Genomic DNA, 109,632 nt, shown 5'->3' with positions numbered 1-109,632 from the left:
CGCTCCTCGGCCACGAAGCCCAGCTGCGCCGTGGCGAACGCGACCCCCGTCCGCCCGCCGATCCGGCGCAGCAGGGCCAGGCAGGCGCGCAGGTGCGCCTCCGCCGCGCCGTGGTCGCCCTCCCGGCGGGCGACCAGCGCCAGCCCGATCCGCGCGAACTCCTCCGCGTACGCGCTCGGCAGCTCCTCCGCCAGCCGCAGCGCCCGCTCGTGCAGCTCCCGCGCCCGCCCGAGATCGCCCGCCAGCAGCGCGAGCCGGCCCAGCTCGGCCGTCCGGAACGCGGCCTCCGGCCACATCCCCAGTTCCTCGGCCAGCCGCAGGCCCGCCCGGCGGAGCGCCGCCGCCCGCTCGTAGTCCGCGGTGATCTCGGCGTGCCGGCCGAGCGCGTCGGCGGCCTCCAGCCGTCCCCACGGGTCGCCCAGCCCGTCGAACAGCGCCAGGCTCCGCTCCGCGTCCGCGAGCATCCCGGCCAGATCGCCGCGGACCATCGCCTGCTTCGCGCGCACGCTCAGCGCGGCGGCCGTGCCCCGTTCGCGGCCAGATCGCCGTACGGCCAGTGGACGTACACCAGGAACCACTCCGCGCGGGCGCGCGCGAGCGGGTCCTGGCCGCCGCCCAGGGCGTCGTACGCGGCGAGTGCCTCGAGCCGGAGCCGTTCGGTGTCCTCGCCCGTCCCGGCGACCATGAGCATGCCGTTCCGCCAGGCGATCGCCTCGGCCCGCCGGGCAGCGTCCCCGCCCCCGGCGGCCAGCGCCATGTACAGGGAGCGCTCGGCCTCGCCGTAGCGGCCCCGCAGGTACCAGTACCAGGACTGCGCGTTGGCCTGGCGCAGCGCCAGGTCGGCGAACCCGTTCGACGCCGACCACTCCAGCGCCGCGCAGAAGTTGGGTCCCTCGCGGTCGAGCCGCTCCAGGGCCGGGCCCTGGCCGGGCCCGCGCAGCAGGCCCGCGGCCCGTTCGGCGAACGCGGTGTAGTGGCGCGCGTGGCGCTCCCGGATCGCGCTCTCCTCGCCCGCCTCGCGGAGCCGTTCCAGGCCGTACGCGGCGACCGACTCCAGCAGCCGGTAGCGCGGCTCACCGTCGTGCGAGACCGCCACCAGCGAGCGGTCGACCAGGCTCGCGAGCACCTCGACGACGTCCAGGCCGGGATCGCCGCAGACCCGTTCGGCGGCCTCCAGCGTGCAGCCGTCGGCGTGCACGGCCAGCCGGCGCAGCACGGTCCGCTCCGGCTCGGCCAGCGGCTCCCAGCTCCAGTCGATCACCGCCCGGAGGGTGCGCTGCCGGGCCGGGGCGTCGCGCCGCCCGGCGGCCAGCAGCCGGAACCGGTCGTCGAGCCGCGCGGCCAGCTCCGCCGCCCCCAGCGCCCGGATCCGGGTCGCCGCCAGCTCCAGCGCCAGCGGGATCCCGTCCAGCCGGCGGCAGATCGTCGCGACCGGCCCGGCGGTGCCGCCGTCCAGCGCGAACCCGGGCGCCGCCGCGGCGGCCCGCGCCACGAACAGCCGGACCGCGCTCGACCGCGCCAGCTCCTCCGGCGCGGTCCCGGCGGGCACGTCCAGCGGCGGGACGACCTGGAGCCGCTCGCCCTCGATGCCCAGCGGCTCCCGGCTGGTGGCGAGGATCCGCAGCCCGGGCGCGGCGGCCAGCAGCCGGGCGGCCAGCTCGGCGGCCGTCCCGATCACGTGTTCGCAGTTGTCGAGGACGAGCAGCGCGCGGCGGGCCCGCAGCACCGCCGCGAGCCGGTCGAGCGGCGCGGTCACGCCCGGCTCGTCCGGCACCCCCAGGATGCCCAGCACGGTGTCGGCGAGCACCGCGACTCCCGTGGTGGCGCCGGGTGCCAGCTCGACCAGCCACGCGCCGTCCGGGTACGCGCCGCCGTGCCGGGCCGCCACCTCCAGCGCCAGCCGCGTCTTCCCGACACCGCCCGGCCCGGTCAAGGTCACGAGCCGGTGCGAGCCGAGCAGCGCCCGCGCCTCCGCGGCGGCCTCCTCGCGCCCGATCAGTTCGCTGACCGGCTCCGGAAGGTTGCCCCGGGCAGGCCCGGCGGCGGTGGTCTCGGCCACCGCCAGCGCGGGGTCCTGCGTGAGGATCGCCTGATGGAGCTCCTTGAGGGCGGGCCCGGGATCGACGCCCAGATCCTCGGCGAGCGTCGCGCGGAGATCCTCGTACGCCGCCAGCGCCTCGCCCTGCCGCCCGGACAGGTAGAGGGCGTGCATGTACGCGCCGCGCAGCCGCTCCCGCGCCGGATGCCGTTCCACCGACTCGGCCAGCTCGGCCGCGACCCGCGCGTGCTCGCCCAGCCGCAGCCGCGTCTCGGCCAGCTCCTCCACCGCCGCGAGCCGCCGCTCCTCCAGCCCCGCGATCGCCGCCCGCGCGAACTCCGCGTCCCGGAAGTCGGCGAACGCCGGCCCCCGCCACAGCGCCAGCGCGTCCGCGAGAAGACCGGCCTTGACCCGCGGATCAGTGGAATCGCCCGCCCGCACGACCAGCGCCTCGAAGCGCTCGGCGTCCACCTCGCCGGCCCGCAGGGCGTACCCCGGCGGCCGATGCGCCACCGCGTCCCGCCCGCCGAGGATCCCGCGCAGCTGCGACACCCGGGCCTGCAAGGTCCCGGCCGGGTTCCGCGGCGGCCGATCCCCCCAGAGATCGTCGATCAGCCGGTCGGCGGGCACCACCCGCCCCGGCGCGACCAGCAGGTCCGCCAGCAGCGCCCTGACCTTGGGCTCGGGTACGTCGACAGGGCGCCCGTCATCCGCCCACACCGCAACCGGACCGAGCACCCCAAACCGCACCCGACCAGGTTAATCGGCCACGTGGGCCAGATCGGGGACGTGGGCGGCGGCGATGCGGGGATGGGCGGCGGGCTGGAGGAGGAAGACCTTCGGGCCCAGGCGCTCCATGTCGCCGCCGCGGCCGCAGATCAGGCCGGCGGAGAAGTCCACCAGCTGCCGCGCCACGTCGTCGGGCAGGGCGGTGAGGTCCATGACGACCGGGACGCCCTTGCGGAAGTAGTGCCCGATGTGGAGGACCTCGTTGTAGTCCTTCGGGCGCAGCTTTTTGATCACGACTCCAGTCTCCCCGTGCTCCCGGGCACGTCAAGGGCCGTTCCGTAGCGGATCCGAAGCGGTTCCGTGGCGGGGTCGCCCATCGTTGGTCCCGGACGAGAGGAGAACGCGAATGTCCGACAGCACTCCCGCGCCGGTCACTGTCATCGGGCTGGGGCCGATGGGCGCGAAGATGGCCGAGACCTTCCTGGCGAAGGGGCACCCGACGACGGTGTGGAACCGTACGGCGAGCAAGGCCGAGCCGCTGGTGGCCAAGGGCGCGGTGCTCGCCGCCACGCCGGAGGAGGCCCTCGCCGCGAACGAGCTGGTGGTGATCAGCCAGACGGACTACACGGCCATGTACGACTCGATCGGCGCGGCGGCCGGCGCGCTGAAGGGGCGGGTCCTGGTCAACCTCAGCTCCGGGTCCCCGGACGAGCTGCGCGAGGCGGGCGCCTGGGCGGTCGGGCACGGCGCCGAGCTGGTGGCCGGCGGCGTCATGGTGCCGCCGCCGGGGATCGGGCAGCCCGGCGCGTACGTGTTCTACAGCGGCCCCGAGGCGGTTCTCGACCGGCACCGCGACACCCTGAAGGTGCTCGGCGACATCAGCTACGTCGGGGCCGACACGGGCCTGTCGGGGCTCTACTACCAGGCGCAGCTCTACCTGTTCTGGTCGACGCTGGCCGCGTACATGCACGCCACCGCGATGCTGGGGAGCGCCGGGGTGGGCCCGGAGGAGTTCCGGCCGTTCGCCGCGCGGACCCTCGCCGAGCTGGTGGACGAGGGCCCGATGGGCTACCTGAAGATCCTCTGCGGGGAGATGGCGGCGCGGTCGTACCCGGGCGGGGAGAACTCGCTCCTCATGCAGGCCATCGGATCGGCGCACGTGGTCGAGGCGACCCGGGCGGCGGGCCTGGACACCGCGATGCCGGAGGCCCTCAAGGCCCTCTTCGACCGGGCCGTCGCGGCCGGTCACGGCGCCGACGGGCTGGGCAGCCTCTACGAGGTCACGCTGAATCCCGCCGGGTGAGGCGCGGCGGGCGGGGGCAGGGGCCGGGCGTACATATCCTCCTCACAGTACATAGATGCATATGTGAGAACAGACAAAGCGCCCAGAGGAGTCTGCATGGCCCTGTCCCCGGGGACCCCCGCCTCGCCCGCCACCGAAGCCGTTCTGAAGGAGGCCTACGAACGGATCCTGCGCCGCAACCCCGGCGAGCCCGAGTTCCACCAGGCCGTGCGCGAGGTGCTGGAGGCGCTCGCGCCGGTGCTCGACCGGCGTCCCGAACTGCTCGACGCCAAGATCGTCGACCGGGTGACCGAGCCCGAGCGGCAGATCATCTTCCGGGTGCCATGGCAGGACGACAAGGGCGAGATCCATGTGAACCGCGGGTTCCGGGTGGAGTTCAACGGCGTGCTCGGCCCGTACAAGGGCGGGCTGCGCTTCCACCCGACGGTGAACCTGGGGATCGTCAAGTTCCTCGGCTTCGAGCAGATCTTCAAGAACGCGCTCACCGGGCTCAACATCGGCGGCGGCAAGGGCGGCAGCGACTTCGACCCGCACGGCCGCTCGGACGCCGAGGTGATGCGGTTCTGCCAGTCGTTCATGACCGAGCTGCACCGCCACCTGGGCGAGCACACCGACGTCCCGGCGGGCGACATCGGCGTCGGCGCGCGCGAGATCGGCTACCTGTTCGGGCAGTACCGGCGGCTCACCAACCGCTGGGAGGCCGGCGTCCTCACCGGCAAGGGGCTGGCCTGGGGCGGGTCGGCGGGCCGTACCGAGGCCACCGGGTACGGCAGCGTCCTGTTCACGGCCGAGATGCTCAAGCTGCGCGGCGAGGACCTGGAGGGCCAGCAGGCCGTCGTGTCCGGCTCCGGCAACGTCGCGATCTACACGATCGAGAAGGCGCAGGCCCTCGGCGCCAACGTGGTGACGGTCTCCGACTCCGGCGGCTACGTCGTCGACGAGAAGGGCATCGACCTCGACCTGCTCAAGGAGGTCAAGGAGGTCAAGCGGCTGCGGGTCAGCGACTACGCCGAGCGGCGCGGGCCGTCCGCGCGGTACGTACCGGGCGGCAGCGTCTGGGACGTCCCGGCCGACATCGCGTTCCCGTCCGCGACCGAGAACGAGCTGGACGCCGAGGGCGCGGCCACGCTGATCCGCAACGGCGTCAAGGCCGTCTCCGAGGGCGCCAACATGCCCACCACGCCGGACGCCGTCCACCTCTTCCAGGAGGCGGGCGTCTCGTTCGGCCCCGGCAAGGCCGCCAACGCGGGCGGCGTCGCCACCAGCGGCCTGGAGATGGCCCAGAACGCCGGCCGCGCGGTCTGGTCGTTCGAGCAGGTCGAGGCCGAGCTGACCCGGATCATGAAGTCCGTCCACGACGAGTGCTACGAGACCGCCGAGCGGTACGGCGCCCCCGGTGACTACGTCAAGGGCGCCAACATCGCGGGCTTCGAGCGCGTCTCGGACGCCATCCTCGCCCAGGGCCTCATCTGACCCGGCCCGGTGGCTGACGGCAGGTTTCTCCTCAACGGCGCGGAAAGCCTGCCCATGCCGGGCATGCCGGAACCCGATGAGCGATGCTGTCGTTCATGACGAACGGCACCAGGACGCTCAGCGACACCGACTTCCCCAACCCCATCGGCGAACGGTACTTCGAGGACTACCAGGCCGGAGCCGTCTACGAGTACGGCCACATCACCGTGACCGAGGCGGAGATCCTGGAGTTCGCGGAGCGGTTCGACCCGCAGCCGATCCACATCGACCGCGCGTACGCCGAGTCCGGCCCGTTCGGCGGGATCATCGCCAGCGGCTGGCACACCTCCGCCCTCTGCATGCGGCTGTTCGCCGACCACTACCTGTCCCGCGTCGCGAGCCTGGCCTCGCCCGGGATCGACGAGCTGCGCTGGCCGTCGCCGCTGCGCCCCGGCGACTCCGTCCGGCTGCGCGCCACGATCGTCGAGGCGCGCCCGTCCCGGTCCAAGCCCGACCGCGGCATCATCACCACCGACGGCGAACTGATCACCAAGGACGACGACCGCACGGTGCTGACCCTGCGCGCCATGAACCTCATCCGGCGCCGCCCGTCCTGACCTGCCCGCCCGCGCTCACCCGCCGGGCGGCTCCGTCCGCTCGGCGAGCGCGTCCTCCATGGTCGTCTCCAGGTCGTCGAGGAACGCCTCGAAGCATTCCAGCAGCTCGGGCGGGTACCGGCTGATCAGGAGGCGGGGCGGGTGCGCGCGTGAACCCGCCGGACCGGCCCGCCGCGGCGGGCGGGCCGGTCCGGGCGGCGTCAGCGGCCGCGCTGGAACTGCCGGGTCGGCGTCCGCCGGGCGTTCCGGCGGACGCCGTTGCGGGCGAAGTTCGCCGACTTCGGGTCGGTGTTCCGCCCCTTGGCCTTCTTTTCGAGGGCCTTCTGGAAGGGGTTCTCGTTGTTCGGGTTCTGATTGATGGCACGCAAGAGCCGACACCTCCGGGCATGGTCGAATTCGGCCGCGAAAAGGCCGATGAAATGGCTTGGAAAAGAAGCGCCGGTACGGGTGCATGGAGACGTCGCGCCAGGTCGCGAGCCTGCCGCCCCCGTGCGAGCACGGGAATCGTCAGGTACGTGCCAAGCGTGGATGCGATGCCGATGCGCCCGTGGCGCCGGGATGCGGGAGCGGGCCGCGATCGTCACGCCGACGCTGGCGTCGGCGGTTTCGCGGCGGCTCGACCGAGGGGGTATCAGAACTCCATGGCCATGAATATATCTCCATGATCGGGTCGGGTGTCAACCCCCTTTTTCGCGGTCTTCCGCCGCGGGCTCTGGTCGCCGGGCGGGAACGGCGGAATAATCGTCAGGATGGCGATGCCACTTCCGTTGCGCTTCCGCCGCGAGGCCGGCCGCGTGCTGGTCGACGGCGACCCCGGGTACGAGCCGCTGCGGGACTTCCTCGTCCGGGATCTCGGCGGGGACGCCGCCGCGATCGCGCGGGCCCGCGTCCCGGCGGCCGGGGACGGCCCGTTCACGCCCTGGCAGGGCCTCTACCGGCACCACCGGCTCGACTGCGACGGCGCGAGGGTGCGCGTCCGGGCGCGGGCGCGGGGCACCGAGTGCGAGGTGCCGCCGGCGGTGTTCGGCGCCTGCCTCAAGGAGTACGCCGACCAGGTCGGCCTGGCCCTGCAAAGGCGCGCGATGGAACGTGGCATCCGCGCGGATCCGGAACCGGAGAAGGGCGCCGAGCCGCACCCCAAGCCGGGCGCGGCGGTGACGATGCTGGGGCTGGGCGCGGCGACCGCGCCGGTGTGGGGCTGGGGCCTGCTCCAGACGTCGGGCGCCACGCTCGCGGAGGTCGCCGGGCTGGCCCCGCACGACGGCGCGTGCGCGCCACCGGGCGGCGCGGGCGCGGGCCAGGGCGCGTACTGGGCGGACATCGAGCTGCGCGACCACCCGACCGGGCGCGTGTGGACGGGCACCAAGACGTTCCTGCCGGGACGGATCGACGGCGTCCAGGTGATGACGGACGTGACCACGCTGCTGATGTCGGACGCGGAGTTCCTCCCCGGCATCCCCGGCGCCTGGTCGGGCTCGATCGGCGGCGTCCCCGGCCACGGCTACCTCGACCCGAACGGCGTCGGCCGGCTGCCCGTCGACCCGCCGCAGGTGGCGGGCGTCTCCCAGCACTTCCGGACGTTCTTCCCCGTCCTGCTCGACGCGCCGGCCACCGATCCGGCGGAGGTGTGCGCGCTCGCCGCCGGGTTCCTGGAGTACCGGCCGTACGTGCTGGCCGCGTTCCTCCTGCACGACGTGCAGTACCACCGGCATCACCTGGAGGTCGTGCGCGGCGCGGCCCCCGGCTGGGAGCACACCGGCAACGCGTGCCATCTCGTCCGCGGCGTCGAGACCGTGCGGCTGGAGCACCTCTGGCTCGGCGGCCGCTCGTGCGAGCTGCCGGTGGAGGAATTCCACCGGGCCCTGGACGCGTACGAGCGCCTGCTCGGCTAGGCGTTCTCGTTCTCGCGTTCGGCGCGCAGCTGCTCGTACTCCTTGAGGACCTTCTTGCGCGCCCGCCCGGACAGCCGGTCGATATAGACGCGCCCTTCGAGATGGTCGCTCTCGTGCTGGAGGCAGCGGGCGAGCAGCCCGGTCCCCGCCACGGTGATCTCGTTGCCCTCGACGTCGTACCCGTGGCACGTGGCGCGGTCGGGACGGGCCAGTTTGGCGTACGGGCCGGGCACCGACAGGCAGCCCTCATCGTCGTCGTCCAGCCGCCGGTCGCCGCCTTCGGGCAGCACGAGGGTCGGGTTCACGAGGACGCCCTTGTGCGGCTCGCCGTCGGCGTCGTGGCAGTCGTACACGAAGACCCGCAGGCCCACACCGATCTGGTTGGCGGCCAGGCCGACGCCCTCGGCGGCGTACATGCTCGCGAACATGTCGTCCACCAGCGCCGCGAGCTCCCCGTCGAAGCTCTCCACCGGGCGGCACGGCGAATGCAGCACCGGCTCTCCCACCAGCGTGATCGGTCGTACCCGTCCCGTCATCCCGGAGTCCTCTCGTCGCGCCCACTGAATGTTACTGACCGTGCGTGCGCGTGCTCCGCGGGCGCGCGATCATGACCGGCCGCCGCGTGCCGCCGCAAGGGGGCGGACCCGGATCTGGGAACGCTCCGCGCCTGGAACGGAACGTACCGTGGCCGGTCACAGAGGGTCTTGCCGACCGCTGAGGCTTGTGTGCAGATTGATAACCGCACCGCCCAAGAAAGTGTCACCGTTGACTATCGCTGTGGAGGGCGCCGGGGTGACCGTGTAAGAAGGCGGTGCGCTAACGCGTATGGGGGCCCTGGCGACGGAGGTCCACGTGAACGAGCAGATCGGATGAACGGGCGGATCGGAGCGGCCGGCACCCGCTTGCGGCTGGCCGATGTGCCGGCGGGCCTGGCGGAACCGCTGCGCCCGCACCTCGATGCGTGCGCGGCGGAGATGTTCCGCGAGATCCAGGCCCTGGTGCCGGAGTACGCGCGGCCCGAGGAGAGCCGGTACGGGCGGCGGATGCGGTGGACGGTCGAGCGGACCATCACGCACTTCGTCGACGCGATGGGCCGGCCCGACACCGGCTGGGACGAGCTGACCGAGATCTACACCGGCATCGGCGCGCACGAGGCGCGCGGCGGCCGCAGCCTGGACGGGCTGCAGACCGCGTTCCGGGTCGGCGGGCAGGTCGCCTGCCGCCGCTTCATCAAGGACGCCCGGCGGCTCGACTGGCCGCTGACCACGCTCGGGCAGATCATCGAGTCGCTGTTCGTGTTCCTTGAGGAGCTGGCCGGTTCCGCGGCGCAGGGGTACGCCGACACGCAGCAGCGGCTGGCGACCGAGCGGGAGCGGCACCGGTGGCGGCTGCGCGACCTGCTGGTCGTCGAGCCGCCGGCCAGCATGGAGGCGGTCGCGGAGCTGGCCGCGGCGGCGGGCTGGGAGCCGCCGCGGACGGTCGCGCTGGTCGCGCTCGGCCCGTCGATGGACGGCGACGCGGGCCGCGCGCCGGTCGCGCCGCCGGCCGTGCTCGCCGACTGGCACGCCCCCGAGCCGTACCTGATCGTCCCCGATCCGGACGGGCCCGGCCAGGAGCGGATGCTGGCGGCGCTGGTGCGGGGCCGCCCGGCCGCCGTCGGTCCGACCGTCCCGCTGAACAAGGGCGCGGTGTCGCTGCGCTGGGCGCGGCGGGCGCTGGACCTGGTCGTCCGGGGCGTGATCCCGGAGAAGGCGCCGGTCAGGTGGATCGACCACGTGTCCACGCTGGTCGCGTCGATGAGCGAGGAGCTGATCGACCTGGCGGCGGGCGCGCGGCTGCGGCCGCTGATGGAGCTGCCCCGGCACCGCCGCGAGCCGCTGGTGCGCACCCTGCTCGCGTACATGGAGTGCCGCGACAACGCGGTCGCCGCCGCGGAACGGCTCATCGTGCACGAGCAGACCGTCCGCTACCGGATCCGGCGGCTCGAACAGCTCCTCGGCGACATGCTGTACGACCCGGACCGGCGGATCGAGCTGCTGCTGCTCCTGCACGCGTGGGTCAGGTTCCCCGAGGTGCCGCGCGCGCTGAAGGGCGGGGAGCTGAACGGCGCGGACGACGGCGGCGGCTCGGCGTCCGGCCTGCGGGACGGGCCGCGCGGCCGCCCGCGCAGCAGCGGCGGCGGCCGGCCGGCGGGCGCCAAGGGGCACGAGGGGGTCAGCCGCGCCGCGCGTGCGCGCTGAAGAACCGCCACAGCAGCGGGCTCGCCTCGATCTCGGGGTCGACGCCCTGGCCGCGCGGCCACTCGTGCCCGCCGTCGAAGATCGTGCAGAACTCGACCTCGGCGCCGCCCCGGCCGGGTCCGGTGGTGCGGCAGACGGTCTTGGCGGTCTCCAGCGTGATCCGCCGCAGCGGCGCCAGCCGCGCCACCTCCCGCCAGAAGTCGATCACGGCGCGGACCGGCGGGAACGGCACCGGGTTGTTCCAGTCCTGGTCGCCCCCGCCGCCGAACGGCACCGAGAAGTCGGCCGTGCCGTGGAACGCCATCACCGACACGGGGTCGCGGGGCGCGCAGTCGACGGCCAGCGACCCCGACACGACGCCGACGGCCGCGACGCGCCGGGCGCGCTCGCAGGCGTACCGGTACGCCATGCCGCCGCCGTTGGAGAACCCGGTCAGGTAGATCCGCGCCGGATCGGCCAGCCCCTCCCGGACGAGCCCGTCGATCAGCGCGTCCAGGAACGCCACGTCGTCGATCCCGGCCATCCGGGCGAACCAGCAGCAGCCGCCGGCGTTCCATGTCCGCATGAAGCCGTCGGGGTAGGCGACGAGGAACCCGTTCCGGTCGGCGACGGCGTCCAGTCCCGTCGACTCGCGCATGTAGTGCATGTCGTTGAGGCCGCCGTGAAGGGCGACGACCAGCGGTCTCCGGGCGCGCGGTTCCGGTCCGGGCGGGACGTGCAGGAGATAGGAGCGGTCCCAGACTCCGTACATGGTGACGGCGCGTTCGTGCGTGCCCGGCTGCGCCGCCGCCGGGAGGGACGGGACGTGCACGAGCCCGGCGGCCAGAACGAGGACGAGCAGGACACGTCGCAGCATGGGGGCCTGCCTTCCGGCGGACGGGTGAAGGCGGCCCGTCACCTGCGGGCCGCCTTCGCGCGAGCGGGGGATCAGGAGTTCGGGCAGGTGTCGCGGTACTCCTGGATGTTCTGGTCGGGTGCCGGTGCCGGGCACAGGAAGCGGTCGTAGCGGGTGTCGTCGTCCACGTACCGCTTCATCCACGCGATGGCGTACTTCGCGGTCGTGGTGTGCGGGCTGATGAACGTCATGTGGCCCGCGTTGTTCAGCTCCAGGTACGCCTTCTCGGGCGCGGCGGTGAGGTTCTGGTAGAACGGCTCGGCGTGCGTGCCGACGCCGGCGATGAAGTCGTTGTCCGCGCCGATGATCATGGTGGGGACGCGGACGTTCTGCCAGTTCCGGTTGGTGTGCCAGGGCGCGAGCGGGATCGCCGCCTGGAGCGAGGGGCGCCGCTCGGCCGCGCGCAGCGAGCCGCCGCCGCCCATCGAATGCCCCATCACCGCCAGCCGCCCCGGATCCACCCGGTCCTTGGCGGCGCTCTCCTGGGCGACGTAGTCGATCGCCGCCAGCAGCTGCGCGGCGCGCTCGTCCGGCAGGTTGGTCGGCGACAGCGTCTCCAGCGTCATGACCACGAAGCCCTGCGACGCCAGGCGCGGGCCGTACCAGTCGATCCACGCCTGCGCCGACACGAAGCCGGGGGAGACCGCGATCGCCCCGAACGTGCCCTCGCTCCGGTCGGTCGGCGCGTAGATCGTGCCGCGGTTGAAGCCGTCCCCGCTGCCCGGCGGCACGTCGATCTTCTCGATGGCGAACGGCCCGCGTTCGGCGGTGATGCTCGCCTCTGTGGGCGCCGGCCCGCGCTCGTACGGGTTCGCGGCGGCCGCGGCGCCCGGGGCGGTGAGGGCGGTGGCGGCGAGGAGCGCGGCCGCGGGGACCGCCGTGCATGCCTTGATCAGGTGCCTTCGCATGGGTGAGCTCCCTTTCCTCGGCGTGCAAGGATCATGGAACGCACCCGGCCGTTTTGCTGCGCAGGCGCCGCCGGAGTTTCCGGACGGTGTCTGAAGCCGACTGATAAGGAACGGTCAGGAACGACAGGGAACGGTCAGGGAACGGCGCGGACGGACTGCCAGATCCGGTCCGGCAGGATCCGCGCCGCCGCCGCGAGGTCGATCGACGGGTCGCCGGCCAGCCAGCGGCGCGACGTCTCGGCCACCGGGCCGATCACCAGCATCTCCGTGAACGGGTCCGGCAGGCCGATCACCTCACCGGACTCGACGTGCGGCGCGAGCCACGCGGCGATCCTCGCCATCCGCGGCCCCTTCGCCGCCGCGATCCGGTCCGCGTGCGCGGGCAGGAAACCGGCGTACGGCGAGGCGTGGACGAAGTGCGCCGCCGGGCGCCTCTCCTCGGTGAACCGCAGGTACGCCTCGACGAGCGCGCGCACCCCGGTACGCGCCGTACGCGACCTTTCCAGCGCCTCGACGACGGAGTCGAGGAGTTCGCCCATGCATCGCGCGTAGAGGGCGGCCCGCATCCCGTCGAAGCTGCCGAAATGGTGGTACAGGCTGCCGCTGCTGACCCCGGCGTCCCCGACCAGGGCGCTCATCGACAGGTCGCCGGCCTCGTGGAGGTCGAGCGCCGCGTTCAGGACCCTCTCGACCGTCTCCGCGCCGCGCCGCTGCTTAGGCGACATCGGTGAGCTTCGCGGCCTGCTCCCACAGGCGCCGCGCGTTCTCCGCGTCCGCCGCGACGGGGGCGAGCCGCTGCTCCTTCTCCAGATGGAAGTAGCGCCCGCCGCTCTCGGGCCTGGCCAGCGCGAGCGCCACCACGGGCGCGGCCCCGGCCGCGGGCCGCTTCCCGATCAGCCGCTTGGCCCCCTTGAGCAGCGCCCCGGCGGTCCCGCGCCGGTCGCCCAGCCCGGTACGGATCACGCCGGGATGCACGGCGTCGATGGTCACCCCCGAGCCCTTCCAGCGGTCCGAGAACAGCGGCACCGTCATCAGGTTGCACAGCTTGGTGTCGCAGTACGTCCGCACCGGGTGGAAGTCCAGGCCCTCCGGCGTCCGCTCGGCATCGGCCCGCCCCTTGACGTAGAGCCCGGCGCTGACCTGCACGACGCGCGTCCCGGACGCCTTGAGCACCGGCTCCAGCGCGTGGTTGAGCAGGAACGGCGCCAGGTGGTTCGTCACGAACGACTGCTCCAGGCCGTCCTCGTTCAGGACCCGCCTGCTCGGCCACAGGCCCGCGTTGTGGACGAGCACGCCGACGCGCGGGCACGCCTCCGCGATCGCCTCGGCGGTCGCCCGTACGGCCCGTACCGAGGACAGGTCCCCGACCACGAGCCGCGCCCCCGCGCCGAGCGCCGCCCGCGCCGCCTCGCCGCGCTCGCGGTCCCGCGACACGAGCACGACCTCGTACCCGTGTTGGAGGAGCCCTTCCGCCACCGCGTACCCGATCCCGCGGTTCGCCCCGGTCACCACGGCCGTCGCCCTGTCGCCCATGCCGGGAGTATAGACACGGACTAGAGAGACTCTTTAGTTTTCGCGCTCCTTTATACGGCCCTCCCTAGAAAGGAGGCACTCGCGACCGAGGGGGACGCATGTCGCTCGGATTCCTGCTGCCGTACGGGTTGCTCGCCCACCACGGGGGCGGCGGCAGCTACGACCAGAGCCGGCCGCTCTACCTGCGCGGACGGGTGATCCAGGCGCGGTACGGCTTCCCGCACGGGCAGCTGCGGATCGAGGTGCCCGCCGGGCTGACCGTCCCGTCCCGGCTGCCCGGCGCCGAGAGCCTGCGCGGCCACGACTCCTGGAACGGGCCGCCCGTGCCGGAGGGCGCGGGCCAGGTCCGCGACCTGCTCCTCCCGCCCGACATCACCGGCACGCTCGGCGACCTGTCCGGCCGCCCGAACGTGGGCGACGAGGTCGCGGCGATCGTCTACCGGCGCTGCGACGCCGAGGGCGACGAGTACGCGGGCGAGCTGCGCGTCCAGATGATCTACGCGGCGGGCGGCGCGCACCCGTACCGCGGCACCCTGACCCGCTTCGTCGACCGCTGCCTGCGCACCGCGAGCCCCCGTCCCCGAACGCCCGGCGCCACCCCGTCCCCGGTGGCGACCGGCGCCGACGACCCGCCCGTGCTCCTCCTCGGCGGCGGCGCGCTCGTCGCGGCGGGCCTGGTCGCGGGCCTGATCCGGCTCCGCAACCGCCGGGCCGCCCGTTGACGCTCGACGGCGTCCTGGCCTGGCTGGAGGCCACCGCCCCGGCCGCCGCCGTCCGCGACGGCCGCTGGACCTACCCGCTGACCGAGTCGGCGCACCTCATCGGCCTGGCCACCATGTTCGGCGCCATCGCGCTCTTCGACCTGCGCCTGCTCGGCGTCTCCCGCCGCCTGCCGGTCAGCGCCCTGGCCGGGCACGCCCTGCGGTGGTCCCGCGCGGGCTTCGCCCTGACCGCGCTCAGCGGCTCCCTCCTCTTCGCCGCCAACGCCACCCAGGTCGCCCACAACACCGCGTTCCAGGTGAAGATCCTGCTCATCGGCGCCGCCGGCCTGAACATCCTCCTCTTCCACACGGGCGTCTTCCGCACGGTCGGCACCTGGGACACCGCCGAGCGCACGCCGCCGTCCGCCCGCGCCGCCGCGCTCGTCTCCCTGGGCACCTGGCCGATCGTCATCATCTGCGGGCGTCTGATCGCCTACACCTGAGCAATGAGCACCGTCCAGGGATGAGCGGGCCGGTCAGCGGTGGCCGTTGTGCGGGGCCTCGACGAGCGGGGTGTCGACCAGGTGCTCGATCAGGAACCACGTCTGCAGCTCGTGGGTGCGGATGACCTCGGAGACGAGCAGGTCGTTGGTGCCGTCGTCGCCCATGTCCTGGGCGCGGGCGGCGGCGTCGTGGGCGGCGACCAGGATCGTCTCGTGCCCCGCGATCAGGCGCGAGAGCATCGCCGGGACCTCCTCGGCGCCGTCCGGCGGGCGCGGGATGACGGTGATCTCGGCGACGTGCCGGGGGTCGCCGACGGCGACGCCGCCCAGCGTCTGCACCCGTTCGGCGATGGTGTCGACCAGCTGCACCTGCTCCTCGGCGTGCTTGTCGAGGAGCAGGTGCAGCTGGTAGAACGTCGGGCCGCGCATCAGCCAGTGGTGCTTCTTGTAGAGGCTGTAGAGGATCTGGCTGTCGGCGAGGATCTGGTTGAGCCGCTGGCAGGAGTACATCCGCGCGTCGAACGAGAGCCCGAGCGGGAACATCCGTACCGTGCCGAACTCCTGGATCTCGCGGCCGTCGGTGTGCACCCACGGTTCGCTGGACGCCTTCGCGGATGACTTCTTGGTGCGCTGGGTGGCCAACGGAACACTCCCTCGTCGTACGGAACGTCTCGGGACGCCCCGTTCCCGGAGGACGTTCACGGCATGGCCATCACCCGGCCAAATCGCCATCGCCGGCCGGGCGGCGCGGCGGGATCAGGACGGTGGCCACGAGGGCCGCGACGGCGGCGGTGGACGCCGCGACGACGAAGCCGTTCGTGAAGCCGGAGAGGGTATCGCCGACGAGGCTGGCGGCCGCGACGCTGGAGATGACGGCGGCGCCGATCGAGGCGCCGAACTCGTGGAACGTGCTGACGATGCCCGACGCGATGCCGGACTCGTGCGGCGCCACCTGGCCGAGCGCGGTCGCCGAGGCGACGACGAAGATCGCGCCGGTGCCGGCGCCCGCGACGGCCGTGCCGATCGCGACGGTGACGGGCTGCATGGAGAGGGCGGGCAGCGCCAGGCCGGCCGCGGCGACGAGGAGCCCGGCGACGCCGAGCGGGCGTGCTCCCACCCCGGCGATGGCGCGGCCGGTGAGGTTGGCGCCGAGCATCGTGGCGACCGCGACCGGGAGGAACAGCAGGCCGGTCTGGAGGGCCCCGAGATCGCGCGCGTGCTGGAAGTAGAACGTGCCGAGGAAGAACACGGCGATCATCAGGGCGGTCGCGATCAGGATGAGGAACGTGCCGGTGGTCACCGGGCGCCTGGCCAGCAGCGCGATGTCCATCATGGGTGACCCGGCCGTCTTCTGCCGCGCGACGAACGCCAGGTAGCCGATCGCGGCGGTCAGGACGAGCCACCCGGTCGCGGCGGTGAGCCAGCCGTCCTCGCCGGCGCGGATCAGCGCGTAGATCAGGGTGCCGGACGCGGCGGTGACGAGGACCGCGCCGAGGACGTCGAGCCGCGGGCGCGGCGCGGCGGTGCTCCGGTGCGGCAGCATCCGGGCCAGCGCCGCGATGATCACGAGCCCGATCGGCACGTTCACGAAGAACACCCAGGGCCAGCCCGGGCCGGCGGTGAGCAGCCCGCCGAGCAGGACGCCGAGGGCCGCGCCGCCGCCGCCGAGCGCGGACCAGACGCCGAGCGCCTTGTTGCGCTCGTCGCCGTCGAACAGGCCGACGACCAGGGACAGGGCCGCCGGTGACAGCAGCGCCGCGCCCAGTCCCTGCGCGACGCGGCCGCCGAGGAGGACGCCGGCCGTTCCGGCGAATCCGGTCACCAGTGACGCCGCGGTGAAGATCAGCAGGCCGGCGAGCACCACCCGCTTGGCGCCGATCAGGTCGGCGAGCCGCCCGCCGAGCAGCATCAGGCCGCCGAACGTCAGCGTGTACGCGCTGACCGTCCAGGTCACGGCCTCGCGGCTCAGCTCCAGGTCGGTCTCCATGTGCGGCAGCGCGATCGCCACCACGGTGACGTCGAGGATCAGCATCAGCTGCGCCACCCCGAGGAAGCCCAGGATGCGCCATCGCAGCGGATGGGCCGTTTCGTGGATCTCGTGTGCCATCGTGCACCTCTCCAAACCATAAGTCGTACGTCTGTGTACGACTTTCAAGGCGGAGGCTAACACGTACATTCCCGTACGAGTTAGGATGTGCGGCATGTCCACCACCGCACCCCGGCGCCGTCGCGCGGACGCCGAGCGCAGCATCGCCCGCATCGTTTCCGCAGCCCGCGCGACCCTCGGCCGCGATCCGAACGCGAGCGTCGACGACATCGCCAGGGCCGCCGGAGTGGGACGAATGACGCTTTATGGCCACTTTCGGACACGCGCCGAGCTGGTCGAGGCGGCCCTCGCCGACGCCCTGCGCGCCGGCGAGGAGGTGCTGGCCGCTGTGGACCTCACCGGCGACGCCCGGGAGGTGCTGGCCCGGCTGCTCGAATCCAGCTGGTCGCTGGTGGCCGAGTCCACGGCCCTGCTGACGGCCGCCCAGGACGTGCTTCCCGCCGGACGCATCCGCCAGCTGCACGATGCCCCGGCGAACCGCGTCGAGGAGCTCGTGCGCCGGGGCCAGGACGAGGGCGCGTTCCGGACGGACCTGCCGCTCAGCTGGCTGGTCGGCGTCATCCACTACGTATTGCAGGGTGCCGCCGAGGAGCGCCGGGCCGGCCGCCTGAAGGAAGAGGAGGTCGCCGCCACCGTCACCGCGACGGTGAAGGCGATCCTGGCCGCGCCCGTCCGGAAGGGGTAGACGGGGGACGTCCGGAACCAGAAGAATCGAACGAGATTCGGTTCGAGGAGAGGACGGCGGGGATGCGGGAGATCGCGGCGGCGGCGGGCAAGCCGATCGGGCGCCTGGGCGGAGCGTTCATGATCTCCCGGGAGGCGAAGGCCTTCGCGGCGGAGGCGGGGCTGGACGGCTGGGCGCCGTACTTCCGCGGCCGCTTCGGCGTCCTCGGCGACGTCCACCCGGACGTCATCGCGTCCGCGGCCGGCTTCTTCCCGGTCGAGGCCGTCCGGGCCGCGTGGGACGCGGGCGCCGCGCTCCCCGCCGCGACGGCCGCCGCCCGGTACGCGGCCGTGGCCCACGAGTTCGGCCGCCGCAAGCTGGCCGATTTCGCCGAGTCGGAGCGCCTGGCCGAACTGCTCAAGCGCGTCGCGGACGGCGCGGACGTCGCCGCCGCGCCGGTGTTCGCCGGCTGGCGCGCGATCGACCTGCCCGAGGACGCCGCCGCCCGCGTGATCCAGCTCGCCCATGTCGTACGCGAGCTCCGCGGCGGCCTGCACGTCGCCGCGGTCCTGGCGAGCGGGCTGACCTCGCTGGAGGCCGTGGTGAGCGGCCGCTCGGACCTGCTCCCCTCCGGCGAGGCGAACGCCGAGTACTTCGGCTGGCCGCGCCCGTACCCCGAGGTGACGGACGAGATCCGGCGCCGCCGCGCCGCCGCGGAGGAGCTGACCGACGAGCTGATGGTCCCCGCGTTCGCGGTCCTCGACGAGGCCGAGGCCGCCGAACTGGTCGCCCTCCTCGAAAAGGCGGACAAGGCCGTCTTCGGCGGCTGACCTTCCCTTCCCCTACCCTCGGCCCTTCAGGCGGCGATGCCGTGCAGGAGGGTGTCGACGACCAGCGTTGACAGCGCGTCCACGTCAGCGCGGTCGTCGCGCTGCGTGGCCTCGTGGATAAGGGCGTAGTAGAACCGGCGGGCCCATTCGAGGTCGACGCCGGGACGGACCAGGCCGGTCTCCTGCGCGCGCCGGAAGAGCCGGTCGCACTTGGCCACGACGTCGGCGTGGACGCGGACGACCTCGGGATCGGCGGAGAACGCGGCCCGGTTCATGGCGTACCCCCAGCCGATCTTGACCTCCAGCACCCGCGCGGTCACCCGGTGCAGGACGACCAGCGGCGGCGCCGTGTCGGACGCGGTGGCGTCGACCGCCGCGGCGAACTGCCGGGCCGCCCACGCGGTCAGCGCGTCGAGCAGCGCCTCGCGCGTGGCGAACCGCCGGTGCACGGTCGTCCGCGCGACCCCGGCGGCCTCGGCGATCTGCTCCATGGTGGCGGCGGGATCGGCGGAGAGGACCCGTTCGGCCGCCTCCAGGATCGTGCGCACGGTGCGTTCGGCGTCCGCGCGTAGCGGCCTGCCTCCGGACGCCTGCTGTTTCGTCACCGGAAAACACTACATGTGAGTGGCGCTATGACCAAGACTTGCATCATTCATGTTGCAAGTTCTAGGTTAGCCGCATCGAAGTTGACGCAATAGAAGCGAGGAGCTGATCGCCATGGATCTGAGGCTGGACGGGAAGACCGCCGTGGTGACCGGAGCGAGCCGCGGCATCGGGCTGGCCACGGTGGAGGCGCTGGCGGTGGAGGGCATGCGCGTGGTCGCCGCGGCCCGTACCGCAACACCCGAACTGGAGAGGACCGGCGCGATCGTGGTGCCGGCCGACCTGTCCGACCCGGAGGCCCCGGGCCGCCTGATCGAGACGGCGCTCGCGGAGCTCGGCGAGCTGGACCTGCTGGTCAACAACGTCGGCGGCGGGGACGGCGGCGGCGCGGGCGGGTTCCTCTCGTTCGACGACCGGGTGTGGGAGGAGATCTACGGGCTGAACCTCTTCGCCGCCGTGCGGGCGACGCGCGCCGCGATGCCGAGCCTGCTGCGGCGGCGCGGCGCCGTCGTCAACGTCTCGTCGAACGGGGCGCGGATCCCGCACGCGGGGCCCGTCCCGTACACGACCGCGAAGGCGGCGCTGACGGCGTTCGGGAAGGCGCTGTCGGAGGAGTTCGGGCCGCGGGGGGTACGGGTCAACACGGTGTCGCCCGGCCCGGTGCGCACCGCCATGTGGGAGTCCCCGGACGGCTACGGCGCCGGGCTGGCCGCGGCCATGGGCCTGGAACTGGAGCAGCTCGTGGCGGGCCTGCCCGCGGCGATGGGCGTGACCACGGGACGCCTGGTGGAACCGGCGGAGGTGGCGGCGCTCATCGCCTACCTCGCCTCGCCGCTCGCGGCCAGCACCACCGGCGCCGACCACCTCATCGACGGCGGTGCCGTCAAGACGGCCTGAGCGGCGCCGGATCATCGCGCGTACCGGTGGTCAAAAGGGGCCGAACGTGGTTCGGTGAACCGGGACGACGGGAGGCGCCGGGTGACCGCGACGATGATCGAGGACTTTCCGCACCGGATGGCGGGCCACTGCGGGTCGGGCGCGCTGCGCGACCTGCTCGACTGGGCGGGGCTCGGCTGGCAGGGCCCGCCGAGCGAACCGCTCGTGTTCGGGCTCGGCGGCGCGCTGGACTTCAAGTTCCTCCGGATCCCCGGCCTGGAACCGCCGGTCTACCTCGGCGGCCGCACCCTGGACCTGGAGTTCGACCTCTGTCACCGCCTGGGGATCGAGGTCGAGCACCGGCGGACCGACGACGCCGCGGAGGGCTGGTCCTGGGTCGCCGCCGAGCTGGACGCCGGGCGTCCCGTCATGGTGTGGGCGGACATCCTGCGGCTCCCGTACCTGCGCGTACGGCTGACCAACACCCGTCACGACATCGTCGTGGTCGGGTACGACGCCGGGGCGGGGGTCGCCTGGGTCGCCGACAACGACCGCGAGGACATCCAGCGGGTCCCGCTCGAAGCGCTCGCCCATGCCCGGAACTCGCACGGCTTCCCGCACCCGAACCGGCACTCCACGTTCCCGATGCGCTTCCCGGAGCGGCTGCCCGACCTGCTCCCCGCGGCCCGGGACGCGGCGGCGGACGCGGTGGCGACCATGAGCGGCGAGCACGAGGAGACCGGCGAGCCGCCACTGGAGATCGCGGGCGTCGCGTCCGGGCTGGCCGGCGTCCGGGAGTTCGCCGCCGAGGTGGCCGGCTGGCCCGGCCTGCACGATCCCGGCACGCTGGCCGCGATGTACCGCACCGTACGGATCTGCGTCGAGAAGGCCGGCACCGGCGGCGGCCTCTTCCGCCGCCTCCAGGCCGGCTTCTGCGGCGAGGTCGCGACGATCACGGGGGACGCGCCGTTCCGCCGGGCCGGCGAGGCGTACGCCGCGTGCGCCGAGGCATGGAGCGCCCTGGCGGCCGCGGCCGGCGACCCGGAACCGGACCATGCGGCGGTCGCCAAGAAGGCTGCGGCCATCCCGCCCCTGGAGGAGCGCGCGACCGAGGCCCTCGCCGCCGCGAGCGCGCAGGGCTGAAGACTCACTAATCAAACTTGTCTACCGGCACCGGCCGGGCTACGCTCGACCTCAGTAGCCAAATTTGGCTAGTGAGGAGGACGATCATGCCGACGATCACCCCCTACGTGATGGTGGACAGCGCCAGCGCCTACCGAGACTTCCTGGAGAACGCCTTCGACGCCGAGGTCCGCAACGTCGTACCCCTGCCCGAGGACCCCGACCGGATCATCCACGCCGAGGCGCGCATCGGCACCGGCGTGCTGTTCTTCGCCGACTCGGGCGCCGGCGGCATGCGCTGCCTGACCTCGCCCGACGAGCCGGTGCACGTCCAGCTGTGGACGACCGTGCCCGACCCCGAGACCGTGTTCGCCCGCGCCGTCGCCGCCGGCGCCCGCCCCGCCATGGAGATCACCGCGCAGGAGGACGGTGCCCGCATGGGCGGCTTCGTCGACCCGTTCGGCACACTGTGGTGGCTCAGCACCGAAGCCCCCGCCTGAGAACGGAGAACGGCGCATGTCGGCGGTCCGCCTGCTCGTGCTCGGCGCGGTACGGCGCCGCGGCCGGGCGCACGGCTACCAGGTGCGCGCCGACCTGGAGTCCTGGGGCGCGCACGAGTGGTCCAGCGCCGCGTCCGGGTCCGTCTACCACGCGCTCAGGGCGATGACCGGGCAGGGCCTGCTGCTCCTGCACGAGACCACCCCGAGCGCCGCGGGCGGGCCGCCGCGCATGGAGTACGAGCTGACCGGGGAGGGCGAGCGGGCGTACCTCGCCCTCCTCCGCCGGGCGCTCGCCGACCGCGATCCGCGGCTCGACCTCCTCGCCGCCGCCGTTGGCCTCATCGACGACCTCCCGCGCGCGGAGGCCGTCGAGCTGCTGCGGCGGCGGACCGAGGCGATGGACGAGTGGCGTGAGAGCGTCACCGAGCACCTGCCGCCCGGCACCGACCTGGACGACTGGGGCCCGATCGGCGAGGTCGTCGGCCTGTGGCTGCACACCGCCGAAAGCCGCGCGAAGTGGACGCGCCGCCTGATCCGCCGTCTCGAAGACGGCGCCTTCCGCATGGCGGACGACGAACCCTGATCCCGTACGGGATGGCGCCACCGCGGCCCGGCGCGGGATCATCACCCCATGGGCAAGCGGGCGCGCAAGGAGCCTTGGCCCGGCTCCTGCCCCCGGTGCGGCGGCCGCCAGGAGTACTCCGACCCCTTCGACGCCGCGCTCTGCCCCCGCTGCGACGAGTGGCGGGAGCCCGCCTGCCCGGATCCCCAATGCTCCTTCTGCCGGAACCGCCCGCTCCGTCCCAGCCTGGCGCGCGAACTCCACCCGGACGACCCGGCCCTGCGCCGCGCGGCCAGACTCGCCGCCCGCCGCTCCCGCCGCTCCCGCTGACGCCTAGAGGGCGGGCGGGGTGTCCGCCAGCGCCTCCACGAGTACGGCGGTCAGTGCAGCAGGACGATCTTGCCGCGGGCGTGCCGGGTCTCGCTCAGCTCGTGCGCGGCCGCGGCCTCGGCGAGCGGGAACGCCGCCGCGACCGGCACCCGCAGCCGCCCCCGCTCGGCGAGTTCGGCCCCGGCCCCGAGGCCGTGCAGCGCCATCGTGTCGGCCGCGAAGCCGAGGGGCTCGCCCGGCGCGGTGTGCGACAGGTGGACGCCGTGGGCCGCCGCCGCGGGATCGGGGGCGATCGTCACCACGCGCGCCGGATCCCCCGCGATCGCGACCAGGTCGGGCAGCGCCCCTCCGGCGCAGTCGAACACCGCGTCCACGCCGCCCGGGGCCAGCGCGCGGACCCGTTCGACCAGCCCGTTCCCGTACACGGTCGGCTCGGCGCCGAGGGAGCGCAGGAAGTCGTGGTTGCGCTCGCTCGCCGTGCCGACGACCCGCGCGCCGCGGGCGGCCGCGAGCTGGACGGCGATCGTCCCGACCCCGCCGGCCGCGCCCTGCACCAGCACGGTGTGCCCGGCGCCGACCCCGAGCCGGTCCAGGACCCGGGTGGACGTCTCGACGCCGCCCGCCGCACCGCCCGCCTCCGTCCAGCTCCACGCCGCCGGCTTGGGCGCCCAGGCGGCCAGGACCGCGCGGTCGGCGTTGGCGCCGCGCACGGCCATCGGGGCCAGGCCGTACACCTCGTCGCCGATCCCGACGCCCGTGACTCCGGCGCCGACCTCGTCCACGACACCCGCGGCCTCCATCCCCATCCGATACGGGAACGCCCCCGTCATCGCCTCGCGCATCCTCCCGGCTCGGATGGACGTCTCGCCCGCCGATATCCCGGACGCCCGTACGGCGACGCGGATCTCCCCGGGCCCGGCGTGCGGCGCCTCGACCTCGGCGACCTCCAGGACGCCGGGCGGGCCGTACTCGGAAAACTGCACTGCTCTCATGCCTCCGGACCGTAACGGAACACCCCGTCCGTTTAGCTAAAGTGAGAGAGGTGAAGCCCGAAGTGACGCACAAGCTGCGCTCGGACGCCAGCGACAACCGCGCCCGGATCCTCGCGGTGGCCCGGCTGGCGTTCGCGACCGAGGGCCTCGACGTACCGATCAGGGAGATCGCCCGCCGGTCCGAGGTGGGCCCGGCGACCGTCTACCGGCACTTCCCGACCAAGGAGGCCCTGTTCACCGCCGCCTTCGCCGAGCAGATGACCGTGTGCTCCGCGGTCGTCGAGGAGGGCCTGGCGGCCGCCGACCCGTGGCGCGGCCTCTGCCTGGTGATCGAGAGACTCCTGGAGATGCACGCCCTCGACCGCGGCTTCTCCCGCGCGTTCACCTCGCAGTTCCCCCGGACGATCGAGCACTTCACCGCCGACCGCGACCGCACCCTGCGCATGCTGCACGAACTCGTCCGCCGCGCGAAGGAGTCGGGCGACCTGCGTCCGGACATAGTCCTGGAGGACATCGTCCTGGCCCTGATGGCGAACGAGGGCATCCGCGCCGAGGCGGCCGACCTGAGAGTGGCGGCCTCCCGCCGCTTCGCCGCCCTGATCATCCAGTCGTTCCGCGCGGCCCCCTCCCCAACACCCCTCCCACCGGCCGTCCGCCTCCCCCTGACCGTCCGCTAGACCGACCGCGAACGTGCCGCCGCGAGCGGGGCCGGGCGTCAGCCCAGATCGTGCCGACCGGCCTTGACCTGTCGGGCGAACGCGCTCCAGCCGGTGGCGTCGAAGGTGAGCATGGGGCCTTCAGGATCTTTGGAGTCGCGGACAGCGATCGTGGGACCAAGGCCGGCGACCTCGACACAGTCACCACCGTGCTGGTCGCTGCGGCTGCCCTTGCACCATCTCGCGCCCGATAGGTCTGTGGTGCTCATAGCTCCTCCGCATGTTCGCAACTGTGGCGTTGCCGCTCCTGCCTTGAGAGCAGCGTCCCGCTGGAGAGCCGTTCGCGCTTACAACCCGCGAGTACGGGTGAGCTGAGCGCGGACGGGACGTGGTTCAGCTCAGATCGTGGTGACCGGCCTTGATTTGGTGGGTGAACGTGCGCCACCCGGTGGCGTCGAAGGTGAGCATTGGGCCGTGGGGATCTTTGGAGTCGCGTACGGCGATCGTGGGAATGAGGTCCGCGACCTCGACGCATTCGCCGCCTTCATGAGCGCTACGGCTGCTCTTGCGCCATTGGGGGCATGGCATGTCCATGGTGCTCATAGCTCCTCCGCGCCCTGCTGCTGAGCCGCCCGCGCTCGTCATCTGTGAGAACGACGGTGCCGAGCGCGGGCCGGACGCGAGTTCAGCTCAGATCGTGTCGTCCGGTCTTGATCTGGTGGGTGAACGTGCGCCAGGCGGTGGCGTCGAAGGTGAGTGTGGGGCCGTGGGGGTCTTTGGAGTCGCGTACGGCGATCGTGGGATCGAGGTCGGCGATTTCCACACAGTCGCCGCCGTGGTGGTCGCTGTGGCTGCTCTTTCGCCACCGGGTGCCTGACATGTCCGTGGTGCTCATAGCTCCTCCATCAGAGTCTTGATCAAAGCTCGCGACTCCTCGATGTGCAGGGCGTGGCCTCGTATCAAGTCAAACTGTACGAGGTGCATTGCAACGCGGGAAGGCTGGTTGATGAGCACTCCTTCCCCCGCCGACTCTGTGTAGGCGACGCTCGTGCCGTCTTGGAAGCCGAGGACGGTGAAGGTCCCTGCAAGCCCCTCGTGATAGCCGACACTGAGCGGCACGATCTGGACCATGTTGGTGGGGCGTTCGCCGAATTCCAGGAGATGCATGAGCTGCTCGCGCATGATCTCTCGACTGCCGATCAAGCGACGGAGGACCGCCTCGTCCAATATGAACCACGTTCTCGGTCTGTTCCCGTCAGTGAAGACGTCCTGCCGCTTCATGCGTTCCTGCAACAGTCCTTCAACGTTGTCCGGGGCCTCGTTTGCTCCGAGTACGGTCCGGGCGTAGCTCTCAGTCTGAAGCAGCCCGTTCACCAGGTTGGGGCTGAAATTTCGGAGAGTCGCGGCGCGGGACTCGTAGTCGAGGTACTGCGGGAAGCCTGGGGGCATCGTGGACAGGTGGCGGGTCTCGTCGATGTGTCGCCACAGGCGCAGGAACAAGCCGTTCGTCTTGAAGTACGTGTCGAGGTCTTCGGCGAACTTCTGGGACGGGAGGTTCTTGCGGAGTTCGATCTGCCCTACGTACGAGTCTGTGTAGCCGAGAGCCTCGGAAAGGCCGGTCTTCGTCGTGCCGGCTTCCGTTCGCCACGCTTCGAGCTCGTTGGCGAATGTGATGACGGTGGGGATGTCGTAGGGCTCGGTACGTGCGGGCATGGGGGGGCTCCCGGCGTCGAACCTGGCTGGCAGGTTTGGTTGATCTCGGTTCGGGTTTGCGACGTCTGGTGATCGGTCGCTTTCGTAGCGTAGTCATCGCATGTGACAGTGGTCGTACGTTCCGCAAAATCGACACGAGGGTTCCTGGCATGGACGTGCGAAGCAGTCACGAAGATCAGGCGTTGGTCCGGCTCCGTGAAGAGTTCGGCGGGCATCGGATATGGCGGTCGATCCGTTCCGATGGGCGGCTCGGCGAGTGGGTGGCCAGCCTGCACGATCCGGCGGCCGGGGTCACGCCCACGCTGATGTATCCGACGCCTGAGCAACTGCGGGACGCGCTCAAGAACGAGCGCGTATGGGCGGAGAACCGGCGTGACATGAGCTGGTGACGGGTCCTTCGGTCACCGGAAAGAGGCGGCGCGGTCGATGGGCGTCCCCCGGGCGCATCGGCCGTGCCGCTGTTTCGTGTTAGGGGGGAGTGGGGTGCGCAATCAACGGCGTGAGCATCTGGCGGTGTTGGAACGGGCCGTTAGCGCGCGGCTGGGGTGTCGCCTAATACAGCGGCGAGGTGTTCCCGTCCTCTGGGTTATGCGGGACGGGGCCGAACTGGAGATCGGGTGCGATTACCGGGAGGCGCAGTGGTGGTTCGTCTGGGGAGCTGATGGTCGGCTCATTGCTCCTGCTTGCGCGCCTCTGAAGGTGCTTGGTGTGCTGTTGCCTGAGAGAACGGTCGGGGGCTGAAACGGTCGGGCGTGGGAGCGGGCTCACTCTGGGTGAGCCCGCTCGTTCTTCTACGCGTTCTGGGGGACGGGGGTGGTTGTTTCCTGGCGTTGGGCCAGGAGGGCGGCGGCTACGGCCAGGAGGGCGCAGATGCCGCAGGTCACCCAGATCGTGACGTAGCCGCCCTCGCCCGACTCCTTGGCGCCGGGGGCGGTGAAGGCGGTCAGGACCGTTCCGAAGACGCCGCCGGCGAGGGCGCCGCCCAGGGTCTTCACGTTGTTGTAGAGGGCGGTCGCGATGCCGGTACGGGACGGATCGGTCGCCTCGACGATCACCGTGGGCATGGCGCCGAGGGCGGTGCCCATGCCGAGGCCGAGCAGGGACGTCAGCACGGCCATCTGCCAGAGCTGGTCGTGGAACAGCGCGAACGCGAACGTGGCGAGCGCGACCATCCCGAACGACGCCATCAGCGCGCCGCGGTAGCCGAGGAGGCGGGCGGTGTACGGGGTGCACACCGACCCGGCGACGCTGAGGACCAGCGCCGGGAGCATGACCATCGCGATGGACACCGCCGAGAGGCCGAAGCCGTACCCGGCCTCTTCGGGCTTGGCGGCCAGGAACGTGGAGTTCGGCGACTGGCTCCCGAAGTACAGGACGCCGAAGACGAACGAGGCGCCGTAGAACGGGGCGACGTTGCGCCCGGCCATGGCGCGCAGGTCGACGAGGGGTTCGCGGGTGCGCAGCTCGATCCGGACCCAGAGGGCCAGCAGGGCGGCGCCGAGCAGGATCGGGACGAGGGCGGACGCGCTGAGCCAGCCCTTGGAACCGGCCGTGGAGACGCCGGCCATGAGGGCGAGCATGGACAGGCTGAGCGTGCAGATCCCCGGCCAGTCGGCCCGGCCGGCGGCGCGGCGCAGCGACTCGGGCACGGCGACGAACGAGACCGGGACGCAGATCACGGCGAGGGCGGCGGCCAGCCACAGGGCGCCGCGGACGTCGCCGAACGCCTTCTCGGCCATGCCCAGCCCGATGGTGCCGAGCAGGCCGCCGAGGGTGAGCGCGCCGACGAGGCGGGCGATGGCCTTGCGGGCCTGCTCGACCGGCAGCCGGTCGCGGACCAGGGCGATCTCCAGCGGCAGCAGCGCGGCCAGCGGGCCCTGGAGGAAGCGGCCGAGGAGCAGGACGGGGAACGAGGGCGCGACCGCGACCAGCACGCTGCCGATCGCGACGGAGATCAGCGCGACCCGCAGCATGCGCCGGTGCCCGTACAGGTCGCCGAGCCGGCCGAACGCCGGGACGCAGACGGCGGCGGCCAGCAGCTGGACGGAGACGACCCAGGTGAGCGCGGAGTCGGAGACGCCGTGCAGCTCGCCGATGCTGGGCAGGATCGGCGCGATCCCGGCCTGGAGGATCCCGCTGACGATCTCGAACAGCACCAGCAGCCCGACCACGGCGGTGACCGACGCGACGGGGGGCGCCTCGCGGTCCGGGGGCGGGGTGGTGAGGGTCATCGAGCGGTCTCCTGGTCGAGGCGGCGGAGGGCGAGCGCGGCGAGCAGCGCGGCCGCGCCGGGCAGCGCCTCGTCGCCGTAGACGGCCTTCGGGGAGTGGTTCATGGCGGCGGTCGCCGGGTCGACGCCGGCCGGGCAGGCGCTGAGGAAGAGGTACGCGCCGGGGACCTCGCGGAGCACGAACGAGAAGTCCTCGGCCCCGGACATCGGCTTCGGCGCCTCGAAGGCGAGGTCGGCGCCGAAGAGGTCCTGGGCGGTCTCCAGCGCGAACGCGGCCTCGCCGGGATGGTTGACGGTGACCGGGTACTGCTCCTCGTACTCGATGTCGGCCTCCACCCCGTGGGCGGCGGCGACGCCGCGGACGACCCGCTCGACGCCCGCGCGGACCTTCTGGTGGGCCTCGTCGGAGAACGTCCGCACGGTGGCCTGGAAGTACCCCGAGTCGGGGATGACGTTGGCGATCGTGCCCGCGTGGATGTTCCCGACGGTGACGACGGCGGGGTCGTGCGCGTCCATGGTGCGGGTGACCATGGTCTGGAGCTCGCCGACCATGGCGCACAGCGCGGGGATCGGGTCGAGGGCGCTGTGCGGGGACGAGCCGTGCCCGCCGGCGCCGCGGACGGTGACCCGTACCTCGTCGGAGGCGGCGAGGATCGGGCCGGGCCGGGTGATCGCGTAGCCGCTGGGCAGCAGCGTGGAGAAGACGTGCAGCGCGTACGCGGCGGCGACGCGCTCCCCGGCGGCGTCCAGCACCCCCTCGTCGATCATGATCTTGGCGCCGCCCATGCCCTCCTCGCCGGGCTGGAACATGAACACGACGTCCCCGGGCAGCTCCGCCCGCCGCGCGGCGAGCAGCTTCGCGGCCCCGACCAGCCCCGCGACGTGCATGTCGTGGCCGCAGGCGTGCATCTTGCCGGGCACCTGGGAGGCGTACGGGACGTCGGTCTCCTCCTGGACGGGCAGCGCGTCCATGTCGCCGCGCAGCAGGACGGCCGGGCCGGGCCCGCCGCCGCGCAGTACGGCGGTCACCGAGCTGAGGCCCTTGCCGGTGCCGATCTCCAGCGGCAGTCCCTTCAGCGCCGCCAGGACCCGTTCCTGGGTCCGCGGCAGATCGAGGCCGAGTTCCGGCTCCCGGTGCAGGTCATGGCGCAGTTCGGTGAGTTCGGGCAGCAGCGCGGCGGCATCGTCGAGGAGAGGCATGCGGGTATCGTGCGGAGCCGGGCCGCTAGGTCGGCCGATGCGCCGGTTATCGCCGTGAGGGGGCCGTGAAATGCAGGGATCCACCGCTCCCGTGCGGGGCATGCCGGATAGGGACACGGCGTCCCCGGTCATGCTGGACGAGGTCGACTTCCAGATCGTCACCGCGCTCCAGTCGTCGCCGCGCGCCGACTGGCGGCGGGTCGGGCACGCGGTGGGCGTGGACGCCACCACGGCCGCGCGCCGCTGGGCCCGGCTGACCGAGGCCGGGCTGGCGTGGATCAGCTGCTATCCGGGCCTGATCGAGGGCATGGTCACGGTCCCGGCGTTCATCGAGGTGGACTGCGCGCCGGGGATGGCGCACGAGGCGGCCGCCCGGATCGCCGCCGACCCGCACGTGATCAACGTCGAGCATGTGACCGGCCACCGGGACCTGCTGCTGACCGTGCTGCTGTCCGGCCAGGCGCCGCTGTCGCGGTACATCGCGCTGCGGCTGGGCCGGCTGCCGGAGGTGGTGGCGACCCGCACCCAGATCGGGACGGCCGTGTACGCCGAGGGCAGCCGGTGGCGGATCGACCGGCTGGAGGGCCCGGTCGGGGAGCCGTTCCGGGCGGCGCAGGAGCGCGCGGGCCGCGGCCGCGGCGCGATCAAGCGGTCGGACATGGAGCTGGTCCGGCTGCTCGGCTACGACTGCCGGATGCCGGTGGCGCGGCTGGCGGAGCGGACCGGCCTCAGCCCGACGACCGTGCGGCGCAAGCTCCAGCGGCTGGACGCCGACCGCGCCCTCATCTACCGCTGCGAGGTCGCGCGCTTCGCCTCCGGCTGGCCCGTCGCCGTCAGCTACTGGGGCGCGGTCGCGCCCGCCGAGGTCGCCGACGTCGCGGCCCGGCTCGCCGGGCTGCGCGAGATCCGCCTCTGCACGTCCCTGTCGGGCCCGTCGAACCTGCTGTTCACGGTGTGGCTGCGCTCGTACGAGCAGATCCAGGCGTTCGAGGCGGACCTCGGCCGGCGGTTCCCGACGCTGGAGGTCAACGACAGCGCGGTGGCGCTGTGGCCGATGAAGCTGGGCTGCAACATCCTGGATCCCGACGGCCGCCACCTGCGCGCCGTCCCGTTCGAGCCGTGGAGCGACGCCGGCGTCGAGGCCGCGCAGCAGGACCTCCTGGCCCGGCTGCGCGCGCGGCCGGACCAGGAGGACCGAGGGGGACGGGACGCCGTCAGCCGGTGAGCGGGCCGAACACCTTGCGGGTGTCGATGACGTCGCCGAACAGCTCCCAGCGCTCGCCCTTGAACCGCATCATCTGCATCGACTCGATCGGGAAACCGTCACCGTTGCCGGTCGTCATGGTCACGCCGGGCAGCAGCATCGGGACCTGCACGTTGTTGAGGTTGCGCATCGAGTCGCGCAGGCCCTCGCGGGTCGGGCACTTCGCGGCCTGCATCGTCTTGTGGAAGCTGCTCGCCACGGCCCACCCGAACGCGTGGTACGGCACCGACGGGTCGGCGTTCGGCGCGTACTGCTTCATCTTCGCCGTGTAGAGCTTCATCTCCGCGTCGTCCTTCCACTGCGGATCGATCGGATCCTTGTAGTACGTGGCGGAGACGACGTTCTGCACGTTCTTGAAGCCGACCGGGCGCAGCACCGTGATGGACGCGGCCACGTTGTTCACGATGTGCAGCGGGTTCCAGTCGGTGATCTTCGCGTCGGCGGCCAGCGCCTGCGAGCCGAACTTCGGCGTGGTGATGTTGAGGAACACGTCCGCCTTCGAGCCCGCCAGGTTGCGCATCTGCGGCTCGACGCTCGGGTCGGTGACCTCGTAGCTCTGCTCCTGCGCGATCGAGATCTTCGAGCCCTCGATCGCCTTCTTGAAGCCGCCGAGCAGGTCCTTGCCGAAGTCGTCGTTCTGGTAGAGCACCGCGACCTTGGCGTCGGGCTTCTCGGTCTTGAGGTACTGCGCGTACACCCGCGCCTCGGAGATGTAGTTGGGCTGCCAGCCGATCGTCCACGGGTGCTTGGTGTCGGTGCCCCACTTGGACGCGCCGGTCGCCACGAAGATCTGCGGCACCTTGCGCTGGCCGGCGTAGTCCCAGGTCGCGGTGGTCGACGGGGTGCCGAGCGTCTGGAACAGCGCGAACACCTGCTCCTGCTCGACCAGCCGGCGCGCCTCCTCCACGGCCTTCGGCGGCTGGTAGCCGTCGTCGCGCACGACGAACTCGACCTTGCGGCCGCCGATGCCGTTCTGCTCGGCGTTGACGTAGTCGAAGTACGCCTTGATGCCCTTGGGGATGTCGCCGTACGCCGACGCCGGGCCCGACAGCGGGTAGATGCCGCCCAGTTTGATCGCCTTGTCGGTGATGCCGGTCGTCTGCTGGCCCTTGCACTCGCCGGAGGCCGTGGTCCCGCCCTCCTCCTCGCGCCCGCCGCAGGCGGCCGCCGCCGTGGCCGCCAGCAGCACGGCCGCCGACCCCGCCGTCCACCTCGTGAATGAAAGCCGCTGTTCCGCGCGCATGCCGCTACCCCTTCCGGAGGGTCCTGTTGAACGAGTGCGCGGCGCGTCCCGCCAGCCCGGCCAGCCCGGTCGGGGCCACGTACATCACCGCGATGATCAGCAGCCCGAAGATCACGCCCGGCGCCGCCTTGTTGATGTCCTGGGACAGGCTCGGCACGAACATCACGAACAGCCCGCCGAGCACGGGCCCCCAGGTCGACCCCAGGCCGCCGACCACGATCCCGGCCAGCAGCGTGATCGAGAGGTTGACGGTGAACGAGTCGGGCGAGACGAACCCGATCGTCCACGTGTAGAGGCAGCCGGCCGCGCCCGCGAACATCGCGCTCCACGCGAACGCCAGCCGCTTGTACGAGGCCGGCTTCACCCCCATGACCTCGGCCGCCGTCTCGTTGTCGCGGACGGAGTGCAGCGCCCGCCCGACCCGCGACCGCAGCAGGAAGTGCACGACGGCGAACGCCAGCGCGGTCGCCGCCAGCGCCAGGTAGTACAGCCACTGGTCCTCGGCCAGGCCCGTCCAGCCGGGCGCCGCCGGCTTCTCCAGCGTCAGCCCCATCGACCCGCCGGTCACCGACTCGAACCGCTTGAGCAGCGGCACCAGGAAGATCGCGATGGCCAGCGTGACCAGCGCCAGATACAGCCCGCGCAGCCGGGTCGCCGGCACCCCCAGCGCCAGCCCGATCACGAACGCCAGCGCCGCCGCCAGCGGGAACGTCAGCGGGTACGGGAGGTCCCAGTGGTACATCATGATCGCGGTCCCGTACGCGCCGACCGCGAAGAACGCCCCGTGCCCGAGCGAGATCTGCCCGGCGTGCCCGGTCAGCAGGTTCAGCCCGAGCAGCGCCACCGCGTACACCATGACCATCGTGAACTGGAAGACCCGGAACGGCACCAGCTCGAACGGCGCCCGCAGCACCACCAGCAGTACCACGACGGCGAGGATCCACCGCCAGTGCCGGGAGGCGAACCCGGCCATCCGCCCCCGCGCCTCCGGGACGCCCTTCTCCGCGGCCACCGGCTCGTCGTTCGCCGTCGCCTTCACGCTGTGTTCCTCGCGAGCCTCCGGGGCGCTTTCATGGCGCCGCCTTCCCTCGTCGCTCGTCCCTCGTTCCTCGGTCCAGGCGGCCCCGCGCCCCTCCGGCTCGCTCATGCCCTCTCCACCACCGCTCGTCCGAAGAGGCCCTGGGGCCGTAGCAGCAGGACGCCGAGGATGATCGCCAGCGGTACGCCGATCTTCAGGTCGGAGCCGATGAAGCCGACGTACGCGCCGGCCAGCGTCTCGGCCACCCCGACGATCAGCCCGCCGGCCACCGCGCCCGCCGGGCTGTCGAAGCCGCCCAGCGTCGCCGCGGCGAACGCGTAGATCAGGACGCCGCCCATCATGTTCGGCTCCAGGAACAGCAGCGGCGCGACCAGCACCCCCGACACCGCGCCGACCAGGGCGGCCAGGCCCCAGCCGAGCGCGAGCGTCCAGCCGACCCGGATGCCGACCAGCCGCGCCGACTCGGGGTTGGTCGCCACCGCGCGCATCCCCAGGCCGATCTTGGTGTGCCGGAACAGCAGGTAGAGCAGCCCCATCACCGCGCCCACGACGCCCAGCACGCCCAGCGTGGAGTAGCCGACGCTGACCCCGCCGGCCTCCAGCGCGCCGCCCGGGAACGGGTTCGGGAAGTCCTTGATCAGGAACGACCAGATCCAGCCGGCCGCCGCGTTCACGAAGATGAACAGGCCCACGGTCACGATCACGACGGTCAGCTCGGGCGCGCCCTCGACCGGACGGATGATCACCCGTTCGATCAGCATCCCGCCGAGGAACGAGATCGCCAGCGCGAGCAGGAGCGCCAGCCAGAACGGCAGCCCAGCGTCGATGAACGTCCACGCGATGTACGTGGCGAACATGGCCAGCTCGCCCTGCGCGAAGTTGACGATCCCGGTGAACTGGTAGATCAGCACGAGTGCCAGGGCGAGGCTGGCGTAGATGGCGCCCGCCCCCAGCCCGGCGACGATCTGCTGCAGGAAGTCGGCCATGTCAGATCCGGTATCCGAGGTAGGACTGGGCGACCTGCTCGTCGGCCCTGATGTCGTCCGCCGACCCCGACAGCACGATCCGGCCGGTCTCCAGCACGTGCGCCTGCCCGGCGATGCCCAGGGCGAGATGGGCGTTCTGCTCCACGACGACCACGGTGGTGCGCTCCTCCTCGTTGATCGAACGGACGATCCCGAACAGCTCCCGGGTGACCAGCGGCGCCAGCCCGAGCGACGGTTCGTCCAGCAGCAGCAGCCGGGGCCGCGACATCAGCGCGCGGCCGATCGCGAGCATCTGCTGCTCGCCGCCGCTGAGGCTGCCCGCCGCCTGCTTCAGCCGTTCCTTGAGCACGGGGAAGTGCCCGTACACGCGGTCGAGGTCCTTCTGCACCGCGGACCGGTCGCGCCGCGCGAACGCGCCGAGCCGCAGGTTCTCCTCCACGGTCAGCGGCATGAACGTCCCGCGCCCCTCGGGCACGTGCGCCACGCCCTTGCGCGCGACGGTGTCGGGCGAGCGGCCGGACAGCGCCGTCCCGTCCAGCCGTACGGTGCCGCGCCCGCGGACCATCCCGCACAGCGCGCGCAGCAGGGTCGTCTTGCCCGCGCCGTTCGGGCCGAGGATCGCGCAGATCTCGCCCTCCCCGACACGCAGGCTCACCCCATGCAGCACGCGCACGTCGCCGTACCCCGCATGCAGGTCGTCCACGACCAGAAAGTCGTCGCTCGTGCCCTTGCTCATGCCGTCTCCTTGTGGGGGGACGACCGTCCACACCCCCCGGCAACCGCACGCACCATGAACTCGCTTCGCTCCTTCATGCCGCGGTCCCTAGATACGCCTCGATGACCGCCGGATCGCGCTGGACCTCTTCGGGCGGGCCTTCGGCGATCTTCTTGCCGAAGTCGAGGCAGACGACGCGGTCGCAGATCCCCATCACGAAGCCCATGTGGTGCTCCACCACGATCACGGTCACGTCCAGGTCGGCGCGGATGGCGCGCAGCCAGCCGGAGAACTCCTCGACCTCGCCGGAGCTGAGGCCGTTCACCGGCTCGTCCAGGAGCAGCAGGCGGGGGCGGGCGGCGAGGGCGCGGGCCAGCTCGACCCGCTTGAGCGTGCCGAACGGGAGCCCGGCCGCCGGATGGTCGGCGACGCGCGCCAGCTCCAGCCGTTCCAGCACCTCCTCGGCCTCCGCGCGCAGCCGCGCCTCCTCGCGGCGGACGGCCGGCAGCCGCAGGCTCGCCGTGACGAACCCGGCGCGGCCGTGGGTGTGCGCGCCGACCATGACGTTGTCGCGTACGGACATGCGCGGGAACAGCCCGAGGTTCTGGAACGTGCGGGCGATCCCCAGCGGCGCGATCGCGTGCGGCGCCACGGCGAGGAGGTCGCGGCCCTCGTACGCGACCCGTCCCTCGTCGGCGTCGTAGCGGCGGGTCAGGCAGTTGAACAGGGTGGTCTTGCCGGCGCCGTTCGGCCCGATCAGTCCCACCATCTCGCCGCGTTCCACGGCGAAGCCGACGCCGCCGAGCGCGGTGATGCCGCCGAAACGGACGGTCAGGTCGTGTACCTCCAGCATCCGGCCTCCAGAGCGCGGGGGCCGTCAGCGTAAAATCCGCACCTCAGCGCGCACATTGGGCACGGGCACCCAAGATGCGAACAGGGAATTGTCCGTGGAGCACAGCGTCAGTCTCGGACGGGTTACGGCCCGTTGACGCTGGTGCTACAGACATGGATCATCCGGACATGTCCGGTGGTTTCAGCACGGGAACGATCACCGGTGCGGACACGGTCCGTACCGAACGCTCACGGATCCTCGCCGAACTCCTCACCCGCGTCGACGAACTGGCGGACCGCGCGGTCGCGACGATGCGCGCCGAGATCCCCGCGTACCAGGAGCGGGACGACGCGTTCCACGCCGACGTGCGCGAGCAGGTCGCCCGCCACTACCGCACCAAGCTGGCCATCTTCCTGGAGGAGCGGACGGTCACGTTCGAGGACATCGCGTTCACCCGGCGGGCGTCGATGCGGCGCGCCCGCGCCGGGTTCGCGCTGGCCGACTACATCAACGCGTTCCGGGTCGGGCAGCAGGTCTTCTGGGAGGCGGTCGTCGAGCACGCGGGCGCCTCGTACGCCGGCCACGAGGCGGCGCTGACGCTGGCGTCCGCGTTGATGCGGTACTGCGACTTCGCCAGCACGCACGCGGCCAACGCGTACATGGAGTTCCAGCAGTACGCGGCGGCGGAGGCCGTGCGGGAGAGCCGCGACCTGGTGGAGATCCTCCTCGACGGCGAGATGCCCACCCGCGGCCCGCAGCTCGCCACCGCCCACGCGCACGGCCTGGACGCCGGGTCGCGCACCCCGCTGCTGGTCGTGACGGCGATCCTCGTCGGGCCGGAGGCCAAGGCCGACGCGCGGCACATGGCGTGCGCGGCGATCGCCCGTACCGGGGTGAACGGGCACCGCACGCTGTCGGTCGTCCGCCAGTCGGAGATCGTCGCCGTGCCCGCGCTGGGCCCCGCCGGCGACCCCGGACGGCTCTGCGACCGGCTCCAGCGGGTGCAGGAGAACCTGCTGGCCGAGGGCATCGCGCTCGCAATGGGCATCAGCACCGTCGTCGCCGGTACGGCCGAGATCCCGCGCGCGTACCAGGAGGCGCGGGCCGTCCTGGAGTTCCTGCCCGAGGACGGCGGCGTGGCCGCGCTGCCGCGCATCTCGCCGTTCGAGTACATGGCGCTGCGCGCCGACGACACCGCCCGCCACCTCGTCGATCCGCGGATCACCGGGCTGCTCGCCGAGGACCGGATGCGCGGCGGGGTGCTGACCGCGACGATCCGCGCGTTCGCCGCCGCCGACCTCAACCTGCGCGCCGCCGCCGAACGGCTCCAGATCCACCACAACACCGCCCAGTACCGGCTGCGCCGCATCCAGGAGCGGACCGGCCGCAACCTGCGGCACATCACCGATCTGGTGGACCTGCTCGTCGCGATCGCGCTCCAGGACGTCCTGCCGCCCGACCAACCGGGCACCGAAAAGACTGGTCTCCGCGACCAATGAGGGGGATGGGACCACGGACGTACCGTCGGTCCATGAACCTCGCTGACCGGCTGCGGACCGCCGCCGAACGGCTCGGCGGGCGGACGGTCCTCACCCTGGACCGGGACGGCCTCAGCTACCGGGCGCTCGACCTGCTCAGCGCGCGGACCGCGGCGCTGCTGCGGCGCCGCGGGATCCGGCCCGGCGACCGCGTCGCGGTCATGCTCCCGAACGTCCCCGAGTTCGCCGTCGTCTACTACGGGGTGCTGCGGGCCGGGGCGGTCGTCGTCCCGCTCGATCCGCTGCTGAAGCGGCGCGAGATCGCCGCGTACCTGGCCGACAGCACGGCCCGGCTCGTGATCGCCTGGCACGCGTACGCGGAGACCGTCGAGGCGGGCACCGCGCACACGCGCGCCGACTACCTGTTCGTGGTGCCCGACGAGTTCCGCCGGCTGCTGCGGGTGGTGCCGCCCGAGCACGACATCGTCCAGGTCGCGGGCGACGAGACCGCCGTGATCCTCTACAGCGCGGGCACGACCGGGCTCGCCAAGGGCATCGAGCTGACGCACGCCAACCTCGGCGGCAACGCGGCGACCGTCGCCCGCATGCACGCGCTCGGCGTGGACGACGTGGTGCTGGGGGCGCTGCCGCTGTACCACGCGTTCGGCCAGACGTGCGCGCTCAACGCCACCATCCAGGCGGGCGGCCGCCTCACCCTCCTCGAACGCTTCGAGGCCGGCAAGGCGCTGGAGGTGATCCGGCGGGACGGCGTGACGGTCTTCCAGGGCGTCCCGGCCATGTACATCGCCCTCCTCGACCAGCCCGGCGTGTCCGACCTGTCGCTGCTGCGGATCTGCGTGTCCGGCGGCGCGGCGCTGCCGCTGGACGTGCTGCGCGCGTACGAGACCCGGTTCGGCTGCCCGATCATCGAGGGGTACGGGCTGAGCGAGACCTCGCCCGTGTCCGCGTCCAACCGGGGCGGCGCGGGCCGCCGACCGGGCTCGATCGGGCGGCCCGTGCGGGACGTGGAGATGCGGGTCGTCGGCGACGACGGCCGCGAGCTGCCGCACGGCGAGATCGGCGAGATCGTCGTGCGCGGGCCCAACGTCATGAAGGGCTACTGGAACAACCCGGAGGCCACCGCCGAAGCCGTCCGGGACGGCTGGTTCCACACCGGCGACCTGGGCCGCGTCGACGGCGACGGCTTCTTCTTCCTCGTCGACCGCCGCCGCGACGTGATCATCCGGGGCGGCTACACCGTCTATCCGCGCGAGGTCGAGGAGGTCCTGTACGAGCATCCCGCCGTACGCCAGGCGGCCGTCCTCGGCGTCCCGCACCCCGAGGTCGGCGAGGAGATCGCGGCCGTCGTCGCGCTGCGCGCCCCGGCCGGCCCCGACGAGCTGCGCGTCTGGGTGAAGGAGCGCGTGGCCGCCTACAAGTACCCCCGGCAGGTCTGGTTCGTCGACGAGATGCCGACCAGCCCCACCGGCAAGATCCTCAAGCGCGCCCTCGGGCTGCCGCTGACCGTGACAGGAGGTGACGGCCGTGCGCCGTCGGACCGTACTGGCGACCCTGACCGCCGCGACCTTGACGGCCGTGATCCCGGCCGCCCCGGCCGCCGCGGATCCCCCCGGTGACCAGCCGCTCCCCGGCTACACGATCTCGAACCCGCCGCTGCCGCCCGCCATGGTGGACGGCCGCCCTTCGCGCGTGCTGCAGGGCGTCCACGAGCACGCCGCGTACGACATCGAGGTGCCGCCCCGCTGGAACGGCCAGCTGGTCATGTGGGCGCACGGCTACCGCGGCGCGTCCCGCGTCCTCACGGTCGAGCCGCCCTCGTACGGACTCCGCCAGCGGCTCCTGGACCAGGGGTACGCGTGGGCGGCGTCCTCCTACTACGCCAACGACTACGACGTGCGCGCGGGCGTCCTGAGCACCCACGCCCTGACCCGCCGTTTCGCCCGCGAGGTCGGCTCCCCGCGCAAGACGTTCATCGCGGGCGTCTCGATGGGCGGCCACGTCACGGCACGTTCGATCGAGGAGTTCCCGCGCACGTACGACGCCGCGCTCCCGATGTGCGGCGTCCTCGGCGACCACGCCCTCTTCGACTTCTTCCTGGACTTCCAGGTCGTCGCCCAGGACCTGGCGGACCTGCCCGCGTACCCGCCGCCGCCCGACTACGTGACGTCGGTCGTCCCGAAGATCCAGGAGAGGCTGGGCCTGAACGACCCCGCTCCGAACGCCCTCGGGAAGCAGTTCCGCGCCATCGCCGTCAACCGCAGCGGTGGCGACCGGCCCGGCGCCCACGCCGCGTTCGCGTACTGGCAGAACTTCCTCTTCAACCTGGCGGAGCCCGCGCCTGGCGACAGCCTCGCCCAGCAGCCCGATCGCGTCGCGACCAACGTCTTCACCCGCTACACGCCGTCCACCCCGGTGAACGTGAACCGCACCGTCCAGCGGGTCCGGCCCGCCGACCCGGGCGCCCGCCACACCCGCCGCCTGACGGCCGTCCCGAGCATCGCCGGTCGCCCGAATGTCCCGGTCCTGTCCCTGCACAACATCGGTGACATGTTCGTCCCGTTCTCGATGGAGCAGCACTACCGGAAGGACGTGGCCCGCAACCACCGCGGCGGGCGGCTCGTCCAGCGCGCCGTCCGCAACGCCGGGCACTGCGAGTTCAGCCCCGCCGAGGCCGGCGCCGCCTGGGACGACCTGGTCCGCTGGGAGCGGACCGGCGAGCGCCCCGCCGGCGACGACGTCCTGCGTCCCGGCGCCCCCGACTTCGGCTGCCGCTTCACGGACCCGACCGCGTACCCCACGGGAACGCGCCCCCTCTTCCCCGCCTGCCCCTGATGGACCCGGCCGCCCGCACGCGAGATATCCGATCCGCGCGATCTACGAAAACCTGTAGTGATCGAGGTAGATTTTCGAGCCAAGAGCGGGTAGCATTCCTGTCATCGAACAGAGACGAGTCCATGGGAAGCGGGTAGAGGACGAACTACCCGAGGCGATGGATCAGCGGACCGGGCGCGCCAGGGCCGACGCAAGGCAAGGGGCTCCGGCGGCCGGTCCGCACCGCGGCCAACGGGCCGCGGAAGCAAGTGGGAAACGCAGTAGCACGGCACGCAGTGAAGTCGAGGAAAGGAGGGTTCGGCGCCATCAGGATCGCCCGCATGCGGCTCCAGTCACGTCGCGCGGGTACCGCAGCTGCCCAGATTGGACGGTGGTCTACGGTCACGCAACCGCGATCCCCGCGTCCCCGCCCCGAACACGGGCGGCAGACGCGGAAGAAGCCCGGCCTTCGCGCCGGATAGATGGTGTTGTACCTGTTGGCCCCGGCGCCGCGTTGGCGCCGGGGCCCTTTTCCCTTGCCCGCCCCACCTCGGTTCCCCAGGCAGTACGGAAGGACTTATGAAAGCACCCGAGCCGGACCTGACCGGCGACCTCCCCGCCCCGCAGGGCGACCACGACGACACTCTCGACGACAAACTGGACGACGAGGACTACCCGGCGTACAGCATGGGCCGCGCCGCCGACATGCTGGGCGTCACCCCGGCCTTCCTGCGCAGCCTGGACGCCTCCAAGCTGATCGTCCCGCAGCGCTCCGCCGGCGGGCACCGCCGCTACTCGCGCTACCAGCTGCGCCTCGCCCAGCGCGCCCGCGACATGGTCGACCAGGGCACCGCGCTGGAGGCGGCCTGCCGCATCATCATCCTGGAAGACCAGCTCGCCGAAGCCCAGCGCCTCAACGCCCGCCTCCGCCGCGACCGCCCACCCGAGTAGCCCCGGCGCCCGGGCCCGCCACGTCGATCGAGGCGCACACCCACTTGCGGCCGCCGCCCGCGGGCCGTTCGACCCACACCCGGTCCGCGTACGCCCGCACCAGCATCAGCCCCCAGCCGCCGAACTCCTCCGAGCCGGCCGCGTCGATCTCCTCCACCGTGGAGACGGCGTTCCGCGGCGCCGGGTCGCGTTCCGGGAAGGCGTCGGAGACGGCCAGCCACAGCCGCGCGGGCTCGACCGTCCCGTACACCCGGACGGTGCCGGTCGGCCTCGATACGGCGACGGCGTTCGTGACGAGCTCGCTGACGATCGCCAGCGCCCGTTCCTCGTACCGCACGAGCCCGTGCACCCGCAGGAACGCGGCCACGATCGACCGCGCCAACCCCACAGAAGCCTTGGTCGCGAGCAGCTCCCTGACAACGACCGGACGGCCGGTGATCGATGCGGTCATCACTGATCACACTCCATACGAGATTCCGTGACTGAATGCAAAGATTGCTCTACAGGCGGTAATCTCGCGTGTCTTGGTTAGACATCCGAGACGTCTGGGAGTGACCCATGCCCCTCAGAGAGTCGCTCGATCCGGACCACTCGCTCTGGGACTGGATAGCGGTTGACCTGCACTTCTACCGAACTCGGGCAGGGCTCTCATGCGCCCAGTTGGGACGCATCCTCAAGGTGAACAGGCAGGCTGTCTCGAACATGGAGGCCGGTCGCCACAACCTGGACACCACCAAGGCGCGCATCCTCGACGAGTTGTGGGACCTGAACAAGCACTTCCAGAGGCTCCTGCTGTACGCCCGCGCGGGCCGGGACCCCGACTGGTTCAAGGCCCACGTGGTCTACGAGCAACGCGCCAGCATCATCAAGATCTATGAAGCGCTGGTGGTGCCCGGCCTCCTTCAGACGGAGTCGTACGCCAGGGCCCTCCTCTCCGCCAACCCGAGCAGCCTTGTGGACAAGCAGGCGGATCTGAGGATGGGGCGACAGGCGATCCTCACCAAGGAGGGAGCGCCCAACCTGTGGGTCATCCTGTCCCAGAACGTGCTGGAGTGGCCTGTGGGGGGCGACGCCGTGATGCGGGGGCAGTTAGGCCGACTACTGGAGTTGTCCCAACTCCCGAACGTGGTCATCAGAGTTCTTCCCAGGAGCGTGGGAGCGCACCTTGCCTTGGACGGTTCGTTCAAGGTCATCACGGTCAGGGAGGGTGACGTCGTCTATATGGAAGCCTGTGGCGGAGGAAGGACCACTCAAGACCCGGCCGATGTGGCCGACCGTCGGCTACGCTTCGACCTAATAGGAGCTGATGCCCTGACTAGGGGGCTTTCTGAGGCTCTCATCCGGCAGACCATGGAGCAGTACGCATGACGCAGTGGCGCAAGTCCAGTCACAGCGGTACCTCGAACAACAGCGATTGTGTTGAGCTGGCCGTGTTCGCCGAGGGCGTGGGTGTCAGGGACAGCAAGGCTCCGGATGCGGGGCACATCGTTGTTGCGCGCCGGGGGATCGGCAGCTTGATCGATGCCATCAAGGCTGGGCGGCTCGGTCCCTAGGGCGCGTTCATTTGTGTGAATGCATAATCGGCCAGAGGACCAGCCTGAGGGCGGGAGCCGTGATGACTCTGGTGATGAGTGCGGACGAACGGGAAGCTTTTCTGGCCGGGGCGCATGTGGGGGTCCTGAGCGTCGCGGACGAGGACGGCCGGGCTCCGCTGGCGCTGCCGGTCTGGTACCTGTACGAGCCCGGCGGTGACATCGCCTTCATCACCGCTCGCGACAGCCGCAAGATGGAACTGATCCGCGAGGCGGGCCGGGTGAGCCTGGTCGCGCAGGACGAGGAGCCGCCCTACTACCGGTACGCCTCGGTGGAGGGGCCGGTCGTGGAGGTCCAGGACCCGGCACGGCAGGAAGACCGTGTGACGATGGCCGAGCGCTACCTGTCCCGCGAAGACGCCGCGGCGTACCTGGAGGACACGAAGGGTGTCGCGGGCACCATGGTCACGGTCCGCGTGCGTCCGGAGCGCTGGTACACCCGGGACTACACCAAGCGCTGAGCGACCCGCCGGGCGCATTGACGTGTTCTTTGCGGGATGGCGGTTTTGTCCGGCCGCCCGTTCGGAGAGTGAACCTTCTTATGGGGGATCTTGCTTTCGGGGACCGGACGGATTTCGAGAACGCCGAGCGCGGGCTGGTGGGATCGCTGACGCCCGGCGTGGTGAAGGACGCGAGCGGGCGGGTGGTGTGGGACGGGGACGCGTTCGGCTTCCTGGACGGCCCGTGCCCCGAGTCGGTGCATCCGTCGTTGTGGCGGCAGTCGCAGCTCTGCGCCAAGCAGGGCCTGTACGAGGTGACCGGCGGCATCTACCAGGTGCGGGGCCTGGACCTGTCGAACATGACGCTGGTCGAGGGCGACCGGGGCGTGATCGTGATCGATCCGCTGGTGTCGGTCGAGACGGCGGCCGCGGCGCTCAAGCTGTACCGGGAGCATCGCGGTGAACGTCCGGTGACCGGGCTCGTCTACACGCACTCGCACGTGGACCACTTCGGCGGCGCGGAGGGAATCGTTCCGGCCGATGATCCGGACGGGGTGCCGATCCTGGCGCCGGCCGGGTTCCTGGAGCACGCCGTGTCCGAGAACGTGTACGCGGGCGTCGCGATGACGCGCCGGGCGATGTACCACGCGGGGGTCCTCCTGCCGAAGGACCCCGAGGGGATGGTGGGGACGGGCCTGGGGCAGACGGCCTCCTCGGGGCGGGTCTCGCTGATCCCGCCGAACCTGGACATCACGCGGTCCGGGCAGGAGGAGGTCCTCGACGGGGTACGGATCGTCTTCCAGCTGACGCCGGGCACCGAGGCGCCCGCGGAGATGAACTTCCACTTCCCGGAGCGGCGGGCGCTGTGCCTGGCCGAGAACGCCACCCGCAACCTGCACAACATCCTGACGCTGCGCGGCGCGGTGGTCCGGGACGCGCGGGTGTGGTCCCGGTACCTGGACGAGGCGATCACGCTTTTCGCCGACGCCACGGACGTGGCGTTCGCGTCCCACCACTGGCCCACGTGGGGGCGCGACAACATCGTGGAGTTCCTGTCGCAGCAGCGGGACGTGTACGCGTACCTGCACGACCAGACGCTGCGGCTGCTGAACCAGGGCCACACCGGCATCGAGATCGCCGAGATGATGGAGCTGCCGCCCGCGCTGGCCGGGGCCTGGCACGCCCGCGGCTATTACGGCTCCGTCAGCCACAACGTCAAGGCGATCTACCAGCGGTACATGGGGTGGTTCGACGGCAATCCGTCGCACCTGTGGGAGCATCCGCCGGTCGAGGCGTCGCAGCGGTACGTGGAGTGCATGGGCGGGGCGTCCAGGGTGCTGGCGATGGCCCGCGACTACGCCGGCCAGGGGGACCTGCGGTTCGCCGCGACGCTGCTCAACCACGTGGTGTTCGCCGACCCCGGCAACGAGCACGCCAAGACGGCCCTGGCGGACGTCCTGCAGCGGCTCGGTGAGGGCGCCGAGTGCGGGACGTGGCGCAACTTCTACCTGACCGGCGCGATGGAGCTGCGCGAGGGGGTCCGGCCCGTCCCGATGAGCATCTCGGGCGGGATGGCGGCTGGGCTCAGCGTCGAGCAGGTCTTCGACTCGATGGCGATCCGGGTGAACGGCCCCAAGGCGTGGGACGAGCACCTGACGATCGACTGGGACTTCACCGACACCGGCGACCGCTACCGGATGACGCTGTCCAACGGCGCGCTCGTCCACCGGCGCGCCAGCGAGGGCGACGAGGACGCCGGGCTGACCCTGACGCTCACCAGGCCGGCACTGTTCGGGCTGCTCGGCGGGAAGGGCACCGAGGGGGTCGGCAGCCGCGGGGACACTGCGGTGCTGCGGCGGCTGCTGGCGGTCATGGACGCCCCGGAGCCGGACTTCCCGATCGTGACTCCGTGACGATCCCCTCGACGCCTCCCCGGCGTTGACTCACCCGGGGAGGGCGCGTACACGTGAGGGATCGGTACGGAAGGAGCGGGCCATGGAGGACGCCGTCGCCGTCGTGACCGGGGCCGCGCGCGGCGTGGGACGCGGGATCGCGCTCGTGCTCGGGGAGGCGGGGGCGACCGTGTACGTCACCGACCGGGAGGCGCGCGGGCACCGGCACTCCGGGCTGCCGGGGACCGTGGAGGACACCGCCGAGCAGCTCACCGCACGCGGCGGGCGCGGCGTCCCGGTACGGGTCGACCACACCGACGACCGGGCCGTCGAGGCGCTGTTCGCGCGGGTACGGGAGGAGCACGGCGGCGGCCTGGACCTGCTGGTGGCGAACGCGTTCGACGGCAACGCGCTGCCGTTCGGCGGCGCGCCGTTCTGGGAGCTGCCGCTCGGCCACTGGCGCAACATGATGGACGCCGGGGTGCGGTCCCACCTGGTCGCCGCGTGGTACGCGGCGCCGCTGCTGATCGAGCGGCGCGGGCTGGCCGTGCTCACCGGATACGTCGATCCGGACGCCGAGGTGATCGCCGGGCACGCCTTCTACGACCTGGCGATGACGAGCGTGTCGCGGCTGGCCCGTACCCTGGCGCACGACCTGCGCCCGCACGGCGCCACCGCGCTCGCGCTGTCGCCGGGGTTCACCCGTACCGAGGCGATCGTGGCGGCGGTGGGGGACGCCGGCCTGCCGGACGCCGACTCGGTCGAGTTCCCCGGCCGGGCCGTGCGCGCGCTCTTCGAGGATCCACGGGTCGCCCGGCACGCGGGCCGTACGCTGCCGGTCGCGGACGTGGCGGCGGAGTACGGCCTCACCGACGTGCGCTGACCGCGGGTCCCGCTACTCGGCCAGGGTGAGGAAGAAGTCGCGGACGTCCTCGGCGAGCAGGTCCGGGACCTCCATCGCGGCGAAGTGGCCGCCGCGCTCGAACTCCGTCCAGTGCCTGATGTCGTACAGCCGCTCGGCCAGCGGCCGCACCGACTGCGTGATGTCGTACGGGAGCACCGCCACGCCCAGCGGGACGGGGCATGGCGTGTGCCCGCGCTGGGCGTCGTGGTGCAGGCGTGCGGAGGAGGCGGCGGTGGCGGTCAGCCAGTACAGGGAGATGTCGGTCAGCATGCGGTCGTCGTCGATCTGCGTGCGCGGGTCGGTCCAGTGCGCGAAGCGTTCGGCGATCCAGACGAGCTGGCCGACGGGCGAGTCGGTCAGCGCGTAGCCGATGGTCTGCGGGGTGAGGGCCTGAAGGGCCTGGTACGGCGGCCGGTTCGCCATCAGGTGCCTGACCTTGTCGAGGCGGGCCTCGTCCGTTTCGGAGAGTTCGATGCCGGCGTCCGGGTCGGGGCGGGTCGGCAGGTAGTTGACGTGGACGCCGACGACGTGTTCGGGGGCGACCGCGCCGAGGGCCGTGGAGATGCCCGCGCCGAAGTCGCCGCCCTGCGCGCCGTAGCGCTCGTACCCGAGCCGGCGCATGAGCTCGGCCCAGGCCCGCGCGATCCGGACGGCGTCCCAGCCGCGCTCGTGGGTCGGCCCGGAGAAGCCGTACCCGGGGATCGACGGGATCACCAGGTGGAAGTCGCGCGACAGCGGCTCGATCACGTCGAGGAACTCCAGGAACGAGCCGGGCCAGCCGTGGGTGAGGACCAGCGCGAGCGCGTCCGGCTTCGTGGACCGGACGTGGACGAAGTGGACGTTCTGGCCCTCGATCTCGGTGGTGAAGTGCGGCAGCCCGTTGAGCTCGGCCTCGTGCTCGCGCCAGTCGTAGCCGGTGCGCCAGTACTCGGCCAGCTCCTGGAGCCGCGCCAGCGGGAAGCCGTAGTCCCATCCGGCGCCGGCGACCTCGTTGGGCCAGCGGGTACGGGCGAGCCGGCCGGCCAGGTCGTCGAGGTCGGCCTGCGGGACGTCGATACGGAACGGCTTGATCATTGCCTTGCCTCCAGGGGTTCACCCGGCGACCAGTGATTGGGGTCGCCAATGTTGGCTACCCCAACGATACATGATCGTTGGGATAGCCAACAGTTTCGGGTTCCTCGGCAAGGTGAACGCGGTCGGGGGCGACCGCGCCGCGCGTTCAGCTGGGGGAAGGCGAGGGGCTGGAGGGGGCCGGGGTCGGCGGGTACTCGCAGGAGAGGTTCGCGACGTCCTTGTCGCCGTTGCGGCCCTCGACCATCACGTACGTGCAGGCGCGTCCGTGCTTGTCGGTGAACGACTTCTCGACGGCCTTCTCGGTGCTGCACCCGGCGAGCGCGAGGCAGAGGACGGCCGGGACGGCCAGCGCGGCCGCCGTCCGGAGGGGCGGGGCGCTCACGGCCGTCCCCCTCCGGCGGGCGGGGCGTCGCAGTCGATGTTCTCCGCGTCGAGCTCTGGCAATGTGCGGCCTCTCTCGTCCCGTTCCCAGTCCTTGACGAGCACGTACGTGCAGGCGCGTCCGTGCTTGTCGGTGAACGACCTCTCGACGACGACCTCTTCCGTGGCGCAGCCGCCGAGAAGCCCGATGGCGGCGAGTGCCGCCGTCACCGCCCGCCCGCTCCGCACCGCATCACCGACCTCCGGTCACGTCGATGATCCGGGCCGGGCGGGACGGCGTCAAGGCGTGTGCGCCCGGTGACGGGCGGTCCTCAGGGGGCGGGGGCCAGGAGGGTGAACGCGCGGTCGACCAGCTCGCCGCGGTCGGCCGTGCCGTCGCCGCGGAGCCACTCGCGGCCCGCGGCGTCCACGGCGGCCGCGGCGCAGGCGGTGAGCAGGTCGGCGGTGAACGCGTCGAGCCCGTCGCCGGGGCGGTCGAGCAGCGCGGCGGTGATCCGTTCGCGCATCCCGTCGCGCCGCAGGTTCAGGCGCGCGCGCAGCGCCGGCGTCGACTCGATCAGCCGCAGGGTCGCCGGGTCGCGCCGCGCTGCGTGGATCCGGCCCTCCCATTCGCGCAGTACGGCGCGCAGCACCGCCCATGGCGCCTCGCCGGCCGGACGGGCCCGTACGGCGTCGGCGACCTGGTCGGCCAGGTCCTCGACGTCCCCGAACACCACGTCCTCCTTGGCGGGGAAGTAGCGGAAGAAGCTGCGCTTGGACAGCCCCGCCGCCGCCGCGATGTCCTCGACCGTCGTCTCCTCGTAGCCGCGCTCGACGAACAGCGAGAGCGCCAGCTCGGCCAGTTCGGCCCGTACCGCGCGCCTCGTCCGTTCCCGCAGTCCCGATCGCTCCGCACCGTCCACGTGTCGATGATAGTTATGGCGTCTGATGACAAACTTGTCACTCGGTGACATCATGGTCCGGATCTACCGAGGAGGCGCGATGCGCGGCAGGACGGTTCTGGTGACGGGCGGCACCGGAGGGATCGGCAAGGAGACGGCACGGGGGCTCGCGGCGATGGGCGCGCGCGTGATCCTGGTGGGCCGCGACCGGGGGCGCGCGGACGCCGCCGCGCGGGAACTGGGCCGCGACGGTGCCGAGGTGAGCGCGTTCACCGCCGACCTGTCCCGCCTGGACGGCCTGCGCGCCCTCGCGGCCGAGGTCGGCGCGCGGCACGACCGGCTCGACGTGCTCGTCAACAACCTCGGCGGCATGAGCTCCCCGCGCACGCTCACCGGCGACGGCGTCGAGCGGACGTTCGCCGCCAACGTCCTCGCGCCCTACGCCCTGACCTGCCTGCTGCTGCCCCTGCTGCGCGCCGCCCCGGCCGCGCGCGTGGTCAACCTGACCGGCGGCATGCCCGGCGGCCGGATCGACCCGGCCAACCTCCAGGGCGAGCGGCGCTACCTGGGATGGACGTTCTCCCAGTACAACCACGCGAAGACCGCGCTGATGGCGATGAGCCGCCGCTTCGCCGCCCGGGTCGCCGGCGACGGCGTCACCGTCAACGTCGCCTATCCCGGCCACGCCTACACGCCCGGCAACCGGGCCACGGCCGCCGCCGCGTTCCCCTACGCCTACCGGCCGCTGGCGCCGGTCATCCGGCTCCTGGGCCCCCGGCTGCTGAACGATCTCGCCAAGCCCGCCCGGTCCAGCATCTACCTGGCGTCCAGTCCCGAGATGGAGGGCGTCACCGGGGTGTACGTGAACGCCAAGGTCCGGCGCACTCCCTGGCCCGCCGCCGTCCTGGACGAGCGCGCCTGCGACGCCGTCTGGGACCTGTGCGAACGCCTCGGCGGCGCCACTCCCTGAAGTCAGCCCTCGACGGTGATGCCCAGCGTCGCGGCCAGAGCGGTGAGGAGGCTGATGGCGTCGGCGGCGTCGACGCTCGCGCCCGCGAAGCTCTGCACGCCGCGGACGCCGTTCAGGTCGCAGCCGCCGGTGAAGCGGACGGACGCCATCTTCGCGCCGCTGAACTGGGCCGCCACCAGCTTGCAGCCCTCGAACGTGACGTTCCTCAGGTCGGCGTTCTGGAAGTTCGCCTCGGACAGGTTGCAGTCGCGGAAGACCACGTCCCGCAGGGTGCAGAAGCGGAAGCCCGCGAGGTCCGCGCGGCAGCCGTCGAAGAGCGCGTTCCGGACGCCGCCCTCGACGAACTGCGCGCCGGTCATGCGGCAGCCGGTGACGGTCGCGCCGGCCAAGCGCGCGTTCGCCAGCCGCAGATTGGCCAGGTCGCAGCCGGTGAACGCCACGTCGGCGAACGTGGCGCGCTCCAGCCCGACGCCCGCGAACGACGTCTCGCTGAAGCGGCAGCGCTCGAACTCGGCGTCCTCGACGCCGGTGCCGGACAGCCGTACGGGGCCGTACTCCAGCGACAGGTACGCGCCGTCGTGCGCCAGTTCGAGATCGGTGCCGCCCGCCGCCGTGAGCGTCCGCGGGATCCGCGGCCGCGGGGGCTCCTTCACCGGCCGGACGGCGGCCGCACCACGATCGAGCATGCGCCGACACTACCCGCCGGGGATCACCCGTACGTTCGTCGAAACCGTTGGAGCGCCGGTCCCGTCGGAGCGGAAGGCCGCACTGGGAGGCTGGGAGGCTAGGGAGGGTGGTAAGCGTGGCGGACTCGAGTGATCGGTTGCGGGCGGGGCTGGCGGCGATCGAGACGAAGCTGGAACTGGTGCGGCGGGTGGAGGCGGAGCACGGCTTCGGGATCACCTTCGAGGAGCCCAGGGAGCTGGAGGACCTGCCCGGGCTTCCCGGGGGCGTGGTCGAGGTGTTCCGGCTGTTCTACCGGCTGGGCGGGGACTACTTCTGCTTCAAGCAGCCCGCGATCATCCGGAGCGCCCGCGCGTGGGCGGCATGGCCGGTCAACCCGGAGTGCCCGCTGGGCGATCCGCTGGAGATCGGGTACGAGCGGTACGGGATGCCGGCGGACCTTCGCGAGAGCATCGACGGCGGCGCCCCCATCCGCCTCGACGTGACCGACGGCAGCGTCTACTACGTCGATCCGGACGACTACATCCACTTCTACAAGCATGTGGAGGTGGAGGAGATCCACAGCGAGGATCTTGCCGGCGACATCGTCTCGTTCTTCGACCACCACGTCCTCGGCGAGGGGTATCCGGAGCTCGTCGAGGCCGTCCTGGGGCCGGGTGCCGTCACCGAGCGTGACCGCAAGGGGCGGCATCGGGACGGCTGGATGAGGCTGCTCTCGGAAGCCGGGCTGCTCGGGCCGGGCGTCGCCGACTGGTAGGCGATGTCCGTAAGTGACAGATAACTGTCGTTGCGGTCACTCTATGAAATCACCGACAATCGAGACATGTCCGCTGAGCATCGCGTCGTCATCGCGCTCTTCCCGGACGTCGACCTGCTCGACGTCACCGGCCCGGCCGAGGTGTTCGCCCTGGCCAACCGGGTCGCCGGCCGCGCGCTGTACGACGTGCGGCTCGCCGCGCCGGAGGGCGGGCACGTCGCCACGTCCGCCGGGGTGCGGCTGGTGGCCGACCTGCGGTTCGACGAGGTCGGCGACCGGGTGGACACCCTGCTCGTCCCCGGTGCCGTGGACCTCGCCCCTGACGGGTCGACCCGCGCGACGGCCGACGCGGAGGTGGTGGACTGGGTGCGGCGGACCGCCCCCGCCGCGCGGCGGATCGCGTCGGTGTGCGTCGGCGCGCACATCCTGGCCGAGGCCGGGCTGCTGGACGGCCTGACCGCCACCACCCACTGGACTACGGCGGCGCAGCTGGCCGCAGATCACCCGGGCGTCACCGTCGACCCCGACCCGATCTTCGTACGGTCCAGCGGCCGGGTGTGGACGGGCGCGGGCATCAGCGCCTGCCTGGACCTGTCGCTGGCGCTGGTGGCCGAGGACCACGGCGAGGAGACGGCGCTGGCGGTGGCCCGGGCCCTGGTCGTGTACCTCAAGCGGCAGGGCGGGCAGAGCCAGTTCAGCGTCCCGCTGGCCCATGCCGCCGGGGGCCGCCGCGACATCGACGAGCTGCGCCTGTGGATCGCCGAGCACCTCGCCGAGGAGCTCACGATCGCGGAGCTGGCGGCGCGGCTCGGGCTCAGCCAGCGCCAGTTCACCCGCGTCTTCCGGCGCCAGACCGGGAGCACCCCGGCCGCCTACATCGAGTCCGCGCGCGTGGAGGCGGCGCGGCGGCTGCTGGAGACGACCGAGCTGCCGCTGCCTCGGGTGGCGGCCGAGAGCGGGTTCGGCTCGACCGAGACCCTGCACCGCGCGTTCCGCCGGCGCCTGGGCACCGGCCCGGGCTCCTACCGCCGCCGCTTCCGCACGGTGGCCTGACCCTCATCCCTTCCACCCTCGTCCCGCCGGGATCCGGCGGAGGCGTCAGCCTGCCCGAGACCAGAGAGGAACGTCCCATGAGCACCACCGTTTCGCAGACCCTCCGCGAGGTCGTCGGCCTGCCCGCCGACCTGCCGCGGCTGGGCGGCGCGACCCTCGTCCTGATCGACTACCAGAACACCTACCGCAGCGGCGTGATGGCCCTGCCGGACGCCGAGCGGGCCCTGGAGGCCGGGGGCCGCCTGCTGGAACGCGCCCGCGCCGCCGGGACCCGCGTCGTCCACGTCGTGAACGACGGCGGCCCCGGCAGCCCCTACGACGTGCGGGCCGAGAGCGGCGCCATCAGCCCGCAGGTCGCGCCGCGCGACGGCGAGCCGGTGGTGGTGAAGACGTTCCCCGACTCGTTCCACCGGACCGAACTCCAGCAGGTCCTCACGGACATGGACGCCGGGCCCGACCTGGTCCTGGCGGGCTTCATGACGCACATGTGCGTCGCGTCCACCGCGCAGGGGGCGTTCAACCTGGGCTACCGGCCGACCGTCGTCGCCGACGCCTGCGCCACCCGCCCGCTGCCGGGGCCCGGCGGTACGCCGCTGCCCGCCGAGACGCTGCACGAGGCCGCCCTGACCCAGATCGGCGACCTGTTCGGCCTGGTGGCACCGACCGCCGGCGCCCTGCCCGCCTGAGGACGTCCCGGCGCCCCCGCCCCGGCCTCCTACCGGACGTCCGGGAAGAGGCCCAGGCGGTGGGCGGCGGCCGCGGCCTCGCCGCGCGTCCTGACGCCGAGCTTGGCGAGGATGCGGGAGACATGGACGCTGGCGGTCTTCGGGCTGATGAAGAGGCGCTCGGCGATCTGGCGGTTGGACCTGCCCGCCGTGATGAGCCTCAGGACCTCGGTCTCGCGGTCGGTGAGGCCCAGCGGGACGGGCTCCTCCCGCGCGGCCGTCCCGTCCGCGAGGTCGATGCGGGCGGCGCGGGCCATCACGGCGATCTCGTCGCGGAGCGGACGCGCGCCCAGGAGAGCGCACTGCTCGGCCGCGGTACGGAGCAGATCGGCCGCAGCTTTCCGGTCGTTGCCCGCCGCGGCCTCTTCGGCGGCGCGCAGGCGTGCCTGGGAGGCCGCGTACACCTCGCCGATCCCGTCGTAGGCGGCCACGGCGTGCCGCCAGGAGGCGTCGCCCGACTCCGCCCGGAAGTGGGCGGCGTACGCGGCGGTGAGGGGCGTGTCCGAGGGGAGCGCGGCCGCCCGTTCCCGGAGGGCCCGTTCCCTGGAGCCGTCCCCGGTTCCGGCGGCGAGCAGGAGCAGGCGCCAGGCGCGGACGGGAGGCAGCGGCGCGTCCAGGGCCCTGCCGATGATCGTGCGCGCCTCGGTCCGGCGCCGCTCCCGGAGGGCCAGGGCCGCCTCCAGATACGGGGCGTCGCGGGCCAGCGCCAGGTGGTCGCGTGCCTGCCGCGTCTCGCCGCGCGCCAGCGCCAGCTCGCCGCGCAGGGCGTACAGGGAGGCGGTGAAGCCGGGGGCGGGGTCGCGGCGGAGGGCGTCGGCGGCGGCCGTCTCCGCCTCGTCCCAGGCGCCGGTGGCGAACAGGGAGGCGGCCAGGCGCAGGCCGATGAGGGCGCCCAGGGTACGGAAGAGGCCGGCCGTGCGGGCGGCCTCCAGCCCGGCCCGCGCCGCCGCGATCGCGGCCGGGTGGTCGCCCGTGTCGCCGTGGAGGTCGGCGCGGTTCAGCAGGACCCGGGAGAGCAGTACGGCGTCGTCCAGGCGGACCGCGATCCCCTCGGCCTCCTCGAACGCCGCCAGCGCGCCGGCGTGGCGGCCGAGCCGGGCCAGCGCCATCCCGGCGGTCGTGACCGCGTTGGTGACCAGCCCCTCCTCGCCCAGGCCGGCGGCCAGCCGGGCCGCTTCCCGCGCGGTGTCGTGCGCCTTCTCCGGCCGGCCGCGCAGGACGAGGACGGCGCCGGCCAGGTCGAGCACGCGCGCGCGGGCGAGCGGCCCGGCGTCGGCGACGGTGCGCAGCGCCTCGTCCAGCGCGGTCAGGGCACCGTCCCTGCCGAGGCTGTGCAGGGCCATCCCGCGGTGGGCGAGCAGCATCGCCGTGCGGCCGGGAGACGTCTCCTCCACCAGGGCCCGGTCCAGGAGGTCGAGGACCTGGTGGTCCTCGCCCGCCCAGCCGCCCGCGCGCAGGGCCCTGTCCTGGACGGCGCCGCGCTCCGACGCGGGACGTCCTGACCCCGGCCAGAGGTCCAGTGCCCGGACGAGCAGCCGGCACTCCTCGGCATGGGCGTACACGGCCGCGGCCGCGTCGGCGGCGGTGAGGAGGGCGGGCAGCGCGCGCTCCGCGTCCCCCGCCTCGTACCAATGGAACGCGACCTCGGCCGCGAAACGGTCGGGAAGCGTCAAGGCGGGGTCGGCGTCGAGCGCCTCCGCGTAGCGGCGGTGCATGCGGGTCCGCTCCGCCGGGAGCAGGTCGCCGGCGATGGCCTCGCGCAGGAGCGCGTGCCGGAAGGCGTACCCGTCTTCACGGGCGACGAGGACCTGCGCGTCCCTGGCCGTGCGGAGGGCGGCCAGCAGGTCGTCCTCTGGGAGGCGGGTGACCTCCGCCAGCAGTTCGTGCGAGACGACCGGACCTCCCACGGACGCCTCCCGTACGGCGTCCCGGGTCGTCTCGGGAAGGCTGGTGAAGCGGCTCAGCAGGAGGTCGCGCAGGGACTCGGGGAGTTCCGTGCCCTGCGTCCGGACGAGTTCCTCCGCGAAGAGCGGGTTGCCTCCCGAGCTGCGGAAGACGCGGTCGGTCAGCTCCTCCGGTGCGCGTTCCCCCAAGACGGCCGCGATCAGCTCGGCCGTCTCGGCGCGGTCGAAGCGCGGCAGGTCGAGGCGTACGACATGGGGCAGCCGCTGAAGTTCCGCGAGGAACGAACGCAGCGGGTGCCCGCCATGCAGGGCGTCCGTGCGTACCGCCACGAGGACCAGGATCCGCGCCGAACGCAGGGCCCGCGCGAGAAAGCCCAGGAGGTCGCGCGTTGAGCCGCCCGCCCATTGCAGGTCGTCGATGACCAGGAGCGTCGTGCGTTCCGCTCCGAGGCGCTCCAGGAGGCCCGCGAACGTGTCGAACATCGAGGCCCGGTCGCCCGCCAGCGAGGACAGGCCGTCGACGCCCAGCTCGCGGAGCATGCCGGTGAAAGGGACGAACGGCAGCCCGCCCTCGCCCAGCTCCACGCACGCGCCGCGCAGCACCCGGACACCGGAGTCCTCGAACCGGGAGGCGGCGTGCTCCAGCAGCCGGGTCTTGCCCGCGCCGCCGTCCCCGCCGACGACCACGAACCGCGGCGCGCCGGACTCGGCGGCCCGCAGCGCCTCCTCGATCCGCGCCAGCTGCGCGCCCCGGCCCACGAACCCTCCCCGCCGCATGATCGCCATCATCCCCCGCCGGGCCGGATCTGAGGACCCGGATAAGGCATTCGCCGGACGTGCGCCGCCCCCCTCAGCGCGGAGTCTCGTCCCATCGCACCGACAGAGGGAGGACGACATGACGAACCGGATACCGGTGCTGATCGTGGGCGGCGGGGTGACCGGCCTGTCCGCCGCGGTGTTCCTGGCCGGGCAGGGCGTCGCCTGCACGCTCGTGGAGAAGCACCCCGACCTGCTGATCCACCCCCGGGCGCGGGGGCTGACGCCGCGCACGATGGAGATCTACCGGCAGTACGGGCTGGAGCCCGGGATCCGCGCGGCCGCGTACGCCGGCGAGGACTTCGTGTGGCGGCCGGTGAAGGCGGAGACGCTGAACGACGCGGTGTACGAGGAGCCCGACGAGCCGTTCGAGGACGACGGTTCCGCGTCCAGCCCCACCGGGTTCGGCCCGATCGACCAGGACAGGCTGGAGGTGCTGCTGCGGGACCGGGCCCGCGGGCTGGGCGCCGACGTGCGGTTCGGGACCGAGCTGGCCGCGTTCGAGCAGGACGCGGCCGGCGTGACCGCGCGGCTCGGCGGCGGCGAGACGGTGCGCGCGGACTACATGATCGCCGCCGACGGCTTCCACAGCCCGGTCCGCGCAGAGCTGGGCATCGCGCTGGACGGTCCCGGCACGCTGTTCCACACGATCACCGCGATCGTGGACGCCGACCTGGCCCCGGCCGTGCGCGGCCGTCCGGTCGGCACCGCCTACCTGGAACGCCCCCGGCCGTTCACGATCATCATGGCGCACGACGAGGCGGGGAGGCGGTGGGTGTTCGGCACCGGGTACGACCCGTCCCGGGAGTCGCCCGGCGACTTCACCGACGAGCGGGTCGCGGGGATGGTGCGGGCCGCGGCCGGCCTCCCGGACGCCGAGGTCGCGCTCCGCCCGCAGGTCCCCGGCACCGACATCAAGATCCTCGGCTTTCCGATCGGGGCGCACCTCGCCCGCCGCTACGGCGCGGGCCGCGTCTTCCTGGCCGGCGACGCCGCGCACGCCTGGCCGCCCACCGGCGGGCTCGGCGCGAACGCGGGCGTCCAGGACGCGCACAACCTGGCCTGGAAGCTCGCCGAGGTCCTCGCCGACCGCGCCGGCACCGGCCTGCTCGCCACCTACGAGGCCGAGCGGCGGCCGGCCGGGGCGATGACGATGGAGCAGGCCATGGCGCGGTTCGGCGCCCGGATGGGCCCCGGCGCCGGACCGGAGATCATCGACTACGGCGCCGTCTCGATGGGGTACCGGTACGACTCGGCCGCCGTCGTCGGCGGCGACCCGGACCCGGCGCCGATGCTCCCCGCCGACCTGGACGGCCGACCCGGCAGCCGCGCGCCGCACGCCGACCTGGGCGGCGGCCGCTCCACGCTCGACCGCTACGGCCGCGGGTTCGTCGTGGTCGGCGACGGGCCGGTCTGGGAGAAGGCCGCCGTCGACCTCGGCATCGACTCCGCCCCGTCCCACGGCACCGTTCCCGGCGGCCACGCCCTGCTCGTCCGGCCCGACGGGTTCGTCGGCTGGCGCGGCACCGGCCCCGCCGACCTGGCCGCCGCCCTCGCCGCCATCAGGAGCCGGTCATGAAGGACGAGGCCATGCAGGACGAGGGCATGCAGGACGAGGGCATGCAGGACGAGGCCATGAAGGAGAAGACCATGCGGAACGACACGCGGAAGGCCGTGCACGAGGCCACGTCCGAAGGCGTCCGCGCCGCCCGCGTCACCGTCCCGATGCCGGCCGGCCTGGAGACCGCCCGGCTGAGCTTCGACAACGGGCTCGGCCGGCTGGAGCTGGCGGCCCGCGAGGGGCTGGGGAACCTGCTGGAGGCCGAGTTCGGCGGCCCGCCGCCGGCCGTCTGGTCGGTGGACGGCAGGACGCACGTGGAGTACCCGCTCGGCGCGCGCCTGCTCCGCCGCACCGCCCCCAGCACCATGCGGCTCGACCCGGCCGTGCCGTGGGCGGTGGACGTCCACGGCGGCGCCGCCCACCTCGACGCCGACCTCACCGGCGCCGACCTGCGCTCGCTCGCCTTCCACGGCGGCGTGGCGCACGCGTCGATCGCGCTCGGCCGGCCGCGCGGCACCCGTACCGTCCGGTTCGCGTCCGCCGACGACCTCCGGATCTCCCGTCCGGCGGGCGTCCCGGTACGGATCGAGGCCGCCAAGGGCGTCACGCGGGTCGCCCTGGACGACCGCGCGTTCGGCGCGGTGGGCAACGGCCTCGCCGACCAGACGCCGGGCTACGACACCGCCGAGGACCGCTACCTGATCCTCGTCTCGGGCGGCGTCTCCGGCCTCACCCTGTCCTGAAAGATCAGTTCACGTGACCTCTTAAGCGGAGGCGCCCGTGTTGCCTAGGATCAAACGGTTCTGGCGACGCGGGCGCTTCTGGGGTGGCGATGAAGAAGGCTTTCATGTGGGCGGGGGCCAACGTCGACGTCATGGTCGCGGTGACGCTGGCGGTCGTCATCCTCATCCTCGACTTCACCGGCGTGACGTCCGCGAAGATCGTGCAGAGCGCGACGATGGCGACGCTCGCGGTGGTCGCGATCGTGCTGCTGCGCGAGCGGGTGCGCGGCGACGGCCAGGGGCAGTCCGTCCTGGAGTCGGTGGGCGAGACGCACCGGCGGCTCGACCGGCTGACCGACGAGTTCCAGCGCCGCCCGGAGGTCCGGGTGATCAGCGGTTCCGAGGCCAACCGGGTGCTGGAGGAGGCGCGCCGGGAGACCGGCCGCTGGGTGTTCCGCGGCGCCACCGGCGCGTACGTCCGGGCCGTCACGCTCCCCGAGTGCGTGCGCGCCGCCCGGCCGCACCGCCGCCGGCTCGACTTCCGGCTGGAGATCCTCGACCCGAGCGACCCGGACCTGTGCGAGGAGTTCGTCGGCCTGCACCGGCGGATGGCGGTCGGCACCGACAGCCCCGAGCGGTCCTGGACCGTACGGGAGACCCGGCGGGAGCTGTACGCGACGATCCTGGCGGCGTGCTGGCACCAGCAGCGGTACGAGCTGCTCGACATCGACGTCCGGCTGTCGGCGAGCTACTCGCTGCTGCGCTACGAGCTGTCCAGCAGCTGCGTCATCTTCACCCAGCGCGGCCCGGAGTTCCCCGCGATCGTCATCGCCGGCGGCACGCCCAGCTACCTCTGCTGGGAGTCGGAGCTGCACGTCAGCTTCCAGCAGGCCAGGCGGCTGCGGCTGCACGACGTCAAGGGCCTGCCGCTCGGCGAGGAGCCCGCGCCGGACGAGATCCGCGCGCTCTTCCAGGGCCTCGGCATCGAGCTGCCGGCCGACTACACCGACGACGACCTCGTCGGGATCCGGCGGCTCGCGCTGGAGTCGTCCGACCCGTACGCGGACCAGAACTCCGCCTGACGCCCCGCCTTCCTACGGCTCGGTGAGGGGGAGGAGGACCTGGAAGCGGGTGTCGCCCGGCTCGGAGTCCACCCGCAGGACGCCGTGGTGGCGGTCGGCCACGATCCGGTACGCGATGTCCAGCCCGAGGCCGGTGCCGTCGCCGACCGGCTTGGTGGTGAAGAACGGCTCGAAGATCCGCTCCAGGTTCTCCGCCGGGATGCCGGTGCCGGTGTCGCGGATCTCCACCAGCAGCCGGTCGTCGGCCGCCCGGGTCGTGACGGTGAGCGTGCCCTCGCCGCCCATCGCGGCGACCGCGTTGTCGACCAGGTTCGTCCACACCTGGTTGAGCTCGCCCGCGTACGCCGGGACGGTCGGCAGCCCCCGGTCGTACTCCTTCACCACCCGCACACCCGAGCCGATCTTGCCGGACAGCATGACGAGGGTGGAGTCCAGGCCCTCGTGGACGTCGATCCACTGGTACGGCGCCCGGTCCATCTGCGAGTACTGCTTCGCCGCGCCCAGCAGGTTCGAGATCCGCGCGGTGGCGTCCTCGATCTCGCCCATCAGCGTCTCGGTCTCCAGCGCGTACCCGAGCCAGCGCAGCGCCGTGCTCAGGAACTCCTCGCCGACCGCGCCGCCCACCTCGTCCAGGTCGGCCGCGCCGATCCCGGCGGGGACGAGGACGGGCGCCAGGTCCCAGCCGTCCTCCACGTCGTGGTCGTCCAGCCAGTCGGTCAGCTCGTCCTCCCGGTCGGCGACCTGCATCGCCGTCATCGGCGGCGCCTCCGAGACCCGCTTGACCAGGCGCTCCTGGACGTCGATGAGCTTCTCCAGCAGCCCCGGCTCGATGTCCTCATGGGCGAGCTTCGCCAGCTTGTGCCGCATCCCGGCGACCCGCTCGCGCAGCGCCGCCGTCGCCCGCACGGCCGCCGCGGCCGGGTTGTTCAGCTCGTGCGTGAGCCCGGCCGACAGCACGCCCAGGGCCAGCAGCCGCTCCCGCTGGCCGATGACCAGCTGGGTGTTGCGGGTGCCGGACAGCATCCCCTCCAGCAGGTGCGTCGGCATCGGGAACCATTCGCGGAACCGCTCGGCGAAGTCGGCGGCCGGCAGCAGGAAGAACGACGCCTCGGTCACCGCGTACGCCGTCGCCCCGTACCGCTGGTCGTCGTCGCCGTCCACGAAGAACTGGATCGCGCCGCAGTAGACGCCGCGCCGGCTCGACCGGTTGAGCTCCACCTCCTCGCCGCGGACCGCCCGGGTCAGCTTCAGCGTCCCGGACAGCAGCACGTAGAAGCAGGTCGCCGGCTCGCCCTCGCGGAACACCGGCTGCCCTTCGGGGACCGTCTCGACCCGGCCGTGCGCGGCGATCCAGTCGAGCTGCCCGGGCTCCAGGCGCTCGAAGAGGAACAGCGTCCGCAGTTCCTCGTTGCTCAGTGCGCTCACCGCTCCGCTCCGTTCACCGTTCCTCCAGGTATCTGTGGACGAGCGTCACGGCCATGGCGCCCTCGCCGACCGCCGACGCGACCCGCTTCACCGACTGCGCCCGGACGTCGCCGGCCACGAACACGCCCGGGATGGACGACTCCAGGTAGTACGGGTCCCGGTCCGGCGGCCAGCCCGCCGGGCGGCGCCCCTCGTCCAGCAGGTCGGGACCGGTGCACACGAAGCCGTGCGCGTCCCGGGCGACCGCGTCGCCGAGCCAGTCGGTGTGCGGCGCGGCGCCGATGAACACGAACACGTGCCGGCACGGGACGTCCTCGGTCTCGCCGGTGTCGGCGTCCGCGAGCGTCAGCCGCTCCAGCCGGTCGCCGCCGTGCGCGGCGGCCACGGTCGTCCGGACCCGCACCTCGATGTTGCCGATGGCGTCGATCTGCTCGATCAGGTAGTGCGACATCGACTGCGCGAGGTCCTTGCCGCGGACGAGCAGCGTCACCTTCCGGGCGTGCCGGGAGAAGAACACGGCCGCCTGGCCCGCCGAGTTCGCCCCGCCGACGATGTAGACGTGCTCGCCCTCGCACGCCTGCGCCTCGGTGGACGCCGACCCGTAGAAGATCCCGCGCCCGGTCAGGTCCCGGCAGCCCGCCGCGTCCAGCGCCCGGTACATGACGCCCGTCGCGAGGATCACCGAGTGCGCCGAGATCTCCGTCCCGTCCTCGAAGCGGACGACCCGCGCCGACCCCCGCGCCTCCAGCGCCTTCACCTTCCGCGCCGTCAGCACCTCGGCGCCGAACTTGCGCGCCTGCCGCCGCGCCCGGTCGGTCAGCTGGGCGCCCGACACGCCGTCCGGGAAGCCGAGGTAGTTCTCGATCCGCGAGCTCTGCCCGGCCTGCCCGCCGGTGGCCTGCTTCTCGACCAGGACCGTCCGCAGGCCCTCGGACGCCCCGTACACGGCGGCGCCCAGCCCGGCCGGCCCGCCGCCGACCACGACCAGGTCGTAGAAGTCGCCCGCCGGGTCGGTCGAGAGCCCGGCCGCCGCGGCGATCTCCGCCGTGCTCGGCTTGACCAGCGACTCCCCGTCCGGCGTGACGACCACGGGGATGTCGTCCGGGCCGGCGCCCGCCGCGTCCAGCAGGCGCCTCCCCTCGGGCTCGTCCACCGAGTACCAGCGGTACGGGACCGCGTTGCGGGCGAGGAAGTCCCGGACCCGGTACGCGGGCTCCGACCAGCGGTGCCCGACGACCTTGACCTCCTCCACCGGCCGGTCCCCGACCGCCTTCCAGGTCTCGACCAGCGCGTCCACGACCGGGTAGAGCTTCTCCTCCGGCGGGTCCCACGGCTTGAGCAGGTAGTGGTCGACGTCCACGACGTTGATCGCCTGGATCGCGGCCTCGGTGTCGGCGTACGCCGTCAGCAGCGCCCGCCGCGCGTGCGGGAACAGGTCCATGGCCTGCTCCAGGAACTCGATGCCGTTCATCTGCGGCATCCGGTAGTCGGCCAGGATCGCCGCGACCGTCTCACCCCGCAGCTTGATCTCGCGCAGCGCCTCCAGCGCGTCCGCGCCGGAGGCGGCCCGCATCACCCGGTAGTCGCGCCCGTACCGGCGGCGCAGGTCGCGGGCCACGGCACGGGAGACCGACGGGTCGTCGTCGACGGTCAGCAGAATCGGCAGGCTCATGGAGCAAATCTAAACGCCGCCACGGGGAAGCGATCACGTCTCGCCTGGCCGGACGGTGCCGTTCCGGCCGGGGCGAGGCGTCAGGAGCCGTTCGGGCGCTCGCGGCGGGCGTGCTTCGGACGGTCCGGTGTCAGCAGCGCGGATTCGAGGCGCTCCATGAGCATCAGCAGGAGCAGCACCGCGAGAGGCGCCATCACTAGCAGCAGCAAGGTCGTGCTCACCTCCCACCTGGTCGAGCGCGTGGTACGGCCATGCGGTCGCGCCGGTCAAAGCCGACATATAGCCCTCTACCTCCCAAAACACGGCCTAAACCGGGGGTGCTCGCGGGGGAGGAGGGCGCCGATCAGGCGCGATCCCCGCCGCCGGCGGGGATCCACATGATCATTTCTGCCCTTGACGGAACGGGTGAAAGAAGATTCAACAATTATTCGAGTGATTGTCCCGTCGCGCTGCGCGATATCCGAATTCGCTTATCCGGGCGCGGACGCGCGCCCCTACAATCGGGCGGATCGGATTGCCCAGCCAGGGAGGCCGAGTGAGCGATCAGCAGCATCCGGAGTGGGTGATCGACCCCGAGACGCCCAGCGTGGCCCGGATGTACGACTACTACCTCGGCGGCAAGGACAACTTCGCCGCCGACCGGGCCGCCGCGGACCAGGTCGTCGCGGCGATGCCGAACGTGCTGGAGTTCACCCGGGCCAACCGCCGGCTGCTCTCCCGGGCCGTCACGATGCTCGCCGGGCGCGGCGTGCGGCAGTTCCTCGACATCGGCTCCGGGCTGCCGACGCAGGAGAACGTGCACGAGGTCGCGCAGCGGGCCGCCCCCGACTCGCGCGTCATCTACGTCGACAACGACCCGATCGTCCTCGTGCACGCGCGGGCGCTGCTGGCCGACAACCCGCTGACGACCGTGGTGCAGGCCGACCTCCTGGACCCGCAGGGCATCCTCGACCATCCCGAGGTCAAGGCCAGGTTCGACTTCACGCAGCCGGTCGCCGTGCTGCTGCTGGCGATCCTCCACTTCGTCCCGGACGAGGCGCGCCCCGCCGAGATCGTCGCGACGCTGCGCGAGCCGCTGTCCCCCGGGAGCCACCTGGTCATCTCGCACGGGCACGCGGGCGCCGTCACCCAGGAGGTCGAGACCCGGGTGAGGTCCGCGTACGGCAGGACGGGAGCGCGCGACATCATCCCGAGGGACTACGCCGAGGTCTCGGCGTTCTTCGCCGGGACCGAGCTGATCGGCTCCGGGCTGGTGCAGGTGGAGGACTGGCGGCCGGACGGCGAGCCGGTCGACCCGGCCCGCCTGGACCTGTCGCGGCCCGGCTTCCTCGGCGGGGTGGGGAGGGTGCTCTGATGCTGCCGCACGAGTTCCTGTTCGGCCGCGACTTCAGCGAGGACCCGTACGCGGCGTACGCCGAGCTGCGCGCCAAGGGCCCGGTGCACCCGATCGACTTCCCGCGCGGCGCCACGGCCTTCCTGGTCGTCGACCACGAGCACGGCCGCGCCGCGCTGAACGACCCGCGCCTGTCCAAGGACACCGCGCACAGCTCCGTGCCGGTGGACGGCGACCAGTTCTTCGGCGGCACCCTGCTCGGGATGGACCCGCCCGACCACACCCGGCTGCGCGCGCTGGTCGCCAAGGCGTTCACGGCGCGGCGGACGGAGGCGCTGCGGCCCCGTGTCCAGGAGATCACCGACCGGCTGCTGGACGCGATCGACGGCGAGGCCGACCTGATCCGGGCGCTGGCCGTGCCGCTGCCCGTCCAGGTGATCTGCGAGCTGCTCGGCGTGCCGGCGGCCGACCGCGACCGGTTCCGCGAGTGGACGGCCGTGCTGACCGTTCCGGCGCCGACGCGGGAGGCGCGGGCCCTGCGGCGCGATGTCGCGCTGGCGTTCAACGACTACCTCATGGGCGTGATCGCCGAGCGCCGGGAGCACCCCGGGGACGACCTGATCAGCGGCCTGATCGAGGCCCGGGAGGGCGACGCCGCCCTCACCGAGGTCGAGATGCTCAACATCGTCGCGCTGCTGCTCGTCGCCGGGCACGAGACCACGATGAACCTCATCGGGAACGGCGTGCTCGCCCTCCTCCAGGCACCCGACCAGCTCGCGCTGCTCCGCAAGCGGCCCGAGCTGCTGCCCGCGGCGATCGAGGAGCTGCTGCGGTACGACGGGCCGGTGGACCGCGCGAGCCAGCGCGTCGCCCTGGAGGACATGGAGATCGCCGGGACGCCGATCCCCAAGGGCGCCTGGGTGCACGTCTCGCTGGGCGCGGCGGGCCGCGACCCGGCCGCGTTCCGGGACCCGGACGAGCTGGACCTCACCCGCACCCCGAACCGCCACGTCGCGTTCGGCCACGGCCTGCACTTCTGCCTGGGCGCCCCGCTCGCCCGGCTCGAAGGGCAGATCGCCATCGGGTCGCTGCTGGAGCGGTTCCCGGACCTCGCCCTCGCCGTACCGGCGGAGGAACTGCGCCACCACCGCGCCGGCTCCATCGTCCGCGGCCTCGTCGCCCTCCCGGTACGCGTCTGAACGCCCCGGCCCGGCGGGCGGGCCGGGGCGCGCTCGCTCCCCGCTACTTGTTGCTAGCCCTTGCTAGTCCTTGTCGAGGGCGGCGGCCTGGGCGATGTAGTCCCGGATCGCCTCCTCGTCCATCGTGTCGAGTGACTTGATCTTGACGTGCCGGGTCTTCTTGCCCGCCCCCGCCAGCAGGCCGTGGGTGTCGGTGAACTCGGCGCCGCGGTCGAACGCGAACGTCAGATGCGTCTTGCTCACGCTGATCACCGCCAGTCCCTTGGCGCCCTTCCAGGCGGGCGACCCGGGCGAGCCGTACAGCGTGACCTCCTCCGCCTCCGGCGCGCCCTCGCGCATCAGCTCCCGCAGGCGGGCCACGATCGGGCGGTAGTGCTCGGGGACCTTGGCCTCCACGGCCTTGTCGAACTCGTCGGCGCTCATCAGTCGATCAGTGCTCCCGCGGAGATGTTGACCTGGGTGGACGTGAGGCTGGCCGCGTGGTCGGACGCCAGGAACGCGGCGACGCGGCCGACGTCCTGGAGCGTCGCGGCGCGCTTGAGCAGGGTCGCGTCCACCATCTGCTGCTTGTACTGCTCGGTCTGCGGCATGTCCGGCATGCTCTCGGGGATGCCGCCGGTACGCATCGACAGCACCCGCACCCCTTGCGGCCCCAGCTCGCACGCCCACTGCCGGCGCATCGCCTCGACCATGTCGGCGCCGATCTGCACGGTGCCGATGTTGGGCATGCGGTTGCCGCTGTCGGAGCCGCCGAAGTGCAGGATCACGCCCGAGTTCTGCTTGACCATGTGGCGCGCCGCCGCCCTGGTGGTGATCAGGAACGACCGGGCCACCTTCTCCATCGCCGCGGCGAAGCCGTCCACCGGCATCTCGATCATCGGCTTGAACAGCGCGTCCTGCGTGATGACATTGACGGACACGTCGATCGAGCCGGTGATGCCCGCGACCGAGTCGACCCAGGCGTCGACGGCGGACTCGTCCAGGGCGTCCACCCGGGCGGTCTCGGCCTGGCCGCCGGCCTTCCTGATCTGCTCGGCGACCGCGTCGAGGGTGGCGGGCGTCCGGCCGGCCAGGAAGACGCGGGCGCCCTCGGCCGCGAACCCGCGCGCCATCGCGCCGCCGATCGACCCGCCGCCGCCGTAGACGACGGCCGTCTTGTTCTCGAGGAGCATGCGCTCCCTCCGTTCGTTGGGGGAACTCGAACGTAGGGCGCGGGAACGGGGGCCGCATCGCTCATGAGAGTGGTCCGCGACGGCACTGGTCGCCGCCCGTTCTTCGCTCTTGCGGGGGAGCCGCCGCGCTGATCCGCAGGTCGAGCCGGAGGTGGGAGACCACGGCTCGGGCGTACGGGCGAGGGCCAGCGGCGGCCGGGGCCGTCCGCTAGTGGTCAGGCCCCGGCGCGCAGGACGTCCACCAGCCGTGCCCGCCGCCGTTCCAGGTCCGCCAGCGGGAGCGCGAGCACGCGCGTACGCCACGCGACCCCCGGCATGGTGGGGCTGGCCCTACCTGCAAGACGGGTGGCCGCCGTGATGTGGAGGACGGGGCCGCCGGGGTGGACTGGACGGCATGAACTTCAAGTCTCCCGCCCGCAAGGCCGCCGGCCCCCTCGCGGGCCTCGCGTGCATGGCCCTGGTCGGCGGCCTGTTCCAGTCGGCGGCGTCGGCCGGCGCGCGGAACACCGTCTGGCACCAGACGTGGGGCGCCGCCCTGCACCGGCCGGTGGCGTTCACGGACGCGACCGGGCCCGCCACGTTCCACACGTTCACGACGCGGCCGGAGTAGCCGACGTCCGGGCGCTCTGACCGGCGGTTCAGGCGCCCGGGACGGTGACCAGCGCGGTGAGCGCCGCCGCCAGCCGGGACGCCGGCAGCACCAGGTCGGCGCATCCGGTCGCCAGCGCCGCGGCCGGCATGCCCGCCGCGGTGGCGTCGGCGGGGTCCTGCACCAGGATCCGGCCGCCGGCGGCCTTGACCGCGCGGGCCCCGGCCGCGCCGTCGTCCAGCAGCCCGGTCAGGACGGCCCCGAGCAGCCGCGGCCCGAACCGTTCCGCCAGCGCCGCCAGCGTGGGATCGGCCATCCGCCGCGGGCTCGCGGGCCGCAGCCGTACCAGCCCGCGGGCGTCCACCCAGGCGGAGGTGCGCGGCGGCACCACCGCGACCCGGCCGGGCAGGAGGGGGCTCCGATCGGCCGCCGCGTCCACGGGCAGCGCGCCGCTCCGGTCCAGCAGGGCGGCCAGCGCGTCGGTCCCGGCGGGGGCGGGCGCGCGGTGCTGGACGATCAGCAGCGCGGCCGGGAAGCCGGGCGGCAGCCCGCCCAGCACCTGGTGCAGCACGCCGATCCCGCCCAGGGACGAGGCCAGCACGACGGCCTCGAACACGGCCGTGCCGGTCCGCTCCGCCGGTACGGCGCGCCCGGTGGCGGGCGGGACCAGAGTCACGTCTCAACGGTACGACTCGGGCACGCGAACGTACAGTGACCTGCGCTTCTTCGCATGCCTCAGGCCGGCGGGCGCCAGCCGAACGTGCGGTCGCCCTGGCGGAGCAGGAGGTTGGGGCCGAGACGTCCGACGGCCCTCATGGCGGTGTCGCGGAGCGGGGTCCGCAGGGTGGTGAGGCGGGCGATCCGGTGCGAGCTCTTCATGATCTGGGTCGTGCGGGGCAGCCGGGCCCGGGTGTAGGCGGCGAGGTCCGCGCCGGCGGCGGCGACGTGGGCGAGGGTGACGGCGTCCTCGATGGCCTGGCAGGCGCCCTGGCCGAGGTTGGGCGTCATGGGGTGGGCGGCGTCGCCGAGCAGGGCGATGCGGCCGCGGTGGAACGCGGGCAGCGGCCGCGGCATGTAGTGGACGTCGTTGCGCAGGACGCGCGCGGGGTCGGCGCGGTCCAGCAGGCCGGGGATCGGGTCGTGCCAGGAGCCGAAGAGGCGCAGCAGCTCCTCCCGTTCGTCCGGCGCGGTCGCGCCCGCGGGCGCCGGTGCGGTGGCGTAGCAGTAGACCTTGCCGTCGGCGATCGGGTTGACGCCGAAGACCAGGCCGCGGCCCCAGGTCTCGGCGGGCGTGCTCCTGCCCTCCGGGTCGTCGGTGAGCAGCCGCCAGGCGGTCAGCCCGGTGTGGCGGGGGCCGGGGTGGCCGGGGAAGAGCGCGGCCCGGACGCGGGAGCCGATGCCGTCGGCGGCCACGATCAGGTCGGCGGTGTGCGCGCCCGCCGAGGTGATCACGGTGCCGTCCGGGGAGGCGGACTCGACGGTGTCGCCCAGCCGCAGGTCGCCGGGGTCGAGCCGGTCCCGGAGCAGGTCGATCAGGGTGGCGCGGAGCATGACGACGAGGGGGTCGCCGAAGCGCTCCCGCGCGGCCTCGGCGCTGGTGCGGCTGAGCCAGCCGCCGTCCGGCCGCCGCAGGCCGCCGTCCCCGGCGAACGCGGCCAGCTCGCGGACCGGGTCGCCGAGGCCGATGGTGTCGAGGGCGCGCAGCGCGTTGGGGGCCATGGCCAGTCCGGAGCCGACCGGTTCGAGCGACGCGGCCCGCTCGTGGACGCGGACCGTCCAGCCCTTGCGCTTGAGGGCCGCGGCGGCGGTCAGCCCGCCGATCCCGCCGCCGATCACGATCGCCTTCATCCCGTGCCTCCTACACTACGTCTGTAGTGCAGACTACGGATGTAGTGGCCACTACGCAAGTAGTATCCGGGGGCATGAGATCGTCCCGCGCCGAGCTGGTCGCCGAGACCGCCGTGACGCTGCTGGCCGAGCGCGGGATGCGCGGGCTGACCCACCGGGCCGTGGACGAGGCGGCCGGCCTCCCGCCGGGGGCCGCGTCCAACGTCGCGCGCACCCGCGCGGCGCTGCTGGACCTCACCCTGGAACGCCTGAACGAGCTGGAGGAGCGGCAGCTCGCCGCGTCCGCCGCCGCCCCGCTCCCGAGCGACCGGGCGGGCGCGGTGGAGCTGGTGGCGCGGCTGCTGCACGCGCAGCTCACCCAGGACCGGCGGCGCACGCTGGCGCGCTACGAGCTGGCGCTGGAGGCCACCCGGCGGCCGGAGCTGCGCGCCCGGTACGACGCGAGCGGCCGCCGCTTCCGGGAGCCGGCCGCGGCGCTGATGGCGGCGCTGGGCTCGGCCGACCCGGAGTACGACGGCCGCCGCCTCGTGATCTACACCGAGGGCGTGACGTTCTACGCGCTCGCCGGCGCCGGCCCCGAACCGACGCTGGACGAGCTGCGCCGCGACACCGCCGACTTCCTCGCCGGCCTGCTGCGCTGAGGAGGGGTCAGACCTCCGCCGTGGGGACGATCATCGGGGTGCCGGTGACCGGGTCCGGGACGACGATGCACGGCAGGTCGAACACCTCCTTGATCAGCGCCGCGTCCACGATGTCGCCTGGCGCCCCCTCGGCCACGATCCGGCCGCCGCGCATGGCGACCAGGTGGTCGGCGAAGCGGCACGCCTGGTTGATGTCGTGCAGCACCGCGATGACCGTCCGGCCCTCGTCGCGGAGCCGGGCGAACAGCGCGAGCAGCTGGTACTGGTGGGTGATGTCGAGGAACGTCGTGGGCTCGTCCAGGAGCAGGTAGGAGGTCTCCTGGGCCAGCACCATCGCGACCCACACCCGCTGCCGCTGGCCGCCGGAGAGGTTCTCGACGGGGCGTTCGGCGAGGTCGGTGACGCCCGCCGCCTCCATCGCGGCCGCCACGACGCGCTCGTCCTCCGGCGACCACGTCGACAGCAGCGTCTGGTGCGGGTAGCGGCCCCGCGCGACGAGCTGCCGCACGGCGATGTTCTCGGGCGCGACCAGGCCCTGCGGCAGGAAGCCGACCTCGCGCGCGAACACCTTCGGCTTGTAGCCCGCCACGTCCCGCCCGTCGAAGGCCACCTCGCCGGACGACGGGGAGAGCAGCCGGGCGAAGGCGCGCAGCAGGGTCGACTTGCCGCACGCGTTCGCGCCGACGATGGCGGTGAACGCGCCGTCCGGTACGTCGAGGGCCAGGCACTCCGACACCACCCGGTCGCCGTAGCCGAGGGTGATGTCGCGGGCGGTCAGGCGCCCTTTCACGGTTGTCTCACTTCCTTGAGGAGCAGCCAGATGAGGTAGGTGCCGCCGATCGCGGTGGTCACGACGCCGACCGGCAGCTGGACGGGGGCCAGCACGGTCTGCGCGGCCAGGTCCGCGGCCACCAGCAGCAGCGCGCCGGTCAGCGCGGCGGGCAGCGGCGGCACGCCGGGCGCGCCCGCGATCCGGCGGCCGATCTGCGGCGCGGCGAGCGCGACGAACACGATCGGCCCGGCCGCCGAGGTGACGGCCGCGGTGAGCCCGACCCCGGCCACGACGACCAGCAGCCGGAAGCGGCCGAGATGGACGCCGGACGAGGCGCCGACCTCGTCCCCGAGGGCCACCTGGTGCATGGCGCGCGACAGCACGGCGAGCAGCAGGCCCAGCGCGCCGATGACGAGGAACGGCAGCCGGACCTCGTTCCAGTCGAGGCCGTTCAGCGAGCCGGAGTTCCAGCCGACGGCGGCGATGGCGACGTCCAGGTCGGCGCGCAAGATGATCCACGAGTTCACCGCCGTGAGCATCGCGTTGGCGGCGATGCCGATGACGACGAGCCGGATGCCGCTGAGGCCCTGGCGCAGCGACAGCGCGTACACGGCCGCCGCGGCCAGCAGGCCGCCGGCGAGCGAGCCGGCGGCGAGCCCGGCGGCGGTCCCGCCGAACAGCGTGATCGCGATCAGCACCCCGGTGTACGCGCCGGCGTCCAGCCCGATGACGTCCGGGCTGCCGAGCGCGTTGCGGGTGATGTTCTGGAAGACGGCCCCGGCCGCGCCGAGCGCCGCGCCGAAGACCAGCGCGGCGGCCACCCGGGGCAGCCGCCACTCCTGGACGACCAGGACCGAGTCCCCGTAGCCGAAGAGCCCGGACAGGACCTCGCCGGGCGAGTCCCAGGTATCGCCGCGGCACAGCGCGGCGACGGCGAGGACGAGCGTGGCGGCCGTGAGGATGAGCGAGGAGACGAGCAGGCGCCGCTCGATCTGGGCCGAGAACGGGCCCGCCCGCAGGACGAGGGTGCTCGCGGCGGCGTTCACAGCGACACCGTCCCGTACTTGCGGACCGCCCAGATCAGCACGGGCGCGCCGACGAACGCGGTCACGATCGCCACCGGGACCTCCCCGGTCGGCAGCAGGATCCGCGAGCCGATGTCGGAGGCCACGAGCAGGATCGGTCCGAACACGATCGTGTACGTCATCAGCCACGGGATCGAGCCGGCCGCGAGCCGCCGCGCCAGGTGCGGGACCATCAGCCCCACGAACAGGATCGGCCCGGCGATCGCGGTCGCGGCGCCGGAGAGCACGGTGAACAGGGCGAGCACGGCGATCCTGGTGTGCTTGACGCGGGCGCCGAGCGCGTGCGCGACGCTCTCGCCGAGGGCCATGCCGCCCAGCGGGCGGGTCACGAGCACGGCTCCGATGAGCCCGATCGCGATGGCCGCCAGCGGCAGGGCGAGCGGCAGTTGCTCGCGCCCGGCGAGCGCGCCCACCGACCAGAACCGGTAGCGGTCGAGCGCGTCCGGGTACACCAGCCGCAGCGCGAGCGACAGGCCGGTCAGCACGTACGTCAGCGCGACGCCGGCCAGGACCAGCCGCAGCGGGAACGCGCGGCCGACGCCGTACACGAGCACGGCCGCGGCCGCGGCGCCGGCCACGGCGAGCCCGAGCTGGGCGGTCTGCGACGCGGCCACGCCCGCCACCGTGCCGAGGATGACGGCGAAGCCGGCGCCCGCGGTGACACCGAGGACGCCGGGTTCGGCGAGCGGGTTGCGGGTCAGCGTCTGGATCAGCGTTCCGGCGGTGCCGAGCGCGGCGCCGACGCAGAGCGCGATGACCGTCCGCGGCCCCCGGATGTCGCGGACGATCACATGCTCGTCGGTGCCCGCGTAGGAGGTGAAGGCGTCCCAGATCGCGTGCGGTGGTACGGCGTGCGCCCCGACGCACACGCTGGCGCCGGCCAGGACCAGCAGGACCAGGACCGACGCCAGCAGGATCGCGACCCGCCGGGTCACGTCAGTCCTCAAACTCGACGACCCCGCGCTTCCAGTAGCCGGTGAACAGGCCGTCCATGCGGCCCTTGCTCCACGACCGCAGCGGCTTGAGGGCGTCGGCCTCGCCGGCGGCGAACAGGAACGTCCGCCCCTCCGGCAGGGCGAGGCCCCGCACGGTCTCCCCGAGGTCGCCGCGGACGATCCGGACGCCGTCGCGCTCCGCGAGCGGGTAGTCCGCGTCGCCGTCGACGACGGCGGTGGCCGACACGTCCGCGGGCGACTCGTCCAGCCAGCGCCCGAGCGCGGGCAGCGCGGTCGAGTCGACCGCGAACACGTAGTGGTCGTAGTTGTGCGGGAACGACTTGGCGCCGGGCGGGCCCGCGACCGCGACCTCCTCGCCGATCCGCGCGTTCCCGGCCCACTCGGACGCGAGCCCGCCCTCGTGCAGGACGAAGTCCAGGTCGAGCTCGCGGGCCGCGGCGTCGTACCGCCGGATCGTGTACTTGCGCGTCCTCGGGAACGGGCGCGGCCAGTCGAGCATCCGCCGGTCGTTCGGGATCGGCAGCCGGCGGGTGCCGTCCGGGTCCGGGAAGACGATCCTGACGTGGTCGTCGGCCTGGTACGTGTGCATGCCGTCGAGCCCGGGGCCGCCGAGGGTCAGCCGCAGCATCCGCGGCGTGATCTCCTCGCGGCGCACGACCTCGGCGACGCGGATGCCGATGGGGTACGGGATGCGCTCCAGGGCGGTGCCCGTCCGGTGGTGCTCTTCGACCCGGCCCTGCGGGTTGTCGCGGTTCACTTCTTCAGCAGCGGCGCGAGCGCCTGGTCGATGGCTTCCAGGGTCTTGATCGCCGAGGCGTAGGTGGCGGCCTCGGTGTAGCGCAGCCCGTACGCCTTGCCGGCCTTCACCGCGGGCAGGTTCTTCCAGAGCTTGGAGTCGAGCACGTACTTCACGGACGCGCCGGGCGTGCCGTCCGCCTGCAGCGTGTACGTGATCACGTCGGCGTCGCCGAGGCTCTCGGGCAGCTCCTCGATGGACGGCATCTCGGACACGTCGCCGGAGCCGCCGGTCTTCTTCTTGACCTGGCCGTAGTACGTCGCGCCGACGTCGGTGGCGATGTTGGTGCCCCAGGATCCGGTGAACTCGCGCTGGAACGTCCCGGACGACGCCTCGCCGTACCCGCCCACGTGCCCGAACTTCAGCCCGGCCAGCGCGTCCTTGTACTTCGCCTTGATCTCGGCGGCCTTCTTCTCGTACGCGGCCTTGCGGTTCTCGAAGTTCTGCAGCCGGCCGGCGGCGTCCGACTGGCGGCGGGACAGGTCGCGCCAGGCCGACGGGACGCTGGGGCCGATCGCCACGACGGGCGCGATCGACTCGAGGCGCTTCATGTCCAGGTCGCCGAGCACGGGCTTCGGCACCCCGATGACGATCAGGTCGGGCTTGGCCTTGGCGATCGCCTCGTAGTTGGTCTCGGCGGCGGTCTCACCGGCGATCTTGGTGAGCTCGTCGTAGGCGGCGCGGTCCTCGGCGGTCATCATCGGCAGCCCGCGCTTCCAGCTGGAGATGCCGACCAGCGCCGCGCCGGCCTCGATCAGCACCGGTACCGCGTAGCCTGTCGCGACCACGCGCTTCGGGTCGGCGGGGATGGTGACGGAGCCGTTGTCGGCGGCGAAGGTCCGGGTCTTGCCGGACCCGCCGGACCCGCCCGAACCGGATCCGCAGGCGGACGCGAGGACGAGGGCGGCCGCCAGCGCGCCGGCCAGTCTCCAGGGCTTGCGAGGGGACATGAGGGTCGTTCCTTATGGTGCGAAGAAGGTGAGGCACCGCCCGGACCTCGCCGGACGGCTCACTTAGGTTAGCCTTACCTGACTCGCGACCATAACGGTGGGAGGACAACCTGTGTCGCCCAGAGGACACCTCAGAGGGATCGAGGACCCCGCGGAGGCCGGAGGTGATCCGGTGCGGTGCGACGAGTACGGCTACGGTCTCGGCCGCCCGGACGGGATCTTCGTGCTCAAGTACCGGTCGGCGGCCGGCCTGTCCTTCGGCGAGAGCCGCCAGGACTTCCTGCACCAGCTCTACTGGTCCCCCGACGGCCTGCTCGCGACCGTGCACGGCTCCGCGGCCGGGTTCACCGGGCCGCGCGAGGGGTTCTGGGCGCAGCGCGCGATGCGGCACGAGGTCCGCGCGAGCGACCGGCAGACCGTCTACCGCGTCTGCCTGCGCGAGATACCCGCCGCCCTGGAGGACCTGCGCGCGGGCCCGGTCGCGATCGACGCCGAGGCGGCGGGCCTCATCGAGACCATCGGGAGCCCCGGCTGCGACCTGGCGACGGCGCTGGACGCGCGCGGCCGCATCATGGCCGGCCTGCACCCCGTCCCCGCCGGCCCGCCCGCGGGCCCGGACGCCGGGTCCCGCGGCCGGGCGGCCGGGACGGGCTACGCGATGACCGTCGCCCGCGCCCTCTCCCGGGACCCCGCCGACCCCACCCGGCTCGACGAGTGGGCCGAACGCCTCCTCATCAGCCCGAAGACGCTCCAGCGCGACTTCGTCCGCGAGTTCGGCGTGCCGTACACGCGCTACCGCACCCTGCTCCGGCTGAGCGCGGCCCGCGTCCTGCTCGACTCCCTGCCGGTCACCAAGGTCGCCCACCGGGTCGGGTACGCCAGCCCGTCGGCGTTCATCGCCGCGTACAGCAAGCGGTACGGCCACACCCCGGGCGGCCGTACCGCCTCCTGAACGATCAGTCCGCCTGGGCGTCCAGCCCGGCGACCTCCGCGAAGGCCTCCAGCTGCTCCAGGTAGTGGGCGAGCGACTCGTGCCGGACCGTCAGGTTGATCTGGGTCGCGCCCGCGCGCTCCGCCATGGCGATGACCTCGGCGACCCGGCCGGGGGCGTTGACCGCGTCCAGGCGCTCGCCGGGCGTGAGGACGACGTCGAAGCCGTCCGGCAGGTCGTGCCGGTCCAGCATCTCCCGCATCAGCTCCGGCGAGGGGCCGCGGAACGACTGCGGCGCGGGCGCCCACCCGTCGCCGAGGGTGACCGCGCGGCGCAGGGCGCGCTCGCTGTGCCCGCCGATCCACAGCGGCACCCGCTCCTGGGCGGCGTGCGGATCGACCACCATGTCCGTGAACGAGTAGTACGGCCCCTCGTACGACACCGTCCGCCCGGCGAGCGCGGCCCGCAGCGCCCTGAGGGCGTCGTCGGCGCGCGGCCCGCGGTCCTCGAAGGGGGCGCCGAGCATGTCGAACTCCTCCTTCAGGTTCCCGACGCCGAACGCGAGGATCAGCCGGCCGTCGCTGAGGTGGTCGAGCGTCCCGTACCGCTTGGCGATCTCCAGCGGGTGGTAGAAGGGCAGCACCAGCACGTACGGCAGGAACCGGAGCCGGCGGGTCTGCCCGGCCAGGAACGCGAACGTCGCCAGCGGGTCGTAGAAGCGCTCCCCGCGCTCCAGCCCGGGCGGTACGGCCACATGGTCCGGGCACGTCATGAACTCGTACCCGAGCCGGTCGGCGGCCCGCGCCACCCGGACGACCTCCGCCGTCCCCGCCTCCGCCTCCCACGCCGGGCGCTTGCCCGCCAGCGCCAGGATCGGGGAGCTGATACCGACCTTCACTCGCCTGCCTCCGTTCCGCGCAGCCTCCGCTGGAGCCGCGCCAAGGGGTCGTTCTCATCGCGGGTGCCGGCCGGCCCCGGGGCCTCCTTGGCGATCAGCCGGCCGGCGTCGGACCTGGTCCACTCCCGCACGGCCCACCGCTCGGCGATCGCCCACCGGCCGTCCCGGAAGGCCATGTGGTCGACGAACCGCACGCCGCTGGTGAAGTTGGCGCGCGGGCTGTCGGCGGGCTCGCCCCAGTGGACCGACGTCCCGTACGTCTCGCTGATGGCGGTGTCGCCGAGCAGCTCGACGAGGTGGTTGCCGACGATGTGCATCGTCCCGCCGCGCCGGGCGCGCAGCTTCGGCTCGACCCAGGCGATGTAGTCGTCCAGGGGCCCGTCGAAGCCGGTGTGGTGGTCGATGGCGTCCGGATGGTACGCGGACCTGACGAGGTCGAAGTCGAGCCGGTCGATCCCGCGGCAGTACCGCAGGACGGCGTCGTGGATCTGCTGGCGGTCGGACCACTCGGTCCGTGGGGCGTTCATATCGGGCGAGTGTGCGGGATCGGGCGGCCGCCCGCGGCGCGGGTCCCGCTGGGCGGGCCGCTGGATTCAGCCGCCGGGCATCTCACCGAGCCGCACGGAGACGGTTCCTCGCGCGCCGCCGGTGCGGGCGGGCCTCACCCCCTGTAGGTGATAGGCGGTGATAGGCGGTGATGGGCGGCGTCACAGCAGGCCGAGGTCGCGCGCCTTCCGGACGGCCTCCTCGCGCGACGACGCGCCGAGCTTGCGGTAGATCGACCGGGCGTGCGTCTTGACCGTGTTGACCGAGACGAAGAGCCGCGCGCCGATCTCCCGGTACGACAGCGGCCCGCGCAGCAGCCGCAGCACGGCCCGCTCGCGCTCGGTCAGCGGCTCGGCGGGCGGGCTCCCGGCGCCCCCGGCGGAGCGCCGCGCGGCCGTCGCGAGGTGCCGCCGCAGCGCCGCGTGCCGGGACTCCAGGAGGCCGCCGTCGCCGGGGACGCCGCCGAGCAGGGCGGCGGCGTCGTCCAGGAGCGCGCCGGCCCGGTCCGGCTCGCCGCGGCCGGCCGCGAGCTCCGCGGTGGCGATGAGGTTGAGCGCCACGTGCGCGGGCGGGATCCCGGGCAGCTCGCGGAACAGCCGCAGCCCGCGCTCCAGGTCCCGGACGGCCTCGGCGCCGCGGCCCAGCGCGGCCAGCGCGACACCGTGCGCGGTGTGGATCAGCCCGGCCGCCGGGCCCTGGTCCGTCCCCTGCTCGGCGAGCGCCGCGCCCGCCGCGCGGGCCAGCTCGGCGGCCTCGCCGGCCCGGCCGCGCTCGGCAGCCGCCATCGCGAGCAGCGCCAGGCCGGCCGGGCGCATGACGTCCCGCGCGCCCTCGGCCCGGACCGCCTCCTCCAGCGGCTCGACCGCCGCGGCGGCGTCCCCGGCCAGGTAGCGGGCGAAGCCGAGGGCGAGGCGGGCGAGCGCGTACCAGGGCGAGGTCGGGTCCCGCTCCAGCCCGGCGGCCGTCCCGGCGGCCTCGACCGTGCGGCGGACGCCGTCGTACCCGTACGTCGCGCGGATCAGCGCCACGGCCGCGCGCGGCGACGCGGCGCCGTCGGGCAGCCGGCCGCCGCCGGGCATCCCCTCGATCTCGCGCAGCCAGTACCGCAGGCCGGGCCGGTCGCCGCAGGCCGCGGCCGCCCAGGCGGCGCAGACCGCCGCCACCGGATCGGAGTGGACGCGGTCGGAGCCGATCGCGGCCAGCCAGCCGCGCAGCGCCGCCGCCCGGCCCGCCGCGACGAGCCCGAACCAGCCGCGGGCCGCGACGGCGACCGCGCGGTCGAGGTCGCCCGCCGCCAGCGCGTGGCCGATCGCCTCCCCGGCCATGCCCGCCCGCTCGTACCAGTCGCTCGCCCGCCGGTGCAGCTCCGGGACCAGGCCGGGTTCGGTACGGGCCAGCTCGCCGCGCAGCGCCTCGGCGAACAGCCGGTGGTAGCGGTACCGGCGGCGGGCGCCGTCCAGCGGCACCAGGAACAGGTCGTCCCGGTCGAACCGGCCGAGCGCGGCCTCCGCGTCGTCCGTGCCGGTGACGGCGCCGCACAGCGGGGCGGTGAACTCGGCGAGGATCGACGTCCGGACGAGGAACGCGCGCAGCGCGGCCGGCAGCGGCTCCAGGACCTCCTCGGCCAGGTAGTCGGCGATGTGCCGGTCGGTGCCGGTGAGGTCGCGCGCGATCGCCGTGTCGGGATGTTCGCGCAGCGCCAGCGCCGCCAGCGACACGGCGGCCGGCCACCCCTCGGTGCGCTCGGCGAGCGCGTCCAGGTCGCGGCCGGCGAGGTCGAGCCCGGCGACGAGCCGGACCAGCCGCCCGGCCTCGGCCCGGGTGAACCGCAGCCGGTCCGCCCGCAGCTCCAGCGTCTCGCCGGCCGCCCGGTAGCGGGCGAGCGGCAGCGCCGGGCCGGCCCGGGTGACCAGCACGAGCTGCACCGCCTCGGGCAGCCTGGCGATCAGGGACGCGAGCCGCCGGTGGCAATCGGGGTCGGTGACGGCGTGGTAGCCGTCCAGCACCAGGACGAGCGGGGTGCGCAGCGCGCCGAGCCGGCCGAGCAGGTGCGGGACGAGCAGGTCCCGCACCTGCTCGTCCGCGCCGCGCGCCCGCAGCAGCCGGCCCAGGTCGTCGCCCGCCGCGCCGCCGGTCGCGGAGTCGAGGGCGAGCAGGATCGCCGTCCACAGCGCGACCGGGCCGTCGCAGGTCTCGTCGAGCGCGACCCGGGCGAACGGCCTGGTCTCGGCGGGGTCGGCCTCCCAGCGGGAGACCAGCGTCGTCTTGCCGTACCCGGCGGGCGCCGCGATCAGCACCACCCGGGCCGCGCGCGCCGCCACCAGCGTCCGGACCAGGCCGGGCCGGTCGATGACGCTGTCCGGGCGGGCGATCCGCAGGCCGGCGGCGCGCCGCGGGCCGGGCGCCGGCCGCGCGGAGGGGTCGTGCCGCGACGCGGGCTTCATGGGGCATGGTCTCCCCCGGAGACCGTGATGCGAAAGCTTTCAGGGCGCCAAACGGGACTGCGGTGCCGTAAGCGGCCAGAAGCGAATACCTGAGAATCTCAGCGGGTAGCTTCTCCCCGAAATCCGGCCTGACGGAAACTACGGTATGGCGCGCTCCAACGACAGAACGTCGCAGCTCAGAGCGGTGGGCCCCGCGATCGCGCCCGCCGCCGTCGCGGTCGTTCTGATCGCCGCGAACCTGCTCAACAACCGGCTCGCCCCCGGCGCGTACGTCGCCACGTGCGCCGGCGGCGCCGCCCTCCTGCTCCTCGCCGCGCGCTGGGACGGCTGCTCCTGGCCCGACCTCGGACTCGGCCGCGACAGCCTCCGCCGGGGCCTGCGCTGGGCCGCCGTCCTGGCGCTCCTCGTGCTCGCCGTCTACACGGTGGCCGCCCTGCTGCCGCCGACCCGTACCGCGTTCGAGGACGAGCGGGCGGGCGGCTCGCCGTTCCCCGAGGTGCTCTACAACGTCCTCGTCCACATCCCGCTGGGCACGGTGCTGCTGGAGGAGATCGCGTTCCGGGGCGTCCTGTACGCGATGCTCGCCCGCCGCTACGGCGTCCCCAAGGCCGTCGCCGTGTCCTCGTTCCTGTTCGGGCTCTGGCACGTGCTCCCGTCGCTGGGCCTGGCCTCCCGCAACGCCGCCGTCGAGTCGCTCGTCGGCACCGGAACGGGCGCGACCGCCGCGGCGGTCACGGCGGCCGTCGCCGTGACCGCGCTCGGCGGGGCGGTGTTCTGCGAGCTGCGCCGCCGCTCCGGCAGCCTGCTCGCGCCGATGGGCCTGCACTGGTCGCTGAACGGGATCGGCTTCGCGTTCGCCGCCGCCCTCGCCGCCGGCTGAGAAGGCTCAGCCGCCGAGGTGGGCGCGCAGCCGGGCGGTGTCCTCACCCGTCCAGCCCGGCGGGGACAGCAGCGCCGCCCAGCCGTCCACGATGTTGGCGCCGTAGCTGTGGCCGTGCCCGTCCGGCACGTCGTTGGCGAACACCATGTCGGCCGACACCTGCCAGAAGCTGATGACCGGGTACCACCGCATGTGCCGCGACACGTCCGTGCCGCGCGGCCGGTCCAGCCAGTCCGGCGGGCGCAGCACCAGCCCGGGACTCCACCAGGTGATCGGGTCCGACGCGTTCTGCAGGTACACCACCCGGGGGAACTCCCAGGCCGTGGCGGGCGAGCGCAGATCGGCGGGATCCTGCCCGAACCGCACCGTACGGCCCTGTTTCACCACCGGACGCCAGATCGGGCTCCCCTTGTCGCGGCCGGTGGTCACCTGCTTCCAGATCGGGTTGTCGAACGGCGGCCCGACCAGCAGCGCCCCGTCGGTCGAGGACGTGAGCCTCGACAGCTCGTCGAACGCCGTCTCCGTCCCGTACGACCCGAGGCTCTCCCCGAACAGCGCCAGCTTGGGCCGCTCGCTCGCGGGCTCCTTCGACCAGCGCGCGTGCACGGCCCGCACCAGGTCCTCCGACGCGGCGGTCGCCTTGGACTTGTCGGTGAGGAACGAGATCCAGCTCGGCAGGTACGAGTACTGGACCGCCACGACGGCCGAGTCGCCGCCGTACATGTGCTCCAGCGCGTCCGGCACCGTCTCGTCGATCCAGCCCGACCCGGTGGTGCCGACGATCACCAGGACGCGGCGGTCGAACGCGCCCGTGCGCTCCAGCTCGCGCACCGCCAGCTCCGCCCGCTCCTCGGTCGTGTCCGCCGACTCCAGGCCGACGTACACCCGTACCGGCTCCTTCGCCGGGCGCCCGGTGTAGCGGCCGATCTCCGCGGCCGTGTTCGCCCTCCCGACGAAGTCGCGGCCCTTCACGCCGAGACTGTCCCACGGGACGTACGACGCGGGACTCCCCGACAGCCCGGCCGCGCCGGGCCGCGTGATCCCTTCGGTCGTCCCGCCGTTGGCAAGGTGCGCCGTCTCGTTCATGGTGTTGACCAGCGCCTTGAACAGGAAGCCCTCCACGAACCCGACCACCAGGAACACCGTGATCGCGACCGCCCCGGCGTAGGCCGCCGGGCGCGGCACCCACCGTCCCAGCACCGCGACGAGCTTGCGGGTGAGCAGCCGGAGCGCCCGCGCCAGCAGCACGAACAGCACGAACACCACGACCGTCACGACGAGGATGAGCAGCCCGTCCCTGGTGACGTTCGCCTCCATGTCCATCTGCCGCCGCAGGTCCCGCTGCCAGAGCGCGCCGAGCCAGTCGAACAGCACGAAGCAGCCGATGCCCGCGACGGCCAGCGTCCACCAGGCGGCGCGTTTCCCCCGCGCCCCGGGCCTCCAGCGCACGGCCTTGCGGACCAGCGCCCCGGCGCCGGCGCCCAGCCCGTACCCGATCGCGGCCGTGACCCCGCTGATCGCGCCCTGCAGCAGCCACGAGCGCGGCAGCAGCGACGGCGTGAACGACAGGCACGCGAACAGCACGGCGACGGCGAGGCCGGCGAACCCCGGGAGGCGCCGCACCACCCGGGGCCTGCGTTCGGCTGGGGCTTCGGGCTCGCTCATACGAGCACGGTCGCCCCGCTCGGCCCGCCCGGCAACATCCATTCCGGGTGATATGTCAGGCGCGCGGCCGCACCGCGACGACCGGGCAGTCCGCGTGCTGGAACGCCCCCTGCGTCGTCGAGCCGACGATCATCCCGCCCAGCGCGGTGTGCCCGTGCGCCCCGAGCACCAGCAGGTCCGCCGACCTGGAGGCGTCCACGAGCGTCTCCACCGGATGCCCCTGGACGACCTCCTCGTCCACGTCCACCTGCGGGAACTTCTCCTTCCACGGTGCCAGCGCCTTGGCCAGCTCGTCCCGCGCCACCTCCGCGACCTGCTCGGTGGAGATGGTCGGCGTCAGCGGCAGCAGCGTGTCGGCGACCTGGAAGACGTGCATCGCGCGGATCGACGCCTCCCGCGCCACCGCCGCCTCGAACGCGTACTCCAGCGGGTCCCCCTCCTCGTGGAACGGGTCGACGCCCAGCACGATCCGCCCGTGCCCGCCCTCCGTACGCCCCCGCACGATCACCACCGGCCCGGGCACCCGCCCGGCCACCCGCATCGCCGTCGATCCGAGCAGCAGCCCCTTGAAGCCGCCCAGCCCCCGGCTGCCGAGCACGATCTCGAACGCGCCGCCGGCCTGGTCCCGTACCGCCCCCGGCATGTCCCCGCGCAGCAGCTCCACCGTCACGTCGAGCCCGGGCCGCCGCTCCCGCGCCTCGCGCGCGGCGCCGGCCAGGACCCGCTCCCCGGACGCCGCCAGCGCCTGCTCGATGTCGCGCGGCCTGAATCCCGGCATGTCCATGGCCAGCACGATCTTCAACGGCAGCCCGCGCAGCTCCGCCTCGTCCGCGGCCCAAAGCACCGCGCGCCGCGCGTGCTCGGACCCGTCCGTACCGACGACGACCGGCATACCCGAATGCTCCACTGCTGTCTCCCTCTCCCTGGACGCCCGTCCCCTGACCATGCCTTCCCAGCCGCGCATCGGCTGAACGGAAGTACGCCGTGCCGCTTCCAGGGGCGTCTCAGCCTGTCTCAGCCTGTCTCAGCCTGTTTCAGGCTGTTCGGGTGCGGAACAGGGCCTCGCGCGGGCCCATGATGATCCGGTCGTGCGGGCGGAGCGTCCTCATGACGGTCTCGAGTTCGGGGCGGGGGAGGGAGACGCAGCCCGCGGTCGGGCGGCCGGTGGTGACGTGCATGAATATCGCCGAGCCGGCGCCGGGGACGACCGGCGCGCGGTTGTGGTCGATCACGACGGCCTGCTTGTACGGGCCGTCCCGCATGAGCCGGGAGAGGTTCTCGTCGGCCGGCAGGCATGTGCCCCGGTAGTAGCGGTTGTAGCGGGCGTCGCCGATGGTGGAGCCCCAGCAGTCGCCGCTCTCGCGCAGCGTCCGGTACGGGAGCGCGGTCCCGGGATCGCGCTCGCCGAACGCCTCGGTCAGCGTGTACGCGCCGGTCGGGGACTTGCCGTCGCCCTCACGCTTGGTGCCGGGCGCGGCGAAACCGTTCCGGCCCGCGTACCCGGAAGTGGCCAGGACCTTCCGCCAGCGGAGGCCCTTCCTGGCGCATTCGGTGATGGCCACCTCGGTCGTCCCGTAGGCGGGCGCGACGGCGAAGACGACGTGCCGGGCCTTTCCGGGCTCGTAGCGGGACGTTCCCAGGTCGAGCGCGCGGCACGGGTCCGCCCCGCCGCGCTCTCCGGCGGCGGCCCGCGGAAGGTGGACGAACGTCGCGGCGAGCACCGCCGCGGCGCACACGGCGGCGGGCGCCACCGCACGAACACGACCGGCCATCCGGCCCCCCTGAGTCTCGCCGGTGGAGAGGCCGGACGGCCGCCCCGGGTCTCCGCGGTTTCGGTCTTCCCGGTTCCCTGTCCTTAATTCGTTCCAAGATCGAGTTTCTGGCCCTGGAACGGCGCCGCTTCCTAGGCTCGGAGAGAATCTCTGCCGGTCCTTCTGCCAGGAGCGTTCCACGTGACCACGACCCCCGGACTGCCCGATATCGTGTCGGCCGAATTCGCCGCCGATCCTTACTCCTCCTACCGGGTGTTCCGCGAAAATGCTCCGGTCCACTGGCACGAGGGCATGCAGAGTTTCATCGTGTCGCGGTACGAGGACGTCTCCCGCGCCTTCCGCGACCCGGTCTTCACCACCGCCAACTACGACTGGCAGCTCGAACCCGTGCACGGCCGCACCATCCTCCAGCTCAGCGGCCGCGAGCACGCCGTCCGCCGCGGCCTGGTCGCCCCGGCCTTCCGCGGCAGCGAGCTGGAGGAGAAGTTCCTGCCGGTCATCGAGCGCAACGCCCGCACGCTGATCGACGGGTTCCGCGCCGACGGGCGGGTCGAGCTGGTCGGCCAGTTCAGCACGCACTTCCCGATCAACGTCATCGTCGACATGCTCGGGCTCGACCAGGCCGACCACGCCCGCTTCCAGAAGTGGTACACCTCGATCATCGCGTTCCTGGGCAACCTCACCCAGGACCCGGACGTGGCCGCCGCGGGGGTGCGCACCCGCGACGAGCTGGCCGCGTACATGCTGCCGATCATCGCCGAGCGGCGCGCGAACCCGGGCGACGACCTGCTGTCGAAGCTGTGCCTGGCCGAGATCGACGGCACCCGGATGAGCGACGAGGACATCAAGGCGTTCGTCAGCCTGCTGCTGGCCGCCGGCGGCGAGACCACCGACAAGGCGATCTCCGCGCTGTTCGCCAACCTGCTCGCGCACCCCGACCAGCTGGCCGCCGTACGGGACGACCGGAGCCTGATCCCGCAGGCGTTCGCCGAGACGCTGCGCTACACCCCGCCGGTGCACATGATCATGCGGCAGCCGGCCGCGGACGTCGAGCTGAGCGGCGTCACCATCCCCGCCGGCAGCACCGTCACCGCGCTGATCGGCGCGGCGGGCCGCGACCCCGGCCGCTACGCCGACCCTGACCGCTTCGACATCTTCCGGAGCGACCTGACCACCACCAACGCGTTCTCCGCCGCCGCCGACCATCTGGCGTTCGCGCTGGGCCGGCACTTCTGCGTGGGCGCGCTGCTGGCCAAGACCGAGGTCGAGGTCGGCGCGAACCTGCTGCTGGACGCCATGCCGGACGTCCGGCTGGCCGCCGGGGCGGACCCGTCCGAGCGCGGCGTGTTCACCCGCGGCCCGGGATCGCTGCCCCTGGAGTTCACGCCCGCGGCATGACGAACGGCGGGGCGGGTCCGCCCGTCCCGCCGCCGTTCGCTAGTAGGCGACCGGGCTGAAGGTGACCGGCAGCCCGTGCAGGCCGCGCATCCACAGCGACGGCCGCCACTCCAGCTCGCCGGCCGGGACCGCCAGGCTGATGTCGGGCAGCCGGTCCAGCAACACCTCCACCGCCGTCTTCGCGATCACCTCGGCGAGCTCGGGCGCCGGGAACGGGCAGCCGTGCTCGCCGTGCCCGAACGACATGTGCGCCCGGTTGCCGGCGCCGCCGTACCCGGCCGACCGCACCTGCGGATCGGTGTTGGCCGCCGCCAGCCCCATCACCAGCAGGTCGCCGGCGCGGATGTCGCGGCCGCCGAGCCGGCACGCGTGCACCGCCCAGCGGCCGATGAAGTTCTGCGTCGGGGTGTCCTCCCACAGCACCTGGTTGAGCGCCTGGTCCACGCTGTCGCGCCCGCCCTGCAGCCCCACAGAGAACTCGTCGTCCACCAGCATCAGCCGCAGCGCATTGCCGATCCAGTTGCCGGTCGGCTGCTGCGCGGCCGCCATCACGACCAGCAGGTCGATGGTCACCTCGTCCTGGGTGAGCCCGGCGGGGTGGCCCAGCAGCCGGGACGGCACGTCCGGCCCGGGACGCTCGGCGCGCTCGGCCACCAGCCGCCGCATCCGCTCCTGGATGCGCTCGTGCGCCGCGGCGGCCTTCTCGTTCACGTCGAGCGACTCGGCCACGTCCCGCACCAGCACCGGCACGTCCGCGCTCGGCAGGCCGAACAGGCGGGCCAGCACCAGCAGCGGGATCTGGTGCGAGTACTGCGCGACGAGGTCGGCCTCGCCATGCCCGGCGAACCCGTCGATGAGCCCGTCGGCGGTGCGCTCGCAGATCTGCGCCAGCTCGGTGCGGTCCACGGCGTCCAGCGCGTCGCCGATCGCGCCCGCCCGGCGCCGGTGCTCGGCGCCCTCGGTGAACATCACGGACGGCGTCCAGCCGACGTACGGCATCAGCGGCCAGTCCTCGGGCACCAGGTCCCAGGCGTTCCAGCGGCGGCAGTCGCGGGCGAACAGCTGCGGGTTGCCGGTGATGTGGTTCAGCTCCCGGTAGCCGACCACGAACCAGGCGGGCACGTCGCCGTCCAGCAGGACGGGCACCACCGGGCCGTACTCGCGCCGCAGCCGCTGGTAGAACTCGGCGGGCTCGCTGGCGATGCCGGCGCCGGTCAGCCGGACGGGCCCGGCCCCGCCGGTCTCCGCGGCGGCGGGCGCGCCCCCGGGTGCGTGTGCTGCCATTCGTCATCCTTCGCGGGGCGCGGCCGGGCACGGCGGGCGCGGAACGCCGCCGGTCCCGGTGGCCGTGCGATCGGCCGTGACCAATGATGCAGCAGACGCCCGCCCTGGCAGGAGGCGATTCCCGGAAAACACCGGAAATGTTCGTGCCGCCCCCGCCGGGGCCGGGCCCGCAGTCCCGGCCCCGGCGGGGGATCTCCTCATCCGAGGCGGCCGAAGAACCGCCGGATGTCGCCGATGAGCAGGTCCGGGGCGTCGTGGGCCGCCCAGTGGCTGCCCCGGTCGAACTCGCTCCACGAGACGATGTTCTTGTGGTCCCGCTCGGCGAACCGGCGCAGCGGCCGGAAGTCGAACGCGAACGACGCCAGCCCGATCGGGAACGTCGTGGGCTCGTCCCCCTGCTCGGTGTGGTGGTTCTCGTAGTAGAACCGGGCCGACGACGCGGCCGTGTTCGTGAACCAGTAGATGCTGGCGTTGGTCAGCAGGACGTCCGGGTCCACCGACGCGAGCAGCTGCGCGATCCAGGCCAGCTGCCCGGACGGCGAGTCGGCCAGCGCGTGCGCGAGCGTCTGCGGCTGCGCCTGCTGCGCCCGGTCGTGGATCGCGTGCTCGACGAAGGACTGGAGGAACCCCAGGTACTCCATGTCCTCCGGGCTCAATCCCTCGAACTCGGCCGGGTCGCCCGACGGGAACGAGAAGATCTGGTTGACGTGCACGCCGATCACCCGGTCGCCGTGCCGCCGCCCCAGCTCCGGGCTGATGATCGCCCCGGCGTCGTTGCCGTGCGCGCCGAACCGCTCGTACCCGAGCCGGCTCATCAGCTCGGCCCACGCGTCCGCCGTGCGCGCCGCGTTCCAGCCCTTGGTGCGCGTGTGGGACGAGAACCCGAAGCCCGGGATCGACGGGATGACCACGTGGAACGCCTCGCTCGCGTCCCCGCCGTGCGCCACCGGGTCGGTCAGCGGGCCGATCAGGTCGAGGTACTCGACGAACGTGTTGGGCCAGCCGTGCGTGAGGATCAGCGGGGTGGCGTCCTCGACCTCCGACCGCACGTGCAGGAAGTGGATCACCTGGCCGTCGATCTGGGTCGTGAACTGCGGGAACGCGTTGATCTTCGCTTCCCACGCGCGCCAGTCGTACCCGTCGCGCCAGCGGGCGACGAGGTCCCGGACGAACGAGCCCGGCACACCGTACTCCCAGCCCGGCTGCACCGGCCCCTTCTGCAGGCCGTCGGTGACCTCCGACTCGGGCAGCTCGTCGGCCCAGCGCGTCCTGGCCAGCCGGTCCCTGAGGTCGTCCAGCTCGGCCTGCGGGACGTCGATGCGGAACGGCTTGATCTCGGTGCTGTTGTTCATGAGAGGAACACTACGGAGCCTTTAGGCAGACTCCGTTCCTAATGCGCTGGCATTCTCGGAGCATGTTGGAAACCTCGGCGCGCCTGCTCCGCCTGCTCTCCCTCCTCCAGACGCCCCGCGAGTGGCCGGGCTCCGAACTCGCGGACCGCCTGGAGGTCAGCACCCGCACCGTCCGCAACGACATCGAGCGCCTGCGCGCCCTCGGCTACCCCGTCCACGCCACCCGGGGCTCCGCCGGCGGCTACCGCCTCGGCGCCGGCACCCGCCTCCCGCCGCTCCTCCTGGACGACGAGGAGGCCGTCGCGGTGGCGCTCGGCCTCCGTACCAGCAGCATCTCCGGCGTCGAGGAGACGTCCCTCCGCGCGCTCGCCAAGCTCGAACAGGTCCTCCCGGACCGGCTCCGCCGCCGCGTGAACGCCCTGCACAGCCACACCGTGCCCGTACCGCCCGACCGTCCCGGCCCCAAGGTCGCCGCCGACACCCTGATCGCCCTGACCGCCGCCTGCCGCGACCACGAGCGGCTCCGCTTCGACTACCGCGGCCACGACGGCACCGGGACCGTCCGCGAAGTGGAGCCGCACCGCCTCGTCTCCTGGGGCCGCCGCTGGTACCTGGTCGCGTGGGACATCGCCCGCGCCGACTGGCGGACGTTCCGCGTCGACCGGCTGACCCCGCGCACCCCCACCGGCCCCCGCTTCACCCCCCGCGAACCACCCGAGGACGTCGTCACCCGCGTCATGCGCGGCGTCTCCGCCGCCGCCTGGCGCCACACCGCGCGGGTCCTGGTCCACGCCCCGGCCGACCGCGTCACCGCCCGCATCAACCCGGCCGTTGGAACGGTCGAGGCCGTCGACGCAGGCACCTGCGTCCTCCACACCGGCGCCGACACGGTCGAATCCCTCGCCGTGCACCTGGGCCTGCTGGACGAGGACTTCACCGTCACCGACCCGCCCGAACTCGTCGACCTCCTCCGCACCCTCTCCGACCGCTACGCCCGCGCCACCCGGGCCCGTCCGGAACGGGACGGGTCCGCTGGCTGAAAGGGCAGGTCAGCGGCTCCGGCGCTCGGCGGCCCACCGCTGGAACGAGTCCGTGCGCGACGCCAGGCCGGCGACGGCCAGCACGGCGGGCGGTACGAGCAGGACGGCGAGGGCCCCGGCGGTCACCGCACCGTTCGAGACGCCGGTCAGGAGCAGGGACAGGGCGACGAAGCAGACCGCGCCGAGCGCGGTGAACAGCTGCCCGGAACGGCCCCGCCTGAAGAGCACGTATACGCCCCTCACCAGGACGGCGATGATGACCACGTACAACACGATGAGCAGGCCGGCGAAGGGCAGCCACACGTTGTCGTCCTCGTCCGCGGACGACACCATCCGCGCCATCCCGAACAGGACGACGGCGGTCTGCTGCAAAAGGACGGCCGCGATGCCCAGCGGCAGGAGCAGCGTCGCCAGTACGGGCAGCGGAGGCCGTGGTGAGGACCGAGAGGGCTCCATGGCGGCGGATTCTAAGCCGTGCCGCTTTCAGAACGCTTTCAGCCGTGCGGCAATGCGGATAAGCGGCCGGGCCTTAAAAGATCTCCCTTACGGAATGGCGTTCCCGGCGTTATGGTCACCCCTGGTGATGCTCGGGTAGTCGAGGGTGCGTCGATCGGGGGTTCGCTTGGAGGCCACGCCGCGGTCCGTCCGCCGGGAGGCGGGACTCGCCTACGTGTGCGGTCGGTACGGGGAGATCAGCGCGGTCCTCGGTGGAAATGACACGGGGCCGTTCGAGCCGCTGGACCGATTGCTGGACGTGCTTCGGGAATGGCGGGGAACGGACCCCGACTCCTCGTTCGAGCAGGAGGCCGACCGGCTGCTCGAACTGGTGCACGCGGCCCTGGTGAATATGGGGGACGAGTACGGGGTTTATGGGAACGCGGGATTCCGGAGCGCCATCGACGCGGCCGGGGTGGAGGGCCTGGAGATCGTCTACCGCTGCCCGCTGCGGCTGTGCGCCGGCCGGGACGAGGTGGACGTGGTCGAGTTCCCGCCGCGCTGCTCCGTCAACGGCGCACCGCTGCCCCGCGAACGGCTCGGCTGATGAACGGGCTGCTGGGCGAGCTCGGCAAGAAGCTCGCCGAACGCTGGCTGTCGCTGCTCGTGCTGCCCGGCGCGCTGTTCCTGGCGGTCGCCGCCGCGGCCCTCGTCCTCGGGCACGGGCACGCGCTGGACGCCGGCAGGCTCGCCCGCGAGATCACCCGCCACGCCGGGGCGCGGCCGGTGCGGACGGCCGGGGGACAGGTGCTGCTGCTGGCGGCGGTCCTGGCCGGCGCCGCCGCGGTCGGCGTGGTCGTCCAGGCCCTCGGCGCGCTGGTGGAACGGCTGGTGCTGGCCGCCGGCTGGCGCCGCTGGCCGGGACTCCCGCGCGCCGTCGCCCGCCGCCGGGTCGAACGCCGCCGGCGCCGCTGGGACGAGCGGCAGGCGGCCTGGGAGGCCGCGAGCGCGCGGGCCAGGAGGCCCAGGCCGGAGGACCGCCCGGATCCGGCGGCCCTCCACAAGGCCGCCGGGGACCGGGACCGGATCGCCCCGGAACGCCCCGACCGCCCCACCTGGAGCGGTGACCGCGTCCATGCCGTGGCCGTCCGCCTCGACCGCGACCACCACCTGGATCTGGCGACCGTGTGGCCGCCGCTGTGGCTGGAACTGCCGGCCGCCGTCCGCGCGGAACTCACCGCCGCCCGCGCCGACCTCTCCCGCGCCGCCGCGCTGGCGGGCTGGGCCGTGCTGTACGCGTCACTGACCGTCTGGTGGTGGCCCGCGGCGCCGCTCGCCCTGGTGATGGCGCTGACCGCGCGGCACCGCGTCCGGGCCTCCACCGACGCCTACGCCCGGCTCATGGAGGCGGCCGTCCGGCTGCACGGCACGACGCTGGCCGTCGCACTCGGCCTGCTCCCCGCCGCACCGGCCGACGGCGGCACCGGGCGGCTCCCGCCCGCCGGCCCGCTCGACCGCGAACTCGGCCGCGCGCTCACCCGGCATCTGCGTCCCCGGCGGGAGCCCGGCGCCGCGGCGGACCCGCCCGGCGGCTGAGCCTTTCCCGCTGCGCGATTCACAAGTCTGACGGACGGGGGTCGATGAATGGAGAGTAGGGACGAGCGTCTCGCGGCGGCCGTGGCCTGGCTGCGCCGGATCGAGGCGGCGCCGGACGAACCCCGGGCGGCGGAACCGGGCGTGCTCGCCGCCGCCGACCGCCTGTCCGGCGTCCTGGACGGCGATCCCGGCGAGATCGAAGCCCGCTGGGCGCTGGGCTGGCTGCTCTGGTACCGCATGCTCACCGTCCCGGAGCCCCAGCGGGAGGAAGAGGGGCTGGCCGTACGGTCGCTCAAGGCGTTCGTCCCGTGCCTCCTCGCGGGCGCCGGTCCGCTGCCCGAGCCCGTCCTGCCCGTGATCGCCGACGCGGCGGCCGCCGAGGCCGCGGGCGCGACCGATCGGCTGGGTGATTCGACGGACTCCGGGGACCCGCTCATCGTCATCGGCTGGTGGCGGCGCATCCCTCGCCGCGACACCGCCCGCCCACCCCGATCGAGCCGGGCGGATCTCCAATCTCGGCGCCGCGCTCCGGACCAGCGCCGTGCGCACCGGCGCGCGGACGGACGCGGACGAGGCCGTCGAGGCCGGCCGGCAGGCCGTCGCGGCCGCCGGCCCCGCGCGTTCCGACCACGCGCCCATCCTGCACAACTTCGCCACGGCCCTGCTGACCCGCCACGACCTGACCGGCGCCGCGGCGGACCTGGACGAGGCGATCGCGGCGTTCCGGGAGGCGGTCACGGCCTTTCCGGAGGGACATCCGGGGCGCTTCCAGAGCCTGTCGAGCCTGGGTGTCTCGCTCCGGACGCGGTTCGAGAACGGCGGACCCGCCGGCGACCTGGAAGAAGCCGTCGACGCCGGGCTGCGGGCCGTGCGGGAGATGCCGCCGGACCGCCCGGACCGCGGCGCCCACCTCGGCAATCTCGCCGCCTCCATGCACGCCCGGTACGTGCGCGACGGCTCGCCGGACCGCCTCGATGAGGCGATCGAGCGGGGGCGGGAGGCCGTGCGCGCGCTGCCGGACGGCCACTTCCACCGCGCCACGTTCCTGACGAACCTCAGCGGCATGCTGCGGGAACGGTTCGAGCGTTCCGGCGCGCGAGCGGACATCGAAGAGGCCGTCACGGCGGCCCGGCAGGCCGTCGCGGCGGCACCGGACGCCCATGTCGATCCCGGCACGTTCGCGGCCACGCTCTGCGCCGCCCTGCTGGCGCGGTACGACCACATCGGCGAGGAGCGGGACCTCGACGATGCCATCGAGTCCGGGCGCGAGGCCGTGCGGATCAGCCACGGCCACCCTCACCACGGCATGTACCTGTCCAACCTCGGCATCGCCCTCCAGTTCGAGTTTCGCCGGACCGGCGCCCTGGCAGCGCTGAACGAGGCCGTCGAGGTCGGGCGGCGGGCCGTGCGGGCCACTCCCCCGGGGCATCGCACCCGGGCGATGTACCTGTGCAGTCTCGGCAACACCCTGCAGTTCCGGTTCGGGCGTCTCGGCGCGGTCGCGGACCTGGACGAGGCGATCGAGGCGACGCGTCTGGCGGTCCAGGAGACCCCGGCCGAACACCCCCTGTACAGCGTCTACCTCTCGAACCTGAGCAGCGCCCTGCTGAAACGCTACGGACGCACCGGGGACCGGTCCGTGCTCGAAGAGGCGCTCACGACCGGCGAGCGCGCGGTGGCGGCCCTGCCCGCCGGACATCCCGCCGGGCCCCGGCACCTGACGAACCTGGCCGGCGCGCGGCTGGAGGCCCATCGGCGCGCCGGGGAGCGGGCGGAGCTGGACGGCGCGATCGAGACGGCACGGCAGGTGCTCGCGGCCACCCCGCCGGACCACCCGGAACTCGCCGCGCGCCAGGCGAATCTCGGCATGCTCCTGCAGGCCCGCTTCGAGAACGACAGGGCCCGGCCCGACCTGGACGAGGCGATCGAACTCATCCGGCGGGCCGTGGCGGCAGCCCCCGCCGGGCACCCGAGCCGGGCCGGCCACTTCTCCGACCTCGCCACCTCCCTGGGAGGCGAGTTCCTGCTGACCGGTACTCCGGCCGCTCTCGAGGAGGCGATCGCCGCCGGCCGTTCGGCGCTCGCGGGACTTCCTCCCGGCCATCCGGACGCGAGGGGGGAGCAGAGCGGCCTCGGCGTCCTCCTGATGGAGCGGTTCCGCCGCACCGGTGAGCGGGCGGACCTCGACGAGGCCGTCACGGTCGCGCGCCAGGCGTTGCGCGCCGCTCCCGAGGACGATCCCCGGCTGGCCGCGTACCTCGCCAATCTCGGCCTGATCCTGGCGGCCCGTTACGAGCGCGACCGCGACCGGGCCGATGTGGAAGAGGCGCTCGACGCGGCCCGGCGGGCCGTGGCGGCCACGCCTCCCGACCATCCCCGGCGCGTCCAGGCACTGGCGGGTCTCGGCACCGTCCTCAAGGGCCGGTTCGACGGCACCGGCGAGGACGCCGACCGGATCGCGGCCGTGGCCGCGTTCCGGGAGGCCGCGATGTCGGTGTCGGCGCCCCTGCAGCTCCGGCTCATGGCCGTCCTGGAGGCGGTGGCGATCACCAAGGTCAGGGAGCTCGGCGGCGCCGTGGAGCTGCTGGACCTCGCGGTACGGCTGCTGCCCGAGGCGGCGGCCCGGCGGCTCGATCGCGGCAGCCGGCAGTACCTGCTCGGTGGGTTCCCCAGCCTGGCGGCCGACGCCGCCGCGCTCGTCCTCGCGGACCGGGGGAGCGGTGGATCCCGGCGCAGGGCCGCGCGTGCCCTGGGACTGCTGGAACTGGGCCGCGGCGTCCTGCTCGGCCAGGCGCTGGACACCCGGACCGACCTCTCCGATCTCGCCGCGCGCCACCCCGGCCTGGCCGATCGGTTCGTCGAGCTGCGCACCCGGCTCGACGAGGTGGAGGACGACCCGTCCCGCGCCCGGCCCGCGGGCGGCGGGACCCCCGGCGCGGCGAGCGCGGCGGACGACCGGCGGCGGCTGGCCGCGGAGTTCCAGGAGACGATCGCGCGGATCCGCGCCCTGCCGGACTTCGGGACGTTCCTCCTTCCCCCCGAGCCCGCGCGGCTCGTCCGGCACGCCGACCAGGGCCCGATCGTGGTGATCAACGCGAGCCGGCACGGCCATGACGCCATCCTGGTGACGCGGAAGGGCATCAGGACGATCCACCTCGGCGGGCTCGACCGCGACGACCCCGCCCCCAGGATCGCTGCGTTCGTCCACGCGCTCGCGACCGCCCGTGACAGGCGGGCCGGTCCCGGGAAGCGCATCGAGGCACAGAAGACGATCTTCGATGTCCTGGAGTGGCTGTGGGACGCGGCCGCCGGCCCCGTCCTGGACGCGCTCGGCTACCGGCGCGCACCGGACGGCCGCTCCCCGTGGCCGCGGGTGTGGTGGGTGCTCGGCGGACCGCTCGCCCTGCTGCCGATCCACGCCGCCGGCCACCACCGCGAACCGCCGGGCAGGCGGGACCGCCGTACGGTCATGGACCGGGTCGTGTCCTCGTACACCCCGACCGTGCGGGCCCTCGGCCACGCCCGGGAACGGCAGGCCGCCCAGGCCGCCCCGTCCGCCGCCGACCGGATGCTGATCGTCGGCATGCCGGTCACGCCCGGCGCGCCGCGCCTCGACCATGTCGTACGGGAGGTCGCGCTGCTCCGCCGGCGGTTCCCGGGCGCGACCGTCCTCATCAACGAATCCGAGGACCCGGACACCGTCACCGCCGAGACCCCCACCAGGGCGCGCGTCCTCGACCGGCTCGCGACCTCCGCCGTCGCGCACTTCGCGTGCCACGGCAGCAGCGACGCCGCCGACCCCTCACGCGGCACGCTGCGGCTGCACGACCACGAGACCGCACCCCTCACCGTCGCGAGCCTCGATCCGGTCCGGCTCGACGGCGCGCGGCTGGCCTACCTGTCCGCCTGCCGGACGGCGCACAACGCCGCCGAGGAGCTGATCGACGAGGCCATCCATCTGACGTCGGCGTTCCAGCTCGCCGGGTACCCGCAGGTCGTCGGCACGCTCTGGGAGGTCGACGACGTCGTCGCGGCCGAACTCGCCGACTCCTTCTACGCCCACCTGGACACGGGCGACGGCGGGATCGACACCGCCCGCGCGGCCCGCGCGATGCACGCCGCCGTACGCGCCGTGCGCGAACGCAAGCCCAACACCCCGTCGCTGTGGGCCCCGCACGTCCACGTCGGCGCCTGATCCGTCACCGCGTCCCGCCCTCGCCCAGGGCGTCCAGGCGGCGGGCGAGCTCGTCGCGCTCGCGGGTGAGCTCCGCGAGCTGGTACTGCAACTCGATGATGCGGCGGATGGCCGGCAGGGTCATCCCCTCGTCCATCATGCTGACGACCTGCTGGATGCGGCCGACCTCGTGGCGGCTGTAGCGGCGCTGCCCGCCCGGCGAGCGCTGCGGCGAGACGACCTGGTGGTCATCGATGCGGCGCAGGAACGCCTGCCTGACCTGCAGCATGTCGGCGACCTGGCCGACGGTGAACAGCGCCGCGTGCTCGTCGTCCATGGGCAGCTTCACGGCCGGCCTCCTTCTGCCGTCTCGGGGGGATGCCGCCGGACGGCACCAGGCGGTGCCGTCCGGCGGTGGGTGCCGTTCAGTCGGCGATGGCCTTCGGCGGGCCGCCGGTCCGCTGGACGGCGACCTTGCGCGGCCTGGCCCTCTCCAGCACCGGGATCCGCACGGCCAGGACGCCGTTGTCGTACGCGGCCTCGACCGCTTCGGCGTCGAGGTGCTCCGACAGGTACACGCGCCGGGTGAACGTCCCCATCACCCGCTCGCGGACGAACACGCGCTCGTCCTCGCCGAACTCCTCTTCCCGGCGCGCGGTCACCGACAGGACGCCGCGGTCGACGGTCACCTCGATCGAGCCGGGGTCGATGCCGGGCAGATCGAACCGCAGGACGACGTCGTCCGCGCGGCGGATGCCGTCCATCGCCATCCCGGCGCCGCCGTCGTCCCCCGCGGCCCGGCGGAGCGCCCGGTCGAACTGGCGCTCGAACTCCTGCACGAACGGGTCGATCGACGTCAGCAGCATCGTGCCTCACCTCCGAAGATCCCCGGGCCTGACCCCGGGTTACCTGCTCCCCGTACAAGAGGAAACCTACAACTGAATTTATAGGAACCCTCCCACCCGCCTGTCAAGCCCCCTCTTCCGACCGGCCCCGGTCGCACCCCACGCGCCGCCATCTGCCACCCTCCCGACCATGGAGATCCAGGACCTGGAGAAGGCGGCGGCGCTCGGCTGGCGCGCCCCGCGGCAAGAACGCCTCGGGGACTGGCTCCTACGCGAGGCCGAAGGCTTCACAGGCCGGGCGAACAGCGCCCTGGCCATCGGCGACCCGGGCCTCCCCCTGCCGGCGGCCGTCGACACGGTGACCGGGTGGTACGCCTCCCGCGGCCTGCCACCGATGATCGCCGTCCCGTACCCGACCGGCCGCCCCCACGGGAGCGAACTCGACCGCCACCTCGCCGCCCGCGGCTGGACCATCCGCTCCGGCGCCGCGACGGTCATGACCGCCACCCCCGCCGACCTCCCCGCCCCGCCCCCCTTGGAGGCCCCCGCGACCCTCCGCACCGCCCCCGAACCCGACGACGACTGGCTCTCCCTCTACGCCCCCGCCGGCCCGCCCCCGGTCGCCGTCCACCTCCTCACCTCGGCCCCCTGGCAGACGTTCGCGCGCATCGTCCACGACGGAACGACGGTCGCCATCGGCCGAGTGGCCGGGTCGACCCATTGGGCAGGCATAACGGCCGTCGAAGTCCATCCCGCCCACCGCCGCCGCGGCCTCGCCACAGCCATCACGGCCGCCCTGTCCGCCCACGCCTCCGACCGCGGCACCAAGGCGATCTACCTACAGGTAGAGAACGACAATCCCAACGCCCGAGCCCTCTACGACCACCTAGGCTTCAAACCCCACCACGCCTACCACTACCGCCTGGCCCCCGCGACGAGGTGAGAGACGCCCGGCCCCCACGCGAGCCTGTTGCGATGAGCGTGCCCCCGCCGGGCAGTGGGACCGCCGCGACGACGTCCCCCTCCAACGGCAGATCGTCGTACGGCTCACCGGTCACCGCGCCCCGCTGCCGCACCCATCCCGCCTCGCACGAGAGCAGCCGTGGCGCACCGTCGATCCATGCGGTGCACAGCCCGCCTTCCTCCACACCGGTCTCAAAAGGCGGACCGATGGGTTCGCCGGTGACCGCGTCCCAGCGGTGCACCAGCCGTACGTCCTCGTCGTACGACAGTTGGGAGCAGGCCAGCATGGTCCGGCCGTTCCCCAACTCCAGCGCCGTGACCTCGGTGAACCACCAGTCGCGACCGGTCAACGGATCGCCGATCTGGCCACCGGACGCGGCGTCCCAGCGGCGCACCGTACAGTCGTCGCCCCCGGACGCGATGCCCAGCGAGCCGTCCGGCAGGGTGAACGTCGCCACGGCCTTGACGCTGCCGAGGTGCCCGGCCAGCGGCGCCCCGAACGCCCTCCCGGTCGTGGCGTCCCACAAGTGGATCAGGTGGTCGTTCCCCGCACCCGCGAACAGTCCCCGGCCGTTGGCGAGCGTCCCGGCCGCCAGCCCCCAGACGGTGTTGAGGTCCTCCGGCTCGACCAGCGGCTCCCCGGTGCCCGCGTCCCAGGCGCTGAACCCGTCCTCCCGGGCGGCGCCGAGAGTGAGACGTCCATCAGGCAGCTCGGCCGCCGCCAGCTCACTGATCGGGCCGTAGCACCCATCCGGGTATTCGAGCACCGGCCGTCCCGTCCCCGCGTCCAACCGGACCGGCCCGCCCGCAGAACCGGCGACCAGCAACACCTCTCCACGGGACGACCGAAACAGCAGCAACGGCCACACCGCCTCAGGCCGCCACCAGACGACCTCCAAGCCACCTGCGACATCGGACACCGCGTCCTCCGACCACCAGCCGTCAGAGGCGGGACCCTAGCGCGGACGTCCGACAATCGACCCGTTCACGGATCGAGGACGGCGAAGACGACCTTGCCGGCCCGGTCGGCCAGGAGGCGGACGCCCCAGTAGCGGGTGAACTGCTCGACGACGAACAGCCCGCGTCCGGACTCACTGGTCAGAGCTGCGTCCACGATGCGCGGTATCTCGCTGGAGGAGTCCTGCACCTCCAGCCACAGCGCCCCATCGTCCAGCCGCCCGAGCCGTACGGTCACGTCGTCATCGACGGCACTGGCGTACCGGATCGCGTTGGTGACGAGCTCACTGGCCACCAGACACGGGTTGTAATCCTCCATGCCCCACTGGCCCAGCGTGAGCCGGACGAACCTGCGTACCTCGCCCACAGCCTCCAGCCGCCGCTTGATCACGATCTGGTCGTGTGCTGACTCGCCCATGAGAGCCCCTCACTTTGTGTGGCGTACAGCACACATTGAGCTACATTCCGGCTTAGCATGTCGTTGCTGGCTCGGACTGGAGAGCAGTGGCAAGGCCGCTGGTGCATGGGGAAGTTGCCTGGAGAGGTAAGAGCTCATGGCCGTACGACGCACACGCCCCCGGGAGTCGGCCGCGCCCGTCGCGTTCGGCCGCCAGTTGCGCCGGACGCGAGAGGCCAAGGGCGTCAAGCAGGAGACGATCGCCAACCTGACGAAGATCAGTCCGGCGCAGCAGAGCCGCATCGAAGCCGGCAAGCGGCGCGCGACCCGTCCGTACGTCGAGATCGTGGACGACCACCTGGAGGCCGGTGGTTCTCTCATCAACCTGTGGGAGGACCTGAACAAAGATGGCCACCCGGTACCCATCTGGTTCGACTGGCCCCAGATCGAGTCGGAGGCGACGGAGCTGATCACTTGGGAGCACACCATCGTTCCCGGGCTACTTCAGACCGTGAACTACACCCGCGAGGTCCTTACCGCCGAGGAGGCCGTGGAAGCGCGCCTTGCGCGCCAGGGCATCTTGACGAGGGAGGGTTCGCCTCCTACAGCGCTGGTGGCGCTTCTGAGTGAGGCGGTGCTCTATCACCTAGTGGGGTCACCCGAGGTGATGCGTGAGCAGTTGGAGCACCTGCTCACCATGAGCAAACTCCCGAACGTCACGATCCAGGTCGTACGAAACAATGGACGCCCGGCGGGCACTGGCGGAGCTTTCGTGGTGGCTACCATGGAGGACCGCAGCGAAGTGGCGTATCTGGAGACGACGATACGAGGTATCACGACCGACGCCCCAGCGGATCTCGCCGGCCTTTCCGACGCACTGAGAGAGTTGCGGGCGAGGGCGCTACCAGAGGACATGTCGCAGGACGTCATCAGAAAGGCATTGGAGCAATGGACCTGAGTGACGCCACCTGGCGTAAGGCCAGCCGGAGTGGTGAGAACGGCGGCAACTGTGTGGAGTTGGCCGGTGCATGTGGCGTGGTGGGCGTACGTGACAGCAAGGACCCCGAGGGGCCGGTGCTGCTGGTGACCCCCGCCGTGCTGCGCGCGGCGGTGCGGGAAGCGGCGGCTCTCCCCACCGCCTGAATCACGTACCGAACCCCCGAAGGCCCGCCGACGCTCTTCACCTCGGTCCTAGGCCGACATCTGGCCTGTTCGCCCGTTCCGAGGGCTCGCGGAGGCGGATGCGCTACCGGCCCCTAGCCATTGGAGCCGGTGGCCAGACCGGTGACCCTCGCACTGACCGGAGGTACTGGAGAGATGGACCTCGCTGGCGCCGACTGGCGCAAGAGCAGCTACACCACATCTAACGGGGGCAACTGCGTCGAACTAGCCGACGTCTCCGCCTTTTTGGCCGCCCGCGACGGCACCGCTTGGCGCAAGGCCAGCCGCAGTGGTGAGAACGGCGGCGACTGTGTGGAGATGGCCGGAGTGGGTGGCGTGGTGGCCGTTCGTGACAGCAAGGATCCGGGCGGGCCCGTACTGCTCCTCGCCCCCGCGACCCTTCGCGCGGCCGTCCAGGAAGCGGCGGCCCTTCCAGGCGCCTGACCCCGGCGACCGCCGGTCGAAGAGGGGTGATGGCCTCACTTGACGGCGGCCGTCGTGACTTCGCTTGGGGGCGAGGACGTCTGCGTCCGTCGAAGGTGTCGCGTTACGGCGTCATTCTCTCCTATCTAATGGCTATTGCCTGATATTTCCTTCCGCTAATGCGTTCGAACGCCTGCGGAAGTGCCAGGTGGGGGTCAAGAATCCGTTCCATGGTGTCCATGGTCCACGACTTCCTGATCGAGCTTTTCCGGAATCGCCCGGCGTTGGCGGTAGAGCTTCTGGAAAGTTCTTCAGGTATGGAATTGCCCGAATTTCGGGAGATATCTCTGGATTCTGGCGACCTCAATGACTGCTCGCCCACGGAGTACCGCGCGGACGCCGTCGTGGTGCTCGCCGCGGACACCAGGAAGCTCGGGATCGTGGTCGAGGTCCAGTTGCGCCGCGACCCGGACAAGCGGTGGAGCTGGCCGGTGTACGTGACCACGCTGCGCGCCCGGCTGAAGTGCCCGGTCGTGCTGCTGGTGATCAGCCCTACCAGCGGAGTCGGGACGTGGTGCGCGGAGCCGATCGAGCTGGGCGGGCCCGGCTCGATCCTCACGCCGTTCGCGATCGGCCCGGACGCGGTGCCCGTCGTCGAGGACATCGTCCAGGCGCAGCGGGCGCCCGAACTCGCCGTCCTGTCGGCCATCGCGCACGGCGGCGGCCCGTCCTCGAAGGGCGTCCTGACCGCGGCGATGTCGGGCTTCGCCGCCGTCGACGATGACAGAGCGCGACTGTACGCTGATTTCGTGCTGGCACGGCTCGACGGGGCCGCCCGGCGCACATGGGAGGAACTCATGCAAAGCGGAACGTACGAATACCAAAGCGATTTCGCTCGCAAATACGTTGCCGAAGGACGCGCTGAGGGGCGTGCCGAAGGTATGAGTGCGCTGATTCTCGACGCCTTCGAGGAGCGGGGGATCGACGTGCCGGACGAGGTGCGGACGCGGATCCTGCAGTGCCACGACGCGGGACATCTCCGCACCTGGTTCCGGCGGGCCATGCACGCCGAGTCGGCCGAGGAGATCTTCGGCTGAAGCGGCCGGGCGTCAGTCGCTGGCGGTGTCTTCGGACGTCCTGAGGCTCGCGGTCGGGATCTCCTTCGCTTGAGCGATGAAGTGCATGATGTCGCGGTCGTGGTCGGTGTGTTCCGGTAGCGACAGGCTTATCCCGTCGCAGTGGCCGCGGTACCACTCGTCCAGGACGCCTGCCAGCTCGCCGTAGGTTCCCTGGGGCAGGAGTTCGGCCAGGACCTCGTCGGACAGCACGCCGGCCAGTGAGTTCCAGTTCCCTTCGCGGGCCATGGCGCCCAGGCGCTCGCTGAGGGCTTCCAGCCCGAAGAGTTCGAGTTGCGCGCGATAGGCCGGGGTGCTGTAGAGGAAGGCCAGTTCCTCCCGGCGGCGCTCCCGTTCGGCGGCGAGATCGGTGGTGGTGCGGCCGGTCAACGGGCGGGCGTTGATCACTAGGAGCGGACCCTGCGGCCTGCCGGATCGGGCCGCGCTCGCGTGCAGGATCGGGTGTACGCGCTCCTTGAGGTACCGGGGATGCGAGGCGGTCGGGTGGCAGACGAACCCGTCCGCCACCTCTCCTCCCAGCTCGGTCATCCGCACGTTGACGCCGCCGATCCAGATGGACGGCGCGGCGCAGTCCAGCGGCCCCGGGTCGAAGTACGGCTGCAGCCGGTCGAACCGGTAGTGCGGGCCCGAGTGGTCCAGGCCGGTGCCGTGCTGGAAGGCGGCGAAGATGGCGCGCAGCGAGGCGACGTAGTCCTTCAGCCGGCTGACCGGGTCGTCCCACGTGGCGGAGTAGCGGCCGACGATGTTGCCTCTGACCTGGGACGCGATGCCGAGCTGGAACCGTCCCTCCGAGAACCTCGCCAGGTCCCAGGCCGCGTAGGCGACCGTCATCGGGCTCCGCGGGAACGCCACGACCATGCTGGTGCGAACCGTGAGGTTCCGGGTGTGCTCCAGGGCGAGGGCGCTGTTCACGAACGGGTCGTGGGCCGTTTCGGGGACGTGCAGCACGTCGAACCCCAGCCGTTCGGCGCGGGCGGCGAACGGCGGCACCTCGCGCAGCGGGGTGTCCGCCGGCAACGATGCGATCAACTCCACGTCCGCGCCTTTCCGCCGGGGCCTCTCTCCTATCAAGCGGCCTGGACGACGGCGGGCGGACGTCCCGGGTGGTGGGACCAGTGGCTGTTCAGGCGGGTGGGAAGATGCGACGGTCACTGTGGCTCTACGGAAGAGAAGTCCTGGCATGGCCGTCATCCACCGCACCGAACTCAAGCCGAGCAAGCTGGAGCTGCTGACCGCCTGGCTTCCCTCCCGGCCGTGGTACGCCGGTGGCGCGGGCGCGCCGGAGCCGGCGAAGGCCGGTGGCTTCCGGCTGGACGATCCGGAGGGCGAGGTCGGGATCGAGTTCATCGTGGTCACCGACGGCTCCGTCCCTGAGGCGCCGGCGTATCTGGTGCCGCTGACCTACCGGGGCGCGCCGCTGGACGGGGCGGAGGACGCCCTCGTCGGCACCATGGAGCACGGAGTTCTGGGACGGCGCTGGGCCTACGACGGTTGCCACGATCCGGTGATGGTCGCGCAGCTGCTGGCCCTGGTCGAAGGCCGGGTCCAGGCGCAGGACCAGAACGTCAGCGACACCCCCGATCCGGAGGTCGGCCGCTCCTACGCGGGCGATGGCCTAGCCGTCGCGGAGTTCACCATCACCACCGACGGCCCGGAGAGCACTGAGGTGGCCGCGCCGTACGGTGGCGTCCTGCGTTTGCAGCGGGTCCTGCGCCCTGCCGCGGCCGGTACGCCCCTGCTGCCGCCGGATGCGGTGGGGCACGTCGCCGGCTCTTGGCGCACGGCGGACGGCGGCCGCGCGCAGGGGCTGTTCGCCGCTCTCTACTGAGGCCGTCCGGTGCCGGCAGGATGACGCGGATGTCCGGGTGGTCGTCGATGAGGACCTGCCGGTCGCGGCCGCGCGTCCAGGCCGGTCCCGTTGAGTGGGAGGGGCGGAGGATGTGTTCTCTGGGGGTGGCGAGAATCGTCGGGCCCGGGAGTCGCAGGGAAGGGCCGTCCGCATGAGCGAGGCAACCGGCGAGATCCGTCACCACATGATCGATGTGGGCGGTGCGAGCCTGCACGTGGCCGAGCAGGGCAGCGGAATCCCCGTGGTGATGTGCCATGGCTTCCCCGGGCTCTGGTACAGCTGGCGCCATCAGTTCCCCGCACTGGCGGCGGCGGGTTACCGGGCCATCGCGCCGGACATGCGCGGGTACGGCCGCAGCGACCGGCCGGAGTCGGCGCGGGAGTACGGCCGGGAGCGCACGGTCGCCGATCTCGTCGGGGTCCTCGACGCGCTCGGCATCGAGGAGGCGGTGTTCGCCGGGCACGACTTCGGGGCGTCGCTCGTCTGGGACCTGCCGCAGTGGGCGCCGGGACGGGTGAAGGCGCTCATGCAGCTGAGCGTCCCGCGCGTACCGATGTCGAAGCGGTTGCCGAGCGAGGGGTTCGCCCGGCTGGCTGAGCACCACTTCACCCACATGCACTACTTCCAGAAGGTCGGGCCGGCGGACGAGGAGCTGGGCGGCGCTCCGGAACGGTTCCTGGCGAACGTGTTCTGGGCGTTGAGCGGCGGCTACCGGTACCTCGACACGTGGCGGCACCCCAGCGAGGGCAACGGCTACCTGGACGTCCTCCCGGAAGCGCCGCCCCTGCCCTGGCCGTGGCTGTCGGAGGCGGAGTTCGCGTACTACGTGGCGGAGTTCCGCCGGACGGGGTTCACGGGCGGCCTCAACTGGTACCGCGCGAACGACCTCGTGTGGCGGGAGAAGCAGGACCGTCCGGACGAGCCCGTCTCCGTGCCGACGCTGTTCCTCGTCGGCGACCGCGACCCCGTTCACGAGATCATGGGCGCCGGTTCGCTGGAGGCGATGAAGGAGCTCGTCCCGGGGCTGCGCACGGTGCGCGTTCTCGAAGGCGCCGGGCACTTCATCCAGATGGAGGCGGCGGACGAGGTGAACGCCGCGATGCTCGGCTTCCTCGCCGGCCTCTCCGCGTAGAGGCGTCAGGCCAGGGCGGTCGCGAGCAGGGCGACGGCCGCGCCGCCGAAGACGGCGGTGTGGCGGACGTTCTGCAGGATCGGGAACACCCAGCGAGGGAAGCCGGCCTCGGACGCCTTGAGGAACGCGGGCACGTCCACGCGCTCCAGCATCGGGTCGCCCTTCCTGGCGAACGCGGCCCGCACGGACTTCGCGGCGGTCAGCTGGCTGTACAGGATGACGCAGTTGCCGGCGAGCACGAGCGGCATGAACACCCATGACAGGACCTCGCCCCAGTGGTTCCCGGCCAGGTTCAGCGCCGCCAGGACGGTCATGATCAGCGCGACGGCGGCGGGTGCCGCGGTCTCGTGACCGCCGGCGTCGAACCTGAGCCCGTTCTCGGCCAGCACCCGCGCGGGGACGCCCTGGCGTGCCAGTTCCCGCTCGGCGGCGGCCTGCGCGGCGGGCCCGTACCGGTGGCGGACGAGCGGGATGGTCACGAAGGCCACGGCGATGAGCAGCTGCATGGCGGCGGCGATGGTGGTCACGGTGTCTCCTCCAGAGCGACTTGAACCTTGTGCAAGTGGAACGTAGCCCGTGACTTGAACAATGTGCAAGTGCTGTCTTGAACTTTGTGCGAGAACCGCCGGGGCGCCCTATCGTGGACGCATGCCGCGAGACACGCTGACCCGGGAGCAGATCGTCCAGGCCGCCGTCGAACTGCTGGACGCCGAGGGGCTGGAGGGCCTCAACATGCGGAGCCTGGGCAGGCGCCTCGGCTCCGCCGCGACGGCGGTCTATTGGCACGTCAAGAACAAGGACGACCTGGTCGTCCTCGCCGGCGACCGGGTGTGGGACGAGATCGCGCTGCCCGACCTCGACGCGACCGGCTGGCGGGAGGCGGCCACCGCGCTGGCGACCGGGCTGTACTCGATGATGACCGGGCACCCGTGGCTCGTCCAGGCGTTCGGCTCGCACCTGTTCTACGGGCCGGGCAAGGCGCGCTTCGACGACCACAGCCTCGCGGTGTACGAGGCGGCCGGATTCGCCGGCCCGCAGGCGGACCGGGCCGCGGCGACCGTCTTCACGTTCGTGCTCGGAAACGCCCTCGGCGAGTCGGCGGCGGTGTCGCTGACCAGGCGGTTCAGCCGTGACGGCGGGGACGCGGAGGAGGCGTTGCGCAAGACCGTGGAGCGGGCGGGCGAGGTCGCGACGCGGTTCCCGCGGCTGCGCGCCCGCGTCGAGCGGCCGGAGGCCGCCGACTACGCCGCGGCGCCGGACGGCAGCTTCGGCTTCGGGCTCCAGGCCATCCTGGACGGCCTCGAAGCGCGCCTCCCCGCCAAGGCCTGACGGGTGGCTTGTCGCCGCCGGAGCGTGGCGTTGTCGGCGATTATCAACTGCTGCTAACCGCTTGCGTCAAGAATCGCTCTGGGGAGGCGAGCGGCGACGGCAATGAGTCACAGTGCCGCCGCGGGGAGCTAGGCAGCCCGCCGCCGCCGTGTGAAAATCCCGGCGAGTGGCAGGAGGTCCCCCGTCATGCCGCCTCAGGATCCGCCGCTGACCGAGCGCGACCGCGAACTCGGCTCGCTCGTGGCGGCGCTCGCCCGCCCGCCGGTCGTGGTGGTGGTCGAGGGGGAGCCGGGCGCCGGGAAGTCCCGGCTGGTACGCGAGGCGCTCGCCGACCGGGCCTTCGGCGCCCGCCACCTGCTGCTCGGGCACGCCGTGCCCGCGACGGTGCCGTGCCCGCTCGGGCCGGTGATCGAGGCGCTCGCGGGCGTCGGCCGGCCGCCCGCGCGGCGGCTGAGCGCGCTCACCGGCGTGCTGCGCACCGTACTGCCCGACCTGGCCGCGATCCTGCCGCCGCCCCCGCCGGCGCTCGGCGATCCGCGGCTGCTCCGGCACCGGCTCGTCCGCGCCGCCGCCGAACTGCTCGGCAAGCTCGGCCCGGCCGTGCTCGCGCTGGAGGACCTCCAGTGGGCGGACGAGGCCACCGTCGAGCTGCTCCGCATGATCGGAACGCGCCCGCCGCCCGAGCTGTCGGTCGTCCTCACCCGCACGCCCGGCCCCTTGGGAACCGGGCCCCCGGCCGTGCGCCTCCACCTGGAGCCGCTGCCGGCCGCCGCCGCCGGACGGGTGGCGGCCGCGGCCCTCGGCGAGCCGGCGGTGATGCCCCGCGAGGTGGCGGAACGGCTGTACGAGCGCAGCGGCGGCGTCCCCCGGGCGGTCCGGGAGGACGCGCGGCTGCTGCGCGACCGCGGCGTGCTCCGCCCCGTGGACGGCGCGTGGTCGCTGGCCGCCGAGCCGCCGCCGGTCGCGCCGCGCGCGATCGCCGCGGAGATCGTCGACCGGGCCCGCGGCCTCCCGCCCGGCGGGGACGCCGTGCTGGAGGCCGCCGCCGTCCTCGCCGAACCGGCCGCGCCCGAGCTGGTGGCCAGGGTCGCGGGGACGGGCGAGCGCGAGACCGGCGCCGCCCTCGCCGAGGCGATCCGCCGCGGGCTCCTCCGGGACGCGGACGGCGGCATCGTGCGGTTCCGCCACGAACTCGCCCGGATCGCCGTCTACTCGTCCGTTCCCGGCTACCGGCGGCGGGAGCTGCACCGGACCGCCGCCCGCGAGCTGACCTGCCGCGGCATGGTCGTCCGGGCCGTCGACCACCATCGCCAGGCCGGCGACCTGCGGGGATGGGCGGCCAGCGCGGAGGCCGCCGCCGCGCTGGCCGCGGCCGGCGGCTCGTTCGGCACGGCCTGCGCGTACCTTCGCGAGCTGCTCCGCTCGGGCGCGGTCCCGCGCGAGCGCCGCGCCGAACTGGCCGTCAAGCTCGCCCGCGCGACGCTCGCGACCGCCGCCGGCCCGGAGGAGGACACGCGCTCGCTGCTCGCGGCGGCGCTTGAGAAGGACGCGGGCTCGGGCGTTCAGCGGGGCGAGCTGCGCCTGCTGACGGCGTGGCTCGAACTGGAGGCGGGGGAGGCGCCGGCCGGGCTCGGTGACGCGGCCGCGGAGGTGGCGGCACGGGACGATCTGGTCGCCGTCGCGCATGCGCTGCCGGCCACGCCGGACAGGCTGCCGGCGCGCGGGCTGGACGCGCAGCGGGCGTCGCTGGAGCGGGCGCGGGCGGCGGCCGCCCGTACCGGGGACGCGGTGGCGCGGGTGGTGGTGCCGGCGACCGCCGCGCACCTGCTCGTGGCGACCGGCGATCCCGGGGCGCGGGCGGCGGTCGGCGCGCTGCCCGTACGCGGGGAGAACCCGGAGGCGAACGTGCGGCTCGTCCGCGGCCTGGCGGAGATCGCCGACGCGGCGCTGCACGCCGGACACTACGCGCGCGCCCTGGACCTGGCCGAACGGGCCCGGCGCGCGAGCGCGAACGGGGCGTACGGCGAGCGGCTGCGCGTGACGGTGGCGCGCGCCCGCTGGGCGATGGGCGAGATCGGCGCCAAGGACGCGGGCGGGCCCGGCGGCACGGCACCGGCGGCCCGGCTGCTGGCCGCCCAGATCCGTACCGGGCAGGGGCGGCTGGACGAGGCGCGCCGCGCGCTGCGCGAGGTCTCGTCCGAAGCGCTGCGCACCGGCGAACTCGCCGTCGCGGCGCACGCCGCCGCCGACCTCAACCGGGTGGCGCTGACCGGCGAGCAGCGGGACGCGGCGTGCGCGCTGGCCCGCGAGGTCCTGGACGCGGTGGCCCGCAAGGGGATCTGGGGCTGGGCGGCGCCGCTGCTCCCGTTCGCGCCGCCGGAGCCGGTGCGCGCGGTGCTGGCGCGCTATCGCGGCGCCCTGGAGGGACGGGACCTGCCGCTCGCGCGGGCCGCGCTCGTGTTCGCCGAGGCGCGGGTCCGCGAGCGGGACGGCGACGCGGTGCGGGCGGCGGCGGGCTACGACCGGGCGCGCGGCGGGTACGCGGCGCTGCCAGATCCCCGGATGGCGGCCCACGCGTGCGCCGCCCGGGAGCGTGCGCGGCTGGCGGCGGGCTGGGAGCCGGACGCCGAGGCGCTGCGCCACGCGTGGAGCACGTTCACCGGCCTCGGCCTCGGCTGGGACGCCGACCGGGTGAAGCGGCTGATGCGGGAGGCGGGGCTGCCCGTCCCGCACCGCAGGGGGCGGCGCGGGTACGGCGACCGGCTGTCCCCGCGGGAACGGGAGATCGCGGCCCTCGCCGCCGCGGGCCACACCAACCCGGACATCGCCGCCGAGCTCTGCCTCTCGGACCGGACGGTGAAGTACCACCTGGCCAACGCCATGCGGAAGCTCGGGGTGAGCAGCCGGCGGCGGCTGCGGGACGCGCTGGAGTCCGGCGCCCCCGACGCGGGCGCGGCGCACGTGTGCCACTGCGCGGATTGCGGGCGCCGACTAAACCTGTCCTGAACGGACGGGGCATCGGCCCGGCGATCCGGCGACTATGAGGGAGATTCACGTTCGACCGGCCGGAATCCGGGCTCCCACCCCACCCCGCGAGGACCGGTGGCCGCGTCGGGCGGCGGCGGAAGGACCGCCGCGCAAGAGGAGGAAGGACCCCCCGCATGAGACCCGCCAGCATGCTCGCAGGCCTCGCCGTCGTCGCCGCCGCCGGCCTCGTCGCCGCGCCGGCCCACGCCGCCGCCCCCGGACTGGTCGACGGCTCCGTGTCCGCCGTCGGCGCGAACTGCTCCTGGACGAACGCCACGACCAGCGACACTCCCCCCAACACCCTGACCGTCGACCACACCACGATCAACGCGACCTGCGACGGCGGCGTGAGCGTCACCATCAGCGAGTCGCCGTCGGTCAGCTTCGACGACGCGGCCGGCACCGCGACCTCCCCGAGGATCACGGTCACCGGCACGCTGGCCGGCATGACCTGCGGCTACTCCGTCACGAACGTCTCGATCACCCGCGACGGGACGAGCCGCACCTACACCGGCGGCCCGTACACGGCGAGCAAGACCTCGGGCGGCTTCCTCTGCCCGGGCACCGCGACGGTCGACTCCGCCACCTTCACCTTCCACTGATCCTGAACGCCGCCCCCCGCTCGCGGGGCCGGGGCTCGCCCCCGGCCCCGCTTCTCCCGTCACCGGCCCGGCGCCGGCCTCCCGTCCCCCGCCAGGGCGGTGAGGTGGGCGCGTACGGCGGTGGTGGTGCGGTCGCGGTCGCCGGTCGCCAGGAGGTCGAGGAGGGCGCCGCGCAGGACCGCCAGGACGAGGGTGCGGCGGGCCTCGCCGGCCAGCGTGGCGCGCTCGGCGGCGGGCTGGGCGTCGGCGAGCAGGGCTAGCCAGTCGTCGACGGTGGCGGCGGCGAAGCCGTGCCAGGGGCCGTCCCGGACGAGGAGCGAGCGGCCGTACCCCTCGGCCCACAGGGCGAGCAGCGGGCGGCGGGCGGGCGCGGACAGCCAGTCCCAGACCTGCCCGGCGGCGGTCGCGAGGTCGAGCGCGTCCTGCTCGCGCAGGCGTTCCAGGAGGGCGAGCTCGTCGGCGCGGGCGCGGGCCAGCAGGGCGCGTACGAGGCCGTCCTTGCTGCCGAACAGGTACAGGAGCACGCGCGGGCTGGAGCCGATCGCGGCGGCGAGGGGGCGCAGCGATAGCTCGGCCAGGCCGTGTTCGAGGACGTACCGGTAGGCGAGTTCGAGCAGCTCCGTCTGGCGGGCGGAGGGGACGGACGGGTCGCTGGCCACGGTGCTACCCTAGCCGTACTGAAACAGTCGTGTCAGTACGGAGGATGGCCGATGACCGACCCCGGCGATGCGCGCGTGACCGTCCGGCGGCTGGGCGCGCCCGGCGACCTCGGCTGGGTCGTCCAGGCCCACGGCGAGGTGTACGCCGAGCAGTTCGGCTGGGACCAGACGTTCGAGGCGCTGGTGGCCCAGATCGTCGCCGACTACGGGAACGGGCGGGACCCGCGGCGCGAGGCCGCCTGGATCGCCGAGGTGGACGGCCGGCGCGCCGGCTGCGTCTTCTGCGTCGCCGACCCGGCCGAGACCGCGCGGCTGCGGATCCTCCTGGTGGACCCGGCGGCGCGCGGCCTCGGCATCGGCTCCCGGCTGGTGGACGAGTGCCTGCGGTTCGCGAAGGAGGCCGGATACCGGCGGATCACGCTGTGGACGAACGACGTCCTGGTCTCCGCCCGCCGGATCTACGAGGCGGCGGGCTTCGAACTCGTCGACGAGGAGCGCCACCACAGCTTCGGGCACGACCTCGTCGGGCAGAACTGGTCCCGCGACCTCTAGCGGCGAAGGCGCCCCTCACGGCAGCCGGCGGATCTCGATCAGTTCCAGGCCGAGCTCGTGCACGCGCGCCAGGACGCCGTACAGCCCCGACTGGTCGAGCCCCCGGCCGCGCAGCACGGTCTCGGCCGGGTTCACCGTGACCGCCAGGTCCTCGAACGCGCTCTGGAACGCGGCACTGACGCGGCCGCGGATCCTGATCTCGTAGCCGCCGGGTTCCTGACTGGCGTGGTGGTCCGGTCGGTCGGTCACCTCGGTCTCCTTGGCTTCCTCGGCCTTCTTGGCCTTCTCGGCCCTGCCGGCGTCGGCGCGCGAGAGGACCAGCATCGGCCGCCGTGCCGCGGCGGCGGATCACTCACGGCGGGTGACCTGGGCGGCGGCGGCGAAAATCACCCGGGTGAGCGGACGCCGGGGTGATGCGGCCGCCCCCGGCCCGTGCGGAACCTGTCGGTACGGTTCCCGCCGTCCCCGCAGGAAAAGGGGGGGATTGCCCATGCCCACGGTCCCCGGCACGCCGGACAACGCCATCACGATCCCGCCGCGCCCCCCATGGTTCATCGACCGTCCGGCACCCGCCGCGCGGCTGGAGAAGGGGACCGCGGGGCCGGTCACCGTGGTCACCGGACCGCCGGGGGCCGGCAAGACGGCCCTGGTGGCGGCCTGGGCGGCGGCGCGGCCGCCGGCCGCGGCCGGACGGCTCGCCTGGGCGAGCTGCGACGCGGGGATGGGCCGCGACGCGTTCTGGACGCTCGTGCTCGCGGCGCTGGTACGGGCGGGCGCGGCCGGCGCGGAGTTCGTCCCGCCAGCCGCGCGCCCCGGCGGCGCGGACGATGCGTTCCTCGCCGATCTGGCCATCGAGCTGTCCGGCGGCGCCGGAACGGAACCGGTCGTCCTCGTCCTGGACGACTTCCACTCGCCGCTGAGTCCCGCGGTCGTGCACGGCCTGGCGTTCCTGTCGGAGCGGGCGCGGCCGCGGCTCCGGCTCGTCCTGGTCGGGCGGCACGACCCGCCGTTGAGCCTGCACCGGCTCCGGCTCGCCGGGGAGCTGACCGAGATCCGCAACGACGCCCTCGCGTTCGGGCCGGCGGAGACCGGCGCGCTGCTGGCGCAGCACGGGGTGGAGCTGCCGGCGGCGTCCGCCGCGGCGCTGCGGCGCCGTACCGACGGGTGGGCGGCGGGGCTGCGGCTGGCGGCCATGTCGATGGAGCACGACCCCGACCCCGAGGCGTTCGTCGCGCGCTTCGCCGGCGACGACCAGTCCGTCGTCGGGTACCTGGTCGAGCAGGTCCTGGACGCGCAGCCGCGCGACGTGCGGCGGGTGCTGCTGCGCACGAGCGTCGGCGACCGGCTGACGGCGGACCTGGCCATGGAGCTCGCGGGCGCGGCGGGCGCGGGCGTCTTCCCCGCGCTGGTCAGGCAGAACGCGTTCGTGCTGCCGCTGGGCGGCGGCTGGTACCGCTACCAGCGGATGTTCGCCGAGGCGCTGCGCGTCGTCCTGCGGCACGAGCTGCCGGGCGAGGTGGCGGGCCTGCACCGGCGGGCCTCCCGCTGGTTCGCCCGCGAGGGGTTCCTGCCCGAGGCGGTCGGGCACTCCATCCGCGCCGGGGACTGGGCGCACGCCTGCCGGCTGGTCGTGGACCGGCGGGCGGTCGGCGAGGTGCTCGGCCTGACCGGCGACCGCGCGCTCGCCCGGGCGTTCGCGGCCATGCCGGCCGCGGTCGCCGCCGAGGTGCCGGAGGCCGCGGTGGTGGCGGCGGCGAGCGCGCTCGCGCGGGG

Annotated in this window: 116 protein-coding genes (1 of these 116 only partly in view); 56 read left to right on the top strand and 60 right to left on the bottom strand. The window is 73.2% G+C overall.

The window, feature by feature from the left end:
- The 3 genes in view from AB0881_RS07930 to AB0881_RS07920 are tightly spaced (at most 21 nt apart) and all read right to left on the bottom strand, a layout consistent with a single transcriptional unit that may run on beyond the window.
- On the bottom strand, positions 1-506 hold the 5' portion of the coding sequence (locus tag AB0881_RS07930; RefSeq protein WP_366615208.1) for a tetratricopeptide repeat protein. 298 nt of this gene lie to the left of the window's left edge; 506 of the gene's 804 nt are visible here — the first part of the coding sequence; its start codon is at positions 504-506; the stop codon falls past the left edge of the window.
- 2 nt (positions 507-508) lie between these two features.
- Positions 509-2,776 carry a BTAD domain-containing putative transcriptional regulator gene (locus AB0881_RS07925; protein ID WP_366615207.1) on the bottom strand — a complete coding sequence of 756 codons (2,268 nt, stop codon included), beginning with the start codon at positions 2,774-2,776 and terminating at the stop codon, positions 509-511.
- A gap of 21 nt (positions 2,777-2,797) precedes the next feature.
- A complete protein-coding gene (locus AB0881_RS07920) occupies positions 2,798-3,061 on the bottom strand; it encodes a cell division protein SepF (RefSeq protein WP_366615206.1) in 264 nt (87 codons plus the stop codon).
- Positions 3,062-3,173: 112 nt separating this feature from the next.
- Between AB0881_RS07920 and AB0881_RS07915 the strand changes: the two genes are divergently transcribed.
- From AB0881_RS07915 to AB0881_RS07905, 3 genes are all read left to right on the top strand, one after another.
- Complete coding sequence (locus AB0881_RS07915; protein WP_366615205.1) at positions 3,174-4,070, top strand: NAD(P)-binding domain-containing protein; 897 nt, start codon at positions 3,174-3,176, stop codon at positions 4,068-4,070.
- 96 nt (positions 4,071-4,166) lie between these two features.
- Positions 4,167-5,543 carry an NADP-specific glutamate dehydrogenase gene (gene gdhA / locus AB0881_RS07910; RefSeq protein ID WP_366615204.1) on the top strand — a complete coding sequence of 459 codons (1,377 nt, stop codon included), beginning with the start codon at positions 4,167-4,169 and terminating at the stop codon, positions 5,541-5,543.
- Positions 5,544-5,638: 95 nt separating this feature from the next.
- Positions 5,639-6,139 carry a MaoC family dehydratase gene (locus tag AB0881_RS07905; RefSeq protein WP_366615202.1) on the top strand — a complete coding sequence of 167 codons (501 nt, stop codon included), beginning with the start codon at positions 5,639-5,641 and terminating at the stop codon, positions 6,137-6,139.
- Positions 6,140-6,339: 200 nt separating this feature from the next.
- Here AB0881_RS07905 and AB0881_RS07900 read toward each other — a convergent pair whose 3' ends face one another.
- On the bottom strand, positions 6,340-6,507 hold the full coding sequence (locus tag AB0881_RS07900; protein ID WP_366615200.1) for a hypothetical protein: 168 nt from the start codon (positions 6,505-6,507) through the stop codon (positions 6,340-6,342).
- A 381-nt stretch (positions 6,508-6,888) separates the two neighbouring features.
- On the opposite strand from AB0881_RS07900, the gene AB0881_RS07895 reads away from it, so the two are divergent.
- Positions 6,889-8,031 (top strand): hypothetical protein, encoded by a 1,143-nt coding sequence (locus AB0881_RS07895; RefSeq protein WP_366615198.1) that lies wholly within the window; start codon positions 6,889-6,891, stop codon positions 8,029-8,031.
- On the opposite strand, the gene def is transcribed toward AB0881_RS07895, so the two are convergent.
- Entirely contained in the window at positions 8,028-8,567 is a 540-nt protein-coding gene (def, locus tag AB0881_RS07890; RefSeq protein WP_366615196.1) for a peptide deformylase, read from the bottom strand. The genes AB0881_RS07895 and def overlap by 4 nt on opposite strands.
- 333 nt (positions 8,568-8,900) lie before the next feature.
- On the opposite strand from def, the gene AB0881_RS07885 reads away from it, so the two are divergent.
- A complete protein-coding gene (locus AB0881_RS07885; RefSeq protein WP_366615194.1) occupies positions 8,901-10,271 on the top strand; it encodes a helix-turn-helix domain-containing protein in 1,371 nt (456 codons plus the stop codon).
- Here AB0881_RS07885 and AB0881_RS07880 read toward each other — a convergent pair.
- The 4 genes from AB0881_RS07880 to AB0881_RS07865 all read right to left on the bottom strand — a co-directional run bounded on the left by AB0881_RS07880 (position 10,246) and on the right by AB0881_RS07865 (position 13,607).
- Complete coding sequence (locus tag AB0881_RS07880) at positions 10,246-11,127, bottom strand: PHB depolymerase family esterase (RefSeq protein WP_366615192.1); 882 nt, start codon at positions 11,125-11,127, stop codon at positions 10,246-10,248. The genes AB0881_RS07885 and AB0881_RS07880 overlap by 26 nt on opposite strands.
- A 71-nt stretch (positions 11,128-11,198) precedes the next feature.
- Positions 11,199-12,074, bottom strand: coding sequence for a dienelactone hydrolase family protein (locus tag AB0881_RS07875; RefSeq protein WP_366615190.1), 876 nt, complete (start codon positions 12,072-12,074; stop codon positions 11,199-11,201).
- Positions 12,075-12,208: 134 nt separating this feature from the next.
- Entirely contained in the window at positions 12,209-12,799 is a 591-nt protein-coding gene (locus AB0881_RS07870) for a TetR/AcrR family transcriptional regulator (RefSeq protein WP_366615188.1), read from the bottom strand.
- The gene (locus AB0881_RS07865) at positions 12,789-13,607 is read right to left on the bottom strand and encodes an SDR family NAD(P)-dependent oxidoreductase (RefSeq protein WP_366615187.1); all 819 of its coding nucleotides are present in this window, start codon (positions 13,605-13,607) and stop codon (positions 12,789-12,791) included. The genes AB0881_RS07870 and AB0881_RS07865 overlap by 11 nt, the downstream gene beginning before the upstream one ends.
- 98 nt (positions 13,608-13,705) lie before the next feature.
- Between AB0881_RS07865 and AB0881_RS07860 the strand changes: the two genes are divergently transcribed.
- Together AB0881_RS07860 and AB0881_RS07855 are read left to right on the top strand one after the other, a co-directional pair.
- Positions 13,706-14,329, top strand: coding sequence for a hypothetical protein (locus tag AB0881_RS07860; protein WP_366615185.1), 624 nt, complete (start codon positions 13,706-13,708; stop codon positions 14,327-14,329).
- Positions 14,326-14,811, top strand: a complete 486-nt coding sequence (locus AB0881_RS07855) for a DUF6644 family protein (RefSeq protein ID WP_366615183.1) — start codon at positions 14,326-14,328, stop codon at positions 14,809-14,811. The genes AB0881_RS07860 and AB0881_RS07855 overlap by 4 nt, the downstream gene beginning before the upstream one ends.
- A 33-nt stretch (positions 14,812-14,844) precedes the next feature.
- Here the strand turns inward: AB0881_RS07855 and AB0881_RS07850 are convergent, their stop codons facing one another.
- Both AB0881_RS07850 and AB0881_RS07845 read right to left on the bottom strand, forming a co-directional pair.
- Positions 14,845-15,453: a DNA starvation/stationary phase protection protein gene (locus AB0881_RS07850; RefSeq protein ID WP_366615181.1), complete on the bottom strand. Its 609-nt coding sequence runs from the start codon at positions 15,451-15,453 to the stop codon at positions 14,845-14,847.
- Between the two features lie 70 nt (positions 15,454-15,523).
- Positions 15,524-16,918 carry an MFS transporter gene (locus AB0881_RS07845; protein WP_366615179.1) on the bottom strand — a complete coding sequence of 465 codons (1,395 nt, stop codon included), beginning with the start codon at positions 16,916-16,918 and terminating at the stop codon, positions 15,524-15,526.
- A 94-nt stretch (positions 16,919-17,012) separates the two neighbouring features.
- Between AB0881_RS07845 and AB0881_RS07840 the strand changes: the two genes are divergently transcribed.
- On the top strand, positions 17,013-17,603 hold the full coding sequence (locus AB0881_RS07840; protein WP_366615178.1) for a TetR/AcrR family transcriptional regulator: 591 nt from the start codon (positions 17,013-17,015) through the stop codon (positions 17,601-17,603).
- A gap of 62 nt (positions 17,604-17,665) precedes the next feature.
- Complete coding sequence (locus tag AB0881_RS07835; protein ID WP_366615177.1) at positions 17,666-18,412, top strand: hypothetical protein; 747 nt, start codon at positions 17,666-17,668, stop codon at positions 18,410-18,412.
- A 26-nt stretch (positions 18,413-18,438) separates the two neighbouring features.
- Here the strand turns inward: AB0881_RS07835 and AB0881_RS07830 are convergent, their stop codons facing one another.
- The gene (locus AB0881_RS07830) at positions 18,439-19,017 is read right to left on the bottom strand and encodes a helix-turn-helix domain-containing protein (protein WP_366615175.1); all 579 of its coding nucleotides are present in this window, start codon (positions 19,015-19,017) and stop codon (positions 18,439-18,441) included.
- 112 nt (positions 19,018-19,129) lie between these two features.
- On the opposite strand from AB0881_RS07830, the gene AB0881_RS07825 reads away from it, so the two are divergent.
- From AB0881_RS07825 to AB0881_RS07805, 5 genes are all read left to right on the top strand, one after another.
- Positions 19,130-19,912: an SDR family oxidoreductase gene (locus tag AB0881_RS07825; protein WP_366615174.1), complete on the top strand. Its 783-nt coding sequence runs from the start codon at positions 19,130-19,132 to the stop codon at positions 19,910-19,912.
- A gap of 81 nt (positions 19,913-19,993) precedes the next feature.
- Positions 19,994-21,034, top strand: coding sequence for a BtrH N-terminal domain-containing protein (locus AB0881_RS07820; RefSeq protein WP_366615172.1), 1,041 nt, complete (start codon positions 19,994-19,996; stop codon positions 21,032-21,034).
- Positions 21,035-21,120: 86 nt separating this feature from the next.
- Positions 21,121-21,513, top strand: a complete 393-nt coding sequence (locus tag AB0881_RS07815; RefSeq protein ID WP_366615171.1) for a VOC family protein — start codon at positions 21,121-21,123, stop codon at positions 21,511-21,513.
- A 16-nt stretch (positions 21,514-21,529) separates the two neighbouring features.
- The gene (locus tag AB0881_RS07810) at positions 21,530-22,096 is read left to right on the top strand and encodes a PadR family transcriptional regulator (RefSeq protein WP_366615170.1); all 567 of its coding nucleotides are present in this window, start codon (positions 21,530-21,532) and stop codon (positions 22,094-22,096) included.
- 48 nt (positions 22,097-22,144) lie between these two features.
- On the top strand, positions 22,145-22,405 hold the full coding sequence (locus AB0881_RS07805) for a hypothetical protein (RefSeq protein ID WP_366615168.1): 261 nt from the start codon (positions 22,145-22,147) through the stop codon (positions 22,403-22,405).
- Between the two features lie 50 nt (positions 22,406-22,455).
- Here AB0881_RS07805 and AB0881_RS07800 read toward each other — a convergent pair whose 3' ends face one another.
- Positions 22,456-23,397 (bottom strand): NADP-dependent oxidoreductase, encoded by a 942-nt coding sequence (locus AB0881_RS07800; RefSeq protein ID WP_366615166.1) that lies wholly within the window; start codon positions 23,395-23,397, stop codon positions 22,456-22,458.
- A 50-nt stretch (positions 23,398-23,447) separates the two neighbouring features.
- Here AB0881_RS07800 and AB0881_RS07795 point away from each other — a divergent pair, with 50 nt between their 5' ends.
- Positions 23,448-24,074: a helix-turn-helix domain-containing protein gene (locus tag AB0881_RS07795; RefSeq protein ID WP_366615164.1), complete on the top strand. Its 627-nt coding sequence runs from the start codon at positions 23,448-23,450 to the stop codon at positions 24,072-24,074.
- Positions 24,075-24,112: 38 nt separating this feature from the next.
- Here the strand turns inward: AB0881_RS07795 and AB0881_RS07790 are convergent, their stop codons facing one another.
- The 4 genes from AB0881_RS07790 to AB0881_RS07775 all read right to left on the bottom strand — a co-directional run bounded on the left by AB0881_RS07790 (position 24,113) and on the right by AB0881_RS07775 (position 25,766).
- Entirely contained in the window at positions 24,113-24,322 is a 210-nt protein-coding gene (locus AB0881_RS07790) for a DUF397 domain-containing protein (protein WP_366615163.1), read from the bottom strand.
- A 124-nt stretch (positions 24,323-24,446) separates the two neighbouring features.
- Positions 24,447-24,647: a DUF397 domain-containing protein gene (locus AB0881_RS07785; RefSeq protein ID WP_366615384.1), complete on the bottom strand. Its 201-nt coding sequence runs from the start codon at positions 24,645-24,647 to the stop codon at positions 24,447-24,449.
- 91 nt (positions 24,648-24,738) lie between these two features.
- On the bottom strand, positions 24,739-24,948 hold the full coding sequence (locus AB0881_RS07780) for a DUF397 domain-containing protein (RefSeq protein ID WP_366615161.1): 210 nt from the start codon (positions 24,946-24,948) through the stop codon (positions 24,739-24,741).
- Positions 24,945-25,766, bottom strand: coding sequence for a helix-turn-helix transcriptional regulator (locus AB0881_RS07775; RefSeq protein WP_366615160.1), 822 nt, complete (start codon positions 25,764-25,766; stop codon positions 24,945-24,947). The genes AB0881_RS07780 and AB0881_RS07775 overlap by 4 nt, the downstream gene beginning before the upstream one ends.
- 149 nt (positions 25,767-25,915) lie before the next feature.
- Here AB0881_RS07775 and AB0881_RS07770 point away from each other — a divergent pair, with 149 nt between their 5' ends.
- Entirely contained in the window at positions 25,916-26,155 is a 240-nt protein-coding gene (locus AB0881_RS07770; RefSeq protein WP_366615158.1) for a hypothetical protein, read from the top strand.
- A 402-nt stretch (positions 26,156-26,557) separates the two neighbouring features.
- Here AB0881_RS07770 and AB0881_RS07765 read toward each other — a convergent pair whose 3' ends face one another.
- The gene (locus AB0881_RS07765; protein WP_366615156.1) at positions 26,558-27,997 is read right to left on the bottom strand and encodes an MFS transporter; all 1,440 of its coding nucleotides are present in this window, start codon (positions 27,995-27,997) and stop codon (positions 26,558-26,560) included.
- On the bottom strand, positions 27,994-29,196 hold the full coding sequence (locus AB0881_RS07760) for a M20 family metallopeptidase (RefSeq protein WP_366615155.1): 1,203 nt from the start codon (positions 29,194-29,196) through the stop codon (positions 27,994-27,996). Before AB0881_RS07760 ends, AB0881_RS07765 begins: the two co-directional genes overlap by 4 nt.
- A gap of 100 nt (positions 29,197-29,296) precedes the next feature.
- Between AB0881_RS07760 and AB0881_RS07755 the strand changes: the two genes are divergently transcribed.
- Entirely contained in the window at positions 29,297-30,421 is a 1,125-nt protein-coding gene (locus AB0881_RS07755; protein ID WP_366615154.1) for an Lrp/AsnC family transcriptional regulator, read from the top strand.
- Here AB0881_RS07755 and AB0881_RS07750 read toward each other — a convergent pair.
- From AB0881_RS07750 to AB0881_RS07730, 5 genes are all read right to left on the bottom strand, one after another.
- Positions 30,411-31,703 carry an ABC transporter substrate-binding protein gene (locus tag AB0881_RS07750; protein ID WP_366615152.1) on the bottom strand — a complete coding sequence of 431 codons (1,293 nt, stop codon included), beginning with the start codon at positions 31,701-31,703 and terminating at the stop codon, positions 30,411-30,413. The two genes, AB0881_RS07755 and AB0881_RS07750, sit on opposite strands and share 11 nt — an antisense overlap.
- A 4-nt stretch (positions 31,704-31,707) precedes the next feature.
- Positions 31,708-32,742 (bottom strand): branched-chain amino acid ABC transporter permease, encoded by a 1,035-nt coding sequence (locus tag AB0881_RS07745; protein WP_366615150.1) that lies wholly within the window; start codon positions 32,740-32,742, stop codon positions 31,708-31,710.
- A gap of 104 nt (positions 32,743-32,846) precedes the next feature.
- Positions 32,847-33,728: a branched-chain amino acid ABC transporter permease gene (locus tag AB0881_RS07740; protein ID WP_366615148.1), complete on the bottom strand. Its 882-nt coding sequence runs from the start codon at positions 33,726-33,728 to the stop codon at positions 32,847-32,849.
- Between the two features lies 1 nt (position 33,729).
- Complete coding sequence (locus AB0881_RS07735; RefSeq protein WP_366615146.1) at positions 33,730-34,464, bottom strand: ABC transporter ATP-binding protein; 735 nt, start codon at positions 34,462-34,464, stop codon at positions 33,730-33,732.
- 73 nt (positions 34,465-34,537) lie between these two features.
- Positions 34,538-35,296, bottom strand: coding sequence for an ABC transporter ATP-binding protein (locus AB0881_RS07730; RefSeq protein ID WP_366615145.1), 759 nt, complete (start codon positions 35,294-35,296; stop codon positions 34,538-34,540).
- A 167-nt stretch (positions 35,297-35,463) separates the two neighbouring features.
- Between AB0881_RS07730 and AB0881_RS07725 the strand changes: the two genes are divergently transcribed.
- The 4 genes from AB0881_RS07725 to AB0881_RS07710 all read left to right on the top strand — a co-directional run bounded on the left by AB0881_RS07725 (position 35,464) and on the right by AB0881_RS07710 (position 40,536).
- Entirely contained in the window at positions 35,464-36,774 is a 1,311-nt protein-coding gene (locus tag AB0881_RS07725; protein ID WP_366615143.1) for a helix-turn-helix domain-containing protein, read from the top strand.
- A 32-nt stretch (positions 36,775-36,806) separates the two neighbouring features.
- Complete coding sequence (locus AB0881_RS07720; protein WP_366615142.1) at positions 36,807-38,390, top strand: long-chain fatty acid--CoA ligase; 1,584 nt, start codon at positions 36,807-36,809, stop codon at positions 38,388-38,390.
- Complete coding sequence (locus tag AB0881_RS07715; RefSeq protein WP_366615140.1) at positions 38,299-39,606, top strand: hypothetical protein; 1,308 nt, start codon at positions 38,299-38,301, stop codon at positions 39,604-39,606. The genes AB0881_RS07720 and AB0881_RS07715 overlap by 92 nt, the downstream gene beginning before the upstream one ends.
- Before the next feature lie 666 nt (positions 39,607-40,272).
- Positions 40,273-40,536, top strand: a complete 264-nt coding sequence (locus tag AB0881_RS07710; protein ID WP_366615382.1) for a MerR family transcriptional regulator — start codon at positions 40,273-40,275, stop codon at positions 40,534-40,536.
- On the opposite strand, the gene AB0881_RS07705 is transcribed toward AB0881_RS07710, so the two are convergent.
- A complete protein-coding gene (locus AB0881_RS07705; RefSeq protein ID WP_366615138.1) occupies positions 40,499-40,987 on the bottom strand; it encodes an ATP-binding protein in 489 nt (162 codons plus the stop codon). The genes AB0881_RS07710 and AB0881_RS07705 overlap by 38 nt on opposite strands.
- A 107-nt stretch (positions 40,988-41,094) precedes the next feature.
- Between AB0881_RS07705 and AB0881_RS07700 the strand changes: the two genes are divergently transcribed.
- The 5 genes from AB0881_RS07700 to AB0881_RS07680 all read left to right on the top strand — a co-directional run bounded on the left by AB0881_RS07700 (position 41,095) and on the right by AB0881_RS07680 (position 45,343).
- Positions 41,095-41,904: a helix-turn-helix transcriptional regulator gene (locus tag AB0881_RS07700; RefSeq protein ID WP_366615136.1), complete on the top strand. Its 810-nt coding sequence runs from the start codon at positions 41,095-41,097 to the stop codon at positions 41,902-41,904.
- The gene (locus tag AB0881_RS07695; protein ID WP_366615135.1) at positions 41,901-42,089 is read left to right on the top strand and encodes a DUF397 domain-containing protein; all 189 of its coding nucleotides are present in this window, start codon (positions 41,901-41,903) and stop codon (positions 42,087-42,089) included. Before AB0881_RS07700 ends, AB0881_RS07695 begins: the two co-directional genes overlap by 4 nt.
- A 62-nt stretch (positions 42,090-42,151) precedes the next feature.
- Positions 42,152-42,589 carry a pyridoxamine 5'-phosphate oxidase family protein gene (locus AB0881_RS07690; protein ID WP_366615133.1) on the top strand — a complete coding sequence of 146 codons (438 nt, stop codon included), beginning with the start codon at positions 42,152-42,154 and terminating at the stop codon, positions 42,587-42,589.
- Positions 42,590-42,669: 80 nt separating this feature from the next.
- A complete protein-coding gene (locus AB0881_RS07685; protein WP_366615131.1) occupies positions 42,670-44,481 on the top strand; it encodes an alkyl sulfatase dimerization domain-containing protein in 1,812 nt (603 codons plus the stop codon).
- Between the two features lie 82 nt (positions 44,482-44,563).
- Complete coding sequence (locus tag AB0881_RS07680) at positions 44,564-45,343, top strand: SDR family oxidoreductase (RefSeq protein ID WP_366615130.1); 780 nt, start codon at positions 44,564-44,566, stop codon at positions 45,341-45,343.
- Positions 45,344-45,355: 12 nt separating this feature from the next.
- Here AB0881_RS07680 and AB0881_RS07675 read toward each other — a convergent pair whose 3' ends face one another.
- The 4 genes from AB0881_RS07675 to AB0881_RS07660 all read right to left on the bottom strand — a co-directional run bounded on the left by AB0881_RS07675 (position 45,356) and on the right by AB0881_RS07660 (position 47,721).
- Positions 45,356-46,438, bottom strand: a complete 1,083-nt coding sequence (locus AB0881_RS07675) for an epoxide hydrolase family protein (protein ID WP_366615128.1) — start codon at positions 46,436-46,438, stop codon at positions 45,356-45,358.
- A 145-nt stretch (positions 46,439-46,583) separates the two neighbouring features.
- Positions 46,584-46,820: a hypothetical protein gene (locus AB0881_RS07670; RefSeq protein WP_366615126.1), complete on the bottom strand. Its 237-nt coding sequence runs from the start codon at positions 46,818-46,820 to the stop codon at positions 46,584-46,586.
- Positions 46,817-47,029, bottom strand: coding sequence for a hypothetical protein (locus AB0881_RS07665; RefSeq protein WP_366615125.1), 213 nt, complete (start codon positions 47,027-47,029; stop codon positions 46,817-46,819). The genes AB0881_RS07670 and AB0881_RS07665 overlap by 4 nt, the downstream gene beginning before the upstream one ends.
- Positions 47,030-47,130: 101 nt before the next feature.
- The gene (locus AB0881_RS07660) at positions 47,131-47,721 is read right to left on the bottom strand and encodes a TetR family transcriptional regulator (protein WP_366615124.1); all 591 of its coding nucleotides are present in this window, start codon (positions 47,719-47,721) and stop codon (positions 47,131-47,133) included.
- A 79-nt stretch (positions 47,722-47,800) separates the two neighbouring features.
- Between AB0881_RS07660 and AB0881_RS07655 the strand changes: the two genes are divergently transcribed.
- Positions 47,801-48,670 (top strand): SDR family NAD(P)-dependent oxidoreductase, encoded by an 870-nt coding sequence (locus AB0881_RS07655; RefSeq protein ID WP_366615122.1) that lies wholly within the window; start codon positions 47,801-47,803, stop codon positions 48,668-48,670.
- 2 nt (positions 48,671-48,672) lie between these two features.
- Here AB0881_RS07655 and AB0881_RS07650 read toward each other — a convergent pair whose 3' ends face one another.
- The gene (locus AB0881_RS07650) at positions 48,673-49,356 is read right to left on the bottom strand and encodes a pentapeptide repeat-containing protein (protein WP_366615120.1); all 684 of its coding nucleotides are present in this window, start codon (positions 49,354-49,356) and stop codon (positions 48,673-48,675) included.
- A gap of 116 nt (positions 49,357-49,472) precedes the next feature.
- Here AB0881_RS07650 and AB0881_RS07645 point away from each other — a divergent pair, with 116 nt between their 5' ends.
- The 3 genes from AB0881_RS07645 (at position 49,473) to AB0881_RS07635 (ending at position 51,850) form a co-directional block, all read left to right on the top strand.
- Positions 49,473-50,111, top strand: coding sequence for a hypothetical protein (locus tag AB0881_RS07645; RefSeq protein WP_366615119.1), 639 nt, complete (start codon positions 49,473-49,475; stop codon positions 50,109-50,111).
- Between the two features lie 66 nt (positions 50,112-50,177).
- Complete coding sequence (locus AB0881_RS07640; protein ID WP_366615118.1) at positions 50,178-51,164, top strand: helix-turn-helix domain-containing protein; 987 nt, start codon at positions 50,178-50,180, stop codon at positions 51,162-51,164.
- Positions 51,165-51,241: 77 nt separating this feature from the next.
- A complete protein-coding gene (locus tag AB0881_RS07635) occupies positions 51,242-51,850 on the top strand; it encodes a cysteine hydrolase family protein (RefSeq protein ID WP_366615117.1) in 609 nt (202 codons plus the stop codon).
- Between the two features lie 29 nt (positions 51,851-51,879).
- On the opposite strand, the gene AB0881_RS07630 is transcribed toward AB0881_RS07635, so the two are convergent.
- Positions 51,880-54,570, bottom strand: coding sequence for an AAA family ATPase (locus AB0881_RS07630; protein ID WP_366615116.1), 2,691 nt, complete (start codon positions 54,568-54,570; stop codon positions 51,880-51,882).
- A 118-nt stretch (positions 54,571-54,688) separates the two neighbouring features.
- Here AB0881_RS07630 and AB0881_RS07625 point away from each other — a divergent pair, with 118 nt between their 5' ends.
- The 3 genes from AB0881_RS07625 (at position 54,689) to AB0881_RS07615 (ending at position 57,974) form a co-directional block, all read left to right on the top strand.
- Positions 54,689-56,188 carry an FAD-dependent oxidoreductase gene (locus AB0881_RS07625; RefSeq protein WP_366615114.1) on the top strand — a complete coding sequence of 500 codons (1,500 nt, stop codon included), beginning with the start codon at positions 54,689-54,691 and terminating at the stop codon, positions 56,186-56,188.
- Complete coding sequence (locus tag AB0881_RS07620; protein WP_366615112.1) at positions 56,185-56,913, top strand: hypothetical protein; 729 nt, start codon at positions 56,185-56,187, stop codon at positions 56,911-56,913. The genes AB0881_RS07625 and AB0881_RS07620 overlap by 4 nt, the downstream gene beginning before the upstream one ends.
- 89 nt (positions 56,914-57,002) lie before the next feature.
- On the top strand, positions 57,003-57,974 hold the full coding sequence (locus tag AB0881_RS07615; protein WP_366615110.1) for a hypothetical protein: 972 nt from the start codon (positions 57,003-57,005) through the stop codon (positions 57,972-57,974).
- A 12-nt stretch (positions 57,975-57,986) separates the two neighbouring features.
- On the opposite strand, the gene AB0881_RS07610 is transcribed toward AB0881_RS07615, so the two are convergent.
- From AB0881_RS07610 to AB0881_RS07600, 3 genes are all read right to left on the bottom strand, one after another.
- Positions 57,987-59,399 carry an ATP-binding protein gene (locus AB0881_RS07610; RefSeq protein ID WP_366615108.1) on the bottom strand — a complete coding sequence of 471 codons (1,413 nt, stop codon included), beginning with the start codon at positions 59,397-59,399 and terminating at the stop codon, positions 57,987-57,989.
- A gap of 13 nt (positions 59,400-59,412) precedes the next feature.
- Entirely contained in the window at positions 59,413-61,071 is a 1,659-nt protein-coding gene (locus AB0881_RS07605) for an FAD-dependent oxidoreductase (RefSeq protein ID WP_366615106.1), read from the bottom strand.
- An 80-nt stretch (positions 61,072-61,151) separates the two neighbouring features.
- A complete protein-coding gene (locus tag AB0881_RS07600) occupies positions 61,152-61,292 on the bottom strand; it encodes a hypothetical protein (RefSeq protein ID WP_366615105.1) in 141 nt (46 codons plus the stop codon).
- Between the two features lie 314 nt (positions 61,293-61,606).
- Here AB0881_RS07600 and AB0881_RS07595 point away from each other — a divergent pair, with 314 nt between their 5' ends.
- Both AB0881_RS07595 and AB0881_RS07590 read left to right on the top strand, forming a co-directional pair.
- Positions 61,607-62,425, top strand: a complete 819-nt coding sequence (locus tag AB0881_RS07595; protein WP_366615103.1) for an SAM-dependent methyltransferase — start codon at positions 61,607-61,609, stop codon at positions 62,423-62,425.
- Complete coding sequence (locus tag AB0881_RS07590; protein WP_366615102.1) at positions 62,425-63,603, top strand: cytochrome P450; 1,179 nt, start codon at positions 62,425-62,427, stop codon at positions 63,601-63,603. The genes AB0881_RS07595 and AB0881_RS07590 overlap by 1 nt, the downstream gene beginning before the upstream one ends.
- A gap of 63 nt (positions 63,604-63,666) precedes the next feature.
- Here AB0881_RS07590 and AB0881_RS07585 read toward each other — a convergent pair whose 3' ends face one another.
- Positions 63,667-64,026, bottom strand: a complete 360-nt coding sequence (locus AB0881_RS07585) for a DUF1801 domain-containing protein (protein WP_366615101.1) — start codon at positions 64,024-64,026, stop codon at positions 63,667-63,669.
- Positions 64,026-64,775, bottom strand: a complete 750-nt coding sequence (locus tag AB0881_RS07580; protein WP_366615099.1) for an SDR family oxidoreductase — start codon at positions 64,773-64,775, stop codon at positions 64,026-64,028. Before AB0881_RS07580 ends, AB0881_RS07585 begins: the two co-directional genes overlap by 1 nt.
- Before the next feature lie 394 nt (positions 64,776-65,169).
- Between AB0881_RS07580 and AB0881_RS07575 the strand changes: the two genes are divergently transcribed.
- Entirely contained in the window at positions 65,170-65,385 is a 216-nt protein-coding gene (locus AB0881_RS07575) for a hypothetical protein (RefSeq protein ID WP_366615098.1), read from the top strand.
- Between the two features lie 28 nt (positions 65,386-65,413).
- On the opposite strand, the gene AB0881_RS07570 is transcribed toward AB0881_RS07575, so the two are convergent.
- A complete protein-coding gene (locus tag AB0881_RS07570; protein ID WP_366615097.1) occupies positions 65,414-66,040 on the bottom strand; it encodes a chemotaxis protein CheB in 627 nt (208 codons plus the stop codon).
- Between the two features lie 59 nt (positions 66,041-66,099).
- Positions 66,100-67,212, bottom strand: coding sequence for an FAD-dependent monooxygenase (locus AB0881_RS07565; RefSeq protein WP_366615095.1), 1,113 nt, complete (start codon positions 67,210-67,212; stop codon positions 66,100-66,102).
- A 74-nt stretch (positions 67,213-67,286) separates the two neighbouring features.
- Between AB0881_RS07565 and AB0881_RS07560 the strand changes: the two genes are divergently transcribed.
- Positions 67,287-67,853, top strand: a complete 567-nt coding sequence (locus AB0881_RS07560; protein WP_366615094.1) for a TetR/AcrR family transcriptional regulator — start codon at positions 67,287-67,289, stop codon at positions 67,851-67,853.
- 7 nt (positions 67,854-67,860) lie between these two features.
- Here the strand turns inward: AB0881_RS07560 and AB0881_RS07555 are convergent, their stop codons facing one another.
- The 5 genes from AB0881_RS07555 to AB0881_RS07535 are packed head-to-tail and all read right to left on the bottom strand — an operon-like array spanning position 67,861 to position 72,412.
- Positions 67,861-68,643 (bottom strand): ABC transporter ATP-binding protein, encoded by a 783-nt coding sequence (locus tag AB0881_RS07555; protein WP_366615093.1) that lies wholly within the window; start codon positions 68,641-68,643, stop codon positions 67,861-67,863.
- Entirely contained in the window at positions 68,640-69,671 is a 1,032-nt protein-coding gene (locus tag AB0881_RS07550) for an iron chelate uptake ABC transporter family permease subunit (protein WP_366615091.1), read from the bottom strand. The genes AB0881_RS07555 and AB0881_RS07550 overlap by 4 nt, the downstream gene beginning before the upstream one ends.
- Entirely contained in the window at positions 69,668-70,645 is a 978-nt protein-coding gene (locus tag AB0881_RS07545; RefSeq protein WP_366615089.1) for an iron chelate uptake ABC transporter family permease subunit, read from the bottom strand. Before AB0881_RS07545 ends, AB0881_RS07550 begins: the two co-directional genes overlap by 4 nt.
- 1 nt (position 70,646) lies before the next feature.
- A complete protein-coding gene (locus AB0881_RS07540) occupies positions 70,647-71,423 on the bottom strand; it encodes a siderophore-interacting protein (protein WP_366615087.1) in 777 nt (258 codons plus the stop codon).
- Positions 71,420-72,412 carry an ABC transporter substrate-binding protein gene (locus tag AB0881_RS07535; RefSeq protein ID WP_366615086.1) on the bottom strand — a complete coding sequence of 331 codons (993 nt, stop codon included), beginning with the start codon at positions 72,410-72,412 and terminating at the stop codon, positions 71,420-71,422. Before AB0881_RS07535 ends, AB0881_RS07540 begins: the two co-directional genes overlap by 4 nt.
- 172 nt (positions 72,413-72,584) lie before the next feature.
- Between AB0881_RS07535 and AB0881_RS07530 the strand changes: the two genes are divergently transcribed.
- Complete coding sequence (locus tag AB0881_RS07530; RefSeq protein WP_366615085.1) at positions 72,585-73,364, top strand: AraC family transcriptional regulator; 780 nt, start codon at positions 72,585-72,587, stop codon at positions 73,362-73,364.
- Between the two features lie 4 nt (positions 73,365-73,368).
- On the opposite strand, the gene AB0881_RS07525 is transcribed toward AB0881_RS07530, so the two are convergent.
- The 3 genes from AB0881_RS07525 to AB0881_RS07515 form a co-directional block, all read right to left on the bottom strand.
- Positions 73,369-74,241: a TIGR03619 family F420-dependent LLM class oxidoreductase gene (locus AB0881_RS07525; RefSeq protein WP_366615083.1), complete on the bottom strand. Its 873-nt coding sequence runs from the start codon at positions 74,239-74,241 to the stop codon at positions 73,369-73,371.
- Positions 74,238-74,768: a nuclear transport factor 2 family protein gene (locus AB0881_RS07520; RefSeq protein ID WP_366615081.1), complete on the bottom strand. Its 531-nt coding sequence runs from the start codon at positions 74,766-74,768 to the stop codon at positions 74,238-74,240. Before AB0881_RS07520 ends, AB0881_RS07525 begins: the two co-directional genes overlap by 4 nt.
- 180 nt (positions 74,769-74,948) lie before the next feature.
- Positions 74,949-77,231 (bottom strand): LuxR C-terminal-related transcriptional regulator, encoded by a 2,283-nt coding sequence (locus tag AB0881_RS07515; protein ID WP_366615080.1) that lies wholly within the window; start codon positions 77,229-77,231, stop codon positions 74,949-74,951.
- Positions 77,232-77,376: 145 nt separating this feature from the next.
- Between AB0881_RS07515 and AB0881_RS07510 the strand changes: the two genes are divergently transcribed.
- The gene (locus AB0881_RS07510; protein WP_366615079.1) at positions 77,377-78,111 is read left to right on the top strand and encodes a CPBP family intramembrane glutamic endopeptidase; all 735 of its coding nucleotides are present in this window, start codon (positions 77,377-77,379) and stop codon (positions 78,109-78,111) included.
- A gap of 6 nt (positions 78,112-78,117) precedes the next feature.
- Here the strand turns inward: AB0881_RS07510 and AB0881_RS07505 are convergent, their stop codons facing one another.
- From AB0881_RS07505 to AB0881_RS07495, 3 genes are all read right to left on the bottom strand, one after another.
- Positions 78,118-79,776, bottom strand: a complete 1,659-nt coding sequence (locus tag AB0881_RS07505) for an alpha/beta-hydrolase family protein (protein ID WP_366615077.1) — start codon at positions 79,774-79,776, stop codon at positions 78,118-78,120.
- Between the two features lie 55 nt (positions 79,777-79,831).
- Positions 79,832-80,683: a universal stress protein gene (locus AB0881_RS07500; protein ID WP_366615076.1), complete on the bottom strand. Its 852-nt coding sequence runs from the start codon at positions 80,681-80,683 to the stop codon at positions 79,832-79,834.
- A 127-nt stretch (positions 80,684-80,810) separates the two neighbouring features.
- The gene (locus tag AB0881_RS07495) at positions 80,811-81,548 is read right to left on the bottom strand and encodes a L,D-transpeptidase family protein (RefSeq protein WP_366615075.1); all 738 of its coding nucleotides are present in this window, start codon (positions 81,546-81,548) and stop codon (positions 80,811-80,813) included.
- Between the two features lie 180 nt (positions 81,549-81,728).
- Between AB0881_RS07495 and AB0881_RS07490 the strand changes: the two genes are divergently transcribed.
- Positions 81,729-82,946 (top strand): cytochrome P450, encoded by a 1,218-nt coding sequence (locus tag AB0881_RS07490; RefSeq protein ID WP_366615073.1) that lies wholly within the window; start codon positions 81,729-81,731, stop codon positions 82,944-82,946.
- A gap of 39 nt (positions 82,947-82,985) precedes the next feature.
- On the opposite strand, the gene AB0881_RS07485 is transcribed toward AB0881_RS07490, so the two are convergent.
- Positions 82,986-84,230, bottom strand: coding sequence for a cytochrome P450 (locus AB0881_RS07485; RefSeq protein WP_366615072.1), 1,245 nt, complete (start codon positions 84,228-84,230; stop codon positions 82,986-82,988).
- Between the two features lie 197 nt (positions 84,231-84,427).
- Positions 84,428-85,582, bottom strand: coding sequence for an epoxide hydrolase family protein (locus AB0881_RS07480; RefSeq protein WP_366615070.1), 1,155 nt, complete (start codon positions 85,580-85,582; stop codon positions 84,428-84,430).
- A 62-nt stretch (positions 85,583-85,644) separates the two neighbouring features.
- On the opposite strand from AB0881_RS07480, the gene AB0881_RS07475 reads away from it, so the two are divergent.
- Positions 85,645-86,622: a YafY family protein gene (locus AB0881_RS07475; protein WP_366615068.1), complete on the top strand. Its 978-nt coding sequence runs from the start codon at positions 85,645-85,647 to the stop codon at positions 86,620-86,622.
- A gap of 9 nt (positions 86,623-86,631) precedes the next feature.
- Here the strand turns inward: AB0881_RS07475 and AB0881_RS07470 are convergent, their stop codons facing one another.
- On the bottom strand, positions 86,632-87,078 hold the full coding sequence (locus AB0881_RS07470; RefSeq protein ID WP_366615066.1) for a hypothetical protein: 447 nt from the start codon (positions 87,076-87,078) through the stop codon (positions 86,632-86,634).
- 166 nt (positions 87,079-87,244) lie between these two features.
- Here AB0881_RS07470 and AB0881_RS07465 point away from each other — a divergent pair, with 166 nt between their 5' ends.
- The 3 genes from AB0881_RS07465 (at position 87,245) to AB0881_RS07455 (ending at position 92,848) form a co-directional block, all read left to right on the top strand.
- The gene (locus AB0881_RS07465; protein WP_366615064.1) at positions 87,245-87,664 is read left to right on the top strand and encodes a hypothetical protein; all 420 of its coding nucleotides are present in this window, start codon (positions 87,245-87,247) and stop codon (positions 87,662-87,664) included.
- Positions 87,664-88,653, top strand: a complete 990-nt coding sequence (locus tag AB0881_RS07460) for a hypothetical protein (RefSeq protein WP_366615063.1) — start codon at positions 87,664-87,666, stop codon at positions 88,651-88,653. The genes AB0881_RS07465 and AB0881_RS07460 overlap by 1 nt, the downstream gene beginning before the upstream one ends.
- Positions 88,654-89,194: 541 nt before the next feature.
- Entirely contained in the window at positions 89,195-92,848 is a 3,654-nt protein-coding gene (locus AB0881_RS07455; protein WP_366615061.1) for a CHAT domain-containing protein, read from the top strand.
- 4 nt (positions 92,849-92,852) lie between these two features.
- Here AB0881_RS07455 and AB0881_RS07450 read toward each other — a convergent pair whose 3' ends face one another.
- A complete protein-coding gene (locus tag AB0881_RS07450; RefSeq protein ID WP_366615059.1) occupies positions 92,853-93,176 on the bottom strand; it encodes a MerR family transcriptional regulator in 324 nt (107 codons plus the stop codon).
- 76 nt (positions 93,177-93,252) lie between these two features.
- The gene (locus tag AB0881_RS07445; protein WP_366615058.1) at positions 93,253-93,693 is read right to left on the bottom strand and encodes an Hsp20/alpha crystallin family protein; all 441 of its coding nucleotides are present in this window, start codon (positions 93,691-93,693) and stop codon (positions 93,253-93,255) included.
- 169 nt (positions 93,694-93,862) lie between these two features.
- Between AB0881_RS07445 and AB0881_RS07440 the strand changes: the two genes are divergently transcribed.
- Positions 93,863-94,615, top strand: a complete 753-nt coding sequence (locus AB0881_RS07440) for a GNAT family N-acetyltransferase (RefSeq protein ID WP_366615057.1) — start codon at positions 93,863-93,865, stop codon at positions 94,613-94,615.
- Here the strand turns inward: AB0881_RS07440 and AB0881_RS07435 are convergent.
- The gene (locus tag AB0881_RS07435) at positions 94,566-95,462 is read right to left on the bottom strand and encodes a hypothetical protein (RefSeq protein ID WP_366615055.1); all 897 of its coding nucleotides are present in this window, start codon (positions 95,460-95,462) and stop codon (positions 94,566-94,568) included. The genes AB0881_RS07440 and AB0881_RS07435 overlap by 50 nt on opposite strands.
- A 158-nt stretch (positions 95,463-95,620) precedes the next feature.
- Positions 95,621-96,010 (bottom strand): ATP-binding protein, encoded by a 390-nt coding sequence (locus tag AB0881_RS07430; protein ID WP_366615054.1) that lies wholly within the window; start codon positions 96,008-96,010, stop codon positions 95,621-95,623.
- A 136-nt stretch (positions 96,011-96,146) separates the two neighbouring features.
- On the opposite strand from AB0881_RS07430, the gene AB0881_RS07425 reads away from it, so the two are divergent.
- The 4 genes from AB0881_RS07425 to AB0881_RS07410 all read left to right on the top strand — a co-directional run bounded on the left by AB0881_RS07425 (position 96,147) and on the right by AB0881_RS07410 (position 98,670).
- Entirely contained in the window at positions 96,147-96,947 is an 801-nt protein-coding gene (locus AB0881_RS07425; protein ID WP_366615053.1) for a helix-turn-helix transcriptional regulator, read from the top strand.
- Positions 96,938-97,132 (top strand): DUF397 domain-containing protein, encoded by a 195-nt coding sequence (locus tag AB0881_RS07420; RefSeq protein ID WP_366615051.1) that lies wholly within the window; start codon positions 96,938-96,940, stop codon positions 97,130-97,132. The genes AB0881_RS07425 and AB0881_RS07420 overlap by 10 nt, the downstream gene beginning before the upstream one ends.
- A gap of 174 nt (positions 97,133-97,306) precedes the next feature.
- Positions 97,307-97,594, top strand: a complete 288-nt coding sequence (locus tag AB0881_RS07415) for a DUF397 domain-containing protein (RefSeq protein ID WP_366615050.1) — start codon at positions 97,307-97,309, stop codon at positions 97,592-97,594.
- A 209-nt stretch (positions 97,595-97,803) separates the two neighbouring features.
- Entirely contained in the window at positions 97,804-98,670 is an 867-nt protein-coding gene (locus AB0881_RS07410; protein ID WP_366615048.1) for a hypothetical protein, read from the top strand.
- A 12-nt stretch (positions 98,671-98,682) separates the two neighbouring features.
- On the opposite strand, the gene AB0881_RS07405 is transcribed toward AB0881_RS07410, so the two are convergent.
- Positions 98,683-99,744 (bottom strand): TIGR03617 family F420-dependent LLM class oxidoreductase, encoded by a 1,062-nt coding sequence (locus tag AB0881_RS07405; RefSeq protein WP_366615046.1) that lies wholly within the window; start codon positions 99,742-99,744, stop codon positions 98,683-98,685.
- Between the two features lie 145 nt (positions 99,745-99,889).
- On the opposite strand from AB0881_RS07405, the gene AB0881_RS07400 reads away from it, so the two are divergent.
- Complete coding sequence (locus tag AB0881_RS07400) at positions 99,890-100,537, top strand: 1,4-alpha-glucan branching protein (RefSeq protein WP_366615044.1); 648 nt, start codon at positions 99,890-99,892, stop codon at positions 100,535-100,537.
- 172 nt (positions 100,538-100,709) lie between these two features.
- A complete protein-coding gene (locus AB0881_RS07395; RefSeq protein ID WP_366615043.1) occupies positions 100,710-101,690 on the top strand; it encodes an alpha/beta hydrolase in 981 nt (326 codons plus the stop codon).
- 5 nt (positions 101,691-101,695) lie between these two features.
- Here the strand turns inward: AB0881_RS07395 and AB0881_RS07390 are convergent, their stop codons facing one another.
- A complete protein-coding gene (locus AB0881_RS07390; protein WP_366615042.1) occupies positions 101,696-102,217 on the bottom strand; it encodes a hypothetical protein in 522 nt (173 codons plus the stop codon).
- 121 nt (positions 102,218-102,338) lie between these two features.
- Here AB0881_RS07390 and AB0881_RS07385 point away from each other — a divergent pair, with 121 nt between their 5' ends.
- The 3 genes from AB0881_RS07385 (at position 102,339) to AB0881_RS07375 (ending at position 106,648) form a co-directional block, all read left to right on the top strand.
- Positions 102,339-103,019, top strand: a complete 681-nt coding sequence (locus AB0881_RS07385) for a TetR/AcrR family transcriptional regulator (RefSeq protein ID WP_366615040.1) — start codon at positions 102,339-102,341, stop codon at positions 103,017-103,019.
- Between the two features lie 186 nt (positions 103,020-103,205).
- Entirely contained in the window at positions 103,206-106,025 is a 2,820-nt protein-coding gene (locus AB0881_RS07380) for an AAA family ATPase (protein ID WP_366615039.1), read from the top strand.
- Positions 106,026-106,180: 155 nt separating this feature from the next.
- Positions 106,181-106,648 carry a hypothetical protein gene (locus tag AB0881_RS07375; protein WP_366615038.1) on the top strand — a complete coding sequence of 156 codons (468 nt, stop codon included), beginning with the start codon at positions 106,181-106,183 and terminating at the stop codon, positions 106,646-106,648.
- A 59-nt stretch (positions 106,649-106,707) separates the two neighbouring features.
- Here AB0881_RS07375 and AB0881_RS07370 read toward each other — a convergent pair whose 3' ends face one another.
- Entirely contained in the window at positions 106,708-107,307 is a 600-nt protein-coding gene (locus AB0881_RS07370; RefSeq protein ID WP_366615036.1) for a TetR/AcrR family transcriptional regulator, read from the bottom strand.
- Between the two features lie 51 nt (positions 107,308-107,358).
- Between AB0881_RS07370 and AB0881_RS07365 the strand changes: the two genes are divergently transcribed.
- A complete protein-coding gene (locus tag AB0881_RS07365; RefSeq protein WP_366615034.1) occupies positions 107,359-107,859 on the top strand; it encodes a GNAT family N-acetyltransferase in 501 nt (166 codons plus the stop codon).
- Between the two features lie 15 nt (positions 107,860-107,874).
- On the opposite strand, the gene AB0881_RS07360 is transcribed toward AB0881_RS07365, so the two are convergent.
- Positions 107,875-108,183 (bottom strand): hypothetical protein, encoded by a 309-nt coding sequence (locus tag AB0881_RS07360; protein WP_366615032.1) that lies wholly within the window; start codon positions 108,181-108,183, stop codon positions 107,875-107,877.
- A 166-nt stretch (positions 108,184-108,349) separates the two neighbouring features.
- Here AB0881_RS07360 and AB0881_RS07355 point away from each other — a divergent pair.
- Positions 108,350-109,632 (top strand): AAA family ATPase (locus AB0881_RS07355; RefSeq protein WP_366615030.1); only part of this gene is annotated, 1,283 nt, incomplete at its 3' end.

The sequence above is a fragment of the Spirillospora sp. NPDC029432 genome (genome assembly GCF_040703975.1).
Classification (GTDB): Bacteria; Actinomycetota; Actinomycetes; order Streptosporangiales; family Streptosporangiaceae; genus Spirillospora.
The sequence above is the reverse complement of the archived record's forward strand: the minus strand, read 5'-3'. Positions and strand labels throughout refer to the sequence as shown.

Bases quoted from the DNA above. Each gene is read 5' to 3' on its own strand.
- AB0881_RS07475 (WP_366615068.1), top strand. From the start codon at position 85,645: ATGTTGGAAACCTCGGCGCGCCTGCTCCGCCTGCTCTCCCTCCTCCAG.
- AB0881_RS07870 (WP_366615188.1), bottom strand. From the start codon at position 12,799: ATGTCGCCTAAGCAGCGGCGCGGCGCGGAGACGGTCGAGAGGGTCCTG.
- gdhA (WP_366615204.1), top strand. From the start codon at position 4,167: ATGGCCCTGTCCCCGGGGACCCCCGCCTCGCCCGCCACCGAAGCCGTT.
- AB0881_RS07585 (WP_366615101.1), bottom strand. From the start codon at position 64,026: ATGAGCGCCGACGAGTTCGACAAGGCCGTGGAGGCCAAGGTCCCCGAG.
- AB0881_RS07620 (WP_366615112.1), top strand. From the start codon at position 56,185: ATGAAGGACGAGGCCATGCAGGACGAGGGCATGCAGGACGAGGGCATG.
- AB0881_RS07785 (WP_366615384.1), bottom strand. From the start codon at position 24,647: ATGGACATGCCATGCCCCCAATGGCGCAAGAGCAGCCGTAGCGCTCAT.
- AB0881_RS07590 (WP_366615102.1), top strand. From the start codon at position 62,425: ATGCTGCCGCACGAGTTCCTGTTCGGCCGCGACTTCAGCGAGGACCCG.
- AB0881_RS07385 (WP_366615040.1), top strand. From the start codon at position 102,339: ATGCCGCGAGACACGCTGACCCGGGAGCAGATCGTCCAGGCCGCCGTC.
- AB0881_RS07895 (WP_366615198.1), top strand. From the start codon at position 6,889: ATGGCGATGCCACTTCCGTTGCGCTTCCGCCGCGAGGCCGGCCGCGTG.
- AB0881_RS07575 (WP_366615098.1), top strand. From the start codon at position 65,170: ATGAACTTCAAGTCTCCCGCCCGCAAGGCCGCCGGCCCCCTCGCGGGC.
- AB0881_RS07690 (WP_366615133.1), top strand. From the start codon at position 42,152: ATGACTCTGGTGATGAGTGCGGACGAACGGGAAGCTTTTCTGGCCGGG.
- AB0881_RS07675 (WP_366615128.1), bottom strand. From the start codon at position 46,438: ATGATCAAGCCGTTCCGTATCGACGTCCCGCAGGCCGACCTCGACGAC.
- AB0881_RS07880 (WP_366615192.1), bottom strand. From the start codon at position 11,127: ATGCTGCGACGTGTCCTGCTCGTCCTCGTTCTGGCCGCCGGGCTCGTG.
- AB0881_RS07470 (WP_366615066.1), bottom strand. From the start codon at position 87,078: ATGGAGCCCTCTCGGTCCTCACCACGGCCTCCGCTGCCCGTACTGGCG.
- AB0881_RS07740 (WP_366615148.1), bottom strand. From the start codon at position 33,728: ATGGCCGACTTCCTGCAGCAGATCGTCGCCGGGCTGGGGGCGGGCGCC.
- AB0881_RS07415 (WP_366615050.1), top strand. From the start codon at position 97,307: ATGGACCTCGCTGGCGCCGACTGGCGCAAGAGCAGCTACACCACATCT.
- AB0881_RS07825 (WP_366615174.1), top strand. From the start codon at position 19,130: ATGGATCTGAGGCTGGACGGGAAGACCGCCGTGGTGACCGGAGCGAGC.
- AB0881_RS07680 (WP_366615130.1), top strand. From the start codon at position 44,564: ATGGAGGACGCCGTCGCCGTCGTGACCGGGGCCGCGCGCGGCGTGGGA.
- AB0881_RS07420 (WP_366615051.1), top strand. From the start codon at position 96,938: ATGGACCTGAGTGACGCCACCTGGCGTAAGGCCAGCCGGAGTGGTGAG.
- AB0881_RS07705 (WP_366615138.1), bottom strand. From the start codon at position 40,987: ATGACCGCATCGATCACCGGCCGTCCGGTCGTTGTCAGGGAGCTGCTC.
- AB0881_RS07710 (WP_366615382.1), top strand. From the start codon at position 40,273: ATGGGCCGCGCCGCCGACATGCTGGGCGTCACCCCGGCCTTCCTGCGC.
- def (WP_366615196.1), bottom strand. From the start codon at position 8,567: ATGACGGGACGGGTACGACCGATCACGCTGGTGGGAGAGCCGGTGCTG.
- AB0881_RS07695 (WP_366615135.1), top strand. From the start codon at position 41,901: ATGACGCAGTGGCGCAAGTCCAGTCACAGCGGTACCTCGAACAACAGC.
- AB0881_RS07510 (WP_366615079.1), top strand. From the start codon at position 77,377: ATGGCGCGCTCCAACGACAGAACGTCGCAGCTCAGAGCGGTGGGCCCC.
- AB0881_RS07430 (WP_366615054.1), bottom strand. From the start codon at position 96,010: ATGGGCGAGTCAGCACACGACCAGATCGTGATCAAGCGGCGGCTGGAG.
- AB0881_RS07915 (WP_366615205.1), top strand. From the start codon at position 3,174: ATGTCCGACAGCACTCCCGCGCCGGTCACTGTCATCGGGCTGGGGCCG.
- AB0881_RS07775 (WP_366615160.1), bottom strand. From the start codon at position 25,766: ATGCCCGCACGTACCGAGCCCTACGACATCCCCACCGTCATCACATTC.
- AB0881_RS07480 (WP_366615070.1), bottom strand. From the start codon at position 85,582: ATGAACAACAGCACCGAGATCAAGCCGTTCCGCATCGACGTCCCGCAG.
- AB0881_RS07560 (WP_366615094.1), top strand. From the start codon at position 67,287: ATGAGATCGTCCCGCGCCGAGCTGGTCGCCGAGACCGCCGTGACGCTG.
- AB0881_RS07380 (WP_366615039.1), top strand. From the start codon at position 103,206: ATGCCGCCTCAGGATCCGCCGCTGACCGAGCGCGACCGCGAACTCGGC.
- AB0881_RS07410 (WP_366615048.1), top strand. From the start codon at position 97,804: ATGGTGTCCATGGTCCACGACTTCCTGATCGAGCTTTTCCGGAATCGC.
- AB0881_RS07400 (WP_366615044.1), top strand. From the start codon at position 99,890: ATGGCCGTCATCCACCGCACCGAACTCAAGCCGAGCAAGCTGGAGCTG.
- AB0881_RS07840 (WP_366615178.1), top strand. From the start codon at position 17,013: ATGTCCACCACCGCACCCCGGCGCCGTCGCGCGGACGCCGAGCGCAGC.
- AB0881_RS07735 (WP_366615146.1), bottom strand. From the start codon at position 34,464: ATGAGCAAGGGCACGAGCGACGACTTTCTGGTCGTGGACGACCTGCAT.
- AB0881_RS07615 (WP_366615110.1), top strand. From the start codon at position 57,003: ATGAAGAAGGCTTTCATGTGGGCGGGGGCCAACGTCGACGTCATGGTC.
- AB0881_RS07625 (WP_366615114.1), top strand. From the start codon at position 54,689: ATGACGAACCGGATACCGGTGCTGATCGTGGGCGGCGGGGTGACCGGC.
- AB0881_RS07875 (WP_366615190.1), bottom strand. From the start codon at position 12,074: ATGCGAAGGCACCTGATCAAGGCATGCACGGCGGTCCCCGCGGCCGCG.
- AB0881_RS07375 (WP_366615038.1), top strand. From the start codon at position 106,181: ATGAGACCCGCCAGCATGCTCGCAGGCCTCGCCGTCGTCGCCGCCGCC.
- AB0881_RS07700 (WP_366615136.1), top strand. From the start codon at position 41,095: ATGCCCCTCAGAGAGTCGCTCGATCCGGACCACTCGCTCTGGGACTGG.
- AB0881_RS07730 (WP_366615145.1), bottom strand. From the start codon at position 35,296: ATGCTGGAGGTACACGACCTGACCGTCCGTTTCGGCGGCATCACCGCG.
- AB0881_RS07505 (WP_366615077.1), bottom strand. From the start codon at position 79,776: ATGAGCGAGCCCGAAGCCCCAGCCGAACGCAGGCCCCGGGTGGTGCGG.
- AB0881_RS07365 (WP_366615034.1), top strand. From the start codon at position 107,359: ATGACCGACCCCGGCGATGCGCGCGTGACCGTCCGGCGGCTGGGCGCG.
- AB0881_RS07755 (WP_366615154.1), top strand. From the start codon at position 29,297: ATGCCGGATAGGGACACGGCGTCCCCGGTCATGCTGGACGAGGTCGAC.
- AB0881_RS07750 (WP_366615152.1), bottom strand. From the start codon at position 31,703: ATGCGCGCGGAACAGCGGCTTTCATTCACGAGGTGGACGGCGGGGTCG.
- AB0881_RS07765 (WP_366615156.1), bottom strand. From the start codon at position 27,997: ATGACCCTCACCACCCCGCCCCCGGACCGCGAGGCGCCCCCCGTCGCG.
- AB0881_RS07810 (WP_366615170.1), top strand. From the start codon at position 21,530: ATGTCGGCGGTCCGCCTGCTCGTGCTCGGCGCGGTACGGCGCCGCGGC.
- AB0881_RS07515 (WP_366615080.1), bottom strand. From the start codon at position 77,231: ATGAAGCCCGCGTCGCGGCACGACCCCTCCGCGCGGCCGGCGCCCGGC.
- AB0881_RS07650 (WP_366615120.1), bottom strand. From the start codon at position 49,356: ATGCTCGATCGTGGTGCGGCCGCCGTCCGGCCGGTGAAGGAGCCCCCG.
- AB0881_RS07635 (WP_366615117.1), top strand. From the start codon at position 51,242: ATGAGCACCACCGTTTCGCAGACCCTCCGCGAGGTCGTCGGCCTGCCC.
- AB0881_RS07770 (WP_366615158.1), top strand. From the start codon at position 25,916: ATGGACGTGCGAAGCAGTCACGAAGATCAGGCGTTGGTCCGGCTCCGT.
- AB0881_RS07685 (WP_366615131.1), top strand. From the start codon at position 42,670: ATGGGGGATCTTGCTTTCGGGGACCGGACGGATTTCGAGAACGCCGAG.
- AB0881_RS07425 (WP_366615053.1), top strand. From the start codon at position 96,147: ATGGCCGTACGACGCACACGCCCCCGGGAGTCGGCCGCGCCCGTCGCG.
- AB0881_RS07860 (WP_366615185.1), top strand. From the start codon at position 13,706: ATGTCGCTCGGATTCCTGCTGCCGTACGGGTTGCTCGCCCACCACGGG.
- AB0881_RS07835 (WP_366615177.1), top strand. From the start codon at position 17,666: ATGCGGGAGATCGCGGCGGCGGCGGGCAAGCCGATCGGGCGCCTGGGC.
- AB0881_RS07905 (WP_366615202.1), top strand. From the start codon at position 5,639: ATGACGAACGGCACCAGGACGCTCAGCGACACCGACTTCCCCAACCCC.
- AB0881_RS07805 (WP_366615168.1), top strand. From the start codon at position 22,145: ATGGGCAAGCGGGCGCGCAAGGAGCCTTGGCCCGGCTCCTGCCCCCGG.
- AB0881_RS07845 (WP_366615179.1), bottom strand. From the start codon at position 16,918: ATGGCACACGAGATCCACGAAACGGCCCATCCGCTGCGATGGCGCATC.
- AB0881_RS07790 (WP_366615163.1), bottom strand. From the start codon at position 24,322: ATGAGCACCACAGACCTATCGGGCGCGAGATGGTGCAAGGGCAGCCGC.
- AB0881_RS07640 (WP_366615118.1), top strand. From the start codon at position 50,178: ATGTCCGCTGAGCATCGCGTCGTCATCGCGCTCTTCCCGGACGTCGAC.
- AB0881_RS07535 (WP_366615086.1), bottom strand. From the start codon at position 72,412: ATGTCCCCTCGCAAGCCCTGGAGACTGGCCGGCGCGCTGGCGGCCGCC.
- AB0881_RS07360 (WP_366615032.1), bottom strand. From the start codon at position 108,183: ATGCTGGTCCTCTCGCGCGCCGACGCCGGCAGGGCCGAGAAGGCCAAG.
- AB0881_RS07725 (WP_366615143.1), top strand. From the start codon at position 35,464: ATGTCCGGTGGTTTCAGCACGGGAACGATCACCGGTGCGGACACGGTC.
- AB0881_RS07815 (WP_366615171.1), top strand. From the start codon at position 21,121: ATGCCGACGATCACCCCCTACGTGATGGTGGACAGCGCCAGCGCCTAC.
- AB0881_RS07580 (WP_366615099.1), bottom strand. From the start codon at position 64,775: ATGCTCCTCGAGAACAAGACGGCCGTCGTCTACGGCGGCGGCGGGTCG.
- AB0881_RS07865 (WP_366615187.1), bottom strand. From the start codon at position 13,607: ATGGGCGACAGGGCGACGGCCGTGGTGACCGGGGCGAACCGCGGGATC.
- AB0881_RS07440 (WP_366615057.1), top strand. From the start codon at position 93,863: ATGGAGATCCAGGACCTGGAGAAGGCGGCGGCGCTCGGCTGGCGCGCC.
- AB0881_RS07460 (WP_366615063.1), top strand. From the start codon at position 87,664: ATGAACGGGCTGCTGGGCGAGCTCGGCAAGAAGCTCGCCGAACGCTGG.
- AB0881_RS07495 (WP_366615075.1), bottom strand. From the start codon at position 81,548: ATGGCCGGTCGTGTTCGTGCGGTGGCGCCCGCCGCCGTGTGCGCCGCG.
- AB0881_RS07760 (WP_366615155.1), bottom strand. From the start codon at position 29,196: ATGCCTCTCCTCGACGATGCCGCCGCGCTGCTGCCCGAACTCACCGAA.
- AB0881_RS07655 (WP_366615122.1), top strand. From the start codon at position 47,801: ATGCGCGGCAGGACGGTTCTGGTGACGGGCGGCACCGGAGGGATCGGC.
- AB0881_RS07520 (WP_366615081.1), bottom strand. From the start codon at position 74,768: ATGAACGCCCCACGGACCGAGTGGTCCGACCGCCAGCAGATCCACGAC.
- AB0881_RS07800 (WP_366615166.1), bottom strand. From the start codon at position 23,397: ATGAGAGCAGTGCAGTTTTCCGAGTACGGCCCGCCCGGCGTCCTGGAG.
- AB0881_RS07720 (WP_366615142.1), top strand. From the start codon at position 36,807: ATGAACCTCGCTGACCGGCTGCGGACCGCCGCCGAACGGCTCGGCGGG.
- AB0881_RS07605 (WP_366615106.1), bottom strand. From the start codon at position 61,071: ATGAGCCTGCCGATTCTGCTGACCGTCGACGACGACCCGTCGGTCTCC.
- AB0881_RS07565 (WP_366615095.1), bottom strand. From the start codon at position 67,212: ATGAAGGCGATCGTGATCGGCGGCGGGATCGGCGGGCTGACCGCCGCC.
- AB0881_RS07780 (WP_366615161.1), bottom strand. From the start codon at position 24,948: ATGAGCACCACGGACATGTCAGGCACCCGGTGGCGAAAGAGCAGCCAC.
- AB0881_RS07630 (WP_366615116.1), bottom strand. From the start codon at position 54,570: ATGCGGCGGGGAGGGTTCGTGGGCCGGGGCGCGCAGCTGGCGCGGATC.
- AB0881_RS07485 (WP_366615072.1), bottom strand. From the start codon at position 84,230: ATGGCAGCACACGCACCCGGGGGCGCGCCCGCCGCCGCGGAGACCGGC.
- AB0881_RS07395 (WP_366615043.1), top strand. From the start codon at position 100,710: ATGAGCGAGGCAACCGGCGAGATCCGTCACCACATGATCGATGTGGGC.
- AB0881_RS07445 (WP_366615058.1), bottom strand. From the start codon at position 93,693: ATGCTGCTGACGTCGATCGACCCGTTCGTGCAGGAGTTCGAGCGCCAG.
- AB0881_RS07885 (WP_366615194.1), top strand. From the start codon at position 8,901: ATGAACGGGCGGATCGGAGCGGCCGGCACCCGCTTGCGGCTGGCCGAT.